The following is a 113,941-nucleotide window of genomic DNA, read 5'->3' on the forward strand; positions in this document are numbered from 1 at the left end:
AGAAGACCGCATGGTGAAGAATTTCATCAACAAAGGGAAGGTCTTTGGAGAGGTAGAGAAAGATTTTTTTGGAAACGAATTAAAGCCTTTTAAGGCAATTAATAAGAAGCCCATTGTGGCGGATCAACAAGAACTAACAAAGAACAGCCGTTCACGGAGTGCTAAACTGAGGATAGCTGTTCGCTTGTAGCATGGCAGAAAACAAGTTTAGAGTAGAACAACCAGATCGACAGAGGCAGCAAGGTTTCTTCGGTTTTATGGCCCGAAAGCTTCGGCTGGAAGCCATCGAGTCCGGATTTCCTATCAAGCATCTTCCGAAAGCACTATTTGTGGTGCTGTTAGGGATCTTTTATGTCTGGAATAACCACTACGCTGAACGTGCAACTCGTACGATTGACAAACTTGAAGAAGAGGTAGAAGACCTCAGGGCCGATGTTACCACGCTCGAAGCAGACTACATGTACCGTAGTAAACAGTCCGAAGTTGGCCGCGAGGTCAAAGTGCTTGGATTAGAGGAAAGTAAGGAGCCACCGATCAAGATTGTTGTTGACGAGGATGAATATTAAACGCTCCATACTGCTCCGGGTAAGGGTTGCCTTTTTGATCATGGTGGTGTTTGTGTTGGCCGTGGTCTATCGTTTGGTGCATATTCAATTCGCAGAAGGCGAACGATGGATCCAGATTGCCGAAAAGAGCAAGCTGGATTATAAAAAAATTAAAGCCACAAGGGGAAGTATTTACGCAGCAAACAACGATTTGCTGGCCACTTCTTTACCTTTTTACAAATTGGCGTTCGACCCAATGGTCGTTGATGAAGAAATTTTTACGTCTAAATTAGACTCCCTTTCACACCTACTGTCGGCGTTTTACGGAGATCATTCTTCTGAATATTACAAGAAGAAGATCTCCGTGGCTCGACAGAACAAGAATCAATACCTCGTACTCAATACAAAAACGGTTAACTACCAACAAAAACAAGAGATGATGACTTGGCCCATGTTTAGGCTAGGTCAGCAGGTTGGCGGGGTAATCTTTGAGAAAATTGACAAAAGACATCTTCCGTTTCGCTCTTTGGCGCAACGTACGATCGGTTATATCAACGAAGACAATGTGGGGGCGGGGATTGAACGTTCCTTTAATGATTTCTTAGCTGGAAGAGACGGCGAAGGGCTTTTTCAGCGATTGGCCGGAGGAAATTGGAAACCGGTCAACGTTTCTTCTGATGTTCGACCTGTTGACGGTTACGATATTCATACGACCATCGACATCAACTTACAAGATGTTGCTCAAAATGCACTCTTGCGTGCGCTGACAAGATACCAAGCCCAATACGGGACAGTGGTGCTCATGGAGGTGAAAACAGGGGAGATCAAGGCGATCTCTAACCTCAAAAGAACGGCTAGTGGAGCCTATGCAGAATCCTATAATTATGCAGTCCAAGGGACGAATGATCCTGGATCTACTTTCAAATTAGCCTCTATGTTGGCTTTGCTCGAAGAAGGTAAGGTCGATCTAACCGATTCAGTGGAAACGGGCGAGGGAAGCATCCAATTTTATAACCGCACCTTAACGGATGTAAAAAGAGGAGGCTATGGCAAGATCACCGTGGAAGATGTTTTTGTGAAATCCTCTAATGTCGGAACCGCCAAGTTAGTGACTGAACATTTTGGAGATGATCCTCAGCGCTTTATTGACATCATCAAAGAAACTGGCTATGGGCAGCCATTGGATTTCCAATTAATGGGAGAGGGCGAACCTTACATCAAAAGTACTGATGATCCTACCTGGTCAGGGACAAGTTTGCCGTGGATATCGGTTGGCTATGAAACCTCCGTCACACCTTTACAAACCCTCGCCTTTTACAATGCGGTGGCCAATGAGGGTAAAATGATCCAGCCGATTCTGGTGAAAAGCATTCAGCGTGCAGGTGAACCCATCGAGCGCTTTGATTCAAAGGTCTTGAATAAGCGAATTGCCTCTAAAGAAACCATTGCCAAGCTGAGGAAAATGCTCGAAGGCGTAGTGGAGAATGGAACTGCCAAAAACATTAAGAATGACTACTATCGCATTGCAGGCAAAACGGGTACAGCGCAGAAATTGATCGACGGGCGCTACCGAGCACAGCGATACTATGCTTCGTTTGCGGGCTATTTCCCTGCAGATCTACCGGAGTATTCTTGTATTGTCGTCATCGACGATCCAAAAGGCTGGAATCGGTATGGTGGAGATGTTTCTGCACCGGTATTCAAGGAAATCGCTGACATGATCTATGCACAAAATCTTGAGATTCACTCCCCTTTTCAAGAAGACCTACTTGCTAACGAAGGTTCTTTTCCTGTGATCAGAGCAGGGAAATACGATGAGTTGAATTTGTTGTGTAATGAGATGGGAATATCCAATCACCTAGGAGACGAAAGCGTCGATTGGGTGCGTTCTCGAGTGGATAACAATGCCATCATATGGAAGAAGAATCATTCGGATCTAGACCTGGTACCAAACGTGCAGGGCATGACCCTAAGGGATGCGATCTATTTGTTGGAGAATAAAGGATTACGCGTACAGGTTTCCGGTAGAGGGCGTGTTCAATCGCAATCGATTGGCCCGGGAATTCAGGTAAATCGTGGACAAACCATAAACATCAAATTAGGCTAGTGGCATTGCTAAAAGACATATTGTACAATGTATCCCTACTTTCCGTTTCTGGCGACATGCAAACGGAGATCAACGCCATTGCCTTCGATTCAAGAAAAGTAAAAGCCGGGACAGTCTTTGTGGCGGTTAACGGGACGCAAGTTGATGGACACGATTATATTGATGCTGCGCTGAAGGCAGGAGCTCATGCGATTGTTTGCGAGCGCCTACCGAAAACATTGCGAGCCGATGTGGCCTACGTTGCTGTCAAACGTAGTGAAGAAGCCTTGGGTATCATGGCGGCCAATTTTTATGGTCATCCCTCCAAGAAACTCAAGCTGATCGGCATCACAGGAACCAATGGCAAAACTACCTGTGTAACTTTATTATTTCATCTCTTTCGGGCCTTGGGATACAATACCGGTATGCTTTCAACGGTCGAGAATAAGATCAATGAGCAGGTATTAAAAGCTACCCATACCACGCCGGATGCCATTACCATCAATGAGCTGCTGGCCCAAATGGTCAAAGAAGGCGTGACGCATTGTTTCATGGAGGCTAGTTCTCATGCCATCGTGCAGCGGCGAATTGCTGGCTTGGCCTATGCGGGTGCCGTTTTTACGAACATCAGTCACGAGCACTTGGATTATCACAAGACCTTTGATGAGTACATCAGCGCGAAAAAAATGCTTTTCGATGAATTGCCATCTTCCGCGTTCGCATTGGTTAATGCTGATGACAAAAGAGGGGCTGTTATGGTCCAAAACACCAAGGCATCAAAAAGCAAATACGCGTTAAAATCGCTAGCCGATTTCAAAGGAAAAATATTATCAAATACCATTCAGGGCTTAGAATTGGATATCGATCATCAATCGGTTTGGTTCAAATTGATCGGTGATTTTAATGCCTATAATCTTCTCGCTGCCTATGGAACGGCCGTATTGCTGGAAGAAGACCCACAAGAGGCACTAACCGCTTTATCATCCGTCAATGCAGCGCCTGGTCGTTTTGACCTGGTGGAAACCACCACCGGAATTGTGGCATTGGTTGATTATGCCCATACGCCGGATGCATTGGAGAATGTGCTCAAAACGATCGATAAGTTCCGAACAGGCAATGAGAAGGTCATTACTGTTTTGGGTTGTGGCGGAAATCGAGACGTGACGAAGCGGCCTGTGATGGCTAAAATCGCCTGCGATTTCAGCGATAAGGTCCTGCTGACCTCTGATAATCCGAGGTTCGAAGAGCCGCTGCGTATTATTCAAGACATGCAAGAAGGTGTCTCCGCCACCAATGTTCGAAAGACCTTGGTGATTGAAGATCGAAAAGAAGCCATTAAAACGGCGGTTGCCTTGGCTGAGCCCAAGGACATTATTCTTGTGGCGGGCAAAGGCCATGAAGACTACCAAGAGATCAATGGTGAGCGATTCCCATTTGATGATAGAATGATCTTGAAAGAAATGTTGAACCTGATCCATAATCAGAACTAAGCGATGCTCTACTACTTATTTACATATTTGGATAGAGAATTTGACCTGATGGGAGCAGGGGTGTTTCAATATATCTCGTTCCGAGCAGGGATGGCAACGCTCATTTCATTATTGATTACGATTACCTTTGGCAAGAGCCTGATCAACTTGCTTCAAAAAAAGCAAGTGGGTGAATCCATTCGCGACCTTGGTCTTGCAGGTCAAATGGAAAAAAAGGGAACGCCGACGATGGGAGGCCTGATCATCATTGCTGCCATAGTGATCCCTACGCTCTTGTTCGCCAAACTAGAAAACATCTATGTTATTCTGCTATTGATCACTACGCTGGTTCTCGGGCTGATCGGCTTTATCGATGATTACATCAAAGTCTTTAAGAAGAATAAGGAAGGGCTTGCAGGAAAGTTCAAAGTGTTCGGTCAGATCACTGTTGGTCTGATCGTTGGCGTCACCTTGTATTTTTCGGATGACGTGGTCATCAGAGAGTTTCAAGAATCTCCTGATGCAACAGAAGAGGTTGCTCAAACCAGAGCATACACTGATTTTAAATCAACTACGACCACCATTCCATTTGTGAAGAACAATGAGTTGGACTATAGCAAACTCAATCCAACTGATATCGATTGGGTGACGGCAGGTATCTATGTACTGATCGTGATCTTTTTTGTCACTGCGATTTCGAATGGGGCAAACATCACCGACGGTATCGATGGCTTAGCGGCGGGTACCTCAGCCATTATCGGACTGACCCTGGCGATTTTCGCTTACATCTCTGGTAATGCGATTTTCTCAGATTACCTGAATGTCATGTTTATTCCCAATTCCGGAGAGCTCGTGATTTTTTGTACTGCCTTCGTTGGTGCTTGTGTCGGTTTTCTTTGGTACAACTCCTACCCAGCGCAAGTATTCATGGGTGATACGGGGAGTCTGTCCTTGGGCGGCGCCATTGCCGTCCTCGCACTTGTGCTCAGAAAAGAATTATTGATCCCCGTGCTCTGTGGGATTTTTGTGATCGAAAACCTCTCAGTGATCATGCAGGTGAGTTATTTCAAGTACACGAAAAAGAAATACGGAGAGGGTCGCCGCATTTTTAAAATGTCGCCCCTTCATCATCATTACCAAAAATTAGAAATACCAGAAGCAAAGATCGTGACCCGGTTTTGGATCGTTGGAATACTCCTGGCGATCATGACCTTGGCTACATTGAAATTGAGATAATACATGAACAGAACCTTAGCCATACTTGGAGCCGGTGAAAGCGGCGTAGGCGCAGCCCGTTTAGGGCAAGCGAAGGGCTATGACGTGTTTGTGTCCGATCTGGGCAATATTAAGTCGGTACACAAAGCCGAGTTGGAAGAGGCAGGTATCGCCTTCGAAGAAGGAAAGCATTCTGAGCAAAGAATTTTGGCAGCAGACCTTGTTGTGAAAAGCCCTGGCATACCAGAGACTGCTCCCCTGATCAAAAGGCTGAGAGCACAGGGTAATCTGATTATCTCTGAGTTAGAGTTTGCGGCCAAATACACCAATGCCAAGCTTATTGGTGTGACGGGAACCAATGGAAAAACCACTACCTCCTTGCTTACCTACCATATTCTGAAGACTGCAGGTTTTCATGTAGGTCTTGCAGGAAATGTAGGGAAGAGTTTTGCCAGACAGGTCCTCGAAAATGACTTCGATTGGTATGTGCTCGAGATCAGTAGCTTCCAATTGGACGATACCTACGAAATGAAATTAGAGATTGCCATACTCTTGAACATCACGCCAGATCACCTGGATCGATACGAGTATGACTTTCAAAAATATATCGCATCGAAGATGCGCATATTTCACCTTGTACACCTGGGACGTCATGTTGTCTATTGGCAGGATGACCCCTATATCGGGGAAGGCGTTGCTAAGGCCACTCGTGGCCTGAACGTACATCCCTTTTCGCTCAGTGGAGACGCCGCTGAGATTTCACATTTACAAAATGATAGGTTGTTTTATGTCCCTTTTGATTTTGAGGTATCTGCCCCCAGAGCAGATATCTCAATCAAGGGACTACATAACATGCAAAATGCGCTGGCCGCAGGAAATGCTGCTTTGATTGCAGGGGTCTCCGCTGAGGCCTTATTGAAAGGGTTGAATACCTTTCAAAACACCGCTCATCGATTGGAGTCTGTACGAAAGCTCGATGGAGTGGAGTACATCAATGATTCAAAAGCAACCAATCTTGATTCAGTGAAATATGCCCTTGGCGCATTCGATACACCTATTGTATGGATTGCGGGAGGAATAGATAAAGGAAACGACTACAGCTTAGTAGAAGCTGTGGCCCAAGAGAAGGTCAAGGCATTGATCTGTTTGGGTAAAGACAATAGCAAGCTCATCACTTCTTTCGAGCACATTGTTCCGATGGTAAAGGCCACTAGTGACCTGCTCAAAGCAGTGCGTTGGGCAAAAGAAATCGCAGAGGAGGGAGATACGGTCTTGCTCTCACCTGCATGTTCGAGCTTCGATCTCTTTAAGAATTATGAAGACCGTGGTGATCAGTTCAAAAAAGCAGTAATGAACCTATGATGAACCGACTAAAAATATGGACCGATAAGCATATCCAAGGTGATCCGGTGATCTGGATCGTCGTTGTCCTCTTGGCCTTTGTGGGTATTTTGGTGGTCTACAGTGCGACCGGTTCATTGGCTTATCGTGTGGCAGGTGGCGATACGGAGAAGTACTTATTCAGGCATTCCATCATGGTCATTTTGTCCTTTTTTGTGATGTGGGTAGCCCATAAGATCGACTACCGATACTATGCTAAGATCACCAAGTATGCACTGATCGCTTCCATTCCTCTTTTGCTCTATGCATGGTTATATGGTGCAGAGGTCAATGAAGCAAGGCGCTGGATAGAAGTGCCTTTCATTGGTTTGCAGTTTCAGCCTTCTGACTTGGCGAAAATGGCCTTAATAGCCGGCTTAGCCACCATGTTGGCCAAGCGCCAATCTCAAATTGAAGACATCAAAGATACGCTGATTCCGATGTTGGCCTGGAGTTTCGGTATCTGTTTACTGATCGCCATGACCAATATCTCGACCGCTGTGTTGCTTTTTGCCACTTGCATGTTGTTGTTCTTTATTGGTAGAGTACCGGTCAAATACCTGGCCATGCTGGTGGTTGTCGGTGCTTTTGCCGGGTTGATCGCCATGAAGGCGGGGCAACGGGGCGAAACAGCTGTTAGTCGAGTGACTAGGTTCTTGGATAAAACGGATGTGCCTTATCAGGTTGAGCAATCTAATATTGCAATGGCAACGGGCGGAGTGTTTGGTAAAGGACCAGGCAAAAGTACCCAACGGAATTTCTTACCCTCAGCCTATTCCGATTATGCTTATGCCATCATCATTGAAGAATATGGCATCGTAGGTGGTGTCATTGTGCTGTTACTGTACCTCGTGCTGCTGTACAGGGGAATGCGCGTGGTCGCCAACAGCGATAGGGCCTTTGGTGGTCTGTTATCTGCAGGCCTCACATTTTTGATCGTCATTCAGGCCATGGTGAATATTGGTGTTGTGGTCGGGCTAGGGCCCGTAACGGGCCAAACCTTGCCTTTGATCAGTATGGGAGGTACCTCTCTCTTGTTCACAGGTCTTTCTCTTGGCATCGTATTGAGTGTCAGCAGAGGAGAAACAGAAGATTTTACTGCTGTTGGTGGTCAACTTAAAAACAGAATGAGAACCGCGTGATGGCACAGCAACCATATCGCATGATCATTAGTGGTGGAGGCACGGGAGGACATGTCTATCCGGCTATTGCCATTGCCAATGCGTTCAAGGAACGTTTTCCTGACGCAGAGATTCTCTTTGTTGGGGCCAAAGGTAAAATGGAAATGGAAAAAGTACCGCAGGCCGGCTATGCGATTGAAGGGCTGTGGATTTCTGGTTTGCAACGCAAGCTTACACTCGATAACCTCTCTTTTCCATTAAAGCTTATCGATAGCCTAATAAAAAGTAAGCGGATCATTCGTCGTGTCAAACCTCATGTGGTAGTTGGCGTTGGCGGTTATGCTTCAGGTCCTTTACTGAGGGCAGCGACTAATAAGGGCATCCCTGCTTTACTGCAAGAGCAGAATTCTTATGCAGGCCTGACCAATAAACTCTTGGCTAAGAAGGTCAAAAAGATATGTGTAGCCTACCCGAACATGGAACAGTTCTTTCCTGCTGAAAAGGTAGTGTTGACCGGCAATCCTGTACGAAAAGACATTGCACAGCTAGAAGGTAAGAAGGAGAAGGCGATGAACTTCTTTGGATTTACCGCTGAAAAGCCCGTCCTCTTAATTCTGGGAGGAAGCTTGGGTGCAAGAACCCTCAATGATGCGATGGTTTTAGGTTTGGAGACTTTGGTGAAACAAGGGATACAAGTGATCTGGCAGTGTGGAAGGTTCTATTATGAGGAGATGAAAGCAAAACTGGCGAAGGTAGCTCAACATGACAACATTAAGCTTTTCCAATTCCTGCAAGAGATGGACCTGGCCTATGCAGCGGCAGACGTCGTGATCAGCCGGGCTGGTGCCTTATCGGTTTCTGAGCTTAGCATTGCAGCGAAGCCGGTGCTATTTGTGCCTTCGCCGAATGTTGCCGAAGATCATCAAACAAAGAATGCAAGTGCCATGGTCGAGCAAAATGCAGCCGTCTTGATCAAAGACCATGAGGCGCGTGAAATACTTATCGATCAAGCCTTGTCTTTGCTCAATAATACAGACCGCCAAGCCGAATTACGAACGAATATCAATGCATTGGCGAAGCCCAATGCGGCAGAAGAGATTGTCAATGAAATTGTTGAACTGATCGGATGAAATTTGAAGACCTACATAACGTCTATTTCATAGGAATCGGAGGGATCGGAATGAGTGCCCTTGCCCGATGGTTCAAGCATATGGGTAAATCGGTCAAAGGCTATGACAGAACACCAACCGTCTTGACTGAAAAACTACAGGCGGAAGGAATGGCGATTCATTTCGACGACGCGGTGGCCCACCTACCTTCGGAGGTAAAGAGTGACAAAGCGCACACCCTTGTTGTCTATACCCCGGCCATTCCTAAAGGTCATCAAGAATTCAATTGGCTGAAAGACCAGGGCTATGCGATCATGAAAAGGTCGGAAGTGCTGGGGCTGATCACTAAGAATATGCGTTCGGTGGCAGTAGCTGGTACCCATGGAAAGACGACCACAACTTCCATGGTGGTTCACTTATTGACAGCATGTGGCATTGATTGTGCCGGTTTTCTAGGCGGGATATCTGCCAATTACGATACAAACATGGTACTGAACGAAAACCCTGATGCCATTGCCGTCATTGAGGCTGATGAGTTTGATCGGTCGTTTTTAACGCTTCATCCTGAATTGGCTGTGGTCACAGCTACCGATGCAGACCACTTGGACATCTACGGCGATAAAGAAGCTTTGAAGGATTCATTCAGGTTGTTTATCGATCAAATCATCCCTAAAGGCAAGCTCTTTATAAAGAATAAGATCGCTGACGAAGTACTTGATCGGGCGTCGGTGAATTTTCAAAAATATGGCTTTGAAGGAGAGGGCATTCATGCGACCAATTTCCGAATAGAAGAGGCCAGTTTCATTTTCGATTATGAGGATAACGGCAAACACATTGAGGGCATCAAGCTCCAAGTGCCAGGCTACCATAATGTCGAGAACATGATCGCTGCAATAGCGATAGCCAAAGAGCTGGGCGCAGATGACAGTGCCATTAAGGATGCAGTGGCTACTTATAAAGGAGTGAAACGCCGATTTGAATACATCATCAAAAAAGAAGAACTGGTCTTCATCGACGATTATGCACATCATCCGGTAGAGATTGAGGCCTTCTTGCGTTCGGTGCGAGCACTTTATCCCAAAAGAAAGATCACGGCAATTTTTCAACCGCATTTGTTCTCTCGAACGAATGACTTTGCAGATGAATTTGCCCAAAGCTTAGGATTAGCCGATGAAGTGATCTTGTTGGATATCTATCCTGCAAGAGAAGAACCGATGCCGGGGGTCACTTCCGAAATGATCTTGAAAAATGTGGCACTCGATAAAAAGGCAATTGTTTCGAAAAAGGCCTTGAATCAAACGGTAAAGGAATGGCAGCCCGAAGTGGTGTTGACCATTGGAGCCGGTGATATCGATAAACTTGTTCAACCCTTAAAAGCAGCATTATCATGAAAAAGAAAGAGTTGGCTTTTAGAATTATAGGCATTGTATTTGGCCTACTGATCATTTTGGTTTTGGTCAGTTTTGCTCCCAATCGTGCGCCTGGTTATCGTATCGATGACATTGAGGTAGAAATTGAAAATGCCTATGAGAACTTCTTCATTGATGAGGAGGACGTCTTGCGTTTGATCATGGAAAACGAGGGTGATTCTATTTTAGGCGATGCCTACGGGCGTGTTGATCTCAAGGAAATAGAACGGCGCATAGAATCTCACAGTTTTGTAAGAACAGCAGAGGTGTACCGCGATCTTAAGGGACACCTTGTCGTAAAGGCTGCTCAGAATAAGCCGATCGCGAGGTTGGTCAGCAACAGAAGTGAAGGAGCCTACATCGGTGCTACTGGTGATCTTTTGCCGATCTCTTTAAAGTACACCGCCCGAGTACCGGTGATCACGGGTGCATACGTCAATCAATTGATGGAACTGTCAAATGTGGCGGATGACGCCTATGCTACGGAATTAAAGGCCATGGTCGAGTACATCTTGGCCGATGAATTTTGGCGCATGCAAATTGGCCAACTTGATATCGATCGAAGTGGAGAGATCGTCATGTATGCCCAGATCGGTGACCAGCGACTCGAGTTCGGTGGCCCGAATGACTACGAAAAGAAATTTAAAAAGCTAAAAATATTTTTTAAGCAGATCATGCCCACCAAAGGTTGGAATGCCTACGAGCGGGTCAATGTTGCTTATAAAGACCAAATAATCTGTGAATAACAACGCCATGCATAACGAGAAAATTGTAGTAGGACTAGACATCGGAACAACAAAGATTTGTGCGATTGTCGGTACTAAGAACGAGTATGGAAAACTCGAAGTCTTAGGAATGGGTAAAGCCGTTTCAGACGGTGTCATCCGAGGAATTGTCACCAACATCGACAAAACCATTATGGCCATTGAAAAAGCAATTACTGAAGCCGCTGAGCAAGCAGGAATTGACATTGGTGTGGTCAACGTGGGAATTGCGGGTCAGCACATCAAAAGCTCGATCCACCATGGAAGCATCACACGCGACCGAGTGGATGATGAGATCACTGTCGAAGACTTGAACCGTTTGACCAACGATGTGCATAAGATTGTGATGCCTCCGGGATGCGAGATCATTCACGTGATGCCACAGGATTATATCGTCGATTATGAAGATGGGATCAAGGATCCTGTTGGCATGTCAGGTGTAAAACTCGAAGCCGATTTCCATGTCATCACGGCACAGACCAATGCCATTCGCAACATCAACAAATGTGTGAAACGAGCGAATCTTGAGATCGAAGATCTGATCCTTGAGCCATTGGCCTCGAGCATGTCTGTTCTGAGTGATGAAGAGAAGGAAGCGGGCATCTGCTTGGTCGACATTGGAGGTGGTACAACAGATGTTGCCATCTTCCACGACGGCATCATCCGACACACGGCAGTTATTCCTTTTGGCGGAAATATCATCACCACCGATATCAAAGAAGGTCTAAAAGTAATGCAGAATCAGGCCGAATTGTTGAAGACAAAATTTGGTCGTGCCATTGCCGAAGAGGCCAATCCTAATGAGATCGTTTCGATTCCAGGCTTGAGGAATAGACCTCCGAAGGAAATTTCTATTCGAAATTTGGCACATATCATTGAGGCGAGAATGGAAGAGATCATCGAACTGATCCATGCAGAGATCATTACTTCGGGCTACTCGAGCAAGCTGGCAGGAGGCATCGTGATCACAGGCGGTGGTTCACAGCTGGCAAACATTCAGCAGTTGTTCGAATACATGACAGGCATGGATTCTCGTATTGGCTATCCAAATGAGCACTTAGGCAAGACTAAAGTAGAAATGATCAAGAGTCCAATGTATGCCACTACGGTGGGCCTTGTATTGGCAGGGTTCAGGGCATTGGATGAACGCGAGAATCGCTACCAAGAAAGCTTAGGCAATCAGCCGATGAAGAAGGAGACGAAAGCCTCTAAGAAGGGCGGAGAATTCCTTACCAAACTCATCGACAAAACCAAAGGCTTGCTGATGGACGACTTCGGTGAGGGGAAGGACTATTAGGGAGAGGCTAAGAGTCTGAAGACCGAAGTCAGAAGTCAGACGACCGAAGACGGAGGCCCTTACTCAAAATGAACACACAATGGGATTTAAGTTTGAAAAATTATTGATCTGGAAAAGAGCAATGGATTTAGCGGAAAGCATAAATAGTATGACAAATACTTTTCCTAAGAAGGAGAACTTCAACCTTTCATCGCAAATGATGAGGGCGGTCGATGCTGTGGCGCTAAATATTGCTGAGGGGTCAATTGGACAATCAAACGCAGAGTTTAAGCGATTTATGGGATATGCAATTCGGAGCTTGGCGGAAACAGTAACCTGTTTGTACAAAGCGGAGAAAAGAAGGTATATCACAAAAGAGGAATTCAATGCTGCATATTCTGAGTCATTTGAGTTGATGAACATGATGTCAGCATTCAAAAAAAATATAAACTAATAGGAAAGCAAAACTTCGGACTTCCGTCATCGGACGTCCGACTAAATAAATAACCCATGGCAGAATCATACATGTTTGAATTACCAAAGCACCACAAATCGATCATCAAGGTGATCGGTGTTGGAGGTGGAGGAAGCAACGCAGTTACCCACATGTTTAATCAAGGCATTAGAGATGTGGAATTCGTTGTATGTAACACAGATGCGCAAGCATTAAAGGCATCGCCTGTTCCCAATAAATTGCAGATCGGTACGACGTCCACCGAAGGACTAGGTGCTGGGGCAAATCCGGAAGTAGGACGACAAGCCGCATTAGAAAGCAAAGAGCAAATTCGAGAAGTTTTGTCGAATGACACCAAAATGGTCTTCATTACGGCAGGAATGGGAGGTGGTACCGGTACGGGAGCCGCTCCGGTAATTGCTCGAATTGCAAAAGAAATGGATCTCCTGACGGTAGGCATTGTTACAGCGCCTTTCAGTTGGGAAGGAAGAAAAAAGACGAATGCCGCCAATGATGGTATTGCAGAACTCAAAGAGCATTGTGATACCGTTTTGGTCATCTTGAATGACAAGCTAAGAGAGATTCATGGAAATCTTCCCATCTCCAAAGCATTTGGTGAGGCGGACAATGTGCTCACTACTGGTGCAAAAGGAATTGCTGAAATCATTACAGTACCTGGTTATGTCAATGTCGATTTCATGGATGTGCAAACCGTCATGAAGGGAGCAGGTGCAGCGGTGATGGGCTCAGCTCAGGCGGAAGGCGAAGGCAGGGCCTTGCGTGCGGCCGAAATGGCCATTTCATCGCCATTGTTGAACAACCGCGACATTCACGGTGCGAAAAAGATTTTACTTTCCATTGTTTCCGGCGAAGAAGCCGAATTACAGATGGATGAGCTTGGTGAGATTACCGAGTACATACAAGAAAAGGCTGGTGACGAAGCTGAAGTGATCTTTGGTCATGGAATTGATCAACGACTTGAGCAGAACATCAGTGTCACAGTCATTGCTACAGGTTTTGAGGCGACGCAAGTTAGCTCGACGCTTGGAGATCAAAAGAAGACCGTAATAGATCTTGAAACTAATCGCGAGATCGAACAAACTGAGGATCATACCCTTTCACCTGAACACTCCCAGACCACGCTCTTCGATGTCTCTAAGATGGAGCCAAGAAAGGCGCCTCAACCTGAAGCAACCCAAGAAGAGGAGGAGGAAGTCACTTCCGGCTACAAATTCTTGAGTCAGCTGGCAAAGAAGTATGAGATCGAAGAACTGCCGGAAATCACTTCAGAGACAGAAAGTCAGGACCGAAATCAGGCACTGGACAATGATTTTATGGAAGAACGTAATCAGAACTTCTTGGATATGAAACGAAAGAAGCTACAAGAACAAGCGCGTCTGCGAGAGGAGAAGCTGCGCGGAGGTAGCTCAGACCATTGGCAACATGACGATTTCAAAGAGAAACTCGAAGTGCCGGCCTATCAGAGAAAGCAAGTTCGGTTGAACAACACCACTCCTTCAGAAGAACGAAACGTTTCCCGCTTTAATCTCAACGATGACGATGAGATCATGGGCGACAATAGATTTCTACATGACAATGTAGATTGATTTGATAAACCTTAACCATCAACAGGTTAAGTGTTTTGACATGTTTGAAAGTCAGCCTGCTGCCATGGGCTGACTTTCTCTTTTTTTATCATAAAAAAAGCCAGTCCCAATTAGTACTGGCTGTTCTTTTGGGCTGATCAGGAGATCCTTAAAACTCGATGAGCATATCTGCTTGTTGCTTCAATAGCGAATTGTAAAGGTCGTTGGTTACTTTTTCGCCGTCAAAATTCTTTTCAATTCCGGCCAATTTGGGTTTTAAAGCCAACACATGCATCCCTAAATAATTGAAAATATCCGTCAGGTGAGACATGGCAAACACACCACCTTGCACGCCAGAGGATACACCAATCATCGCGCCTTTTTTATTTCGAATACCTTCAGGATACTTGAAACCATCAATAAACGCTTTCAGGACTCCAGGGAAAGAGCCGTTGTATTCCGGTACGATGAACACGAGTTTTTCCGAAGACTGCACCTTTTCTCTCATGGCATTGAAGGCTTCGTTCTTCCCGTTGTTTTCGTACAAGGCATTGCCAATAAAGTCTCCCGGTACATCTGCCAGATCTACAAGCTGGCTTTCCACGCTTAATAAGGTCTGGTAATATTCAGCTACTTTTCTACTAACCGAATTCTTTCTATTCGTTCCTACTACTACTGTGATCATATGTCTAATTCTTTCGCAAATCTAGAGTCTAAACTCAAAGCATGATGCTTTGTTAAGACTAAAATAAATGTATGTACATATAAATGGATTGTTTGATCAAAAAGTTCCTGTAGATCGGTATTGCGGAATTTTTATTTCTAGTTTTGGTGCAAGAGAAACACTAAAGGAGCACGAGTTCCTACTTTATGCCACGAATTGCCATGAATTACTTAGATCAGATCAACGAGACAACAGCCTTTATTAAAGAACAGATCAGTACCACGCCAACGTTTGGAATCATTTTAGGCACCGGCTTAGGTGCATTGGTGGAAGAGATTTCCATCGAAAAAGAGTTGGACTACGATAAGATCCCAAATTTCCCCCTGTCTACCGTTGAAAGCCACAAGGGCAAGTTGATCTTTGGGCAGCTAGGAGGACGTGATATTGTGGCCATGCAAGGGCGCTTTCATTTTTATGAAGGCTATAACATGAAAGAGGTCACTTTTCCTGTTCGGGTAATGAAGGGCCTGGGCATTCAAAAGCTGTTCATTTCGAACGCGGCAGGAGGGGTTAACCTGGATTATCAGGTTGCTGACCTGATGATCATCGAGGACCACATTGATTTGATGAAAGAAAATCCATTGACCGGAGCAAACCTCGATGAGTTCGGGGGCCGATTCCCTGACATGAGTGAGCCCTATGAGCGTAAAATGATCGATGAAGCCTTAGCGATCGCGAGAGCAAATGATATTCCTTGTCACGAGGGCGTCTATGCCGGAGTGAGTGGACCCAATCTTGAAACTCGTGCTGAATACCGATACATCGCTCGAATAGGCGCTGATGCAGTAGGGATGTCGACTATCCCTGAAGTCATTGTTGCACGCCATATGGACCTGCCGGTTTTTGCTGTCTCTGCGATCACCGATCGCTGCGACCCGGATAACCTGGAGAAAGTGGAGATCAGTAAGATTTTGGCCGCTGCAGCCAAAGCAGAGAAGGGCATGACGACGATTATTAAAGACCTGATCAACAAGCAATAAAGACTCCTATTGAAAACAAATAACTGGTCTTAGGGTCTCCCTAAGACCTTACAATTTCGTCAGACGGCAATAAAAAAGGCCTTTGATTGCTCAAAGACCTTTTGCAAAGGATTGTATGTATGATTAATCCTGGTACATCATGATGATCTCTTTCACTTTGGCTTTCACCGTTTCAGAGTCATAGCTTTCGTCTTCAGTGACTTCGTTGCCTAGCGCAAACATTTTTTGGAAGAGTACTTGGTCATCTACCTTGCCTTTGAACGTCAAGTCTTTTTTGCTGGCGAAGATCTCGTCCCAAACCAAACGCACATCGGCCCAGTACTGCTCATTTTTTTTCCACCATTCTTGTGCTGCCAGACATTTTTCATCGGCAACCTTCGTATAGGTGTTGTATCCTTTTTCTTGGGCAATGAGCTGATCGCCGGATTCAAAGCGAAGTACTTTGTCATTGTCTTGCTCGTGTACCCAACCGAATCCGGTCAATTCATGACGATTCGTACGAGTCATCACATTGTAGTCCTTTCTTTTGGTGTATTCTCTTCTTGGTAGCGGAGAATCGGAAGTAGCTTCCCAATACGAGCGGCCATCAGCGTGGATCCAAGTAGCACTTCCCTCATAGCGAAGCCCATCGTCTACCTGATACACCTTTTGCGTCCATTGTCCGTTCACTTCCTTTGGTGACAATTTGGTGTAAGACCAGGTATTGTCTTTGTCATAAACATAGAGGTCGGTGTTCTCGTACAGCCAGTCTTGTCTCCAATGCTTCACGATGGTGTTTTTTCCCACGATCAATAAATGTTGCATCGAGATCTTGTTCTTTTCGTCTTCCACTAGTTGCACCCATTCTAATCCGGCAGAGGTATAATTGTCGTAGAACTCATATCGCTCATCCGCGGCAAAGGTTTCAGCAAAGTTGAACTTCACTTCGTAACAGCCGCACATGCCTTTGATGGCTTCTTGGTCTTGCTTTTTCTTACTTTGTGCCACGCTCAGCACACATAAACTCATCAATAATGAGACAATTAGGGTTTTCATGATGTAATGGTTTTAAAGTTTTTATCAGTGGTTAGAAATGCCAGTTTGAGCCTTGGCCAGGCATAGATCAATAGGATAATGTTCGCGACGAAATAGAGACCATGTGTGAAAAGCTCAACAGGATCTCCATCACCGAGGTACACTTCGAAAAGAAATATGTTGAGTGTTAACGGGATCAGCATCACAGCACCCAATAAGGCATAGACCTGACTCAGTAACAGCAGTCCACATACGATCTCCGCAATCCCTAGCATCGGCCAGAAATAACCGGTTTGCTTTAACCCTCCGATGTACGCCTTGATCTTCACAACGTTAGGGGGCAGCTCTTTTGAAGCCGCCCGAACTTCAGTTGTTGCTTTCGGTTTTGGTTCCTCGGGCTTGAATTTTTGAATGCCTGCGTACACAAATAGGAGTCCCAACCCCAGTCTTATACCAATGATCAGCAACTTGATGGCCTTTGTTTTCATTATTTAGAATTAATCTTAATAAACTCAAAAGTACTACCGGATGAATCACGAGTAAATCCCTATGCCTAGTGATTTTGACTCACTACTTCTAGGGATTCAGTTTGAATAGCCCATTAATCGGCTATCAAATTGTACTGTAATTGAGGGTAGCCTCGTTCACCGGTTTGCGGATTTAGCATGCGGGTGAAGCGGAGTTTATACCTGTTCTCATCGGAGTCTTCAAGGACATAGAAGATTTCTTCTACCACTCCTGTGCTATTGCCTGAGTTCGGTGCCGCAACTGTTCGCCATGAACTACCTATGGCGCTTATGTTGCTCGTGAATTCAAGACCCGCCAGGTCGCTGCCACCAAAATCCTCATAAGCAATGTCTGCTGTGTTGACGGTAGCAATTCGCACTTCACTACTGTTTGAAATCACATAATCTTTGAAGGCATAAGGGATGCTAGTGGTGGCATCTACGGGCAGCAGTGTGGTGAAGGTGGTGAAAGCCAAATCCCAATTGGCAGCAGCAGGGGTTGCTTCAACTAGTCCAGCATCAAAGTTCATTTGTACGAAACGTAGGTCAGTATTCTTTGAAACCTCAAGGGTATGAAAACTTTGGTCATCAATATTGGCATGTTGGAGGGTGTAGCCTTGGCCATTTCTGATCACTCGGATCTTTTTCCAACCTCTGTTGCTTCCATCAGGATGGTTACCTCTGTTTAAAATGTAGACCTTGTTCTCTGCGTCATTGGCAGAGACCTCTGCAATGGCAGTTCGCTGAAGGTCACCGGATGGATGATCCAACCAAGTGGCTGCTTGATTGATCCATGGTGCCGGAGGCCCAAATAAGGAGCTAAAGATGGCATCTACATCGAGCCTTCTGCTCAACCCAACTGTGTCGTTGACTGTCACTTGAGTCAAGTCATTTTTGTCTAATGCCAATGCCAAAGCACTGGTCGAATTATTCAACACTACCCTAAAATCGTCTCCTGTAAAGAAGCCCAAGTCATAGCTATTTCTTGGCACGACATAAGAAGCTTCGACGGAAAGATCCAGATAGACCTGATTGGGTTGAGTGGGGCCGCCAACAGTTGCATCTATGATGGCACCTTCAACGGCGGGCACTACAAATGGTTCTTCCTCTTCGGTACACGCACTTATTACAATGGCTGCTACAGCCATGATGACTAGTTTTTTCAGATTCATGATTAATTGATGTTATAATTCAGTTTTATAAAGTAGGATCTTCCATAAGAGATGGGTTGAGCGCCACCTCCACTATGCACGCCGGTACCAACACCGGAGTTATTGATGTCGCGTACATTCAATAGGTTTCTGGCACCGAGTAAAAGGCTCAGGCTGTTGCTGATCTTTTGGTTCAAGCTCAGGTCCATCCAATGAAAAGCTTCTCGCTGCCCGATGGATACGTTGTCTTCATCGTCTAGAAAATAGGTTTCTTGTACACCGCTGTATTTATAGTACAGATTGATGCTCGATTTGGTCTTCTTTAACTGGTAATTGAGGTTAGCATTGAGCTCCGGTGTGTAAAAGAATGATTGCAGCGCATCCGATTCACCTGAGAGCCTGTTGTAACGGCCGATGTATGACATGCCAAGATGACCACTGATGGCGCCAAAGTTCACCTGCTGCACAAGGTTGAACCCAAGGGTCCTGAATTTTTCGATATTGAGGTAGGAGGTGCTTGTAGGATCACTTGGTGATTGAGCGATGGCGATCTGCTGGTCGATGTCGTTAAAGAAGAAGTTGACGTCTGTTTTGACTCGATGGCCGCTGATGCTGAATCCACGGTCATAATTCAAGCTGAAATGAGCAGAGCGTTCCGGAAGCAAGTCGGGATTGCCAAAGATCCGATGATTGGAGTCTACGAACTCAAAATAAAGTTCTCTCACTGACGGTGCTCTGAAACCCTGGCCATAAGAAAACCTTAATTGATCATTTTCAGAAATGCGCCATTTGGTTTGTAGCGAAGGCACTGCCTGGCTACCGTAGGCGCTGTTGTGACTCAAGCGCAGTCCCGGACGAAGCGTTAACGCTTCTTGAAATGTCCATTCGGCAGAAGAGAAGAGGCTGTAATCATTGATCTGTTGAGCGCCTTCCAAGATGCGACCACCTCTGGCCTCTTCCATGGATACTTGATAGCCTGCTTGTACATTCAAATGAGAGATCGCAAAATTGAATGTTGCTCCAGCATCAAAAACACTGTAACCACTAACATCCTGATCGCCTTCCCCAGTTGTTAAAGTTTCTTCTAGCGTAATCAAATTCTTAGAGAATTGGCTATTGACCCGTTCAAAGTCTGAATAGGAGAAATAAGCGTTGTAATGTTTGATGAATTCAGTCTCTCCATTGAATAGCAATTGGTGTGCGATCCGTTCACTTTGAAAGTCTTCGTCTATGGCAAAGGGTTGGTTTTGACCGTTCGGGAGGAAGTTATTCTGTGGTGTACCGAATGCCTGGATCAATTCATTGAGGTAGCCCAACTTGTATTTTGCTTGATGCCCATTCAGCTTGTAGCTCAGCTGTAGGTCCGTCAGTATTTGTTGCTTGGGATTCCATTCATAGGCACGACGGCCTGCTTCTCCTTTAAATCCCATGAAGTTGTTGTGCTGTGCACTGATCTGTGCATTGAGCCCTGAAACAATGCCAACATCCACCAATGCGCCTTGGATGTGCCGACCTGCGTCGAGGCCCCATTCACTCCCCGCTGTTTCAGATTGTAAGAAAAGCTGGCCGGTGGGTTTGCTCGTCTCTTCTTGAATCGTGATGAGGTTGATGACGCCAGCAAGCGCATTGGCGCCATAATTGACCGCCATAGGACCTTCGATCACCTCAATCCGTTCGATGTTTTGAAGGTTGATCTGGCTGAGGTCAGCACCATTGCCGTTGCCATTTCTATTGACCAGTGGAATACCATCCACTAGAATTTTGACATTCTGGCTATTGATGCCCTGCATGCTCACGGTGGCACTACCAATGGCCAGGTCTTGGTTGATGTCGATATTCAGCTGACTTTTGAGGGCATCTTCCAAAGAAACAGCACCTCGTTCTTGAAACTCCTCTCTTAAGATGCGCTGCACTTTGAACACAGAGCGTTCTGCGGAGGTTGGAGCAAACTGACCCGTCACCACAACATCAGCCAACTGAGTTTCTTTGGGTACCAATGCATAGGTGTGGTCTCCTGGTTTGACAAGATCGAACTGCAATGAATGGTAGCTGAGGTGTTGTGTTGTGATCGAAAGCGGGAACGTGAAAACACTAAGGTCAATGCGTCCTTCTGCATCGGAAACCATCTGAATGAGGCGATCTTCCGCTGTACTGATCTCAACAGTAACGCCTGGAATCCTTTCGCTAGTAGTTTCATCGGTGAAAACCACTTGTTGGGCGAGGACTTGAAAAGAGGTCAAAAAAAGGCAGAAGAAGGTCTTTAATTTCATTATTTAGAATTAATCTTAATAGTCACAAAAGTAGAGGCTACAGCTCAACCTTGAAATCGCTAGGTCTAGGGAATTTCAATCACTAGACTTAGTGATTGGAGAGCGGTGTCTGCTTAAAGATTGACCCAGCCTTGCTTGACGGCGTAAATGATGAGCTCGGTTGGAGACTTCAGGCCCAGTTTTTTTAAGATGTTTTTACGATGTGAATTCACCGTATGAATGCTGACATGCAATTGATCGGCGATCTGAGCTGAGGAATTTCCCTGCGTAACCAAATGAATGATCTCCATCTCTCGCTCACTCAACTCGAGCTCTGGATTTTGTTCCTGGTCGGCAATGAGCTCGATAACACTTTGGCAATAAAATTTACCTCCGTCTTGTATAAGCTTGAGCGCGGTTTGTATTTCTTCTTCGCTGCAGCGTTTGGTTAGAAAGCCCTTAATGCCGGCACTAATGAATTGCCTCACGCGCATGGGGTCATCGTTGTCTGAGATCACGAGAAAATGAACGCGAGGAAAATCAACGACTACTTGATGCAGTTCCTGGGCTAAGGCCGCTGAAAACAACGAATAATCGAATACCACCAGGTCGTGAGACTGTTTTGCTAACTGCTGACCAAGGGGTTGAGAAGCGTCCAGAATTTCCACCGCTTTGACCTTAGGATTGTCGTCTAGCACGGTGCGGATCCCTTGGCAAGACAGTAATTGTGGGTCGTAGATGGCGGCGCTGTTCAATTCTTTTTATTTAGACTCAATACAAACAGCGCAAAGATAAGGATGGTTTTAAATTTTCATGATTTGCTGCTTATTCTTTCTTTGGTTTAGGAAGGAGGAGGAGAAATTAGGGCCTGTTGATAATGATTTCCTGTACATCGGATGAGACAGGTAACGCCTTGACGACCTTGTCGTTTGATTCCATGAAAATGTAGTCTGTGTTTTTTCCGATCAATTTTCCTTTCAGCACACGCTGATCAGATTCAAAAACGACCTCGATCATATCGGATGCTTTCTGATAATCCTCGTACATTTTCTCTCCATAAAAACTCGATGCCAAGTAAAAATACAGCACCAGAGTGACGCCAAACATATAGGGTCTGTACTTCAATGAGAATTCCTTGGTCATACCGAAATTGAAGCGTTTGTGTGCATTTGGCCATTTACGTTGCCATAGATTATCGAGTAAAAAGAAAACCCAGACTATAATGAAGGTGGCGAAGGCAAAGAGCATGAGCTGCACATTTTTCACCGGTGCGAGTAAAAAATCGAGCACATCAGCATATTCGAAAATGTTGATGCCAAAGCGCTTGTAATAATCAAAGTCGAACATCATACCGATGATAACAACCGTCAAATAACCTAACGTAATGTAGGCCTGGCTATCAAGGATTGGTTTTTTACTCATTACGTGTGTAAGATAGGCATTCTGACCTTCAATTCCCCAACTCAATGATGACGCTGAGATGCGATGGTTCAACTCATCAGGATGGAGAAAATGAGGAAAATGGAGAACTAAAAGCGGCGCTCAAGACTTATATAAAACATGGAATTACAAGGAAAACTAGCGATCGTAACAGGTGTCAGCAAAGGCATTGGTTTAGAAACTGTAAAACAATTATTGGATGCGGGCATGGTAGTGGCCGGATGGGGAAGAACCAATAACGACATATCAAATGAAAATTATCACTTCTTTAAAACCGACGTGAGCAGTTGGGAAGAGGTGCAAGCTTCTTTCCAGGCGACCAGAGACAAACTAGGGAAAGCCTCCGTATTGGTGAACAATGCAGGGATGGGCTACCAAGGCTTGATCCATGAAATGGATGTGGAAGAATGGCGTTACATGTTTGACCTGAACGTGCACGGCCTCTTCTATTGCATCAAACTGGCAGTGCCGGACATGATCGAGATGGAAGAAGGGCATATCGTGAATATCTCTTCGATAGCAGGGACTAATGGAGTAAAGACCATGAGTGGTTATGTCGGTACGAAACATGCCGTTACTGGGATCGGTCACTCGATCTTCCAGGAGCTGCGCGATCATGGCATCAAGGTAACCACCATTTATCCGGGGAGTACCAATACCAATTTCTTCGATAGCATTGAATTTGCCAACGCCAATGAGAACATGATGCGTCCGGAGGATATTGCTACGACCATACGGCAATCGGTAGAAACACAAGCGAATTACCACGTAGTTGATGTTGAAATTCGTCCCTTGATGCCGAAGGGAAAGCCGGCGAAGTAGAGATTGGATAATAGTTTTTAGTAAATAGATAGTAAAAGTCTCGGACAAGGAACCGAGACTTTTTTAATTGTCGTCGCGCAAGATGAATTTTGAATAGAATTGTGTTTCACTTATCACCAGTCATCAATCAAAACTTCCAGCTACGGTCTTCACACTTCCGACTTCTCCACTATCTTTGACAATTCTGCTAACGAATCTACGTTCATTCATCAATGTCGGTAAAGGTTACTGAGCTTACGAAAATCTACGGATCGCAAAAAGCGGTCAACGCCATCACATTTGAGGCGAAAAAAGGGGAGGTCTTGGGGTTTCTAGGACCGAATGGTGCCGGTAAATCGACGACGATGAAAATGGCCACTGGATATATTCCGCCAAGTACGGGCCTGATCGAAGTTTGTGGTTTGGATGTGGTGAAGGACGCCGAGCGAACGCGTCGACTCATTGGCTATTTGCCGGAAAATAATCCCTTATACCTCGACATGTATGTGAAAGAATACCTTCAATTCATCGGCCGGGTGCATGGAATGAAGGGCGTGCTGCTGAAAGAACGCATGGCCAACATTATTGAAGAATGCGGACTTCAGAAAGAACAGCACAAGCAGATCGCGGCGCTCTCGAAAGGCTATCGGCAGCGCGTGGGTTTGGCACAAGCGCTGCTGCACGACCCTGAGGTGTTGATCCTGGATGAACCCACAACAGGCTTAGACCCGAATCAATTGGTTGAGATCAGGGCACTGATTAAAAAACTCGCCAAAGACAAAACGGTCATTCTTTCCACCCACATCATGCAAGAAGTGCAAGCCATCTGCGATCGCGTGGTGGTCATCAATAATGGAGAAATTGTTGCGAATGAGTCCATCGACCAGATCAAAGCAGGGGTTCAAGTGCTGAAGATCGAGTTTCAAGCCCAGATCGACGAGGCGGCCTTGCGTAGCTTTGGCGATGTTCGCCGCATAGCGGAAAACACCTATGCACTCCGCACACGAGTCAAAAAAGACATACGCCCTGAGCTTTTCGAACTGGCAAAGTCGAGCGGCTGGGTGATCCTTAGCATGAATCGGGAAGAACAAGATTTGGAGAGCTTTTTCCAACAGAAAACGAAAGCACGGAAATGAGGCAGATACTGTTAAAGGAACTGAATCAATTTTTGAGCTCGCTCATTGCCTATGTAGTGATCGGTGTTTTTCTCACCGGCATTGGTTTGTTGATGTGGGTGTTTCCTGATACCTCTGTTTTGAATTACGGCTTTGCCGACATGGAAACCTTGTTTTCCTTAGGCCCCTATGTGTTCATGTTCTTGATTCCGGCCATCACCATGCGCATGCTGGCAGAAGAGAAGAAGAACGGGACCTTAGAAACCCTGCTCACCAGTCCATTATCTGAATGGCAAATTGTGCTGGGTAAATATTTTGCTGCCTGTCTCTTGGTGATCTTTGCCGTATTGCCTACGCTCATCTATGGCTATTCAGTCTATCAATTGGGCAATCCTGTAGGTAACCTGGACATTCCAGGCATCGTGGGTTCCTACATTGGGCTGTTATTATTAGGCGGTGTATTCACCGCCTTTGGCTTGGCTGCTTCGGCGTACACAGAGAATCAGATCGTTGCCTTTATGCTGGCCATTTTCCTCTGTTTCTTTATGTACACAGGCTTGAGCTCCATTGCCGCCTTATTTCCTGCCAATAGTGCCATTTATGTGGAGGACTTAAGCTTAAGTTACCACTACGATGCCCTAAGCAGAGGATTGATCGATACCCGTGACCTTACCTATTTTGTGTCTGTGATCATTTTCGTGCTGATTCTGACCCATTGGAAATTGGCTGCACGAAAGCTGAGTTATCGACCGATTCGAGCCAGGTTGTATCAACGCATTGGTTTGGGCTTACTGGCTCTGCTGTTGTTCAATGTGGTGGCGGCAAACTTCTTCTTTCGAGTCGACCTTACGGAAGACCAGCGCTACACCTTGCAGCCGGCAACCAAACAAATGCTTAGTCAGATCGACCGCCCCATGACCATCGAAGTATTGATCGATGGAGACATACCGCCTGGCTTCGAGCGACTCAAGCGCGCCATTATCGAGACCATTGAAGAATTCAATGTCTACACTCAAGGGGAGATCGCTTACTTTTTCTCGGATCCGAGTAGTGCAGAAACTGCAAAAGAGCGCAACGAAAATTACCAATACTTAATGCAGCAGGGCTTCGAACCTACCCGTGTGTTTGACACTGAAGACGGGAAGCAGACGCAGAAGATCCTGTTCCCTTATGTGATCATTCGATACGATCAGCGAGCGGCAGGAGTGCGCATGCTGAAAGGCTCGCAGTCGGCAGGTTCCCAACAGCAACTGAATCAGTCGATAGAGGGCATTGAGTTTGAATTGGCAGTGGGCATACAGCGCTTGGCCAAGATCAACCGAAAACGAATCGGGTTGGTGCGAGGTCATCAGGAGCTGGACTCTTTGGATATTGCAGGATTTTTGGGGGAAATGATCCAGTATTTTGACATGGATGAGGTGCAATTGGTCGATCCAAAAGCACTCCATGATTACGACGCCCTGGTGGTCGCAAAGCCTTTGCGTCCTTATCGTCCAGCCGAGAAATATGTGTTGGATCAGTACATCATGCATGGCGGCAACGTGGTGTTTATGATCGATGCCCTAACCACCGATATGTCGCGGGCAGGAGGGCTTGGAACCATTGCCGAATCGGTAGATCATCAGCTCGACGATTTACTGTTTCGCTACGGCATTCGCCTGAACGACGATTACCTGCAGGACATTCAGAATTTTGGGCGTTACCCGGTTGTACTCGATGGAGCAGAGGATGTCATCAATTTGCCTTGGCCTTTTTATGCCTCAGTCAATCAATTCACTAGGCACCCCATCACGAAAAACCTTGATGCTGTCTATGCCCGTTTCTTTGGCACCATCGATACAGTAAAAGCAGAAGGGGTGAACAAGACGGCATTGATGAGGACATCGCCTTACACAAGGGTGTTCAGCAGCCCAGCCAGAGTAGCCTTTGAAGATTATGCGAACCAGCCCGATGTGGCTTTGTACAACCATGGTGAAGAGTCTGTCGCCTATCTCTTGGAAGGGAATTTCACCTCTTTATTTCGGAACAGGGTATTGCCCGACTCCATCGATAAAACCTATTTCCTTGATCGTGGAATGCCGGCTAAACTTGTGGTGGTGTCAGATGGTGACCTCATGCGCAATGAGAAGAACCTGTCGACGGGTGCACCGTACGAGCTAGGCTATAACCCTTTTGCGGAGCAAGGCGAGAAACTCAAGTATGCGAATCGAGACTTTCTTTTCAATGCCTTGGCCTATCTGGCAGATGAAAATGGGGTGATCACCTCTCGGAAAAAGGAAATCACCTTGCGTCCGTTGGACCGCGTAAAAATTCAGCAAGCAAAAACCTACTGGCAACTGCTCAATATGATCGCACCATTAGCGGCCCTACTCTGCTTCGGGTTGATCAGAGGATACTGGAGAAAAAGAACCTACGCGCGTTAGTAGGAGGGCAGATTCGGATCGATCTCTCGTGACCAAGCCAATACGCCTCCCACAAGATTGTACAAGTTGGTGTAGCCGTGGTTCGCTTCTAACCATTCGATCACATCACCACTTCGCTTGCCGCTGCGGCAATGCACAATGACTTGTTTGGTTTTGGAGATCTTGTCCACGTTGGAGGGTATGGTACCCATAGGGATGAGCTCAGCACCAATAGCAGCGATCTCTACCTCGTACGGTTCTCGTACATCGATCAGCTGAAAATCGGCTTGATCATCCATTAATTGCTTTAGCTCTTTGACGGTTATTTCTTTCATTGTTAAGCTTTTTTAGGCTTAAAAAGTGTGGTCAAAGGTACTGTCTTCCTTGCAAAGCCCTGTAACTTTTGTTACCAAATTGCGAATGTAAGGGAATTTGTTCTTGCATACGGGGTTTAAACAATTTCCAGACGGGCAAATTGGCCACAATTGATTCGCTATATCGATTTTATTTCTAACTTTAAGCGCTTAAAAATATCTACGCTAACCAATCATATATTTATGAAGTTAATTGTTTCTTCGGCCGAGCTGCTTAAAAGACTTTCAAACATCAATGGGGTCATCACCACCAATCCTGTGGTACCAATTCTTGAGAATTTTCTTTTTGAGATCAGTGACGGGTTGTTGACTATCACTGCGTCTGATCTTCAGACATCTATGATCACTGAGATCGATGTGGAAGCAAAGGAAGATGGAAGCATTGCGGTTCCGGCACGTATCCTGATGGATACCTTGAAGAACCTACCAGAACAACCGGTAACTTTTTCGATCGATAAAGAAACGTATAGCATAGAGATCAATAGCGACAATGGACGCTACAAACTGGCAGGTGAGAACGCGACAGATTTTCCTAAGGTACCTGAGGTATCGGATGGCTACTCTGTAGATATGTCGACTGAGGTGTTGAGCAGCGCCATCAGCAATACCATTTTTGCCACCAGCAACGATGAACTTCGCCCGGCCATGACCGGTGTTTTTGTCAAATTAGACGAAACGAACACCACCTTTGTGGCTACGGATGGACATCGATTGGTGAGGTACAGAAGAGTAGATGTGGCCTCTGACTCAGGCATGTCGATCATTATTCCAAGAAAGGCCTTGAATTTATTGAAATCCACGCTGCCTTCTGAGAACTCCAATGTGATCGTCGAGTTTAATCCGTCAAACGCATATTTCAGTTTCAATAACATCAAAATGATCTGCCGTTTGATCGATGAACGATTCCCAGATTATGAGAACGTGATCCCTCAAGAGAATCCGATCGAGATGAGCATCGACAGAAATGAACTGTTGGGTTCCTTGAAGCGAATTTCGATCTATGCTAATAAAACGACCCATCAGATCCGCTTAAAGATCACGGGCAGTGAACTGACCATTTCTGCGGAGGACCTGGACTTCTCTAACGAAGCAAAAGAAACATTGGCTTGTGAGCATACGGGCGAAGACATTGAAATTGGATTTAACGCCAAGTTCTTGGTTGAAATGCTCGGCAACTTACATTCTAAGCAAGTGACCTTGCAGATGTCGGCACCGAATAGAGCCGGGTTATTAGTGCCGGGTGAAAAGGACGATAGCGAAGATATTTTAATGCTTGTGATGCCGGTAATGCTGAATAGCTACTAAGCGAACGAAATAAGAAAGATGAAAGGAGCCTTGGCTCCTTTTTTTTGTGCTTAATCCTTAAGCGATCATCTGCTCCAGAAAGCCACCGACAAAATAAGCTAGAATAGCTGCCGAACCACCCAAGAAAAGGGTTTCCAACATACTTTTGATTTTACTGGTTTGCGTTACTTGCCCTTTGGCAATGCCAATGCCGGCAAAGGTGATGAAGGTGAGGGTGGAGGAGATCCAAAAGAGGTCACCACTCACCTGAGTACCGGAGTAATCAACGATGTAGACGATCAACGGAATGAAGCCCAACAGGATAAAAGAAATAAAGGTGACCAAACCCATTTGAAAAGGAGACTTGCTTTCTTTTTGCATTTCCAACTCCTCCTTCATCATCACGTCGACCCAGCGGTCTCTATCTTCTGTGATCTTGTCGACCACTTGTTCGAGCAGCTCGCCTTCGAATCCTTTGGCTTCGTAGATCTCACGGATCTCCTCCCGTTCTTTCTCCGGTAGGTTGTCGACTTCCCAGTACTCAATGGCTTTGTGTTTTTCGTACTGCTGTTGTTCTGATTTGGTGGAAAGGTAGGCCCCCACCGACATGGCAAAGCCATCGGCTATCAGATTGGCAAAGCCTAAAATGATCACAATGGAACTCTCCAAATGGGCGCCAGCAGCACCGGCCACCACAGCAAAAGTGGTGACACTTCCATCAATGCCACCATAAATGAACTCACCGATGAAATCTTGGAATTTAGAATACCACGTGTTCTCTCCGTGAAGGGATTGCTCCGAGTGCTTAGCCATACATAAAACTAAGCATTTACTTCAAATTTGAAACCTATTACTCGACCCGCTCGATATGAGCGCCAAGCGCATTGAGTCGGGTATCGATGTGCTGATAACCTCTGTCGATCTGTTCCACATTGTCGATCACGCTGGTGCCTTCAGCAGACAAGGCGGCGATCAACAAGGCTTGTCCCGCTCGAATGTCAGGCGAAGTCATGCGAATGCCTTTCAACTTTTGCTGGCGATTCAAGCCAATGACCGTAGCCCTATGAGGGTCACACAAGATGATCTGAGCACCCATGTCGATCAACTTATCCACGAAGAATAGCCGGCTTTCAAACATTTTTTGGTGTACCAGCACGGTGCCTTTGGCTTGTGTGGCAACGACCAACACAATACTCAGAAGGTCGGGTGTTAAGCCCGGCCAAATGGCATCGGCGATGGTCATGATCGAGCCATCGATAAAGGTTTCTATCTCGTAACGGTCTTGTGCAGGCACATAGATGTCATCTCCTTTGAATTCCAGGTGAATGCCTAATCTTCGGAAGGTATCAGGGATCAAACCCAATTGATCGATGCGACAGTCCTTAATGGTCAGTTCAGATTGTGTCATGGCAGCTAAGCCAATGAAAGAACCGATCTCGATCATATCAGGTAGCATGGTGTGGTCAGTTCCTCTAAGGGATTCTACTCCTTCAATGGTGAGTAAGTTGGACCCAACTCCGCTGATCTTTGCCCCCATGGCATTGAGCATTCGACACAATTGTTGCAAGTAAGGTTCGCAAGCAGCATTGTAAATGGTGGTTTTTCCCTTGGCCATTACCGCGGCCATCAGAATGTTAGCTGTACCGGTTACTGAAGCTTCGTCCAACAACATGTAGCAACCCACCAGATGTGAGGCATCGATGTGGTACATGCCGGTTTGCTTCTCATACAAGAAGCGTGCACCCAATTTTTGGAAACCAATAAAATGCGTGTCTAATCTTCTGCGCCCAATTTTGTCTCCACCCGGTTTAGAAATTTTGCCTTTGCCAAAGCGGGCCAACAGTGGGCCAAGAATCATGATAGACCCTCTTAAAGAAGAGGCTTTTGTTCGGAATTCTTGCGTTTCGAGGTAATCAATATCGACGTTCTTGGCACAAAACTCATAGCTTTCATGGCCAATGTACTTGACTTCCACACCCATTGCGGCCAATAACTCAATGAGTTTATTGACGTCACGGATATCAGGAACTTTATGAAGCGTTACCTTTTCAGGAGTCAGTAGAACAGCACATAAGATTTGCAGTGCTTCGTTTTTGGCGCCTTGTGGTGTCAGGTCTCCCGAGAGTTTAGCGCCACCTTCGATCACGAAAGAGGCCATCTAGTTTCTTCTTTTGTGTTTGTAGTTTCTTCCTCTATTGCGGTTGTTCGAATATTCACGGTTTTGCGGACGTCTTTCTTTGACATTATTATCCCAGAGTCCGTATTCTTTCACTTTTTCAATGTCGATGTCGAGTTGATTGTTCGACAATTGTTTGATCTGCTTGAGAATGATCTCGTCTTCGATGTTGTCTTTGTTCCAGGTGTTGTAGAAGCCTTTCATTAAACGACCGATGTGAATCATGGCAGATTCTTTGGTCTCTGGGTCTTCCATTTTAATGGCTTGCTCGATCATGATCTCAACGCTACGGCCGTAGTGTAAGTATTTGATCTTTGAGCTCTTGTAAGCCACTCGCTGTGGTTTTTTACCCAATGACTCCGCTTCGGGCATAGGGAAAGGAGCTTCAACATCTAAATCGAATTTCGAAATGTTATAGAGGTCGTCCCATACTTTTTGATCGTAGTCTTGACCGTCTTTGACATTCGGGTTGATCTGTCGCATCAGATCGGTAAGGGTTTTGGCGTATTCGCTACGCTTTTCCTTGTCCTCTATGGTTTTGATATGCTCTACGAGTTTCTGGATGTTACGTCCATACTCCTTTAATCGAACGTCTGTTCTTTCTGTATTGTATTCTAAATGCATCTTTAATGATATAAAGCCCTAAAGTAAGCAATCTAATGCTCCTATTGTAACGGTGGATGAGTTTTTAGCTTTTCATTTAGAAACGATAACCCAAGCTAACCCCTAGGTTGAGGGGTTGGACGTTTAGGGTGTCCTTAAAGTCAGGCCTGAAATTAGTAGCAGGTACCCAACGAGTAGTTTGAATAAAATCAAAATTAGTTTGCGAGTAAGCCAATTTGAGCCCGAGGTTTAAATGGTTAGATAGGGCAAGTATAATTGTGAGATTGGTCTTGAATAGAGCGCTATTGAGCTCCTCCATCTCTCCCCAAGATTGCCAGTTCGTGGTAAAATTATTTTCAATATCAAAAATGTAGGAGGCTATATAATTTGGATAATTCATTTTTGAAAGTCCATAACCTAAGCCTATTCCGAATTGCCAGTCCTCAACAAAATGGTTAGCCTCTATCATTGGTACTAAGTATTGCATCTTATAGTCGCTATGGCTGAATGAATAATCATTTTGAAAGAGTTCAGAAATAAAGTGTTTCGAAGCCTCAGTATCTACTGTATTTGTTTGCTGGTCTACCTGTAAACTAAGCTTTAAAAATGAATCAATCTGAAAGCCGCCTGTAATCTCGAGAAATGTGCCGTTTTGAGCCATTCCGCGATTTTTCCTTTTGTAACCCTATAGCGACTGTGGTGGCTAATTCTTCCTAATATAACATGGATTGCAATGGAGTATTTTTTGCAAAGTGGCCTAGTGGAAATGCGACTCCTGCATCAAGCTGTATTGAAAATTTACTCTGCGCTAGGCATAAATTTGCTATTAAAAACGAGCTAGTAATGAACACTCTAATTTTCATAACAGCTTTTTGATTTCATCTAGTCATCTTTTCTGATTAAAAGAATTTTATTTATATTAAATAAGTATTATTATTGAGATATAAAATCATAAAAAAACACACAATATGAAAAAGTTTATTACAAAATCAGGAAAGGGTTTAATTGGTTTATTTTGCCTTAAGCTTCTTTTATTCTCATTTTTATTAATTGTTCAATCGTGTCAAGAGACCGTCAAACCTGATAATCAGTTTGATGCTAAGGTAGGTGAAAGATATCAGTCGTTTGTCTCTGAGGGAATTTTAAGGAATTCAAAAGGTAGTTCGGCCAATACACAAACGGCAGATTTAACAGATGACAGAGCACAAGAATTATTATCGGAATTCACTCAAGAATCTATTCTTTTTTTGGAAGGAATGGGATTTAGAAAAGAAGATATTGAAACGGAATTGGGGGGTGCAAATAGTCCGATAACGGGCGCGATTGCATATATAATATTGCAGAGCCTAGAAAAGGAGTCACGGCGAATGAGCAATATAGATCTCAATCAATTAATGTTCAATCAGGCTTATGCGGAAGGTGAGATAGTAGATTGTATTGGCGAAGCTTTTGGCTTTGCTGCGGTGGGATACATTCTCCAGTATGGAATTGAGGAAGCAATAGAACATTATGGAAAAAAGGGATTGATCAAAGTACTCGGCAAAGCGGCAGGACGTACCTTAGGTTGGGTTGGATTAGCAATTGCGGCATACGAATTTGCAGATTGTATGGCTGAAGAGATGGATTAACATGAAAACATATTTATTAATACTATTTGGAGCGTTATTATTCTCCGAAGTTCTATGGTTTTTAACTCGAAACCTATTCAAGAAGAATAATCGACCAATTCAATTAATTTTTCTTAAAGGAGTTTTGAGGGGGGTATTTGGGGTTATAGGAATGGTATTGACATATTTGATTATTAATTAGTCCTTTCATACTCCCAAGATTGTCTAGAAATTGACACAGTAAGAATTAAGCTCTTTTATTCATGAGCTTAATTCTTATTTATTTCGTCTTTCCATAAAACACAGGGTTTTAGTACATGTAGAAACCAATCATTTCTGATGCTAATTATTCTCCACAATCCTCAACTTCGCAAAAGTGAGTAGGAGTGTTTTCTCTCCATAATCTTCAAAGAGCGCTACCAATAACATTTAAAAACGATAACCCAAGCTAACCCCTAGGTTGAGGGTTTGGACGTTTAGGGTGTCCTCAAAAGTAGGGTTGATATTGCCACCAGGAAAAACTCGAGTTGTTTGCTCATAATTGTAGCTCGATGAATTGTAATTTAAATGAACCTGTGCTGATAAACGCTGCGTCAATTTTTGGTTATAAGACAATTCAATACATTATTGACGAAATTCGATTTTGACTTTCTTCAGTCCTAAAAAAAGTAGGGCTATTTAGAAAATCTAAACTAATGGAGTAGGAAGGATAGTTCATTGAGCTATATCCAATATTTAATCCTAGCTGTATACTATTAGAACCAAATTCTTTTTTTAATGCCATACCAGGTAGAATGTATAGATTTTCATTATTGACATGTGCCATGGTTTGTTCAAACTGTCCATTGATGGATCTCAATTCCTCTATGGCAGTTCCATTGATTGGATTGTTAGTTTGACCTACAATCATTGAAAAGACAAAAATTTTGGTTAGTTGATAGTTTGCATCGAGTTCTAAAAAGTACCCGTTCTCAGCGAATCCATTCTTCTCTTTTGAAAAACCAATATTCCAAGTGTCAAGCAGTGGATCGTATACAGCTGATTCAATTGCGTTTTGATTAGCAAAACTTCCAATAGGAAATGCTATCCCTCCCCCCAACTCAATTGACAAACGGCTCTGTGCCGAAGAAGAAAAAACAAAAAGTAGAAATCCCAGCGTGATAAGGCATTGTGTGAACCGCATAGTATAATTTAATCTATTATCCTCAGTTTCGCAAAAGTGAGCAGCAAGGTCTTTTCACCGAAGTCTTCAAAGATCACAACAGCCTTTTTGTTAGCCCCGCTTACATCAATCTTTCTCACTTTACCAAAACCAAATTTCGGATGTTCCACCTTTTGTCCTTCTTGTAAATTGGAGGTATCGCTCGGCCTGAAATCCGGTGAAGGTTGATGATACTTTGGTGGCGCTTTGGGTTGTTCTCGCTTGCTTTTGATCAGGTTCCGGGCATAATTGCTTCTGAACCCCGGTGGTTGGTCATCTCGGCCTAGCTTGGGTTCTCTGCTCCCAAATCGGGTATTGATCGAGATAAAGCTAGGGTCTACTTCTTCGATGAACCGACTAGGCTCACAATTCAATAAACGACCAAAACGGTAGCGCGAAAGGGCATAGGAGAAGTATAAATTCTTTTTGGCACGTGTGATGGCGACATAAAAAAGCCTGCGCTCTTCTTCTAAGTCAGCCCGGCTACTCATCATCATTTGTGAGGGGAAGAGGTCTTCTTCCAATCCCACAACAAAGACATTGTTAAACTCCAATCCCTTCGCCGAATGGATGGTCATCATGGAAACAAAGTCAGTTTGTTCAGGGTCCTCGTTGTCTGCGTCGGTCAATAAGGCCACGTCTTGCAAGAAAGCACCAATGCTCTTGTCTTCTTGCTCCGGATTGTCGGTAAATTCCTTGATGGCATTCAGCAATTCCTGCACGTTTTCGTACCGATTTAGTCCTTCGATCGTCTTGTCGGCATACAGCTCTTTGAGAAGGCCTGAACTCTTGGCAATATGATTGGCCGCCTCGAAGGCATCCTTTGTTTCTGCATAGATCTTAAAGCTGCGCACTAAGGTGACAAAGCCATTGACGGCATTCGCCGCACGGCCACCCAAAAAGGAATCTGCATTTTCCAATACTTCCCAAAGCGGGATATCGTGTTCAAAGGCAGCCACTGTGATTTTCTCGATGGTCGTTTGACCGATCCCTCGTTTGGGTAGGTTGATGATGCGTCGGAACGATTGTTCATCTTCAGAATTGATGGAATACCTCAAATACGCCATGAGGTCTTTGATCTCTTTGCGCTGGTAAAAGCTCAAACCACCATAGATGCGGTAGGCGATACCTGATTTACGCAAGGCTTCCTCAATCGCTCTCGATTGACTATTCGTTCTGTAGAGCACGGCAAAGTCACTGTTCTTGAAATTGTCGCTAGCCTTCTTTTCGAAGATCATGGAAGCGACAAAACGACCTTCTTCATTGTCCGAAATGGACTTGACCAGTTCAATGCGATTTCCCTCATCGTTAGCTGTCCAAACGGTTTTTTGAAGTTGTCCCTTGTTTCGTGCGATAACCGAATTGGCCGCATTCACAATGTTTTGGCTGGAGCGATAGTTCTGCTCCAGCTTGATGACCTTGAGCTCTGGAAAATCCTTTTCGAAGTTGAGGATATTCTCAATGTTCGCGCCGCGGAAAGCATAGATCGATTGGGCGTCATCCCCTACCACGGCAATGTTCTGACTTACGGAAGCCAATTTTTTGGTGATCAGGTACTGAGAAACGTTCGTGTCTTGAAACTCATCGACCATTACATACTTGAAGCGGTGCTGGTACTTATTCAATACATCAATATGATCGCGAAACAATACATTGGTATTGAAGAGCAGGTCGTCAAAGTCCATGGCATTGGCTTTGAAGCAACGCTGGCAATAGATGCGGTAGATCCTGCCCATTTCCGGTTTTTGTGCCGAGGCATCGTCAGCGGCATAAATGGGATTGCTGTTGTATTCTTCCCAGGAAACCAAACGGTTCTTGGCACTTGAAATGCGGTTCAACACCACATTCGGTTTGTAGACCTTATCATCCAAGCCATTCTCTTTGACGATGGCTTTGATCAGTGACTTGGAATCGTCTGTGTCGTAGATGGTGAAGTTACTGGGGTAGCCTAAGCGATCGGCCTCTGACCTGAGAATTCTGGCAAAGATGGAGTGGAAGGTACCCATCCATAGGTTACGGGCATTGGAACCCACTACACTCTCAATCCTTTCCCGCATTTCCTTGGCCGCTTTGTTGGTAAAGGTGAGCGCCAAAATATTGAAAGGATCAACCCCTTTCTCTTGGATGAGGTAGGCGATGCGAAAGGTCAACACCCGCGTTTTGCCCGATCCGGCACCCGCAATGATCATGGCAGGTCCTTCGGTGTTCACCACACCTTCGTATTGGGGTTCATTTAATGTTGAGAGGTAATTCATTTACTCGTATCCTTTGGCTTGTCATAAAACTCTTGAAATGGGCAAATGAAAGCGCTTTTGAGTTTTATGCGTCATTCTGAGCTTGTTTCAGAATCTTATCAATAAAAGACCCTGAAACAAGCCTGCCTGCGGAAGGCAGGTTCAGGGTGACGAACTAATTATCACGCAAGGTAAGACATGTAACTAATTTTTAGCAACCAATTTTGAGAAGTATTGGTAGCGAGTTATGATATATCGAAAAAGATGATGCGGAATTTATTACAGCCTATTTCTTGTTATTGATGCCTTTCTTGAGAAAATATAGCGCAAAACATGAATATGTTACATGCAAATAAGCGAATGCAGGAGTTTGCCGGTCGTAAACTAGGCTTCCAACTATAAAAGGTAAGCTAATAAGGCCACTTATAATAATTGAGGCAGCCAGCAATTTGTGTTTGTGTTTAATTCGGGGTTTCACCTGTGAATATCATTAAGCAAGACGCAACGAATTCTCTTCAAAAAACTCACTGAAGAAATTATGACTTTCCATAAGCTGACCCGGAGATCCCGCAAGACTGATAGTATTGTTTTCCAAGATGTATATTTTATCGGCTTTTGCAGCAGTCGTGATTCTATGGGTCACTAGAAAAATGATTTTGCCTTTTTTGAGTCCATCTAGTAAATCCAGCACAAAATGCTCAGTTTTTCTATCTAAAGAAGAAGTAGCTTCATCCAGCAATAGTATTTCCGGATTGGTCCATAAGGCTCTAGCCAAACTGACTAATTGTTTTTGTCCACCTGAAATGTTTACACCTTCTTCTCCTAGAATGGTAGCATAACCTTGAGGAAATGCCTTGAAAAATTGATCGAAGCCATATTCAGTCATAAATGCTTCTAAGGCCTTTGGGTCTATTTCTGTTTCGCCAAGAATGATATTATCGATCAGGCTTCCATTAAAGATTTTGACGTCTTGAGGAACCACACCTATTAGAGATCGAATAGTCTTCGTGTTGAATTCATCATAATTGAGGCTGTCAATTTGAATGGAACCTGCCTCCGGGAAATAGAATTTCTGAAGAACTTGAAGTAGCGTGCTTTTGCCACCGCCACTCTCTCCTAACAGACAGACAATCTCTCCTTTATTGAGTGTGAGATTGAGGTTTTTGAGCAATTGTTTTCTTCCCGGAAATCTGAAGCTGAGCTGTTCAATGGTCAGGGTTTGGATTTGCGCTAATGATTCTATGGCGTCAGCATGAGTCGACTCAGGCTCAACTGAAGTAAACTCATACATTCTGTCAAAGGCTATTTTTGCTTCTCGCACTTGAATGTTAGCTCGAGCAATTGCTTCAATGGCTGGAAAAATACCACCCGCCATTGAAAATAATGCCACTAGCTCCCCAACTTGTAGAGTTTCTTGAATCACTAGAAATGAGGAAAAGGCTAAGACACCTCCCATGGCCAAAACTCCTACAATTTGCGTCAAGACGCCATACTCAGTGCCTACAAGCCCTAGATCGTAGACCTTGTTTTGAAAATGGCCATAAATTGATTCTGTGATTTTACTAAATATCGATTCTTTGCTCTGGTTTTTGATTACTTCAATGCCCTGAATAGTATCGACATAATTGCTTTCATTCAAGGCATAAGCTTGCATTACCTCTCTTTGTCCAGAGGTGATGGGTTTAGTATATTTCCATACCAGATAAATGTATATAGGCACAAAGGCTAGTAAAAGAACTCCCACTTGCCAAGAATAGACAAAGACAAAAACCAAGGAAGTGATGCCTACAAGGAATTGAATCAGCGTGTCTCCAAGAACAAAACTTATTGTTCTTTGAATTCTGTTTGTATCATTCATTCGGGCTATTAATTCTCCCGTTTTCCGTGTGTCGAAAAACCTTTTAGGTAGGTAGAGTAATGCGCTATAAAAACTATGGATGATTCGGTTATTAAAGTCTTTAGATTGTCTGAGAATCAAAAGTGATCTCAAATATAGAATGCCCGATCTGGTCAGCAATAATGCAGTTAAAAGCACTAGACCAATGAATAGTCGTTCATTATCCTGATTAGGTAATATTTCATCAATTAATTTCTGTGAGAAAATGGCCGTGCTTATACCAAGTACTGAAATAACGAGTCCTAGAAATGTTGCTATAGCAAGAATCGTATAGTCTTCCTTTACCAAGTTTAAGAGCCATTCTCTTTTTTTGTTTTTTTGTTCTTCAACTTTCTCTAGCCTCTCGCTAGGTTTTAACAGCAATAAGGCTTTCGACTTCCAGATGCTAGAAAGTTGCTCTTCATTGAGTTGCTCAATGCCCTTTGCCGGATCAATGATGATAAAACGACCATTTTTGTAGCCAAAGACAATGATATAGTGCAGAAGTTTACCGTCAATGACCACATGAAGTAGGGCGGGGTGCTCTAGGGTTTTTAGATGTGCTATTTCTGCTTCGAATCCTTCAGCATCTAAACCTATCTGATTAGCTGCTTGATAAAGTCCTAATAAGGTTGTGCCGTCCTTTGACGTGCCACTTAATTCTCGAAGCTTTTCCAGGCTTATTTCCCCACCGTAAAACTTTAAAACTGTAGCCAGACAAGCTACACCGCAATCCGATTGATCTCTTTGCTTGGTAAATGACTTTTCTAAATGTGTGTGTTTGTTTTTTGACATTGGTTTTACTCCGTTTGATACGCCTTGAGAATTTCTTTAGGTTTCGTGAGGCCAATAAACTTTTTAAGCATGCGTCCATTCTGGTCATAAGCTAAAAAAGTGGGGAATTTGAGATTGCCATAGCGTTCCAACATCGACTCAATATCCATGTAGGCAAAATGCATATTGGGTAAAGTGTCTAGTCCGTAGGTTTTAGCGAATTTTTGAATGGAGTCTTTTTCATCATAACTAACCCAAAAGACTTCGAAATCTTTTAACTCTGCATGAGACTTTCGGAATTGCTCAGCATCTGCCTTGCAGAAATCACAGGAAGGGTGGAAAAGTGAAAGAATTGTGCTCTTTTTATCAATGGTGTCCCCTTTCTCTAAAAACTCAATATTATCTTTTGAAAGTGATTGTTGTTTTGCTTCAAGCTCTTTTTTTGCAGATACTTCTATTGTTAGCTTATAACCTAAGATGATTCCGATGAGGGTAAAGGCTGAAACCAGAAGCCAATGGATGTGTTTTTTTTGCATAGCTCAGGAGTTGGTGATTAGAAAGAAAGTTACTGCCAGAAGCCATAACACAAAAGCCGGTACATAAGAGCTCAAAGTGAGTTTCAAACCATCATTTAGGTTCTTCTTGATAAGTTTGGAAAGTAGAAAAGCTAATGTAAACCAGTAAAGAATCTCGAAAAGATTCAAAGACTGAAAAATGAAAAGCCAATAAGAAGGCAGAGTATCCCTTTCAAAAATACTTGCTAAAGATAAGGGGTGGAAGTTTTGTAAATCGGTTAAACTGAACTCTGGCGAAAAAATAGCTATGGCAAGAAGAAGATAATTTTTAATTGCAAATACGAGTTGTGTCCAAATTGTAATACCCCAGATTTCATTGAAAGTTTTCTTATGGCTTGAGATAAAAACCACTATCCAAATAATGGAAGTAACTAAAAGCGTCTTGATAAATATGAAAATGATTGAAATAGGATAACTGATCCATCTCCATTTTTTCCAGCTTTCAATAATTTTATCAATGCTATCTGAATTAAGTATGGAAATGTAATAGTTGTAAATGTCATTTTCAGACAACACCATTATATCAAGGATGAACAATGGTATTAGAGATACTGCTACTACTATCAGAAATTTTATTAAAGTTTTGCTGATCATTCTTTGCCTTTATTATACTCAATTGAAAAGGCTTCAGACAGTATGGTCATAGCTGAGCTCAGTATTATATAAGAGGTCTGACTAATTTTGTTTTCAGGGACTATCGATGTTGCTACTATGACTATTCCGACAATGGATAAGATTATTAGTGTGCTCTTCATTTTTTTGGTTAAAGAAACATGGTGTCAAAAATTGAAGTATTCTTTCGTTTTTGTAATCAAAATGTGCAAAAGAGTAGTCATAGTATAGTTAATCTGTCGCCATTTTTGATGTCTCAATAAAAATGCATTGATCATTTCTAGTTAAAGAATCTTGATGTAGAAATTTAAGTTATGTATTGCTCCCAACAGTTAATATTGAGAAGAAGTAGGTGGCCATGTAAAAAATCATGACTAGAATTAACCATCTTAATTGACTTATTGGTTATTTCAAGCACTATTAACGTTCTTTTTATTTAAAAGGATAAATGAGAATAATATTACAGGTACTAGGAAAAGTGATAAGTTCCATTGTGTTATTGAGTGTGTTTTTGGAAGATTCAAATTTGTGATAATAGAAAAAGTACCGATTGCTATAGTTGAAATAGCAACTAGAAATGATAAAGGCCCGATCAAATCTTTAAGCTGTTTTGGCCTGTTTGATTTATACAGAAAATTCGTGATAATAAGGTAAACAATTACTAAAATGCTGCTAGCAATGAGAGCCTCAGGTATATCATATCCTACCACTAAGAGACTTGAAAGAAAGAAAACTCCGTTAAGGATGTCCGAAATTTTACTAACCATACTTTTTCCGTAAAGATCCTTGTTTCCATTATGAGAGTCGTATTTAATAATGGGCAATTGAATTCTAATAAGAACTAGAGTAACCAATAGTTTTATAGTTACTAGTAAGTAGAAAGTAATGCTCGCAACCAAATTATCATGTTTGATGTCACTAATTGAGACAAAAAAATATAATGAGATTAGACTTAAAACAGTTACTAAGTAGGAGTGTAAATTTTTCATAATCCTATAAAAAGGGGCGATAAGCCCCGTTTCTTTTTAATCTTTGCAACCCATTACTATACCTACTGTACTTAACCAAGCTCCACCGAATAATAAACCTAAGGCCCCCATAGTAATTGCCGCTGGTGGGAATAGGAATGCGGTAGCGTATGCTACCCCAGCTGCTGCCACAGCCGCTCCACATACAAATTGTTCTTCAGTATACTGTCCACCTGAAACATTCTCCATTTTTTCAATACTCAAACTTTTCATTTTCTTTTTGTTTTTAGTTAAAATTCAAATTCAAAGCCAACACTGCCTAGGATGTTGTGTGTGCTTCTTGAAAACAAGAATAGAGTGCATTGCTGAAATAAAATTGCAGTAGAGAATTTTCTGTGTTATAATTTCCTGAGCCTTTTATTTTGTTCATACGCTCTTCATTCATGGCTCTTGAGAAACCAAACTGCCAGTGAACATCATAATCATAGCAATAGGCGCAAATAGATAGATCATAATAGATCGGAGCACCCATGGATTTCATTAAATCAAGTGTGTTGTAGAGTTGGCGTTCGCTGATGTTCAATTTCCGGGCACATTCAGAAGGGGTGCCGGTGGCTTTACGCTTGATTAAACAATGTAACCTTTCGATTCTAAGGATTTGTTTGTGCATGTCTTTGTGTTTATCATTATAAATATGAAAAACATCATTATGCAATGCAATAACTAGGTTGACTTTTTTAGAAAAGAAATCTTCTGAACTAAGAATGTTTTTTAGCAACCAAATCGGCAAAGTATTGCTCGTAATTTGAGACAGTCTTTTCCATGGTGAACCGCTCATAAGCAGTGGCCAATCCATTCTTGATCAATCGTTGGCGTAGGGCACTATCCTCTAATACGCGTCGGATCTTTTTCGTTAAGCCGTCAATGTCATTATTTTCAAACAATAGGCCGTTCACCTCATCTTCGACGACATCCGGGATGCCCCCAAAGTTAGTGGCGATGACAGGACACTCCATGGCCATGGCTTCGACCAAAACCAAGCCAAATCCGTCCATGGTGGAGGCCAGTACGTTGACGTCGAGCAAACGGTAAACACTCAAAATATCTTCGGCAGGAAGTTTACCTAGCAAGTGCACGTCATTTTGGATGTTGTATTGATCCAAGTAAGGCTGGATCTGTTCAGGAAACGCACCCGCGAAGATCAGCTTTATACTCGGGTCATTGAGTCTGGCAATGGCCTCAATGAGCTGAGGCTGCTCCTTGAATCGAGAAATACAGCCTACCACCTTGTCTTGAGGCTTGAGTTGTAAGGCTTGTCGAAAGCCTTCCACCTTTTCTTCACTCCACTGTTGCAAGCGCTGTTCTGGGATGCCGTTATGGAGGACACGGATATGTCCCTCGGGATAGCCCTTCTCAACAAAAATGCGTTTCAGGCCCTCACTGATCACCACAATACCGGCTGTATTGCGCACGTAGAACTGTCGCTGTAGCCATCCGCCCGCGCTTAAGGGGTTTTGCCTGCGGGTATGCACGATCTGCACGTCAAGCTTGAACCTGAGTTTGGCAAAAATACTTGTGAACCGATCGTAACTTGATTGTGCGTTAATGACTTGAATGCCTTCTTTGCGAACAAGGTCTCGGATCTCGCGCCAATTGTTCACGTCAAATTTGCTCTTGATCTGCATGGGGACGCGTATAATGCCCGGGTGTTCGATCAACTCCCAAATGGGCATTTCAGGGCGTATGCCTGCATACACATGATGACCTCTGTCCGCTAAGCCTTTTGCCAAATAGGTAATGGAATAGGTAGAGCCTGCCATGCCGCCTTGATAGGTTAGGAAGAGAATACGAAGTGGTGTTGCAGCCATCAGCGCAAACTACCGCACTTCAGGAAAGAAATACAAGTTCATTGTGAGGCAAGTTCAGAAAGCAGCTTCCGAACAAGTTCTTTTACAGTTGCACTTTTTATTCGTTATTTTGCCACATGCCTGAGGAACAACACAACGAGGACCAGCAACAGGAAGAGCAGTTCAAAAAGCAGCACTACACTGAAGCGCAAAAAGCAGATATTTTCGATAAGGAGTTCATGGTACATGTCGATTCCATGTACAACTTCGCCTATCGCCTGACCTTTGACACGGATGACTCCAAAGACCTGGTTCAAGATACTTATTTAAAGGCATTTAGGTTCATCAATTCATTTGAGCGCGGAACTAATGCAAAAGCGTGGTTGTTCCGCATTTTGAAGAACAGTTTCATCAACGATTTCAGGAAGAAGAGTAAACAACCCGCAAAGGTCGATTACAACGAGGTAGAGCAGTTTTACAATTCTGATGATGCTGGAGCCAAGATCACCTCTGACCTCAGGGTAGAGGCAGTGCAGGACATGATCGGAGATGAGATCTCAGGGGCATTGAATGGCATACCGGTTGACTTCAGAACCGTGATCATACTTAGTGACCTGGAAGGGTTCACTTATGAAGAAATGAGCAAAATACTCGACATACCTATTGGAACGGTACGTTCGAGACTACATAGGGCTAGAAATATGATGAAAGAGAAACTAGCCGAATACGCAAAGGAAATGGGTTACGCTAAAAAAAATTAAGTCATGGGGGAGTTTAGGGATTGGTTTAAAAACACATTTAAGAAGTGTTACTGCGAACAAGGCAACCTGATCGATGAGGAAAAATTTCAAGAGCTTGTTCAGCTGGTATTGGATGGTGAAGCCGATGAAGAATCGAAAAGATTGTTTGAGGAAAAGATCCGAACCTGTGTGAAGTCCAATTTCACCTTCGAAAATGAACGCAAGATCCAAGAACAGATCAAAACCAAACTCTGTACGCACAAAGCGGATCTTCCAAACGACTTGATCAAAACCATCAGAAATAGCGTAAACCTCTAAGATGCCGAAAGGGAAAGCCATTATTTTTACCGCTCCCTCGGGTGCTGGCAAAACCACCATCGTAAAACACCTGCTCAGTCAATTCCCCGAATTGGTTTTTTCCATTTCAGCTACCACCCGTCAGAAACGCGAAACTGAAGTTGCGGGAAAAGACTACTATTTTTTGTCCCAAGCGGAATTCCAACAAAAGATCGATGAAGATGCCTTCGTTGAATGGGAAGAGTTTTATGGGGGTAGTCGCTATGGTACGCTGAAAACTGAAGTAGAGCGCATTTGGGAAGCAGGAAAACATGTGATCTTCGATGTAGAAGTAAAAGGAGCAACGAACATCAAACAGTACTTTGGCGATCGTGCCTTGGCCGTATTTGTGAAGGTACCTTCAATAGAAGAGTTGCAAAAGCGTCTTTCAGGAAGAGGAACAGAATCGGCTGAGACATTTGCCACGCGCATGGAACGCGCTGAATTTGAGATGTCTTTTGAGAACAAATTTGATGTAACTTTGGTCAATAAGGAGTTAACAGAGGCTTTTGCACAAGCCCAGAAACTGGTAAGTGATTTCTTAACCCAATAAATCTTGAAGGTCGGTCTATTTTTCGGTTCATTCAATCCCATTCATATTGGGCATTTGGTTATTGCCGATGTCATGGCAGACCAGACGGACCTGGATCAGGTGTGGTTTGTGGTGAGTCCTTTGAACCCCTTCAAAAGCAGTAGTTCCCTCTTGCATGAATTTGATCGGTTGCGGATGGTTGAATTGGCCATTGCGGAGAATTACAAATTTCGGGCATCGGATGTGGAGTTCAATATGCCGAAACCCAGTTATACGGCAGATACCCTGGCGTATCTTGCGGATAAGCATCCCGAGCATCAATTCAAATTGATCATTGGAGAGGACAACCTCGTTCATTTTCACAAGTGGAAAAACCATGAAGCCATTCTAGCCAACTTTGGATTGTGCGTCTACCCGCGTCCGCAGGTAGATCGCACCAAGATCAAAGTGCAACATGAGGCCATTCAATATGTCGAATCTCCTATGTTGGATATCTCGGCTACCTTCATCAGAAAATCTATCCGCAACAACCACTCAGTGCAGTACTTATTGCCGGCACCAGTGGTGGATTATATTCGCATGAAGAAGTTTTATCAATAATTTTCCGTCGTTCAGCGGACCTTTTTTGCTTTCCTTACGTCTTAAGACCATTAAGCATTTCGTAAACAATTAGCAGTATTCTTACTTTAAATTGTATCGCAACAAAAACTCTAAGCATGCAACGATTCATTTTCTTGTTTCTCCTTGGTCTGGTGTCAAGTGGTGTGGTCGCCCAAGGCATCAAAGGAACCGTAAAAGACGAGCAGGGCGATGTGCTTCCTTTCGCGTCCATCTACATTAAAGAATTGGGTACGGGCACTTCTGCCAACTTAGAAGGAAACTTTGAGCTCCCCCTACAGGCCGGAAATTACACGGTCACGTTTCAATACATGGGCTATGCCACTGTACAGCGCACTGTACGTGTCGGAGCTCGCTATGAGGTGATCAACATTACCTTAAAAACGCAGATCATCGATCTGCCTACCGTCGAAGTCAATGCAAAAGCAGAAGACCCCTCATATACCATCATGCGCAAGGCGATAGCCAAAGCCGAGTACCATTTGCTGCAGAATGATACCTATCAGGCAGAAGTGTACATGAAGGGAACAGGCCAGATCACCCAAGTTCCGTGGCTCTTGAGAAAGACCTTTGAAGAAGAAGGGATCGATACCAGCCAGGTGTTTACCTCTGAATCAGTGTCAGAGATCTATTTTGAGCGCCCCAATACCTTCAAAGAGAAAGTGATCTCCGTGCGGGCTTCAGGACAAGACATCGACAATGCCAACCCAAATGCCTACATCAACGGAAGTTTCTATACGCCAAAAGTGGTGAATGCCATTTCTCCTCTGCATCCTCGGGCCTTTGGTTATTACAAGTTTGAATACATGGGCAGCTTTATGGATCGGGGCAATGAGATCAATAAGATCAAAGTAACCCCCCGCTCCAAGGGTGATGATGTCTTCGAAGGGGAGATCTACATTCGAGAAGATTTCTGGAATATCCATTCGCTCGACCTGACCACGAGTTTATTGGGCTTCAAGATCAACATCAAGCAGATCTATGCGCCCGTCGAAAATGAAGTCTGGATGCCCGTCAACCAACAGTTTGAATTTGAAGGTTCTGTCTTTGGCCTTGCCGGAAAGTACAGTTACTTGGCCTCAGTGAGCAATTACCAGATCACCCCAAATCCGGATCTAGACGCTTCGGTTATTCTGGTTGATGAAAAAATTGCTCCTGCACCTGAGGAAATTAAAGGCAACCTGGAAGAAGGTATGCAGCAAGTCTTTGCAGAAGAAAAGGAAGTCTCAAGAAAAGACTTCCGCAAGATGATGCGTGAATACGAAAAGGAAGAATTGAAAGAGGAAGCCGAAGAAGATCGAGACGTGATCTCCGACTACTGGTTCTCCATCGATACCTTAGCGGCAAAGAAGGATTCGGCCTATTGGGCAAAGATTCGTCCTGTTCCCCTAACAGAAAAAGAGGTGAGCGGCTACGAATGGCAAGACAGTACCTATGTCGCTGAAAAAGAACAGGCAGAGGCTGATTCCGCTATTTTACGAAATGGAAATCCCTTGCGCTTCAAGGACTTGTTCTTTGGCAGTTACTACAAACTAGGAGAACGCTTGCGGTTTGACTTTGCGGGCTTTGTTTCTCATACCAATTTCAATACGGTGGAGGGCCTTCACATGGACTTTACGGGTAGATTTTTATGGCGAAATGACACCACGACGCGCTTGAGGATCAGTCCTTTTGTTCGCTATGGATTCGCCTCTAATCAAGTCTATGCCAAAGTAGAAACACAGTTTGGTGTTGGCAAAGGGGAGCAGCGCAATACCTTTCGGGTCAACGGGGGTTCTTATGTGAGTCAATTCAATCCTGACATTGTCAGTCCGTTGATCAACAGCTGGGTCGCCATGACACGAAAAAGAAGCTGGATAAGGCTGTATCAGAAGGAATACCTTAACCTGAGCTGGGCAAGACGTTTTCGGTACAAGCATACCGTTTCCATTGCCTCGGAATGGGCGAACAGAACAGAGTTATTCAATAATTCGGACTGGACCTTGATCGGTGATAAGGATTTGGCCTATAAACCGAACAGACCGGAAAATGAAGAGGTGATCACAACGCCTTTTCAGCATGAAAAAGCCTTAAAGGTGGTCGTTAACTACCGCCTAAAACCCTGGTTGAAATTCCGTCGCTACAATGGAGAATTGATTCCCATCAATGACACTTCACCAGAATTTAGACTCACCTATCGCAAAGGGATAGACGGGGTGTTGGGTAGTACTGTTGATTACGATCACTTGGAGCTGGGGCTTAAAACCACCCTGAATTTAGGGGTAAGAGCGAAAATCGATCTGGACCTGGAAGCAGGTTCCTTCCTGAACAACAACGCCATGGATTTTACGGAATTCAAGCATTTTAGTGGCAATAGGATGCTTTTTGTGCCCATGGAAGTAACAGGCGGCTACCGCTTATTGGATTATTACCGCCACAGTACACAAGAGGAGTATTTCTCTGTCCTGTCTCACATCCGCTTCAGAAAGCTCTTGTTCACGCACATTCCTGCCCTAAGGTTAACGGGTGTGAAGGAGAATTTCTTTGTCAACTACTTGCATACGCCGACATCTGAAAATTACATGGAGGTGGGTTATGGGATCGACAACCTATTGCGTTTGTTCCGAGTAGAATTGGTGCAGTCGTTCCAGGGTTGGGAGGCCAGAACCTTTGCTGTGCGGATCGGTATTGCGTCAATTTTTGGCAATTAAGCAGGTAATCAGTTGTCTTAAGCCTATCTTTTCTATTAGATTCGTGAAAAATTTGAAAAATGAAGAAGGTCTTTGCTAGTGTAGCGGTGTTGATGGTCATTTCTGTCGCTTGTGCCCAAACCGAAAAAAAGGAAGAAACGAAGTGGATCGAAGGGCAGCATTATGAAATAGTAAGTGCTCAAGCTTCTGCTGAGCCCAAAGTCACGGAGTTTTTCTCGCATTACTGCGGGCATTGTTTTCAATTTGAAGCCTGGGTAGACACGGTCAAGACGGCCATCAAAGTGCCTTTCGAAAAATCGCATGTCAGCTATATTCCTCAAGACGATTCATTGGTCGCTATGGCCATGGTGAAGGCCTATGTGATCATGAACGAATTGGACATTACGGAAGAAGTCAGCCCGCAAATGTTTGCTGCCATTCACGTGAAAAGAGAGCCGATGGATTCTGAGGAGGCGATCAAGAACATCTTCTTGCTGAATGATGTGGACGCTAATACCTATGACCAACTTTTTGCTGATTCGGAGATCAATCAAAAGGCAAAAGACATGGCAGAACTATGGCTTGAGCGACGCATTACTTCCGTTCCCACGCTGGTAGTGAATGATAAATACAAGGTAAACATGGGCTCAGTCACCAGCATGGATGAACTGATCGAATTGACCATTGCCTTGACGAAGATGGAAGACTAACCATTCGCAAAATTTCCATTTTTATTTCTGACTCATCGGTCTAATTTGGAGTAAATCTTAAACCGATGAAGAAACTCTTTGCACTTAGTTTACTGCTTTTTCTTGCTGCCTGTGGCATGCAACCCAACGAAATTGAGCGTTGGGAAACCACCGCAGAACGCCTAACCATTATTCGTGATGACTTTGGGGTTCCGCACATCTATGGCAAAACCGATGCCGATGCCGTTTTCGGGATGTTGTATGCGCAATGTGAAGACGATTTTCCACGAGTAGAACGCAATTATTACTGGGCGATGGGTCGATTGGCTGAAGCGGAAGGAGAGGAGGCGCTCTATTCGGACCTGAGGGCTAGGTTGTACATGACCATAGACGAGGCAAAACAAATGTATGCGACCGCTCCTGATTGGTTGAAGGAATTATGTCAGGCGTATGCTGATGGCATCAATTACTACCTCCATACGCACCCTGAAATACAGCCAAAGGTACTCACCCGTTTCGAACCTTGGTTTCCCTTATTCTTTTTTGAAGGCTCTATTGGAGGCGATATTGAATCGATCTCCACCAGAGGCATCCGTGCATTTTATGGAGAAAATGAGGCGACGGCAATGGTGGATTTTGTGGAGGAAGAGGACATGACCGAAGAGCCAAAAGGATCGAACGGTTTTGCTATTTCAGGCCAACATACGGCTTCAGGTGATGCCATGCTATTGATCAACCCACACACTTCCTTCTATTTTAGAGGGGAATCTCAAGTGGTTAGTGAAGAAGGATTGAACGCCTATGGAGCAACTACTTGGGGGCAATTCTTTATTTATCAAGGGTTTAACGAATACAATGGATGGATGCACACCTCGACTCGTGTTGACTTCAAGGATGACTTCCTGGAAACCGTTGAAGAGCGAGAGGGGAAGTTGCAATACAAGTTTGGCGAGGAATGGCGAGATGTGTGGACCTCGGAAGTGACCCTGAAATACAAGGACGGAAACGAAATGAAGGAGCGTACCTTCCCGATGTACAGAACCCATCATGGCCCGATCACGGGAAAACTAGGGGATAAATGGGTGGCGACTGCACTCAATTGGGAACCTATTGATGCCTTGGTACAGTCCTACACAAGAACCAAAACCAAGAATCATGACGAGTTCTGGGAAATGATGAAGATCAGACGGAACTCATCCAACAATACGGTGTATGCAGATAAGGATGGCACTATAGCCTATTATCACGGAGACTTCATACCAAAAAGAGATCCTCAGTTTGATTACTCAAGACCCGTCGATGGTTCAGATCCAAGAACGGACTGGCAGGGAATGCACGAATTAGAGGACATCATTACCATTGTTAACCCTGACAATGGCTGGATCCAGAACTGTAATTCTACGCCATTTACCGCGGCAGGAGCTTATAGCCCCGACCCTAAGGATTACCCAACCTACATGGCCCCGGATCAAGAGAATTTCAGAGGGGTTCATGCCGTTCAAGTGCTTTCTGAAATGGAAGACCTTACCGTTGATGGCTTGATCGATCTAGCACACGACCCTTATTTGCCGGCTTTTGAAAAGGTGATCCCGGGACTAGTCGAAGCATACAAAAGAGTTGGCGGTCCTCGAAAATTGGCTGGCGCAATCAAGACGCTAGAGAATTGGGATTTAACTACTAGTAAAGAGTCTGTAGCCATGACGCTGGCACATTTCTATGGGATGCAATTATATCGCGATGGTGGTAATCCTGAAAGACTAGATGGTAATGAAAGATTTCACTGGTACGGAACAGGCTTACCGATGACAAAGCGTGTGGAGATATTCGAAAAAGCGTACGACCAGATCGTAGCGGATTTTGGTACTTGGGAAACTCCTTGGGGAGAATACAATCGCTTCCAAAGATTGTCTGGCGATATGGATCTTCAGTACGACGACGACCAACCTTCGATCCCTGTGGGGATGACCACAGCCCGTTGGGGAGCCTTGGCTGCTTTTGGAGCTAGAGCAGGGGAGAATACAAAACGCATTTATGGCTATCGAGGCAACAGCTTCGTGGCCATGGTCGAATTTGGTGATCAAGTGAAGGCCAAAAGCATGTTGGCAGGCGGTCAGAGCGGCGATCCGAATTCACCTCATTTTTACGACCAAGCCCAGCGCTACGCGGACATGCAATTCAAAGACGTACCTTTTTACAGACAGGATGTTGAAGCCAGAGCGGAAGAGACGTATAAGCCGGGTAAGCGCTAAAACTGTTCTGTTTTAGAATCTAACACAAAAAAAGCCATGCAACATCCGATGCATGGCTTTTTAATGAGGGGTAAACCCATTAAACGGTCATGATGTCCTTCTCCTTGTGCTCGAGTAGGTCGTCCATGATCTTGACGTATTTATTGGTCAATTCCTGTACATCGTCTTCCGCACTTTTGATCAGGTCTTCAGAAACGCCTTCGCCTTCTTTGAGCAGTCGCTTGAGTTCATCGTTAGCATCTTTTCTCGCATTCCGCACACTTACTTTGCCGTTTTCTGTTACGGCTTTTGCCTGCTTCGCCAGCTGTATCCTACGCTCCTCAGTCAACTGTGGAACAGAAATGATGATGTTCTCCCCATCGTTCTGAGGATTGAACCCTAGATCTGAATTCATGATGGCCTTTTCAATATCGCCAATGATGCTCTTCTCCCAAGGTTTGATAAAAATGGTGCGTGCGTCAGGGGTGGAGATAGAAGCCACTTGATTTAAGGGCGTCATGGCACCATAATATTCTACCATGAGTCCATCCAGCATGCTGGGCATGGCCTTGCCTGCTCTGATTTTTCCCAAGTCGGTTTTTGCATGATCAACAGCAGCGTCCATCATCTCTTTTGCCGTATCCAAATAAAGTTCGATCTCTTCCATTTAGTTAGCTGATTAAAGTTCCTAGTTGTTCTCCAGAAATAAGTTTTGATAAATTTCCTTTTTTGTTCATGTCAAACACAATGATCGGCACATTATTCTCATGACAAAGAGTAAATGCCGTCATGTCCATGATGTTGTATCCTTTTTTGATCACTTCAGCAAAACTCAACTGATCAAACTTTGTGGCATTGGGGTCCTTTTCAGGGTCCGCCGAATATACACCATCTACTCGTGTTCCCTTGAGCACAACATCCGCACCTATTTCAATGGCGCGCAAGCTGGCCGTTGAATCAGTGGTGAAGTAGGGATTGCCTATGCCTGCTCCGAAAATTACGATTCGTCCCTTCTCAAGGTGGCGTACCGCTCGTCGTTTGATGTACGGTTCGCAAACTGCTTCCATCTTAATGCCTGACATCAACCGTGTGTACATCCCGTTTTTCTCCAAGGCACTTTGTATGGCCATTGCGTTGATCACGGTGGCCAGCATGCCCATGTAGTCCCCTTGAACCCGATCGATTCCCGATCGTTCCGCCTGAACCCCTCTGTAGATATTACCTCCTCCGATAACAATGGCAATCTCAATGCCTTGTTCGTGGACCGATTGGATCTCTTTGGCATACTGCTCCAGCCGTGCAACATCAATACCATAATTCTGTTCGCCCATCAGGGCTTCTCCGCTTAGCTTTAACAGCACTCTTTTGTACGCCATAGAAACGATGCTAAAATTTTATAAGTATACTATTTTTTTCTACACTTTGCCCTTTTTCCACCACAATGGATGTGATGGTGCCTTCTCCGGTAGCCTTCAACACATTTTCCATTTTCATGGCTTCCAATATCATCAAGGGGTCACCTTTCTTTACCTCTTGACCCACTTGAACCAAGATGTCCAAGATCAAACCGGGCATCGGTGCCTTCACGTCTTTGATAACCACTTGCTGCAAATGGGTCATGCCCAAATACTCGAGCAGGATGTCGGTATCGTCTTTTAATTCAATGGGATAAAAGCCATTGGCGATCTTGATCAGGAATTTATTCTTGGCCTCGTTGACTTCCAATACTTCCGCGGCGATGTGCTCATCCTTTGTATGAATGATGAAGTTCCCGTTGCGTTCATTAGTAAAGGAAATTTGTATGGGCGATCCATTGATCAGGAGGCTTCCTTTTTCAAAGGAGATATTGAGTTGATCGCCGGCTTTGTTTTGGGTTCGGAACATTATGAAAGGGTTTGTTCTGTCAGCTTCACACCAAACAAAATCGCAGGGGTAAGAAGCCATGCAAATATAGAGAACAATTTGGTTTGTTGAAGGTTGAGCGTCCGCTGTTTGCTTTTTTCGTGCCTAGAAAATTTTCGGGTTAAAGAGATGTTTATGGCATGCATTGGGGTATTTGTGCGGCAGTCTCTTTTCCTAGGTATCTTTTTTTTCAGAATGTTTGAATAAAAAGAAAAAGGGTCTAATTTTGCAATCCCTTTCGCAATTGGGAGAGGGAAAAGCGTTCATAATTTTATTGAATTTAACTAGTTGGGGGGATACCAAAGCGGCCAACTGGGACGGACTGTAAATCCGTTGTCTTATGACTTCGCAGGTTCGAATCCTGCTCCCCCCACAGTGACATCTGAAGCTTCGGCGAAGGATGTCAGTTTCGTAACGAGAAAGAGCTTGTACTCCTTCGCTAAAGTTACGGAGCACAAGCGGGTGTAGCTCAGTTGGTAGAGCGACAGCCTTCCAAGCTGTAGGTCGCCGGTTCGAACCTGGTCACCCGCTCAACTTTTGGGTTGCAAGACAAGGCTCAAGTGTTAAGCTATGAGTTAGCCTTGTAGCCTAATAGCAAGCCGATGTAGCTCAGGGGTAGAGCACTTCCTTGGTAAGGAAGAGGTCACGAGTTCAAATCTCGTCATTGGCTCAATATTTTGTAATTAAGACTTAATTGTAAACATTAATATTAACTAATTTTAAATCATGGCTAAAGAAACCTTTGACCGTTCCAAGCCGCACGTTAATATTGGTACTATCGGTCACGTTGACCACGGTAAGACCACTTTAACTGCAGCGATTACAACCGTTCTTGCAAAAGCTGGTTTTGCTGAACTAAGAGACTTTTCTTCAATCGACAATGCTCCTGAAGAGAAAGAAAGAGGTATTACTATCAACACTTCTCACGTAGAATATCAAACTGCGAACAGACACTACGCTCACGTGGATTGTCCTGGTCACGCGGATTACGTGAAGAACATGGTAACTGGTGCCGCTCAAATGGATGGTGCTATCCTTGTGGTAGCAGCAACTGATGGACCAATGCCTCAAACTAGAGAGCACATTCTTCTTGCACGTCAGGTAGGTGTACCTGCGCTTGTTGTTTTCATGAATAAAGTAGATTTGGTAGATGACGAAGAACTACTTGAACTAGTGGAAATGGAAGTTAGAGAATTGCTATCGTTCTACGAATTCCCAGGTGATGACATTCCTGTGATCCAGGGCTCTGCTCTTGGTGGATTGAATGGCGATGACAAATGGGTAGGTAAAATCGAAGACTTGATGACTGCTGTGGATGAGTACATTCCTCTTCCTGAGCGTTTGACTGATAAAGACTTCTTGATGCCTGTAGAAGACGTATTCTCGATCACTGGTCGTGGTACTGTTGCTACTGGTAGAATCGAAAGAGGTGTAATCAACTCTGGTGACCCTGTTGACATCATTGGTATGGGTGCTGAAGGCATGAAGTCTACCATCACAGGTGTTGAAATGTTCCGTAAGATCTTGGACAGAGGTGAAGCAGGTGATAACGTTGGTCTATTGCTTAGAGGTATCGAGAAATCAGATATCAAAAGAGGTATGATCATTTGTAAGCCAGGTTCAGTAACTCCTCACGCACACTTCAAAGCTGAAGTCTATGTGTTGTCAAAAGAAGAAGGTGGACGTCATACACCATTCTTTAACAAGTACCGTCCTCAGTTCTACTTAAGAACAACTGACGTTACTGGTGAGATCAAACTTCCTGCAGACATCGAAATGGTAATGCCAGGTGATAACGTAACGATCGAAGTAAACTTGATCAACTCTGTTGCTCTTGAAAAAGGTCTTCGTTTCGCTATCAGAGAAGGTGGTAGAACCGTAGGTGCTGGTCAGGTAACTGAGATCCTAGACTAATCTCCTTAACTTTTAAGGATCAATGATATCAAACGCGTTCTCGATTTCCGGGAGCGCGTTTGTTTCGTTAAATAAATTTCTCTACATTTGCAGCCCGTTTGCGGGCGCTGTTGCGATGTAGACCAACGAATTCTCGGTGTAAGCGAGTGATGTAAAACGGCTTTTCCAATAAGTGGAGGAGTATTTATAACATACACGGGTGTAGCTCAGCTGGTAGAGCATTGGTCTCCAAAACCAAGGGTCGTGAGTTCGAATCTTACCGCCCGTGCAAAATATAGAATAGAACTAAATCTATGAGTAAGATTAAATCGTTTGTGGTGTCATCAGTAGATGAAATGAGACACAAGGTAAGCTGGCCGAAATGGTCTGAATTGCAAAACAGTTCAGTCTTGGTATTAGTCGCTTCGTTAATCTTTGCCTTATTGATCGGTCTGATCGATTTAGGCTTCGATAACATCATGGATTGGTTTTATAATTTATAAGATAAAGAGCTTAGGATATGTCTGAACTCAAGTGGTACATGGTGAGAGCAGTTTCAGGACAGGAACGAAAAGCCAAGGAATACTTAGAAAACGAAGTTGATAGAGAAAACTTCTCCAAGTTTATTCCGCAGGTCATGATTCCTTCTGAAAAGGTTTATGAAATCCGTAACGGAAAAAAGCGTTCACGTGATCGTAACATGTTCCCTGGCTATGTCATGGTTCAAGCAGATCTAAGCAATGGTGAGGTAACTCACCTGATCAAAAATATCCCGGGTATCATAGGGTTCCTAGGTCAAAAAGCTGGCAATGCTTCCACACCGCCAGTTCCATTACGTCAAGCTGAAGTCGACCGTATTTTAGGTAAGGTTGAGGAGATTGATGAATTTGACGAGCAACTAGATACTCCATATATAGTTGGAGAGACCATTAAGGTAATGGATGGTCCTTTCAGTGGATTTACGGGTACAATTGAGGAGGTATTCGAAGAGAGAAGAAAACTTAATGTTATGGTTAAGATCTTCGGTCGAAATACTCCTGTTGAATTAAGTTACATGCAAGTAGAAAAAGAAGATTAAGATGGCTAAGGAAATTTCTGGTTATCTGAAGTTGCAAGTAAGGGGTGGCCAAGCCAACCCGTCTCCACCAGTTGGTCCTGCACTTGGTGCAAAAGGATTGAACATTATGGAGTTCTGTAAGCAATTCAATGCGAGATCTCAGGACAAAATGGGCCAAGTACTTCCAGTACTCGTGACCATCTACTCTGATAAATCGTTTGATTTTGTGATCAAAACTCCTCCGGCTCCGGTGATGTTGTTAGAAGCTTCTAAGAAAAAGAAGGGTTCTGCGGAACCGAACCGAGCAAAGGTGGGCAGTGTAACTTGGGATCAAGTCAAGGAAATCGCTGAAGTGAAAATGCCAGACTTGAATGCTTTTACGGTAGAATCAGCTATGAAAATGGTAGCAGGTACTGCAAGAAGTATGGGTATTAAAGTAACTGGTGCAGCACCTTGGGAAAACTAAAGATTTGACAGATGGCAAAGTTGACAAAAAAGCAAAAAGAAGCTTTAAGTAAATACGATCCTACTAAGCTATATCCTTTGTCAGAAGCAGCGGGCATATTGAAAGAAATCAATAGCGCCACATTCGATGCTTCAGTTGACATTGATGTACGTTTAGGTGTGGATCCTCGAAAGGCCGACCAAATGGTTAGAGGCGTTGTTGCCCTTCCACATGGTACTGGTAAAGAGGTCAAAGTGTTGGTGCTTTGTACTCCTGACAAAGAAGAGGAGGCGAAAGAAGCTGGTGCGGATTACGTAGGTTTAGATGACTACATCGAGAAGATCGAAGGTGGTTGGACAGACATTGATGTGATCATCACTATGCCAACAGTTATGGCTAAGGTAGGTAGACTAGGTAGAGTGTTGGGCCCAAGAGGCTTAATGCCTAATCCGAAGTCGGGAACCGTGACATTGGACGTTGCGAAAGCAGTTCAGGATGTAAAAGGTGGTAAGATCGATTTTAAGGTTGATAAAACAGGTATTATTCATGCCAGCATTGGTAAGGCTTCCTTCTCAGTGGAGAAGATCGCTGACAATGCGCAAGAGGTGCTTCAGACAATCAATAAATTGAAACCAGCTTCTGCAAAAGGAACATACTTTAAGAGTATCAATATCTCTTCAACGCAGAGTCCAGGTATTAAAGTTGATAAAAACTCAATTTCCGGTATAGCATGACAAGAGAAGAAAAATCGATAATCATTAATGATTTGGTTGAGAAGTTTTCTCAGAACGATAACTTCTACATCACGGATGCATCCGGAATGTCGGTTGCACAGACCAATGATTTGAGAAGAATGTGCTTTGATAAAGGAATAGAATACAGGGTGGTGAAAAACACCTTGATCCAGAAAGCTCTTGAGCAAATGGATACAGACTATAAACCTTTTGACGAGTCGGTACTCAGAGGTTTTTCAGGAATCATGTTCTCAGGTGAGAATGCGAACCTTCCTGCAAAAGCAATCAAAGAGTTTAGAAAGAAATCAGGCAGTAAGTCTCCAGTATTGAAGGGCGCTTCCATCTATACTGATCTCTTTATTGGAGAAGAAACCCTGGATATGCTAAGTACGCTTAAGTCTAAGGCTGAGCTAATTGGCGAAGTAATAACCTTACTTCAATCTCCAGCTAAGAACGTTATCTCTGGTCTTAAAGGATCAGGTGGCAAATTGGCGGGAATTCTTCAAACGCTCTCTGAGCGAGAAAATTAATAACAAAACAGATTTTAAAACATTACAACAAATACAAAAATGGCAGACTTGAAAGATTTTGCAGAGCAGTTAGTAAACTTGACTGTTAAAGAGGTAAATGAGTTAGCTGATATCCTTAAAGAAGAGTACGGTATCGAACCTGCAGCTGCGGCTGTAGCGGTTGCTGGTCCTGCTGCTGGCGGCGGTGACAAAGGCGCAGCTGAAGAAAAATCAGCATTCGATGTGGTATTGAAATCTCCAGGTGGTTCTAAACTAGCAGTAGTAAAACTAGTGAAAGAATTGACTGGTCTTGGATTGAAAGAAGCTAAGGAAATCGTAGACAGCGCTCCTAAAGCAATCAAAGAAGGAGTTGCAAAAGACGAAGCTGAAGCACTGAAAAAGCAGCTTGAAGAAGCTGGAGCTGAAGTAGAGCTTAAGTAATTTGACAAGCCATCAATAAATGGCTTTTAGGAATGGCCCTAGTCCCGTTCCCGTTTTTTCGGGATCGGGATTACGGGTCTTTTCCTGTTTGTACTTAAAAGGTACATTTCTCTTTTATTTTGCACTTGAATGAGTGCAGAAATTTTGGTAACAAAAACAATATAAGTCTTGGCTATTCTAGCAAATCAATCAGACAGAATCAACTTCTCATCTATAAAGAAGGTATTGGATTATCCTGACTTTCTTGATGTACAGGTTAGATCTTTTAAAGATTTCTTCCAGTTGGAAACTCCTGCCGAAAGGAGAACTCAGGATGGGTTATTCAAAGTATTCTCTGAAAACTTTCCTATTTCCGACTCACGAGAAAATTTCGTTTTGGAATTCATCGACTACTTGGTCGATCCTCCGAAATATAACGTAGATGAGTGCATCGACCGTGGCTTGACTTACTCGGTGCCGTTGAAGGCAAAACTTCGTTTGACGTGTAATGACGAGGACAACGAGGATTTCGAGACGATTGAGCAGGAGGTGTTCTTAGGGAATATCCCTTACATGACCGAAAAGGGCTCATTTGTCATCAATGGTGCAGAACGAGTGATCGTTTCTCAATTGCACAGATCACCAGGGGTGTTCTTCGCACAGAGTAAACACACGAACGGAACGCCACTTTATTCAGCCAGAATTATTCCTTTCAAAGGTTCTTGGATTGAATTTGCAACCGATGTGAACAGCGTAATGTATGCTTACATCGATAGAAAAAAGAAATTCCCTGTAACTACCCTATTGCGCGCAATTGGATACGGTACAGATAAGGATATCCTCGACCTATTTGGCTTAGCAGAAGAGATCAAAGCAAACAAAACTCATTTGAAGAAAGCCGTCGGTAGAAAATTGGCTGCACGTGTGTTGAAGACTTGGGTGGAAGATTTCGTGGATGAGGATACTGGAGAAGTAGTCTCTATTCACAGAAATGAGGTATTGTTGGAAAGAGATCATGTCATCAATGACGAGGACATGGAGTTGATCTTAGAATCAGGTGCTGAGACCATCATCTTGCATAGAGATGACATCAACATCGCTGATTTTACCATCATCTACAACACCCTTGCAAAAGACAATTCGAACTCTGAAAAAGAAGCTGTTGAGCAAATTTACCGTCAGTTAAGAAATACTGAGGCTCCTGATGAGCAAACAGCACGTGACATTATTCAGTCACTATTCTTCTCAGACAAACGATACAATTTGGGTGAGGTGGGTCGATACAGGATCAACAAGAAGTTGAACCTAGAGATCGATTCAGAGAAATTGGTATTGACCAATGAAGACATCATTTCCATTGTGAAGTACTTGATCGGTTTGATCAACTCAAAAGCATTGGTGGATGATATCGACCACTTGTCGAACAGAAGGGTAAGAACAGTTGGAGAGCAGCTTTATGCGCAATTCGGTGTTGGTTTGGCCCGTATGGCAAGAACCATTAAAGAGCGTATGAATGTACGTGACAACGAAGATTTCAAACCAGTTGATTTGATCAACGCTCGAACGCTTTCTTCTGTCATTAACTCGTTCTTTGGTACAAACCAGTTATCTCAGTTCATGGATCAAACGAATCCATTGGCAGAGATTACGCATAAAAGAAGAATGTCTGCTTTAGGACCAGGCGGTCTTTCTAGAGAAAGAGCCGGTTTTGAGGTACGAGATGTGCACTATACACACTATGGTCGTCTGTGCACGATCGAAACTCCTGAAGGACCAAACATTGGGTTGATCTCTTCACTCTGTGTGCATGCAAAAGTCAACAGCATGGGCTTCATCGAAACTCCTTATCGTAAGGTGGACAATGGTGTGGTGAACATGTCAGAAGACGTGATCTACCTAACCGCTGAGGAAGAGGATACGCATAATATCGCACAGGCAAATGCACCGATCAAGGACAATGGTAAATTCGAAAATGATCGTGTAAAAGCGAGATTTGAAGGTGACTTCCCTGTTGTTGAGCCAAAAGAGCTCAAATACATGGATGTGGCTCCGAACCAGATCGTATCCGTGGCGGCTTCATTGATTCCTTTCTTGGAGCATGATGATGCCAACCGTGCGTTGATGGGATCGAACATGCAGCGTCAAGCTGTGCCATTGTTGAAGCCTGAAGCACCGATTGTCGGTACAGGTTTAGAAGCAAGAGCTGCTAGGGATTCTAGGTCTTTGGTGATTGCAGAAGAGTCAGGCGTTGTGGACTTCGTTGATGCAACTAAAATTGTGATCAAATACGACTTAACTGATGAAGATAAGCTCGTATCATTTGATCATGAATTCAAAACATATAACCTCGTTAAGTTCAGAAGAACTAACCAAGACACCAGTGTCAACTTGAAACCAATCGTTGTCAAAGGCGATAAAGTGGTTAAGGGTCAGGTGCTTTGTGAAGGGTACTCTACTCAAGATGGCGAATTGGCTCTAGGAAAAAACCTACGCGTGGCGTACATGCCATGGCAAGGGTACAACTTCGAGGATGCCATCGTAATTTCTGAGCGCGTGGTAAGGGATGATGTATTCACCTCTATCCACATTGACGAATACGAATTAGAAGTAAGAGATACGAAACGAGGCGAAGAAGAATTGACTTCAGAGATCCCGAACGTATCGGAAGAGGCCGTCAAGAACTTGGACGAAAACGGAATCATTCGCGTTGGAGCTGAGATCAAAGAGGGCGATATTTTGATCGGTAAGATCACCCCAAAAGGTGAAACTGATCCAACTCCTGAAGAGAAGTTGTTAAGAGCGATTTTCGGAGACAAAGCAGGTGATGTAAAAGATGCCTCACTCAAAGCCTCTCCTTCATTGAAAGGGGTAGTGATCGACACTAAGTTGTTCTCAAGACCTAAGAAGGACAAAGACCTCAGAGCGAAATCTAAGAAAGAGGTCGAGTCATTGAAGGCGATATACTCGAAAGACCTATTGGCGCTAAGAGCTGAAATGATTGAAAAATTAGTTCAGTTGTTGGAAGGCAAAGTGTCGGAAGGTGTGAAGCACAAGTTTGGAGATGAGATCATCTCTAAAGGAGTGAAGTTCAACAAAGCGAACATCTCTAATAATCTTTTCCCTGAAAAGAATGTCTACAGAGATGAGTCAAACTACTCTGTACAAGAGGAAGTGAACTTGATCGCTGATCTCAACTTGGACGGATGGACAAGCGATGAGCATACCAATGGCCTGATCGTGAAGATGGTAAGAAATTACAATCTGAAGAGAAATGAGATCATGGGTGAGTTCAAACGCTCTCGATTTACCATTGAGGTTGGAGATGAATTGCCTACTGGTATTGTTCAGTTGGCTAAAGTCTATATCGCTAAGAAGCGTAAGCTAAAAGTTGGTGATAAAATGGCTGGTCGTCACGGAAATAAGGGTGTTGTCGCGAAGATCGTAAGAGAAGAAGACATGCCTTTCTTGGAAGATGGTACGCCAATGGACATCGTATTGAACCCGCTTGGTGTTCCTTCAAGGATGAACATCGGTCAGATCTACGAAACGATCTTGGCATGGGCTGGTCTTGAATTAGGTAAAAAATATGCAACACCGATCTTTGATGGTGCGAGCATGGAAGCAGTAGAGGCTGAATTGGCCAAAGCTGGTTTACCTTCTGCCGGACGAGTTCACTTGTATGATGGATTAACAGGTAAGCGATTCGATCAGCCGGTGACGGTGGGTATTGCCTACATGTTGAAGCTTGGTCACTTGGTTGATGATAAGATGCACGCAAGGTCTATTGGACCTTACTCATTGATCACGCAGCAACCATTGGGTGGTAAGGCGCAGTTCGGTGGTCAGCGATTTGGAGAAATGGAAGTTTGGGCACTAGAAGCATTCGGTGCGTCTCACGTCCTTCAAGAGATCCTGACAGTTAAATCGGATGATGTGATTGGTCGAGCGAAAGCGTATGAAGCGATCGTTAAAGGTGATGCTATTCCAAAACCAAATATTCCTGAATCATTCAATGTATTGGTTCACGAACTAAGAGGTTTGGCGTTAGAGATCACGTTGAACTAAGCACATTTAAAGATTTGGTTTAAGCCTTAATAAAGAATTCAAAAAAGCTATGGCATTTAAAAAGAATAGAAAACTTAACAATGACTTCAACAAAGTCACCATTAGTCTGGCTTCACCGGAATCAATCCTTGAGTCTTCTCATGGAGAGGTAACACAACCGGAAACCATTAACTATAGGACTTACAAGCCTGAAATGGGCGGGTTATTCTGCGAAAGAATATTCGGACCTGTTAAGGATTGGGAATGTCATTGTGGGAAATACAAGCGAATCAGGTATAAAGGTATTATCTGTGACCGATGCGGAGTAGAGGTAACCGAAAAGAAGGTACGTCGAGAGCGCATGGGGCATATTGAGCTTGTGGTTCCTGTAGCACATATCTGGTACTTCAAGTCGTTGCCAAATAAGATCGGTTACCTCTTGGGGTTACCAACCAAAAAACTCGATCAGATCATTTACTATGAAAGATATGTAGTGGTCCAGCCGGGTATCAAGGAAGAAGAAGGTATTGCGTACATGGATTTCCTTACGGAAGACGAATACCTCGATATCCTCGATAAGTTGCCAAGAGAGAATCAAATGCTCGATGACGATGACCCTCAAAAGTTCATCGCCAAAATGGGTGCAGAAGGTCTTGAGATGCTTCTATCTCGATTGAACCTGGACGAAATGTCTTATGCACTTCGTCATCAGGCGGCAACAGATACCTCGCAACAACGTAAAGCGGAAGCGCTGAAGCGTCTGAAAGTTGTTGAGGCCTTTAGAGATGCCAAAACAAGGATCGAGAATAAGCCAGAGTGGATGATCATCAAAATGGTTCCGGTCATTCCACCGGAATTGAGACCATTGGTGCCATTGGATGGTGGTCGATTCGCTACTTCTGACTTGAATGACTTGTACAGACGTGTGATCATTAGAAACAACCGTTTGAAGCGATTGATCGATATCAAAGCGCCTGAGGTTATCTTGAGAAACGAGAAGCGTATGCTTCAAGAAGCAGTCGATTCCTTATTCGATAATTCAAGAAAAGTAAATGCCGTAAGATCGGACGGTAACCGTGCGTTGAAATCTTTGAGTGATATGCTGAAAGGTAAGCAGGGTCGTTTCCGTCAGAACTTGTTAGGTAAAAGGGTAGATTATTCTGGTCGTTCAGTGATCGTTGTAGGTCCTGAATTGAAACTCCACGAATGTGGATTACCAAAAAATATGGCAGCGGAGCTGTACAAGCCTTTCATCATCAGGAAACTGATCGAAAGAGGGATTGTAAAGACAGTAAAGTCTGCTAAGAAAATTGTCGATAGAAAAGATCCAGTTGTTTGGGATATTTTGGAGAACGTGTTGAAAGGACATCCTGTCCTATTGAACCGAGCTCCAACATTGCACCGATTGGGTATTCAGGCATTCCAACCAAAGCTTATCGAGGGCAAAGCAATTCAGTTACACCCATTGGTATGTACGGCCTTTAACGCTGACTTTGATGGTGACCAAATGGCGGTACACGTACCTCTAGGTCATGAAGCGGTATTGGAGGCTTCCATGTTGATGCTTTCTTCTCACAATATTTTGAACCCAGCGAATGGAGCTCCAATTGCGGTACCTTCTCAGGATATGGTATTGGGTCTTTATTATGTGACGAAGGGACGCAAGTCTACGGAAGAGCACAAAATGCCGGGCGAGGGAATGCGATTCTACTCAGCTGAAGAGGTGATCATCGCCTTGAATGAAGGGAAGATCTCGCTACACACATACATTCACGTAAGAACGAAAGTTCGTGAGAATGGTGAGTTGGTTGATCGTTTGATCGAAACTGTTGCTGGTCGTGTGCTATTCAATGAGAAAGTGCCGGAAGAAGTAGGTTTCGTGAATGAACTATTGACGAAGAAGAAGCTTCAAAAGATCATCGCAAGAGTTGTAGATATCTGTGGTATCGCGAAAACAGCGAAGTTCTTGGATGATATCAAAGAATTAGGTTTCCAAATGGCCTATTCAGGCGGTTTGTCTATGGGACTTGATGATATCAATATTCCAGATAACAAAGACGGCTTGATCGAAGAGGCGAAGAAAGAAGTGGATGCTGTATGGCAAAACTACTTGATGGGTCTCATCACTGATAACGAACGTTACAATCAGGTAATTGACATCTGGACAAGGGTGAACACGCGTTTGACCAATGGGTTGATGCAGGAGATGGAAGAGGATCAACAAGGATTCAATGCCATCTTTATGATGATGCACTCCGGTGCTAGGGGTTCTAGAGAACAGATCCGTCAGCTGGGTGGAATGAGAGGATTGATGGCTAAGCCACAAAAGAACCTGGCCGGTTCTGTTGGGGCGATCATCGAAAACCCAATTCTATCTAACTTTAAAGAAGGATTGGATGTACTCGAGTACTTCATTTCAACGCACGGTGCGCGTAAAGGCCTTGCTGATACCGCATTGAAAACGGCGGATGCGGGTTACTTGACAAGACGTTTGGTTGATGTAGCACAAGATTGTGTGGTCAATGAACCTGATTGTGGTACCCTAAGAGGCTTGACTGTATCGGCATTGAAAGACAATGAAGATATCGTTGAACCACTATCTGAGAGAATTCTGGGCAGAGTATCTGTTCATGACATCATAGATCCATTGAACGACGAGTTAATTCTTGCTGCCGGTGAAGAAATCACCGAAGAGGTAGCCAACAGAATTGATGAGACGGCCATAGAGGAAGTAGAGATCAGGTCTGTATTGACTTGTGAAACGAAAAAAGGAGTATGTGCGAAGTGTTACGGTAGAAACTTGTCTACGAACAACATGGCACAAAAAGGTGAATCAGTTGGTGTTATTGCAGCACAATCGATCGGTGAGCCAGGTACTCAGTTGACCTTGAGAACCTTCCACGTTGGGGGTACTGCTTCGAACATTGCGGTTGATGCAATGATCAATGCGAAGTTCGCCGGTGTGATCGAGTTCGAAGAATTGAGAGAGTTGCCAACAACAGACGATGAAGGCAATAAGATCAATGTGGTGATGGGTAGAACAGGAGAGATCCAGATCGTTGACCCTAAATCGAAAAAAGTGTTGATCTCGAACCACGTACCTTATGGTGCTATCCTTACCGTCAAGAATGGTGAGAAAGTGGAGAAAGGCCAACAACTGTGTAAGTGGGATCCGTATAATGCTGTAATTCTTTCCGAATTCGACGGTGCTGTATCGTTTGATGCGGTGGAAGAAGGTGTTACGTTCAAAGAGGAATTCGATGAGCAAACAGGACACAGAGAAAAGGTGATCACCGATACAAAGGATAAGACCAAAAACCCTGCGATCGTAGTAACATACAAAGAGGGTTCGAAAGCATACAATATTCCGGTAGGCGCTCACTTATCAGTAAATGAAGGTGATAAGATCAAAGTAGGTCAGCCGATCGCGAAGATTCCAAGAACCATGGGTAAATCAAGAGATATTACTGGGGGTCTGCCACGTGTTACGGAGTTGTTTGAGGCTCGTAACCCGTCAAATCCAGCAGTTGTGTCTGAGATCGATGGTGTGGTGACTTACGGAGGTATCAAACGTGGTAACCGTGAGATCTTCATCGAATCGAAAGATGGCGTGAAGAAGAAATACATGGTGCCGTTGTCTAAGCACATTTTGGTACAAGACAATGACTTTGTAAGAGCTGGGTATCAGTTGTCAGATGGTGCAACAACACCAAACGACATTTTGAATATCCAAGGTCCTACTGCTGTACAGGAATACTTGGTGAATGAGATCCAAGAGGTGTATCGACTACAAGGTGTGAAGATCAATGATAAGCACATCGAAGTGATCGTGAAGCAAATGATGCAGAAAGTAGAGATCATGGATTCGGGTGATACACAATTCTTGAAAGGTGAAGTGGTAGATAAATTCGTCTTCAGAGAAGAAAACGATAAGATCTTAGACATGAAGGTGGTTTCTGAGTCAGGTGATTCAGAGAACATGAAACCTGGTCAGATCGTAACACCACGTGAATTGAGAGATGAAAACTCTACGTTGAAAAGGAAAGACTTGAAGTTGGTTGAGGTCAGAGATGCACAACCAGCAGTATCGAAACCAAAGTTATTGGGTATCACCCAAGCTTCTTTGGGTACCGATAGCTTCTTGTCTGCTGCCTCATTCCAGGAAACTACCAAGGTATTGAGCGAAGCTTCGATCAGAGGCAAGGAAGATACCTTGATGGGACTGAAGGAGAATGTGATCGTAGGTCACTTGATCCCTGCAGGTACAGGCATGAGAGAGTATAACGACTTGATCGTAGGAAATAAAGCAGAGTATGAAGAGTTGATGGCTGCGAAAGAAGCTTATCAAACGGAATCTTCTGAGGAAAACGTAGAAGCATAGATAGATGGCTGAAGAGAAGGAGAAAAAGCAAAATAACCAGTTGAACATTGAGCTTTCGGAAGAAGTAGCCGAAGGGGAGTATGTCAACCTTGCGATGATCGCACATTCAAACTCGGAGTTTGTGATCGATTTCATTAAAATGATGCCGGGCGTGCCCAAGGCAAAAGTGAAGTCGAGAATTGTGATCACTCCTGAACATGCCAAGAGATTGCTATATGCGTTGAAGGACAACATCGAGAAGTACGAAAGTAATTTCGGTCAAATTAAGCAAGCTGATGCGCCACCAAAATTCCCTATGAATTTCGGCGGTACCGTCGGAGAAGCTTAGCCGATAAGGCAATGAATAAGAAGCCACTCTTTGCATAAGAGTGGCTTTTTTATGCTCTATTTAATTTACTTTGAGCTGTTTGTTCTTAAGATTCCTTTCATTACCTTTGCAGTCCAAAATTTTAACTAGGAAAATTAAAATCTAAAAAACTGTAAATGCCTACTATACAACAACTAGTAAGAAAGGGCAGAAAAAAGCTGACTTCTAAATCGAAGTCTCCTGCTTTAGATAGCTGTCCTCAACGAAGAGGGGTTTGTACAAGGGTTTACACAACTACACCAAAGAAGCCTAACTCGGCTATGAGAAAAGTAGCAAGGGTAAGGTTGACAAATGGTAAAGAAGTGAACGCTTATATCCCAGGTGAAGGTCATAACCTTCAAGAGCACTCAATTGTATTGATCAGAGGAGGAAGAGTAAAAGACCTTCCTGGTGTTAGATACCACATCATCCGTGGTGCACTAGATACTGCAGGGGTGAATGGTCGTCTACAAAGAAGATCGAAATACGGTGCGAAAAGACCTAAAGACAAGAAATAGACAATTAATTAAGTAATGAGAAAAGCTAAACCAAAGAAGAGATATATTCTTCCCGATCCGAAGTTCCAAGATACTTTGGTCACAAAGTTTGTGAACTACCTAATGGTCGATGGTAAGAAGAGTATTGCCTACAGCATCTTTTACGATGCAATTGCGCTGGTTGAAAAGCGTACTGGTGAGAATGGTCTTGAAACTTGGAAGAAAGCATTGAGTAATATCATGCCATCTGTCGAAGTGAAGAGTAGAAGAGTGGGTGGAGCCACTTTTCAAGTGCCTACTGAGGTAAGACCAAACAGAAAAACTTCACTCGGCATCAAATGGATGATCATGTTCGCTAGAAAGCGTGGTGAAAAAACCATGATGGAAAGACTAGCCGGCGAGATCATCGCAGCCTCAAAAGGTGAAGGCGCAGCGGTTAAGAAGAAAGAGGACACTCATAGAATGGCCGAAGCAAACAAAGCATTTTCACACTTTAGATTTTAATTCCTAAACTAAAATGGCAAGAGATTTAAAATTTACTCGAAATATTGGAATTGCAGCGCACATTGATGCGGGTAAGACAACCACTACCGAGCGTATCCTATACTATACTGGTGTTTCACACAAGATTGGTGAGGTACACGATGGTGCTGCAACAATGGACTGGATGGAGCAAGAGCAGGAAAGAGGGATTACGATCACTTCTGCTGCAACTACTGTATTCTGGCCTTACAAAGACAATCAATACCACATCAACATTATTGATACTCCGGGTCACGTGGACTTTACCGTTGAGGTAAACAGGTCTTTGCGTGTATTGGACGGATTGGTATTCTTGTTCTCTGCGGTTGATGGTGTTGAACCACAATCGGAAACCAACTGGAGATTGGCTGACAACTACAATGTAGCTCGTCTTGGTTTTGTGAACAAAATGGACCGTGCTGGTGCCGACTTCTTGAACGTGTGTAAGCAAGTGAAGGAAATGTTGGGAACTAAAGCAGTTCCTCTTCAATTGCCTATCGGCGCAGAAGAGAAATTCAAAGGAGTTGTTGACTTAGTGGAAAACAAAGCCATCGTTTGGAATGAAGACGACATGGGGATGACCTATGAAGAAGTTGAAATTCCTGCTGACATGGTGGACGAAGTAGCAGAGTACAGAGAGTACTTGCTCGAAGCGATTGCTGAATACGACGATACCTTGATGGAGAAATTCTTTGAGGATTCTGAGTCGATCACGAAAGATGAGATCTTAGCTGCCTTGAGACAAGCGACCATTAACTTGGACTTTGTACCGATGTTGTGTGGTTCTGCATTCAAGAATAAAGGTGTGCAGTCAATGCTCAACTATGTGATGGAGCTATTGCCTTCACCGTTGGACAGAGACACGATCACAGGAACTGATCCTGATACAGAAGAAAAAATCACGAGAACTCCAGATCCAAATGGTCCTTTCGCGGCATTGGCATTTAAAATTGCTACTGACCCATTTGTAGGCCGTTTGTGTTTTGTGAGATCGTATTCTGGATTGTTGGACGCAGGTTCATATGTCTTTAACACGAGAACAAATAAGAAAGAACGTATTTCTAGAGTCTTCCAAATGCACGCAAACAAACAAAATGCAATTGATCAATTGCATTGTGGAGACATTGCGGCTGTAGTGGGTTTCAAAGACATCAAAACAGGAGATACATTGTGTGACGAAAAGAACAAGATCGTTCTTGAGTCGATGATCTTCCCAGAGCCGGTAATCGGTTATGCCATTGAGCCAAAAACTCAGGCAGACGTTGATAAATTGGGTATGGCGATCGCTAAGTTGATCGAAGAAGATCCAACATTGACAGTAAACACCGATGAGGAAACGGGTCAGACAATCTTGAGAGGTATGGGTGAGCTTCACCTGGACATCATCATGGATCGTTTGAAGAGAGAGTTCAAGGTGGAAGTCAATCAGGGTGCACCTCAGGTGGCCTACAAAGAGTCGATCAACTCAAGCGTTGAGCACAAAGAAGTATACAAAAAGCAATCAGGTGGTAAAGGTAAATTCGCCGATATCGTGTTTGAGCTTTCTCCAAAGGATCAAGACTTTGAGCAAGAAGGATTGCAGTTTGTTAATAATATTGTTGGTGGTGTGATTCCTAAAGAATTTATCCCAGCGATCGAGAAAGGGTTTAAAGCTGCGATGAGCAACGGTCCTTTGGCTGGCTATCCGGTAGAAAACATGAAAGTAAGGTTGTATCACGGATCATTCCACGATGTGGATTCAGATGCACTTTCTTTTGAGATGGCGGCTAGACTTGGTTTCAAGGCAGCAGCTAAACAAGCTACACCAAAATTAATGGAGCCTATTATGGCTGTGGATGTAGTTACACCAGACGAATATACAGGTTCTATCACGGGAGATTTGAATAGAAGAAGAGGTATCATGAAAGGTATGGATACCAAAGGTACTTCTACCGTTGTGAAAGCTGATGTTCCACTTTCTGAGCTATTTGGTTATGTGACTGATTTGAGAACCATGTCTTCAGGTAGAGCAACTGCCTCATTGACATTCTCTCATTACGACATCGTGCCAAATAACATTGCAGAAGAAGTAATTAAAACGAGCAAAGGCCTGTAAGCTGTAAATTGATAAGAAGATGACACAGAAAATTAGAATCAAATTAAAGTCATACGATCACAACCTGGTGGATAAGTCATCAGAGAAAATTGTGAGAGCAGTAAAAACTACTGGAGCTATTGTTAGTGGTCCTATTCCACTTCCAACAGTAAAGGAGAAATTTACAGTTTTGAAATCACCACACGTGAACAAAAAAGCACGTGAGCAATTTCAACTTTGTACATACAAAAGATTGGTTGATATCTACTCATCAAGCGCTAAAACAGTAGATGCTTTGATGAAGTTGGAATTGCCTTCTGGCGTAGATGTAGAGATTAAGGTTTAAGACCTTTTTAAATAAATTGAAAGAGGCTTTTCGGTAAGATCAGCCTCTTTTTTATGCCCTTTAGTAATCAAATCGGCACTACGAATTGCGTATTGAAATTGTTTCGGAAATATTGACAAGCCTGTTGGTAACAAAAAATTAAATTTCTATCTTTGCAATCCGTTTTGCGGGAGCACTGTGTTTGCAGTGTTTAAAACAGTTAAAAGAATGTCTGGAATAATCGGAAAAAAAATCGGAATGACTAGCGTATTTGGTGCCGATGGACGTAATGTCGCATGCACGGTAATACAGGCTGGTCCTTGCGTGATCACGCAAGTAAAAGATGAGGAATCAGACGGTTACAAGGCTGTTCAATTAGCGTATGGCGAGCGTAAAGAAAAGAATACGCCTGCTGCGCTGAAAGGACACTTTAAGAAAGCCGGTACTACTCCTAAGAAGAATGTAGTCGAGTTCCGAAATTTCCGTGAGGAATTTGAAGGTCAGATCGCGTTGGGCAATGAGATCAACGTAGCTGATGTTTTCAAAGAGGGTGACTTCGTAGATGCCATTGGAACCTCTAAAGGTAAGGGTTTCCAAGGGGTTGTGAAAAGACACAACTTTGGTGGTGTAGGTCAGGCGACTCACGGTCAGCACAATAGAATGAGAGCTCCTGGTTCTATTGGTGGTGCTTCATATCCTGCTCGAGTGTTCAAAGGAACACGTATGGCTGGAAGAATGGGTAACGATCGCACAAAGGTGATCAACCTAGAAGTATTGAAAGTGGTTCCTGAAAAGAACCTGATCGTTGTCAGCGGATCTATCCCTGGTGCTAAAAATTCAATCGTAGTTCTAGAGAAATAAGAAGATGGAGATTGCAGTATTAAAAAACAGTGGTGAGGAAACTGGAAGAAAAGTTAATCTTTCAGAAGACATCTTCGGTATCGAGCCTAACGATCATGCGATCTACTTAGACGTGAAGCAATTCCTAGCAAACCAACGCCAGGGAACGCACAAGTCGAAAGAAAGAGCTGAGATCGCTGGATCTACGAAAAAGATCAAAAAGCAAAAAGGTACAGGTACAGCACGTGCCGGTAGCATTAAGTCGCCTGTTTTCAGAGGTGGAGGTCGTGTATTCGGTCCTAAGCCAAGAGATTACAGTTTCAAACTTAACAAAAAGTTGAAGCAATTGGCGCGTAAGTCAGCATTGACCTACAAGGTGCAAGATAAATCAGTAGTCATTTTGGAAGACTTCACGTTCGAAGCTCCAAAGACGAAAGAATTCATTAGCCTCTTGAATAATATTGCTGCTGCCGACAAGAAAACACTCTTTGTTTTGGCTAACCATGACAAGAACGTGACACTTTCAGGCAGAAACTTACAAAATGCTAAAGTTACTACGGCAGATTCTTTGAACACATACGATGTGTTGAATGCAGATAGCTTGGTACTTAGTGAGAGTTCTATCGAGAAAATTGAAAACCTTCTAAAGTAAGAGCAAGATGAGCATTTTGAAAAAACCTTTAGTAACGGAAAAAGTGTCTAACCTGAATGAATCAGGGAAATACGGTTTCATTGTTGACAAGAATGCCAACAAAGTTGAAATCAAAAAGGCAGTAGAAGACATGTATGGTGTCACAGTAGAAGATGTGAACACAATGCGATATGCTGGAAAATTGAAATCTAGGTATACAAAATCTAGAGTAATTTCTGGTAGATCTAACGGATATAAAAAAGCAATCGTCACTGTTGCAGAAGGAGATGTAATCGACTTCTACAGCGGAATATAATTGAATAAAAATGGGCGTTAAGAAACTAAGACCAATGACTCCAGGAACCAGGAACAGACTTGCTCCTGATTTTGCTGACGTTACTGCTTCTTCTCCTGAGAAGTCGTTAGTGGTGACAGCAAAGCGATCTGGTGGTCGTAACAATACTGGAAAAATGACCATGCGCTACATCGGTGGTGGTCACAAAAGAAAGATCAGAATTGTAGACTTCAAGCGTAACAAATTCGATGTTCCGGCAACAGTGAAGTCTGTAGAATATGATCCCACCCGCTCGGCAAGAGTTGCCTTATTGTACTATGCTGATGGTGAAAAGAGATACATTATTGCTCCTGAAGGTATTCAGGTAGGTCAAACGGTGATCTCAGGTGAGAATGTTGCTCCTGAAGTAGGAAATGCATTACCACTTGCTAAGATCCCATTGGGTACGATCGTTCACAATGTTGAGTTCCAGCCTGGTAAAGGTGGTGCTATAGCAAGAAGTGCTGGTACTTATGTACAGCTAGTGGCACGTGATGGTAAGTACGCAACCGTGCGTTTGGCTTCAGGTGAGCAGAGAAATATTTTGGTGACTTGTATGGCCACTATCGGTTCTGTTGGTAATGCTGAACACATGAATGTGAAGCTTGGCAAGGCCGGAAGAAATAGATGGTTAGGAAGAAGACCAAGAGTAAGAGGTGTTGCAATGAACCCGGTCGATCACCCAATGGGTGGTGGTGAAGGTAGATCTTCTGGAGGTCACCCGCGTTCAAGAAATGGTTTGTATGCGAAAGGGCAGAAAACCAGAACGCCTAAGAAATATTCGAATAGACTAATCATTGGTAAAAAGAAAAAATAAGGCATGGCACGTTCATTAAAGAAAGGACCATACATCGATTTCAGACTTGAGAACAAGGTAGACGCCATGAATGAGTCTGGTAAAAAATCTGTGATTAAGACGTGGTCTAGAAGATCAATGATTTCTCCTGATTTCGTTGGACATACCTTCGCAGTACACAACGGGAATAAGTTCATCCCTGTATTCGTCACTGAGAACATGGTAGGTCATAAGTTTGGAGAATTTGCTCCAACAAGAAATTTTAGAGGTCACATCGCTAAAAAGGACAAGAAAAGATAATCATGGAAGCAGTAGCTAAATTAAATAACGTTCCTACTTCAGCTCGTAAAATGCGAATGGTCGCTGATATGATCAGAGGCGAGCAAGTAAATAAGGCGTTGAATATTTTGAAGTTCGAGTCAAAAGAAGGTGCCGCGAGACTAGAGAAACTTTTGTTGTCTGCAATTGCCAACTGGCAAGCAAAGAACGAGGACGAGCGTCTTGAAGAGGCTGAACTCTATGTAAAGGAGATTCGCGTTGATGGTGGCAGAATGCTTAAGCGATTAAGACCTGCACCACAAGGTAGAGCTCACAGGATCCGTAAGAGATCTAATCATGTAACCATGATCATCGATGCAAAAAACGGTGGGTCAGAAGTTACCGCTGACGAAACAGAAGTAGAAACTAACGAAAACGATAATTAAGACATGGGACAGAAAGTTAACCCTGTAGGTCTAAGATTAGGTATCGTAAGAGGCTGGGACTCTAACTGGTACGGTGGAAAAGATTTTTCTAGTGCATTGGTCGAAGACCAAGAGATCAGAAAATACATCAATGCCAGAATACCTAAAGGCGGGATCTCAAAAATAATTATCGAGCGAACAATCAAAAGAATCACCATAACTGTACACACCGCTCGTCCGGGTGTTGTGATCGGTAAAGGAGGTCAGGAAGTTGATCGTATTAAAGAGGAATTGAAAAAGCTTACAAGCAAGGATGTGCAAATCAATATTTTTGAGATCAAGCGTCCTGAATTAGATGCCAAGCTTGTCGGTGAATCAATAGCACAACAGCTTCAGGCAAGGATTTCTTATAGAAGAGCCATGAAGCAAGCCATCGCTTCTGCTATTAGAGTAGGCGCAGAGGGTATCAAGATCAAGTGTTCAGGTAGATTAGGTGGTGCTGAAATGGCACGTACCGAAATGTACAAAGAAGGTAGAATTCCTTTGCACACATTGAGAGCTGATATCGACTATGCCATTTCTGAAGCAGATACGGTTTATGGCAAAATCGGAATTAAAGTATGGATCTTCAAAGGTGAGGTTTACGGTAAAAGAGATCTTTCTCCTAACGTAGGCGCTTCTAACAACAGCATGGGTAACCGTGGTGGAGGTGGTAGAAGACCTAACCGTAGAAACAAGAAGTAATCGCCTTTTAAAAAGAAGAAAAGATGTTACAGCCAAAGAGAACTAAGTTTAGAAAGATGCAGAAGGGCAGAGTGAAGGGAATCGCGCAGCGAGGCCACACTTTATCTTTCGGTACATTCGGCATCAAGGCATTAGAGCCAGGTTGGATCACAAGTCGTCAAATTGAGGCGGCTCGTATTGCAATGACCAGGGCTATGAAGCGACAAGGTCAGGTTTGGATCAGGATCTTCCCTGACAAACCGATCACAAAAAAGCCTGCAGAAGTAAGGATGGGTAAAGGTAAGGGTGCACCAGATTACTGGGTGGCCGTTGTCAAGCCGGGTACAATCCTTTTTGAATCTTCAGGTGTAGACATGGAGCTTGCGAAGGAGTCATTGAGACTTGCAGAACAGAAGCTTCCGATCTCTACAAAATTTGTTGTACGCAGAGATTACATTGGATAGATATGAAAAACTCAGAGATCAAAGCACTCTCATTAGAAGAGTTGAACGAAAAGCTTAAGGCTGAGCAAGACAACTTGAACAAGTTGAATTTTGCACATGCGATTTCTCCTATCGAGAATCCGATGAAGATCCGACAGTCAAAGAAAATGATTGCCAGATTGCAGACTGAATTAAGGGCAAAAGAACTGGCTAAATAAAAATATCATGGAGACCAGAAATCTTAGAAAAGAGAGAGTGGGTGTAGTAACGAGTAACAAAATGGATAAATCCATTACCGTGAAAGTTGAACGAAAGGAAAAGCACCCTATCTATGGTAAGTTCGTGAAGAAGACTACCAAATTTGCGGCTCATGACGAAAACAATGATTGCGGTATCGGTGATACTGTGAAAATCATGGAAACTCGTCCGCTGAGCAAGAATAAGCGCTGGAGACTAGTAGAAGTTATTGAAAGAGCGAAGTAATCATGATCAGACAAGAAAGTAGATTAAATGTTGCTGACAACAGTGGTGCCAAAGAAGTTTTGGTCATCAGAGTGTTAGGTGGTACAAAGAAAAAGTACGCATCAGTAGGCGATAAGATCGTTGTAACTGTCAAGTCTGCTCATTCTTCTTCAAGCTTGAAGAAAGGTACAGTGTCAAAAGCTGTTATCGTTCGAACCAAGAAAGAAGTAAGAAGAAAAGATGGCTCTTACATTAGATTCGAAGACAACGCAGCGGTATTGCTGAACCAAAACGACGAACCAAGAGGTACTCGTATGTTTGGTCCTGTGGCGAGAGAATTGCGTGAAAAGCAATTCATGAAAATTGTTTCATTGGCTCCTGAAGTATTGTAAATATGAAAGTGCAAGAAAATAAAGCGAAGCTTTATATCAGAAAAGGAGACACTGTCAAAGTGATCTCTGGAAACTCAAAAGGGAAATCTGGTAAAGTATTGGAAGTATTTCCTGCGAAATACAGAGCCATTGTAGAGGGTGTCAATGTAGTGTCTAAGCACACGAAGCCATCGGCAACCAATCCAAATGGTGGTATTGAGAAGACAGAGGCTTCGATCCACATTTCAAACCTTATGGTGGTAGATCCTTCTACAGGTGAAGCAACCAGAGTCGGAAGAAAAGCCGACGAGAATGGAAAATTAGTTCGTTACGCTAAAAAATCTGGGGAGGTAATCAAAAATGGCTAATCCGAGATTAAAAGATATGTACATCAACGATGTAGTACCTGCTTTGAAAGAGAAGTTCGAGTACACATCAGTTATGCAAGTGCCTAAGGTCACCAAAGTAGTGGTGAATAAAGGTATTGGTGCTGCAGTTGCCGACAAGAAATTGATCGATGTAGGAGTAGAGGAATTGTCTACGATCACTGGTCAGAAGGCGGTGGCTACAATTGCTAAGAATTCGATCTCAAACTTTAAGTTGAGAGAAGGAATGCCAATTGGTGCACGAGTGACCTTGCGAGGTGACAAAATGTATGAGTTCATGGACAGGCTGTTGAACATTGCACTTCCTCGAGTAAGAGATTTTAGAGGTGTGAAGGACAAAGGCTTTGACGGACGTGGTAACTATACATTGGGTGTCAAGGAGCAGATCATCTTCCCTGAGATCTCTATCGATAAGGTAAATAAGATCTCTGGAATGGACATCACTTTTGTGACCACGGCTAATTCAGATGAAGAAAGTTATGAATTGCTAAAAGCGTTGGGTATGCCTTTCGCTTCAGGCAAGAAAAATTAATTGCAATGGCTAGAGAAGCAGTAAAAGCAAGAGAAAGAAAAAGACAAAGGCTAGTAGCGCGCTACGCTGAAAAAAGAGCTCAGTTAAAAGCTGAAGGTGATTATGTTGGCTTGGATAAATTACCAAGAAACTCATCTCCAGTACGATTGCACAACAGATGCAAGCTAACGGGTAGACCTAAAGGATACATGAGAAAGTTTGGTATCTCTAGGGTGACTTTCAGAGAAATGGCGTCAGCAGGAAAAATCCCTGGCGTAACAAAAGCGAGCTGGTAAGTTTACCAGCCTTTTATTTATCGATATTAATTAATACCTTTGCAGGCCTGTTTCAGGCCGGAAGGTATTTACTTTTATAAAATGACCTATAGCTGGGAGATATCGCCAGAATAGGAACCGCAAATGCGGCAAAAAATTAACTTATGACTGATCCAATAGCAGATTATCTAACAAGATTAAGGAACGCCATCAAGGCGAACCATCGCGTAGTTGATATTCCAGCTTCTAAAATGAAGAAGGAGATCACGAGGGTGTTGCACGAAAAGGGCTACATCTTGAACTACAAGTTTGAAGAAAATGGTCCTCAAGGCAATATCAAGATTGCATTGAAGTATAACCCATCTACAAAATTACCTGCCATCGAAAACCTGCAAAGAATTTCTAAGCCTGGTTTGAGAAAATACGCGGGTGCAGAGAACCTTCCAAGAGTAATTAATGGCCTCGGTATTGCCATTGTTTCTACTTCAAAAGGTGTGATGACAGATAAAGAAGCAAGATCGCTTCATATCGGTGGCGAAGTATTGTGTCAAGTTTATTAAGAGGAGGGAAGAAAATGTCAAGAATCGGAAATAAACCAATCGAGCTGCCACAAGGCGTTACATTGGAAGTTGCGAAAGATAATACGGTCACTGTAAAAGGACCAAAGGGTGAATTGACGCAAGAAGTCAATCCGGATATCATCATCAAGATAGAGGATGGAATCTGTACGGTGCAACGTCCTACTGAGCAAAAAAGACACAAAGCCCTACACGGTTTGTACAGATCATTGATCTCGAATATGGTGATCGGTGTTAGCGAAGGTTACACCAAAGCCCTAGAGTTGGTGGGTGTTGGTTACAAAGCAAGTGTTGCGGATAATGTAGTGGAATTGAACCTTGGTTACTCACACAACATTTACTTACAAGTTCCGGCAGAGGTGAAGGCGTCTGCTAAAATGGAAAAAGGTAAGAATCCAATTGTTGAATTGGAGGGTATGGATAAGGCCTTGATCGGTCAAGTAGCTGCGAAGCTTAGAGAACTGAGAAAAATCGAGCCTTACAAAGGTAAAGGGGTACGTTTTGTTGGTGAGCAAATTAGAAGAAAAGCAGGTAAGACTGCTGCTAAATAATAAGAGGTATGGCTTTAAGTAAAAGTAGACTTAGAATTAAAAAGGGTATCAGAAATAAAATTTCTGGAACTGCTGATAGGCCTAGGATTTCTGTATTCAAGAGTAATACAAGTATCTATGCCCAAATCATCGATGATGAAAAAGGACATACCTTGGCATACGCTTCTTCTAAAGAAGTGAGTGACAAACAGAATACCGATCAGAGCATCTCGAAAGAGGTGGGCAAGAAGCTAGCTGAGAAAGCAGCTGCGAACGGTATTGTTGATGTAGTATTTGATAGAAACGGATATATCTACCACGGTAATGTGAAGGCTTTGGCTGAAGGTGCCAGAGAAGGTGGACTTAAATTTTAATCGAGATGAGCCAAAAATTAAGTAGATCATTAAAAGCGAGTGAGATCGATTTGACCGAAAAGGTCGTAGCGATCAAGCGTGTAGCTAAAGTTGTAAAAGGTGGTAGAAGATTCAGCTTTTCAGCAATCGTAGTAGTAGGTGACGGTGAAGGTGTTGTGGGATACGGATTGGGTAAAGCCAATGAGGTAACTGATGCAATCACCAAAGGAATTGACGATGCCAAGAAGAACTTGGTGAAAGTGCCGATTTTGAAAGGGACTGTTCCTCACGAAACGATTGGAAAGTATGGCGGAGGTCACGTATTAGTGAAGCCGGCTTCTGAAGGTACCGGTGTAATTGCTGGTGGTGCGATGCGTGCTGTATTTGAATCAGCAGGTATTCATAATGTGCTTGCAAAATCTAAAGGTTCTTCTAACCCTCACAACGTGGTGAAGGCAACTTTCGATGCATTATTGAAAATGAGAGATCCTTATACAGTAGCTCAACAAAGAGGTGTTGAATTGGATAAAGTTTTTAACGGTTAAGAAAGAGATGGGCAAGGTTATTATCACGCAAGTTAAAAGCACAATTAAAAAATCTGAAAGGCAGAAGAGAACAATCGAAGCCTTAGGATTAGGAAAGATCAACAGGTCTGTAGAGGTAGAATTGACTCCTCAAGTAGCAGGCATGATCAACAAGGTAAGTCATTTGGTATCTGTAAAGGAAGCATAAGATGAAACTGAATACACTAAAACCTGCTGAAGGTTCAGTAAAAAGTAATAAGAGAATCGGTAGAGGTCAAGGCTCTGGTAAAGGAGGGACGTCGACAAGAGGTCATAAAGGTGCCAAGTCTAGATCTGGTTACTCAAGGAAGTCTGGTTTTGAAGGCGGTCAAATGCCTTTGCAAAGACGTGTTCCTAAGTTTGGTTTCACCAACCCGAATAGGGTGGAATACAAAGCCATTAACTTAGATACCTTACAAGAATTAGCAGATAATGCGAAAGTGAGTGCCATTACCATCGAAACATTGATGGAGCATGGCTTAGCTCAAAAAAATGACTTGATCAAGGTATTGGGTAGAGGCGAATTGAAAGCAAAGGTCGATGTCACGGCTCACAAATTTTCTGCGTCTGCGGCTGCGGCCATAGAAAAACTAGGTGGAACCGCTACAACGCTCTAAAGCATGAAGAAATTCATTACAACCATAAAGAACATTTTTGCAATTGAAGAGCTGAGGAATAGAATTCTAGCGACGCTAGGTTTCTTAGTGATTTTTAGATTAGGCTCTTTTGTTGTACTCCCAGGTGTCGATCCAACCCAATTAACGGATACGGACAGTGGCATCTTGGGTATATTAAACACATTGCTAGGAGGGTCTTTCTCAAGAGCCTCCATCTTTGGTTTGGGTATTATGCCTTACATCTCTGCATCCATTGTGATCCAGTTGATGACGGTAGCAGTACCTAGTTTCCAAAAGATGCAAAAAGAAGGTGAGTCTGGACGCAAGAAGCTGACGCAGATCACGAGAGTGTTGACCATTTTGGTGACGCTAGCGCAGTCTGTGGGTTATCTTCAGGTGACCATTCCTGCCGAGGCGATTTCGCCAACTTTGAATCCAACGTTATTCATGATCTCTTCGATGATCTTGTTGACTTCGGGTACAATGTTCTGTATGTGGTTGGGTGAAAAGATTACTGACAAAGGTATCGGAAATGGTATCTCTATGTTGATCATGATCGGTATCATTTCAAGTTTGCCTGGTGCAGCTTGGTTCGAATTCGTGACAACCAATGGTATCAGTAGAGCTTTATTCTCACTTGTTGAAGTATTGGTGTTGTTCGGTGTTGTGATGGTAACTGTTGCTTTGGTGCAGGCTACCCGTCGTATTCCTGTTCAGTACGCTAAACAAGTGGTTGGAGGAAAAGTATACGGCGGTCAGCGTCAGTTCATTCCACTCAAAGTGAATGCATCGGGTGTCATGCCGATCATCTTTGCTCAGGCATTAATGATCTTGCCAACCTTGATCGGTCAAGTGTGGGCTGATACGAATGAATTCTGGAACAACGTGACGAATGCATTTGCTAATCCGTATTCATGGCAGTACAATGTAGTATTTGCTGTGTTGATCATAGCGTTTACTTTCTTCTATACTGCCATCACGGTGAATCCGGCCAGTATGGCGGACGATTTGAAACGCAATGGTGGTTTTATTCCGGGCATTAAGCCGGGTAGACCAACGTCAGAATTTATTGGTGATGTAATCGATAAGATCACATTACCTGGATCCATCTTTTTATCTCTCATTGCCGTGTTACCAACATTTGCCTATTTGGCCGGTGTGGGTCAGCAGTTCTCTTACTTCTATGGAGGTACGTCATTGTTGATCATGGTAGGGGTGATTTTGGATACCTTACAACAAATTGAAAGTTACTTGCTGATGCGTCATTATGAAGGCATGATGAAGTCTGGCAAGATGAGAGGAAGATCTCAGAATGTAGCTGTTGCTTCATAAGATGATCTTCTATAAAACAGAAGACGAAATACAATTGATCCGTGAGAGTGCTGAAATACTCGGCAAAGCACACGGTGAAGTGGCCAAACACGTTAGGCCAGGCATAAAAACAAAGGATCTAGATAAAATCGCTGAAGAGTTTATCAAAGATCATGGGGCAAAAGCTTCCTTTAAAGGATATAATGGCTTTCCCGCAACACTTTGTATTTCTCCGAACGACCAAGTTGTTCATGGAATACCAGGTGAAGAAGAATTGAAAGACGGTGATATAATCTCTATAGATTGTGGAGTCTACTACAAAGGTTTTCATAGCGATAGCGCTTATACTTACCCCGTAGGAGACGTTTCCCAAGAGACTTTATCACTGTTGCAAGCAACGAAGGAGTCGTTGTATGTAGGTATTGAAGAGGCCAAGTTTGGCAACCGAATTGGTGATTTAGCCTTTGCCATCCAGCAATATGTGGAAGACAGAGGTTACACTGTGGTGAGAGAGTTAGTGGGACATGGTTTAGGCCGTAATCTCCACGAGTCACCTGAGGTACCGAACTACGGTAAACGAGGACGGGGTCCGAAGTTGAACGAAGGACTTGTGATCGCCATCGAGCCGATGGTGAATTTAGGCACAAGGAGCATTGTTCAGGAGAACGACGGGTGGACGATAAGGACGAAAGACCGCAAACCCTCAGCTCATTTTGAGCACACCGTGGCCATATTCAAGGATAGAACAGAAATATTAACAACTCATAAATACATAGAAGAAGTTGTAAAAATATAATATGGCGAAACAAGGATCTATAGAACAGGACGGTACCATTGTCGAAGCGCTACCTAACGCAACGTTTAGAGTGGAGCTGGAGAATGGTCACATAGTATTGGCGCATATCTCAGGAAAGATGAGAATGCACTACATCAAAATTTTACCGGGTGACAAGGTGAAATTGGAGATGTCTCCATATGATTTAACAAAAGGAAGAATTACTTACAGATATAAATAAAGAGCAATGAAAGTAAAAGCGTCAATCAAAAAGCGTAGCGCTGATTGCAAGATCATCCGTAGGAATGGCAAGTTGTACGTGATTAACAAAAAGAATCCTAGATTCAAACAAAGACAAGGATAATTATGGCAAGGATTTCAGGAGTAGATATTCCAGATCACAAAAGAGCAGAGATCGGTTTGACATACATCTTCGGTATTGGAAGAAGTAGATCGAATTATATTCTAGGCAAAGCCGGTGTTGACATCAATACCAAGATTGGTGATCTAGATGATGAGCAGCAAAAAGCGATCAGAAACATCATTAGTGAAGAGTTCAAGATCGAAGGTGTGTTAAAGTCAGAGGTGCAATTGAACATCAAGCGTTTGATGGACATCGGTTGTTACAGAGGGTTAAGACACAGAAAAGGTTTACCGGTTCGTGGTCAGCATACCAAGAACAACTCTAGAACTAGAAAAGGTAAGAGAAAGACTGTTGCGAACAAGAAGAAAGCAACTAAGTAATTGGTGAGTTTTTAATGCCGATAAAGAATAGTTAAGATGGCTCAAAAAAGAAAAGATAAAGCGAAGAAGAGAGTAGTGCAAGTTGAGGCCCTAGGCCAAGCGCATATTAAAGCGTCGTTCAACAACATTATCATCTCTTTGACCAACCAACAAGGGCAAGTGATCTCTTGGGCTTCTGCCGGTAAAATGGGATTCAAAGGTTCTAAAAAGAACACTCCTTATGCTGCGCAAATGGCTGCACAAGATTGTGCCCAGAAAGCTTATGAACTTGGACTTAGAAAAGTTGAAGTATTTGTAAAAGGCCCAGGTGCCGGAAGAGAATCTGCGATCAGAACGATCCAGAATTCAGGTATCGAGGTGACTGTGATCAGAGATGTGACTCCATTACCACACAATGGTTGTCGTCCTCCAAAACGTAGAAGAGTTTAATTAAGAAAGTAAAGAGTAATGGCAAGATATAGAGGTCCTAAGGCAAAAATTGCGAGACGTTTCAACGAACCGATTTTTGGTCATAGCAAAGCATTACAAAAGAAAGCATATCCTCCGGGACAACACGGTAGAGGAAGAAGAAGAAAGCAATCGGAATATGCTGTCCAGTTAATGGAAAAACAAAAGGCGAAATACACTTATGGTGTACTCGAAAGACAATTTGCCAATTTGTTTGAAAAGGCATCGGCAAGATCAGGTATTACAGGTGAGATCTTACTTCAATTATTGGAAGCAAGATTGGACAATGTGGTATACAGACTTGGTATTGCTAGAACAAGAAGAGGAGCAAGACAATTGGTTTCTCATAAGCATATCACCGTCAATGGTGAGATCGTAAACATTCCATCATACCATTTACAACCTGGTGATGTAGTGGGTGTTAGAGAGAAATCAAAATCATTAGAGGCTATCACTGATAGCTTAGCAGGCAACAGCACATCAAAATACCCTTGGTTGCAGTGGAATTCATCTGAAATGAATGGTAGCATGGTAAATGTGCCAAGCAGAGAAGATATTCCTGAGAACATCAAGGAGCAGCTGATCGTCGAGCTTTACTCTAAATAATCTATTTGAAACCTTTAAACAAATAAAGTATATGTCAATACTAGCATTTCAAATCCCGGAGAAAGTGGTGATGGAGAAGGCAGACGATTTTCACGGTCTGTTCACTTTTAAGCCCCTTGAAAAAGGTTACGGGGTTACTATTGGTAATGCATTGAGAAGGATCCTTCTATCGTCATTAGAAGGATACGCAATCACTGGCATTAAAATACCTAGTGTATTGCACGAATTCTCAACCATTGAAGGTGTTGTGGAGGATGTGTCTGAGATCATCCTGAACTTGAAAAAAGTAAGGTTCAAGAAGATATCTGATACAGTAGATAATAAGATCAATGTGGTGATCGAAGGACAGAGTAAATTCACTGCTGGTGATATCGGCAAATTCACTTCTGCATTCGAGATCCTTAATCCAGACGACTTGGTGTGTAACCTAGACCCAAAAGTTAAATTCGAAATTGAATTGACTGTTGAAAAGGGTAGAGGATATGTGCCTTCTGAAGAAAATAGACCAACTGAGCAAGTATTCGGTAATATTCCGATCGATGCCATCTTTACACCAATAAAAAATGTAAAGTACAGTGTTGAGAACACACGTGTTGAGCAAAAGACTGACTATGAAATGTTGGTTTTGGATATCAAAACGGACGGTTCGATTCACCCGGAAAAAGCATTGCAAGGGGCCGCTCACATTCTAATTCAGCACTTCATGTTATTCTCTGATCAGAACATGATCTTAGAGACAGGTGCCTTGGATGAGCCTGAGCAGGTAGATGAAGAAATGCTTCACATGCGTAAGTTGTTGAAAACATCATTGAACGATCTTGATCTTTCAGTTAGAGCGTACAACTGCTTGAAAGCAGCAGATGTCCGTACCCTAGGTGATTTGGTAAGACTTGAGATTTCTGATATGATGAAGTTTAGAAACTTCGGTAAAAAGTCATTGGCTGAACTTGAGCAACTTGTCGCAGACAAGAACCTTACATTCGGCATGGACTTGGCAAAATATAAACTTGAAGAAGAGTAAGAGATGAGACACGGGAAGAAATTTAATCATTTAAGCAGAACAGCATCACATAGAAAGGCGATGCTTTCAAATATGGCTTCTTCTTTGATCCAGCATAAGAGAATCACGACTACTGTGGCCAAAGCGAAAGCTTTGAGAAAATATGTTGAGCCTTTGATCACAAAAGCAAAGACCGACAATACCCACTCTAGAAGAATGGTGTTCTCTTACTTGCAAGACAAAGATTCTGTATCTACCCTATTTAATGAAGTTGCTGAGAAAGTAGCATCAAGACCTGGGGGTTACACAAGAATCATCAAAACGGGTAATCGTCTAGGTGATAATGCAGACATGTGTATCATCGAATTGGTTGATTACAACGAGTTGCTTTTGGGTACTGACGAGAAATCTGCAGGTGCTAAAAAGTCGCGCAGAAGAAGAGGTGGAAAGAAAAAGGAGGAGTCAACGTCAGCTGTTGAGGCCCAAGTGGAAGAAACTGTTGTAGAAGCTCCTGTTGAAGAGGCAGCGGCAGAAGAGGTGGTTGCAGAGGATGTAGTTGAGGAAACTCCGGCTGCAGAAACTGAAGAAACTCCGGAAGCGTCTGCTGACGAATCTACTGAAGAAGAAAAGAAAGACTAAGCAAAGAGTTTTTCTATCATATAGAAGCCTCCCTATTCATAGGGAGGCTTTTTTTGTGTATTTACATATAATTTTGAAATTCACTTGGGAATGATGGAAGGAACGGTCATTTGTTGACTATCTTGCAAATGATGAAAAATTCATCACATATCTTAGAACCAACAAAATCATAACTTATCAAGCATCCAAAATTTTCAAGAGCAAAAGATATTGAGTTCGCTAAAGTGCTCAATCAACGTGTAAATAGGTATTTCAAAGACAATCGCATTTCCAAAAACGGGAACATCAGTATGTACCTTAAGACCACACTGATGATAAGTCTTTTTGCAGTTCCCTTGATTGTGATGAGCCTTGGTCTTGTGTCTAGCCCATGGGCGGTGTTTGTACTTTATTTACTAAGTGGTCTCGGAACTGCGGGCATCGGCATGTGTGTGATGCATGACGCGATCCATGGATCATATTCTACGAATAAGCTAGTCAACAACGTGTTGAGTTTAACTATGAACATGATCGGTGCGAATCGCACAGTCTGGCAAATTCAGCATAATGTACTGCATCATTCCTACACCAATATCAATGAGGCAGACAATGATTTAGATCAACCCTTCTTCTTACGCTTTGATCCGCATAAAGCGCATCATGCAATTCATAAATACCAGCACTATTACTTTTGGTTTTTTTATGGGCTTTCAACGCTTTCGTGGATCACCGCGAAGGACTTTGTGAAAATGAGCCAATTCAAAAAAATGGGGTTCTTGAATAAGGAAGGGGAATACGCACGTGCCCAATTGGGTGCTTTGGCGTGGAAACTCGTTTACTATGTTTATGCCTTGGTCTTACCGCTTACGATACTTCCGGTTAGTGCATGGGTGGTCGTCGTTTCTTTCATATCTATGCATTTTGTTACAGGTCTTGCCTTAGGCTTTGTTTTCCAAATGGCGCATATCATGCCGTCATTGGACTTTCCCGTGGCCGATGAGTCCGGTAAGGTAGACAATAACTGGACAGTGCATCAGCTATTGACCACAACGAATTTTTGTCCCAATAATAAACTATTCACATGGTTAGTTGGAGGACTTAACTATCAGGTAGAACACCATTTGTTACCCAACATTTGTCATGTGCACTACCATAAGTTAGCTCCTATCGTCAAACAAACAGCAGAGGAGTTTGGTATTCCATATCATTCGAAACCAACGTTAGCAGCAGCTTTCAACGATCACGTAAAGATGTTGTATTCACTCGGGAGACCTGAGGAAGAGGTACTGAGTGTTGCTTCATAATGTGTTTTGGATTTACGTTTTGGGTGGACACCTGCCTGCAATTGACTAGGCATGCCAGGTGCCGAGCCAAATACCTAAACATCCATCGCCCCGCTTTGACCCCATGAAAAACTCCCTTATTTTTGCATGATGCGAAAAATCGCACGCCCATCAAATTATGTCGCATAATCACAAGGAAAATCGTAAAAAGGCAGTATTACTCTTGGCAGACGGTTCACGTTTCGAGGGTACGGCCATTGGAAAAATTGGCACTACAGGAGGAGAGATCTGTTTCAACACGGGAATGACCGGTTATCAAGAGATCTACACAGACCCTTCTTACTATGGCCAAATTGTCGTGAATACAACCTCTCATATTGGAAACTATGGAGTCCGGGACGATGAACAGGAGTCTGCAAACCCTCAGATCAGAGGTCTGGTGGTCAATGATTTTTCTGATGACTTTAGCCGACCAACAGGTAGTGGTTCTTTACAGGCTTATCTGGAGGCGAATAACATAGTGGGTATTGCAGAACTGGATACGCGTTTGTTGGTTCGTCAAATCCGCGATAAAGGAGCCATGAATGCCATCATTTCATCTGAGGATCTTTCCGAGGAAGAGTTACAAAGAAAATTAGCAGAGGTGCCCGATATGTCAGGGCTTGAACTGTCCTCATTCGTGAGCACAACGGAACCTTACTTTGTGGGGGATGAGTCAGCAACCCACAAGGTGGCAGTACTCGACCTTGGGGTAAAGACGTCCATTCTAAAGCATTTAGCTACGAGAGGAACCTATCTGAAAGTATTTCCGGCAAAAACCAGCTTTAAAGAAATGGAGGCATGGGGCGCTGATGGTTATTTCTTATCCAATGGCCCTGGAGACCCATCGGCGATGGACTATGCTGTCGCTACGGCAAAAGAGATCATGGCCTCTGGTAAGCCTCTTTTTGGGATCTGTTTAGGGCATCAGATCATTTCATTGGCTTGTGGTGTGTCGACCTTCAAGATGCACAATGGTCATAGAGGCTTAAATCATCCGGTGAAAAACTTGGTGTCAGGCCGTTCCGAGGTGACTTCTCAGAATCATGGGTTTGCAGTCAGCAGGGAAGATGTTGAAAAATCAGATATCGTTGAGTTGACACACGTGAACTTGAATGACAATACCTGTGCAGGGATCAAGGTTAAGGGACAGAAAACGTTTTCCGTACAATATCACCCGGAGTCTAGTCCTGGTCCTCACGATTCTCGTTATTTGTTTGACGAGTTTATCAACCTTTTAAAATCTTAAAACAACAGCAGATATGAGCTTAATTGAAAGCATTCACGCACGTCAGATTCTTGATTCACGCGGTAATCCAACCGTAGAAGTTGATGTGATCACTGAAAATGGAATTTTGGGTAGAGCCGCCGTACCTTCAGGTGCTTCTACCGGTGCACACGAAGCAGTCGAGCTTCGAGACGGTGACAAGGATGTTTACCTTGGCAAAGGTGTAGAAAGGGCCGTTCAAAATGTTAATGATGCATTGGCCGCAGAACTTATTGGCTTTTCTGTTTTTGATCAAAACCTGATCGACAAGATCATGATCGAAGCAGACGGAACACCCAACAAAAGCAATTTAGGTGCTAATGCCATCTTAGGCGTGTCTTTAGCTGTAGCCAAAGCGGCAGCTGCTGAATTAGGCTTGCCACTTTATCGCTATGTAGGGGGTGTCAATGCGAACACATTACCTGTACCCATGATGAACATCATCAATGGAGGATCACATGCAGACAATTCCATTGACTTTCAAGAATTCATGATCATGCCGGTTGGAGCCGAAACCTTCAGCCAGGCAATTAGAATGGGAGCGGAGGTTTTTCATCATTTAAAGAAAGTACTTTCAAACAGAGGTTTGGCAACAAATGTCGGTGATGAAGGAGGCTTTGCTCCAAATCTTGGATCTGATGACGAAGCCTTGCAAGTGATTTCTGAGGCGGTGACTAATGCAGGGTACAAAGTAGGAGAAGATTTTGTCTACGCACTTGATGTCGCTTCTTCTGAGTTTTACTTGGCAGATGAAAAGGTATATTACTTCAAAGACTCTTCAGGGGAGAAAAAGACTCCTGTTCAGATGGCAGATTACTTGGCTGAACTCTCTGAGAGATATCCAATTGCTTCGATTGAAGACGGCATGTTCGAAGATGATTGGGAAGGATGGAAAGCACTTACAGAAAAGATTGGTGACAAGGTACAATTGGTAGGTGACGACTTGTTTGTAACGAATGTGGAAAGGCTTCAAAAAGGAATAGACAACGGAATTGCCAATTCCATTCTGATCAAAGTAAATCAGATCGGTACATTAACCGAAACCATAGAGGCGGTGAGTCTTGCCAATAGAAATGGCTATACTGCTGTGATGTCGCACAGATCTGGAGAAACAGAAGACAACACCATCGCTGATTTGGCCGTGGCTTTGAATACTGGACAAATTAAAACCGGTTCTGCCTCACGTTCAGATAGAATGGCAAAATATAACCAATTGCTTCGCATAGAGGAAGAATTGGGCGAGGTTGCTAAGTTTCCTGGACAGGACTTTAGAAAAGCGTATTAGTATCTAGTACTTAGACTAGAGTACATAGATTTAAGACAGAGCCCACTCAGTATTGAGTTGGGCTTTTCTTTTTAATCATTGGTCATCTTAAGCTCAATTCTTTCCCAAGCCTAAAGGGTGAGCTTAAACCAATTTATTCATTCTATTTCCTGCCTCCCAGCTTAAGCGTTGGTCATCTGTCATCCGTCACACGCACTACGTTTCACGCTTCGCCTGTCATCTCTCAAAAGACATCACGCATTATGCTCTTGACAAAATCAAAACTTTCTACCTATCTTTAGTACATGAAGCCTTTCACCAAGCTCCCTAAATTCACAAAGAATTTTTATTTTTTGTGTGGTCTCTTCTTCGTTATCTGGATGACACTCATTGATTCTAACGGTTTTATTGCCCAGTATCGTTTGAGTTCGAAGCTCAACGCGTTGGTTGCGCAAAAGGATTTTTACATCAACAAAAAGCAAGAGGTATTGAAAGATAGAGAAGAGCTGATGTCGAATAAAGCACTCTTAGAAAAGTATGCAAGAGAGCATTATTTGATGAAAAAACCCAGCGAAGACCTCTACGTCATTGTCGCGGATGAATGAAGATATTTTAAAAATTTGACCCTTTTTTAAGGGTTTTTTCGTTTTAGGACTATGCAAAAAATCTTATTCGCTATTTTCTTTATTTGCTGCTCTTGGAGTGTGCTTGAGGCGCAAGTGTATTATGAAGAGAACCCGCAACCCACTAAAGAGGCGGTGAAGGATAATTCTTTGAGCCATTTGTCCTTTGCCGAACGTTCATACTTCGGTGGAAATCTGGCCTTGAGCTTTGGAAGAAGCACGTACATTGACGTTTCTCCTTTGTGGGGCTACATGATCAATCGAAACCTGTCAGTTGGTGCTGGAGCCACCTACATTTATCTTTCTAGAGAGTATTATGATTTTGTAAGTAATCGAACCATTGACGTGAACAGTAGCCTTTATGGCGGACGCGGGTTCATGAGATATCGAATCTTTGACCAATACTATTTTCACTCAGAATTCGAGTCGATCAACAATGATGTTCCGAGATTGGATGGTTCTGGTCAGCTGACCAGAGATTGGGTGCCCGGATTGTTCTTGGGGGCGGGTATTTTCCAGCCCATTTTCAAGAGAGGTGGGGGCAGTATCTTTATTCTGTACAATGTGATCCATGATGACATCCGTTCGCCTTATGGAAGCCCATGGGTGATCAGAGCTGGATTTACTTTATAGCTTTTGAATGCTTGGTGCTTTTGAGTATTTTATTTAGAAACTTATAAACGCACTATGAAGTACTCATTGCTTTTTTTGTTGTTTTTTCTAGGAATTGCAGCTCGAGCATAAGCAAATTTTTCTCAAGATGATTCTGAAGACTCAGTTATGGCGCTCCCATTTAAAGAACGCTCTTCTATTGGGTTCGAAATATTTGGTTGGCCATTTCCTGATGATCAATTCTTGGATCTATGGCCAACCTTTTCTTATCAATTGACGAGTGATATTAAGGCAGGCGCTGGCCCTGTTTTTATTTATTCCAATAAGGATTACATCACAAGCAGTGGTGCTATTTTCAGGTTAGATCAGACCATGTATGGCCTAAGGTCTTACGCGACTTACAGAATAAGGAATCTAAAATTGAGAGCAGAGATCGAGGGTATTTATGGAAATGAGGTACAGATAAATGGAAGTTTTGTCAATCAATGGATTCCTTCTTTAAACCTGGGGGCAACTTTTGACGTAGGACTTTTTAGGATCAAAGGAGGTACGATATCCTATGTTTATAATCTTATGTATGATACCGAAAATGCACCATTGCCCACAAGAAATATTATGAGGTTTGGCTTTCATTTTTGATTAACGAGCTTGTTAGGTATGAATTCAAAGTCATTTATCATCTTAATGTTTTTTCTAATTCAAGCTTCTTTAAATGGGCAGGATTATTATAGCATAGAAGATGTAATTCAAGGTAATGAGCCTGAATCGAAATGGCTTATTGGTGGCTATGGTAATCTGCTGCCGCTTGAGCTAGGTCCTGAAGTAGCATATAAAATTACGGAAGGGTTTCATGCAGGAACAAGTTTTAGTTATATCTATTGGAGGAGAGATTTTAACTATCAAGGCCAACAGCGAAGCGATGCTACTAATTCCTGGAGCATAAGAGGCTTTGTTAGAAAGCAAATTTACCGACGATACCATGTCCGTCTGGAGTATGAACAAATGAATTTACAATATTTGGAACCTGTACCTAACGCTGAATTTGAAAGAATTTGGCAAACGGGATTCAACTTAGGAATTGAAGCCATGGACATCGAATTGTTTGGCGGTCACGCTTTCTCAGGTTTATATTGGAATGTATTGTACGACCAAGATCGTACAGCCTATATTCTCCCGCTTTCTCTCAGAGTTGGATTTTACTTATAAGGATTTTAAATCGAATCGTTGAGCGAGTCGATTTAAGTCATCTACAACAGGTCCTAAAAGATGTATTCCGTTTAATCTTCTTTCTTTTTCCATGGCACGTTCAGGGTCACCTGGGATGATAACGGGTTGATCTTGATCAACAGGTGTCGAGTTTCTAAATCTTCTGATCCAATTGTCCATATGATCTTTGAATTCATTTGCCGGACGGAAAGCATCCACGCGCATGGCTCCCATGAAATGTCCTAGCCCTTCACCCGGAGGATTTGCTGCAGGTTCTAGGTAAGCGACGAAAGGAGGAGCCCAAGGCCCATAGCTTGCCCCTGATAGCACCGCTGAAAATATATCGACAATGGATCCTAGAATATATCCTTTATGGCTTCCGTGTTCTCTATTGCCACCAAGCGGTAGCCAAGCGCCACCTTCTTTTACCCCATGAGCACTTGTCGTTTCATGCCCATCCTTGTCTTGAATCCATCCCAAAGGTGCCTCTCCACCTTTTCTTTGTAATACCTCCAACTTTCCATTAGCTGCCGGAGTCGTTGCGAAATCACCTACAAATGGGGGTTCCTCATTGGCTGGGATAGCCACAGCAATGGGGTTGGTTCCTAGTAGTCTTTCTTTAGAGAAAGTAGGTGAAACCAATGGACTGGCGTTGGTCATGCTCATGCCGATCATGTCATGTTTCACTGCCTCCAGTGCATGATAGCCGGCAATACCGTAGTGGTTTGAGTTTTTGACGGAGACCCATCCTGTCCCTGCATTTTTTGCCTTTTCAATCGCCACCTTCATTGCAAAAGGTGCCACAACCAGCCCTAAACCTGCGTCTCCATCAACAACGGCTGTGCTTGGCGTTTCATGGACAATCGATAGTGTTGGTGTGGCATTGATTCGCCCCTTTTCCCAGAGTCGAACATAGCCACTTAGTCGTGCGACACCATGAGAGTCGACGCCTCTTAGGTCGGCGGATAGGAGAGTGTCCGCTGCTGTTTTGGCTTGATCGGGTGGGCAACCCATGGCAGTAAATACTGCAAGAGAGAAGTCGTAAAGTTTTTGGTAGCTATAAGTTGTCATAACCAGGGTTAAGAGAGGGTTTGGGCAATGGGTTTTTGCTCACTTTCGTAAAGGAGTCCTTCTTTTAAGGCATAGGAAGAGGCAATGATCTCTTGGGCCTGCACAAGTTCGGTGACATAAGAAATGAGGCAGCTCGCCACCACGATCATATCTACCCGCATGGTAACCATTCCAGGGATAAGCAGCCTTTCTTCTTTATTTTTTATTAAGAGTTCTCGGTGGATTTCTCTATACGCATTGAAAGGCAAGTGTTGCACTATTTTTTCAGATCTTCTTTTTCCTGTGGCTTCATTATGAATGTCACATAAGGTATCGAAGGTGCCTGAGCAACCGATCAATGCATGCGGACGGTAGGCCTTAATGGCTGCCCTTAGTGGCGAAAGCTCACGGTCTAAGTAAGTAAAAAGTTCGGCTAAGGATTCCTTTGGCATTGGGTCCACACGATGAAACTGATCAAGCAGTCGTTGCGCTCCGATCTCAAAACTTTGTTTCCACAAAAGGTCCGAACCATTTCCGATAATGAACTCCACACTCCCTCCACCAATATCAACGATCAGCTTGTTTTCTGTTCCGATATCCATTGCTGCCTTCACGCCATTGTAGATCAATTCAGCCTCTCGGTTACCGTCAATGATCTGGATGGCAATGCCGGTTTCTTCCCTGATCTTTTCAACGAGTTCTTTTCCATTTTTTGCATTGCGAATGGCACTGGTGGCGATTCCCATTACTTCTTTTACTTCAAACTGGTCGATGATCTTTTTGTAAACCTTTAGCGTATGAAGCGCTCTTTTGATGGCATCTTTCGCGATTTTTCCTTGTGAGATGCCATTTTGACCTAATTTGACAGCAATTTTTTCCTTGTACAATGAGGTCAATTGGTCTTTGTTGATTTCTACGATAAAGAGGTGGAATGTATTCGTTCCCAGATCGATCACAGCTTTCCTCATTTCAAGATTCCCTCATTTTTGGATGGTCGAATTTAAAGGAATAAGTCGAAAAAACTAATGAAGCTTGCGGCTAAATAAGCCATGGAAACCTCTCTTTTTCGGCGCTTCTATCTATATTTGAAAGCAATCCTTAGGCCTATGAAATCACAACAGAACGGAAACCAAGAGATCAAATTATTATCAAAAAAGGAGAAATATGCCTTACTCTCTGAGAGGCACCAAATGGCAGAACAAGGTGGTGGGGAAGGAAGGATAGCGGCACAACATAAAAAAGGGAAGTTGACTGCCAGGGAGCGAATCGACCTCTTTTTAGACAAAGGATCATTTGAAGAAATCGGGAAATTTGTTGAGCACAGAGCGACGGATTTCGGGCTAGACGAAGAAGTATATTTAGGCGATGGCGTGGTGACGGGCTATGGCACAGTACATGGACGGCTCGTTTATGTCTACTCTCAAGATTTCACGGTCTTCGGTGGGTCATTATCAGAGACGCATGCCGAGAAGATCTGCAAGATCATGGACTTGGCCATGAAAAATGGAGCTCCGGTATTTGGGCTCAACGATTCGGGTGGAGCTAGAATACAAGAAGGTGTCGTTTCCTTAGGTGGGTATGCCGATATCTTCTTCCGCAATACAAGAGCGTCTGGAGTAATTCCTCAAATATCCGCCATCATGGGCCCTTGTGCCGGCGGTGCGGTCTACTCACCTGCCATTACAGATTTTATCTTCATGGTAGAAAATACGTCCTACATGTTTGTGACAGGACCGAATGTGGTGAAGACAGTGACGCAGGAGGATGTCACCTCGGAAGAACTGGGAGGGGCAAGCACGCATAGTGCTAAAAGTGGAGTTACCCATTTTGCGAGCGCAAATGAGGTGCAATGCCTAAAAGACCTCAGAAAACTATTGAGCTATATTCCTCAGAATTGTGAAGAGAAAACACCAAGATTCTCCTATGATCCGTCCGAGGAAACACGGCCTGCATTGAATCATATCATCCCGGATAATCCGAATCAACCATATGACATGCACGATGTGATTGGGAATTTGGTCGACGAGGATTCATTCTTTGAGGTTCATAAACAGTATGCGGATAATATCATCGTTGGTTTTGCTCGAATTGCGGGGAGAAGTATTGGTGTGGTTGGCAATCAACCGGCCTCATTGGCGGGTGTACTTGATATTGATGCCAGTGTGAAGGGTGCGCGTTTTGTTCGCTTTTGTGATTGTTTCAATATCCCCCTATTGATTTTGGAGGATGTGCCTGGCTTTTTACCGGGTACTGATCAGGAGTGGAATGGTATCATCACCAATGGTGCCAAATTGCTTTATGCATTTTCGGAAGCTACTGTTCCTCGAATTACGGTGATCACAAGAAAAGCCTATGGTGGCGCGTACGACGTGATGAATTCAAAACATATTGGAGCTGATCTGAATTATGCTTGGCCGCTGGCGGAGATCGCCGTGATGGGTGCCAAGGGTGCCGCGGAGATCATTTTCAGGAAGGAGATAGCTGCAGCTGAAGACTCGGAAAGTAAGCTTCAGGAAAAAGTAGATGAATACACAGCGAAATTTGCCAACCCCTATGGAGCCGCGAAACGCGGTTACGTTGATGAGGTGATCCGACCAAGCACCACAAGAGAAAAGTTAATCAAAGCATTTAAGATGCTTGAGAATAAAGTAGATCATTTGCCCAAAAAGAAACACGGGAACATCCCGCTTTAATGTTGAAAGGGCAGAACCATAAGTAAACTAAGCATGAATAAAAAGAGCGAAGAATTTCTTCATAAGTACCTTAATAATGCATCACCCACTGGCTTTGAAAGTTCAGGTCAACAGATTTGGCTCGACTACATCAAGCCTTATGTGGACACCCATTTTACGGATAACTACGGAACGGCCGTAGGGGTGATCAATCCGAAGGCCGACTTTAAAGTAGTGATCGAGGCACATGCCGATGAAATTAGTTGGTTTGTAAATTACATCAGTAATGAGGGTTACATCTACGTAGTAAGAAACGGTGGCTCTGATCATCAGATCGCACCTTCTATGCGTGTGAATTTGCATGGTGAGAAAGGGAACGTAAAAGGAATTTTTGGTTGGCCGGCAATTCATGTACGGGACAAGGCGAAAGAAGAAACGCCTACTTTGAAGAATATTTTTATTGATGTAGGAGCCAACTCCAAAGAAGAAGTCTTGGAAATGGGCATTCACGTGGGTACGGTAATTACTTTTGAAGATGAGCTCTTCAAACTCAATGATCGGTACTGGTGTGGAAGAGCGCTCGACAACCGTATTGGTGGCTTCATGATCGCGGAAGTGGCTAGGAAGTTGCACGAGAATGGGCAGAAACTGCCATTTGGTCTTTATGTGGTGAATGCGGTGCAGGAAGAGATCGGGTTGCGTGGAGCTGAAATGATCGCAGCAAAGATCAAACCCGATGTGGCCATCATCACAGACGTTTGTCACGATACACAATCTCCGATGTACGATAAAAAACTTCAAGGAGATCAAAAGGCGGGAGATGGACCTGTCCTGGCATATGGACCTGCTGTGCACAATAACCTATTGAAAATGGTGATCAATGTTGCCGAAAAACAGGACATTCCTTTTCAGCGATTTGCTTCTTCTCGCTCAACTGGAACCGATACGGATGCGTTCGCTTACTCAAATGAAGGAGTTCCCTCCGCATTGATCTCGCTACCGCTAAAGTACATGCACACCACGGTAGAAACAGCACATGAAAAGGATATTCAGCAAGTCATTGAATTGATGCATGCCTTTTTGGTACAATTGAAATCTGGTCAGGATTTCAAGTACCTGCAATGATTGAAAGAATAGATCAAATGAACCGATGCGTTAGGGTTGTAGAGCGACCCCAGCACATTGTTTCTTTGGTTCCTTCTCAGACAGAGCTTTTGGTCGATCTCGGGTTGACAACTGAAATTGTCGGTATCACCAAGTTTTGTATTCATCCCAAGGAGTTCAAAAGACAGACGAATGTCGTGGGAGGGACCAAGGATTTTAAACTTGATAAGATCAGATCGTTAAAACCCGACTTGATCATTGGGAACAAAGAGGAGAATCACAAAGAAGGGATTGAATCCTTGGCTCAAGATTTTCCCGTGTGGATGAGCGATATTAAAAACTTGGCAGATGCGTTGGAGATGATGGAGTTGGTCGGTGAACTAGTGGGTAGACAAGAGGAGGCCGTACGATTGGCCGAGGAGATCTCCGGGAGGTTCAAGGTACTGAAGCGGAAGCCCATAAAGCGCTGTGTTTACTTGATCTGGAACGATCCGATCATCGCTGTTGGGCCGGAAACCTTTATCCACGACATGTTGCAGAAGTCCGGGTTTGAGAACGTGGTGTCCACCCCTCGTTACCCTCAATTGACTAGCGAAATACTCAAGTCATTGAATCCTGAGGTACTTTTGTTGAGCTCAGAACCCTTTCCTTTCCAAGAAAAGCACAGGACCTTTTTTAAGGAGTTAATCCCTGATTGTAAAATTGTACTTGTGGATGGGGAGATGTTCAGTTGGTATGGTTCGCGCTTATTGCATTCCCCCGTTTATTTTAATCAGCTCAAATTCTAAGGGCGAGTAAATCGAAATGAAGGGAATGGAAAATGAGAAAAGATAGGGGCCTCCAGCAGGCCCCCAGTCTAAACGTTACCTAAACACAGCAAATACGTTACATACTTGCTGGTCGTAACACTCCCAAATGTTTTGTTCTTCGAAGTCAACTTTCTTCTTCGAATTTTTAATGGGGTAGGGATGATTACCCAACCACTTCTTTTTTCTGCTTTTTGTAGACTCTGCATAAGAATAATAGGTGGTTTCGGCAGAGAGTCCCATAAGCACTTTTTCTCCGGGGGCAAGAGGAACCATGCCTCGTGTTTGCCAACTGCCGCTTACCGCCTTGTAGCGAATGGCAACCTCAATGGTTTCCGAAGATTTGTTTTCGTAATAGATACGGTATTCTTTATTGACTTTCGCCAACGTTGGAGTAGCTACAGGAAAGACCTCCACCCCATCCATGCTGAATAGGTCATCCGACAATTCAAGTTCTGCCGATTCGAGCGGGGCATATAAGAGCGCTCGCTCCTCTTTCATATCAGAGCGTAACGTCATTACCCCCACGCCCAAGAGCATTGCATATAGGGCTAAGGTCTTCATATGTTTAGGTTACTAAATCAAATATGAATCATCTATATGTAAAATTCAACATACAAACATAAAAAGTTTATTCAATAGGATTCAATAGGCTCAAAATCGTTGATTGGAGAGGGTAGGTGAGGTTTTTTTTATTGAAAAAATTAATTCATCAAAAGTGGTTTGAGTACTTTTATCCAGATGTCGTAGCCTTTTTCATTCATGTGTAGGCCATCTTCGATGAAGAGTTCCTTTCTCAGCATGCCTTCTGGCGTCAGCATGGGTGTCCAAACGTCTGCGAATTGAAGGCCTTGTTGTATGGAGCTCAAAAGGGCTAAGGCAGCATTCAGCTGTTCATATTCTTCTTTCAAGTGCCAGCGGGAGATACTGGGTTTAGGTGAAATGAGTACTATGTGTTCTATTCCTTCTTCTTGCAATTCGAGTACTAGGGTGGTGATGTCATTTATTACCTGAAGAACAGATTTGCCTGAATTCAGGTCATTGTCTCCTTCGTAGATAAATACTTGTTTAGGTTGAAATTGACTGATGAGTTCCTCTTTGTAAAAGATCAGATCGGTTGTTTCGCTACCACCAAAGCCGGTATTGATCACATTATGGTTGGGAAAATAGCGCTTAAAGTTGGTCCAGAGTCTAATGGATGAACTTCCGGTGAATACTATCCGGTCTTTTTGCGGATAATCATCTGCAGTTTGTTCAAACTTCTTGACTTCTTCGGCAAACCGAGTAGGGTCTTGTGCCAAGGCGCTCAGCGCGCATAAGACAAAAACGAGGGTAAAGAGTCTCTTCATCTTGGTGAAGATAAGGAAAATCAGATGCGTGCTTGGTAGGTATACAATTGATAGTATCGGCCTTCTTTTTTAATAAGCTCATCGTGCGTACCTCGTTCTGCGATTTGTCCGTTTTCAACCACTAGAATTTGGTCCGCTTTGCGTATGGTGCTAAGCCTGTGGGCGATCACAAAGGTGGTTCTCCCTTTCATCAGCTCATCTAAACTCTGTTGGATGTAGGTTTCGCTTTCCGTGTCGAGATTGGATGTAGCTTCGTCGAGAATCAGGATTTGTGGATCGGCCAAAACAGCCCTGGCTATGGCGATTCGCTGTCGCTGCCCACCTGAAAGTTTAACTCCTCTTTCACCGATCACTGTGTCCAGTCCTTCTTCAAATCTGTCAGTAAACTCATCGACATACGCTGCTTTTACGGCGGCCATCAGTGCTTCTTGTGACGAATCTGGTCGAGGGAAGAGAATGTTCTCTCGGATGGTTCCTTCAAATAGAAAGTCGTCTTGTAGTACAACACCTAATCGATTGCGGTAACTTTTTAATTTGACAGTAGAAAGGTCCGTGCCATCGACCATTACCTTACCGTCTGTTGGTGTCAAAAATGAAGCAGCTAAGCCGGCAATGGTACTTTTTCCAGAGCCGGAAGTTCCGACAAGAGCGGTTACGCTACCTTTTTTGGCTTGAAACGAAATGTGGTGTAAAACCTCTTTGTTGTGTTCGTAGGCAAAGCTCACGTCTTCAAATACAATGTCGCCATTGATCGCCTGCAGTGTCTCTACTCTGTTTTCATTTTCATCTTCGGTTGGCATTTGCATGATCTCCTCGGTTCGGTCTAAACCGGCAAATGCCTCGGTGATCTGACTGCCAATATTCGACATTTGCACAATGGGTGCGATCAGCAAGGCTAACAGACCAATAAAAGCAAACAGTTCACCTGCTGTCATTTCTCCCTGAATAATGTAATACCCACCGATGCCTAAGATGCCGGTACTGGCAACACCAGCCAACAGGAAAGTCGCAGAGCTTGTCACCAATGCCGATGCCGTCAGGGTTTTCTTCACATTTTCATACAAGGCATCTACGCCGGTCTTGAACGAATCAATTTCTTGCTCTTCCGCGCCAAACCCTTTGATCACGCGAACGCCGTTCAACGTTTCGGTAAGACGACCCGTCACTTCCGCATTCAATTGTCCTCTTTTACGAAATATGGGTCTTAGGTAACCGAAGGCTTTCATGGCGACAAGACCAAAAATGATGACCGGCGCAACAATAAAGGCAGTGAGTTTGGCATTCATGTCGATCAAAAGAATCAGTACAACAACGGCCGTGATGGTACCTCCGATCAATTGGACAAAACCGGTTCCAACCAGGTTTCTTACTCCTTCTACGTCGGTCATGATCCGAGAGACCAAAGCCCCTGATTTTTGGCTATCAAAAAAATTGATGGGCAAGGACAAGATCTTTTTTTGGACTTGTACCCGAAGAACGGCAATCAATTTTTGTGCTTGAACGCTGAGAATTCTAGTCAAGGTAAAAGAACTTGCTGCTTGAATGGTAATGGCGCCAATAATGGCCAATACAACATTCTTGAGCATTTCCATGTCACCATCTACTACTACATCGTCGATCAGAAATTGAGTTGCTTTGGGAAGCACAACGCTGGCTGCACTACGGATGAGAATTAGAATTAAACCAAAAAACAGTAATCCTCTTTTTGGCCAGATGATGGTATTGAATACCTGTCCAATGGTGATGTTGTTGAGTTTTTTCTTTTGAGCCATAATGGGTTAATCTACAAATAACTGAATTGGCGCAGGTTTGATTCCCAAAAAGGAAGAAGATTTAGTTCGTACGCACAGCTGAAGTGATATGCTCCCAAAAACTAGGGTACGATTTATTCACAACGGCCGGGTCTTTGATCTCTAGTGCCTGTCGCGTCGAAATAGGGGCGAAGGCCATGGCCATTCTGTGGTCTTCATAGGTATCTACGGAAATAAGCTTATCTGATGCTTCGTAAGATGACTTGATCTCCCATACGCCTTTCTCTACTTCCTTTAATTTGATCTTGAACTTTTTGAGTTCCCGTTTAAGGGCTTTGATTCGATCTGTTTCTTTGATCCTTAAGCTTTCTAAGCCCGTCATGCGGCATTTGATCTTTTTGATACCGCATACTACCGCCACCGTTTGGGCAAGGTCCGGGCAATCAGAGAAATCGTAGGTAAATTCTTCTTGATGCGGGATTTTAGTCAAGCGCACACCATTCTCTTCAAACGTACTCATCACACCCAGACGGTTCATGATATGTACAATGGCAATATCTCCTTGAAGTGATCTTTGTCGAAGCCCCAATAGTTTCAATTCCGCTTTTTCTGAAAGTGCCACAAAGCTATACCAGTAGCTCGCACCTGACCAGTCGGATTCCACGACATAGGGATAGGAGAGGTAATCTTGTGGTTGAATCTCAATGGTTTTGTTCGTCCATGTGGAATTAATACCAAAAAGCTTCATCATATCCAGCGTCATTTGGATATAGGGGCGGCTACCAATTTTTCCTTTTAAATGGAGTACCAGACCTTCTTTTAATTTAGGAGCGATCATGAGCAATGCGGAAATGTATTGACTGCTTACGTCTCCTTTGATCTTTAATTCGTTTTTCTTTTGTACGTCAAGTGGTGCAATTTCAATAGGAGGGAAACCCTCTTCTCCCAGGTATTTGATTTTGGCACCAAGTTTTCGAAGTGCATCCACCAACAGCTTGATTGGTCGTTTTTGCATCCGATCAGTTCCTGTGAGCGTTGTCCGCTGGTTGTTGAACAAACTGTAGGCAGTCAAAAATCGCATCGTAGTGCCCGCATCGAGCACGTCTAACAAACTCTCTTGGCTTTCGAGCAGGGCTTGCATGGTTTGGGTGTCTCTGGCATTGGACAGGTTATAGATAAACGATTTATTGCCCGAGAGTGCGTTGATAATCAATGCCCGATTGCTTTCTGATTTGGTAGCCTCTAATGGAATTTCAGAGTAGTTCAATACCGGGTGATGATCAAGTCGCTTAGTTTTCAAGACCTTGTTGTTTAGTTACATAAAAGTAGAGGGCATCCAGCACTTGCTTTTCGTCGACAGAAATATCTGGCGTTGCAACCCCAATGCTGTAAAGCAAGGAATGGTTGAGCAAATTATTGGAGTTCTTCTTGTCTTGATACATCCGTTTAATAATGGAGGTGAAATCGTTTTTGGAAATGGCGAGCTCAGGGTAAATACCAAAAAGCGCAGCGCTTATTTCTTCCAGTGCTGATTCGCTAAGGTGAAGAATTTTTTTCGATAAATAGGCTTCGCAGATCATACCGATGGCAATGGCTTCTCCATGCAACAAGTGTGATGATGTGCCCAGGTAATGACTCTCGATGGCGTGCCCTATTGTATGACCAAAATTGAGGACTTTTCGTAGCCCCATTTCCTTGGGGTCTTCTTTGACCACCGCTTCTTTGATTTGGATCGATCGTGCAATGATTGCGTTCCAGTTGTGCTGTTCCAGTCCATTCTCTTGCACGGAATTGAAGTAATCGGCGTCGGCGATCAGACCATGTTTGATCACTTCGGCAAAACCAGATCGAAGTTCTTTTTTGGGTAAGGTTTGTAGGAAGACTGAATCGACAAAAACAGCCTCAGGTTCCTTGAACAGACCAATGTGATTTTTGAATCCATTGAAGTCGATTCCCAATTTACCTCCAACATTAGCGTCGACAGCGGCCAATAGCGTAGTCGGTATGTTGATGAAGGCCAGCCCTCGTTTGTAGGTCGATGCACAAAAGCCCCCCATGTCACCAATCACGCCACCACCGAGGTTGATGAAGAGCGCGTTTCGATTAAAATTGGCTTCGGTGAGTGCAGACCAAATTGTGGTACAGGTCTTCAGTGTTTTATTGACTTCTCCTGATGGGATCTCGATCAGTAAAAAATCTGGCAGTAGGTCAGAGATCAGAGGGAGACAATGTGCCTTTGTGTTTTCATCCACTAAAACAGCCACCTGTCTTGGACCTCTTTTTGCTAAAAAGCCTGGCAGAGAGTTGCTGATGTCATCGATAAAGATCTCACTCATACGGTTTTGGCCATTCCGGGTTCTTTGAGCAGTGCTTCTTGCATTTTCACTGACTCTTCATGGATGGCAAAAAGCAAATTTTTCATGAATTTTTCAGTCATATTTTTCTTCATTCCCGCTTGAATTCTGGATTCAGTCACTTCATGCCACCGGTCAGGTTGAAAAACCGCTAAGTTGTTCTCCTTTTTATAGGTGCCAACTTGTTTGATGACTTGAAAGCGATCAGCCAGCAGTTCGATGATCTGTGTATCCAGCAAATCTACTTTTTGTCTGTACTTCTCAAGTTCTGAGATGACCTCAGGTCTTGCGTCAACGGTTTCCCTGAAAATAAGGCTATCATAAATGATCTTGAGCATTTCGGGCGTGATCTGTTGCTTGGCATCGCTCCAGGCCTTATCCGGATCATGGTGCGTTTCTATCATTAAACCATCTAAGCCAAAATTGATCGCGCGCTGACTGACGGAGGCAATGATCTCACGTGTTCCACAAATATGGCTCGGGTCGCAAATCACGGATAAGCCAGGGATCAGCTCTTTCATCTTGATGGGTAAGCTCCATTCGGGCTTGTTGCGGTATCGTTTCTCGTAAGGGTCTGAAAAACCGCGGTGAATGCCGGCGACTTTTTTGATACCTACTTTGTTCAATCGCTCGAAAGCACCCAGCCATAATTGCAGGTCTGGATTGATCGGGTTTTTGACCATGACAGGGGTGTCTGTCCCCTTTAATGCCTCACAGATCTCTTGGACTGAAAAGGGGTTGACCGTTGTTCGAGCTCCTATCCATAGCACCTCGATTCCAGCTTTCAGCGCCTCTTCAACATGCTGTGCATTGGCTACTTCAACGGTTACAGGTACCTTCAGAATTTCTCTGGCGATCTCGAGCCATCCCAAGGCTTCGTTTCCGGCTCCCTCAAAAGATCCCGGTCTTGTTCTGGGTTTCCAGACGCCGGCTCGAAAGAGTTCAATTGGGCTTCCTTTTAACCCTTTCGCGATGTGTTCAATTTGTTCTGGGCTTTCAGCGCTGCAAGGGCCGGCGATCAATACATGTTCCGATAAACTTAATCCCCAATCTTTGATGTCAATAATATCCATGGTTTCTGCAATAAAAAAGCCCGACTCTTGCGAACCGGGCTTTGAATGAAATTCAATATCTTATCAGCAACGGTTCACTTTCGGTGAGTTGTCATAGTAAAAGAAGTAAAAGTAATTCGTTGCTTTTTTGTTCATACACTAAACGTATGGACTTAATTCAGAATTCAAAAATTTTATCTTGGAAAATTTAGTAAAACGATTGCGTTATTTTTTGATGAAAGTAAAGGTCGTCTGATTGTTTGGTTCGTCTTGGATGTTTTTGGCTACGTTCAAGAGTTGGTAATGAGCGAGCGCTTCTTGTCCGGCAATGACCGCGGCATCGCGTTCATTGTGATTGAGTAACTCTTCTATGGCGGCTGCTGTGCTGCTGGTGGAAATGAACGTAATGTGGCTGTATTTGCGGAAAAAACGACATGTTTCCTTGATCGCCATGGGGTGTGAATAGATTTTCTTGATGCGATCCAGTGTACGGGGGAACCGGCTGCCAACTTGCAACTGTATTGGCAAGGTGAAGGAGTCGATGATGGAATGACCTTCTGATGAAATGCGCTCGGCATTTCGTTCGATAAGGCCTGAGCTTGAATTTTCTGTAGCCACTAAGGCATGTGTGATTTTACCTTCTCGCAGAGCTTCGAAGATCTCGGTGAAGGAATCAAAGTAATGGGCCGCATAATGCGGCAAGAACTTAGCTCTTGCAATATCATGGAAGGTATACTCCGGTCCTAAAAGGCCTAAATCACCCATTGGCTTTGGTCGTTGCTTCGCGTTCAAATATTTCTGTTTGTTTTTTGACGGATTGCTGATGCAAAAGGCGCAGTAACTCCATCACAAACGATTCATCTAACTGATGATCTTTGGCCATTTCAATTCTGCTTTTGAAGATTTCTTTCCATCGGCTGATCTGAAAAATAGCTACGTTATTCTCTTTTTTAATTTCGCCAATATGCGTGACCAGGTCCATTCTTTTGGCAATGGCTTGGAGTAATTCAAGGTCTGCTTGATCGATTTGATCGCGTATGATCTCTAACTGATCAACAAAGGTTTTTTCAGAAAAGCCCGATTGCCTAAAGGTCAAGTGGTCAAGAATCTGACACAAGTTCTCCGGTGTAACCTGCTGTTTGGCATCACTCAAGGCCTCATCAGGGTTTACGTGGGTCTCGATCATCAAACCATCGTAAGCCAAGTCCAATGCTTTTTGAGAAATGCTGGCGATCATGGAGCGATCACCTCCGATATGGCTAGGATCGCAAAGCAGCGGTAGCGATGGGAACTCGCTTTTAAGATCGAGCGGAATTTGCCAAAGCGGTACGTTTCGGAAAGAGGTTTTTTGGTAGCTATGAAACCCACGGTGTATGGCTCCCAATCCATGCACGTCATTCGAAGCAAAGCGTTCGATAGCCCCCTTCCAGAGGGCGAGTTCAGGATGAATGGGATTCTTGACCAAGACGGGTAAGGAAGTGCCTTTTAAGGCTTCAGCTAATTCACTGACCAAAAAAGGGTTGACCGTTGTGCGAGCACCGATCCAGACCAGATCCACCTTATGCTTTAAGGCCAATTCCACATGCTCGGGTGTCCCTACTTCAGTGGCAAATTTGAAATCGTGTGACGCCTTGAGATTGTTGATCCAAACCAAGCCTTTTTCACCAACACCTTCAAAATGTCCGGGTCGCGTTCTTGGTTTCCAAATGCCTGCTCTGACATATGCTACGCGATCTAGGATTGGCAGAATGCTCTGTTTAAGTTGTTCTTCGGATTCTGCGCTGCAAGGGCCAGCGATCAGAAATGGCTCGTTTCGCTCCTTAATCCAGTTCAACTTATTTTGGTCTAACGTCATATTATTTGTATCCTCCAACCGCATAACAAATGTACGAGACTTAGAGTTTGTTGCTATATTTGCCCGGTTTAATTCAGCCTATGGAACTTAAAAAGTTTGTTGATTTTGATGAGCTTGAAATCGCTTTCAGAGCTAAGAAAGACGAAGAATTAAAAAAGCGTCATTTCTTGTTTAGTACCATGAAGTACCCTTGGGTGGTGAAGTTGGGGACCAACCTGACCAAATTCGCTTTGTGGGCCAATTTGCCCGTAAAAGGCTTGATCAAAGGCACTATTTTTAACGTGTTCTGTGGTGGTGAAACCTTGGATGGCTGCCAGCGAAGTTCGAACGAATTGGCAGCATTCGGTATCGGGGCGATTTTCGATTATTCTGTTGAAGGTGAAAAATCTGAGCAAGCTTTTGACGAAACAGCGCAAGAAATCCTGCGGACGATCGAGCGTGCAAGCCAAATGAATTTCATACGCTTTTCAGCATTCAAAATGACAGGTTTAGCCTCTTTTGATTTGCTAGCAAAGATTCATGCAGACAAGCCGTTAACCGAAGAGGAGCAACAGGCATGGGAGCGGGTAAAGATGCGGGTAGAAAGCATCTGTTCGTTAGCCTACCAAAAGGAAGTCTCCGTTTTGATCGATGCGGAGGAAACTTGGATCCAAGGCCCCATTGACGAGCTTACGCTTGACATGATGAACAAATACAACCGAGAAACGGCTGTGGTTTTTTACACCTTCCAGATGTACTGCAAGAGCATGCTGGAAAAGCTCCACATGCTTCATCAGGATGCAATAGAAAAAGGGTACCGTTTAGGAGCTAAGCTTGTCAGGGGAGCGTACATGGAAAAAGAAGCTGAGCGTGCTGAAAAAATGGGATATGACAATCCGATCCAACCCAATAAGGAAGCCACAGATAGGGATTACAATGCCGCCATGAAATATTGCATCGATAATATTCGTGAGATCGGACTCTTTTCTGGTACGCACAATGAAAAGTCGAACTACTTGTTGACGCATTATCTTGAGGAAGCAGGAATGAAGTCAAACGATCAGCGGGTCTTTTTTGCGCAGCTGTATGGCATGAGCGATCATATTTCGTTCAACCTAGCAAATAAGGGATATAACGTGATCAAGTATGTGCCTTATGGCCCGCTGAAGGCGACTATACCGTATTTGATACGTAGGGCACAAGAAAATACCTCAGTAAAAGGCCAAAGCACTAGAGAGCTCTCCTTACTTACGAGTGAACTCAAAAGAAGAAAAGCGGCCAAGAAAGAACTGGGGCATCAGGATAAATTCTAAACATATACTCACCTAATTCATTTAATCTATTCGATTAATTATCTTTGCGCCCCTTAAAAACCGCGTGCTATGCAAAACTTGAGCGAACAGGAAATTCAAAGAAGACAAGAGAAGGAAGAGTTAGAAAACTTGGGCATCAATCCCTATCCTTCAGAAACCTACGAAGTGACTCATTTTGCAAAGGGCATTAAGAAAGGTTTTGACAACGAGCCCGAGGGTTACCAAGAAGTAACACTTGCCGGCCGTTTGATGAGTAGGCGCATCATGGGTTCGGCCTCCTTTGCCGAATTGCAGGATTCAACAGGAAGAATTCAGATTTATGTAGCGCGTGATGAGGTCAGTCCTTCCGATGACAAAACCTTATACAATACAGTTTTTAAGAAGATCCTGAGCATTGGTGATTTTATTGGCATCAAAGGCTTTGTGTTCAAAACGAAGGTTGGTGAAACTTCTGTCCATGTCAAAGAATTGGTGGTATTGTCTAAATCACTCAAGCCACTGCCCTTACCAAAAACCGATGCAGAAGGTGTTGTTCATGATGCGTTTACCGATCCGGAACAACGCTATCGGCAACGTTATGTAGACTTGGTGGTGAATCCACATGTCAAAGATGCCTTCGTTAAGCGAACCCAGTTGGTGAATTCTATGCGAAACTTCCTGGCCGAAAAGGGCTATTTGGAGGTAGAAACACCAATTTTGCAACCTTTATACGGTGGTGCAGCAGCACGTCCATTCAAGACACATCACAATACGCTGGACATGACGCTGTATTTGCGGATCGCTAATGAGCTATACTTGAAGCGTTTGATCGTTGGTGGTTTTGATGGGGTCTTTGAGTTCTCTAAAGACTTCAGAAACGAAGGGATGTCGCGTTTCCACAACCCAGAATTCACTCAGGTGGAATTGTACGTGGCCTACAAAGACTACAATTGGATGATGGATCTCGTGGAAGCCATGGTCGAAAAAGTAGCCCTTGATCTGCATGGAAAGACAGAAGTTCAAGTGGGTCAACACCTGATCAATTTCCAGAGACCTTGGAAGCGTTTCACCATGTTTGAGGCCATTGAGCATTTTACGGGGGTAGACATTTCAGCAATGGACGAGCAAGCGCTACGCGCGACCGCCAAAGAGCTGAAGGTGGACATAGACGATTCTATGGGTAAAGGGAAGTTGATCGATGAGATCTTTGGTGAGCACTGCGAGCCGAAGCTGATCCAGCCAACATTCATCACGGATTATCCTGTTGAGATGTCACCGCTGGCTAAAAAACACAGAGAGAAAGAAGGATTGGTCGAGCGATTCGAAGCCATTTGTAACGGGAAAGAGATCTGTAATGCATTCTCTGAGCTGAACGATCCGATCGACCAACGTGCTCGTTTTCAGGAGCAGTTAGAGCTTGGCAAACGAGGCGATGACGAGGCAATGGTATTGGATGAAGACTTCTTAAGAGCGCTCGAATACGGTATGCCGCCAACAGCTGGGCTGGGAGTGGGCATCGACAGATTGTCCATGATCATGACGAATTCCAATTCGATTCAAGATGTGCTCTTCTTCCCTCAAATGAAGCCGGAAAAGAAAGTAACAATCGAATTATCAGAAGAAGGAAAAGAAGTACTAGAGCTAATCAAGACTGCAGGTCGAGCTGATCTATCGGGCATCAAAGATAAAGCTGGTTTATCAAACAAAAAGTGGGATAAGGCCATAAAAGAACTTACCCGTAATGGGCTGGCAAAAGTTGAGAAAACTGAAGAAGGCCTTTTCGTGGAAGCGAAGTAATTCATTCGAATCCTTTCCTTTTCTAGCAAATCCTTAGAAGCTGTTATCGAACTGACTTCTTCTTCGACTCAGCTTAAGGTCTTTGAGGGCGGAGGCTTTGATCTGAATGTCGATGCTGTAAGAAGTAAAAGCACCAAAGGGAATCCAGTTTGCCCGCATCTCCCAGCAGCCAAGATCTCTATAAACTCCAACGGAGGTTTGTGTGAAGGCTTTGGCCTCAATATCGAAACCCGTATTGAAGGTAATGTCCCATTTTGGAGTAAGTGCCAATTGACCGAAAGCTTTCACGGCTTGTCGGATCGTTGGGCCAGCATTTGGGTTCCATGAATAGCTGAAATCGTAACTCATTCTTAGGTTCCAGGGTATGTTGATGTCAACGTAGGCATTGGGATCGTAAAAATAAGCGGGCATGGTTCGACTCAGTTCGCCCCCTTCATTGAGGTTACCAAATTCGCCCGGTCCTTCATTCACAAAACCACTGCCCAGATCCGTCGGACTGCGGGCCAAGTTTCCTTGAGGAGGGGCTGAAGCATTAGGGTTCAAGTTGGTGCTTAAGGAGGCTCTCGCCTGGGTGATTCGCCCAATGCCCTGGTTGGCATTCCAGGCAAAGATATTTCTTCTTACGAGTTGATCTCCGTCACTATCTCGCTGCAAATAACTGTAGGGGTCTAAGGTAGCCCCTAGGTTTACACTCACCTTTCGGTCGAATAAATTCGTTCTTAAGTTCAAGTTGATCAGGGACAGGTTAAAAGAGTCGGCCAAAAAGTTGTAGCCGCCACCAAAAGAGAAATTGTCAATGAGGGCTACCTTTTTTGAGCTCGCGGTGTCGCTTCGAACTTTCATTTCAAGTTTGTTACTGACCTGAAAGCTGAGTGCCGCAGATTCACCCAGCTGAGGCGACCCATATAAAAAGCCATCATAGATAGATACGCGACGCGTATTCCCTAGGCTATCAATTTGAACATCTTGGTAATAACCAAAACGTTCCTGACCGTAATTGGGACGATAACTGAAACTCGCTCCTGGTGTAATGATGTGTCTAATGGCTTCTGTTTTGGCGTAGGGATTCCTTTTGTTGTAGATCCCGTAGAGTTGAGTACCCAAGGTAACACTGGCACTCATGGTTCCTGCTCGACTAAACCCTTGCAGTGTATCGATCCTTACGGCATTCTCTGTCGGGTCCCAGGTATGGTTTAACTCCCTCAGGTACCAGATCTCTTCCAAATTGATCGACGGTGTTAGGTTGAGGTTTTGCAGCAGGGGAAACGAAGTAGAGATGGGTATGCGCATGCGAGCACCGTTCTGTGCATTATCCAGTAATTCTCCGATGGTGTTGATGCCTACTGTAATCGTATCGGATTGATTGGTGCTTCCCACTACATTGAACCCTGCTGAAGGGGGGCGAACCAAGTTGGTAATGCGATTGGATACGGCAAAATCCCAGCCAATGCTGAGCTTTTTCATCAGTTCCGTACGGCTACTCTTCAGGGGAAAGATCCTACGCATGTTGATGGAAAAATCGGGTAAGGAAATATCAATGACATTGGTTTGAATGTTTTGGCTATGTCGGGCAGCCAAGGAATAGCTGAACGGAGTTCTTGGAATACTGCCGCTGTAGTTGATGTTCGATCGGAACTCTGAACGGATATTGTTTTGAAAGCTATTGGTACCCAGGTTATTTTGATTGTAGGTACTCGTTCCTGCCTGGAGCGATGCAGAAAATCGGGAATTTCGCCCAAGGGACTCCGGTCGATGCGACCAACTGACCCAGAAATCCTTTGAATTAAGTGGAACTTCGTCGTATTCGGGCGTAATGTTTCGGTTATAGCTAATGTCGAATGAACCGCTGAAGCTGTAGCGCTTTTTGTACACATTACGAGCCCTTACGGCCCAGCTGCCCTTTGAAAAGAAATCGGCGGTAAAGGCGGAATGCAGTTGGTCGCTCCATACCTGATACCAACCACCATCCCGTAAAAAGAGCCCTCTTCGTTGTTCGTCACCCCATTTTGGAAATAGAATTCCCGAAGTTGCCTGCTGCGTATCAGGAAAATAACCAAAAGGTAAACCAAGAGGGGTAGGGATTCCTCCTACATAAAGAAGGAAGGGACCGGTAATAACAGCAGACCCCGGGATGATCTTGATCTTTTTTGCCCTGATGTAAGTGCTCGCATCCGGATTATCTAAACAGGGGGTGTATTTGCCATCTTTGATGTACGCACTGTTGTCAGGATTTCGTTTGACGACAGAACCCCTTAGAAAACCGTCGGGTTGTTGAGCAGCTACACCAATGATGCGTGCGCGTTGCGTTTCGAAATTATAGCGGATCTCCTCAGTTTCAAAGACATCCTGACCATCCTGAAAAATGGGCCTTCCAACCCATGCACCGGTTGTGTCTTGAACTCCAATGGCCCTGACTTCGTTAGTCCTTCTATCGATGGTGATTTCTGCTGCGGATAGTTTGATCCGGCCATATTCGATGTAGGCGTTACCATATAAATAGGTAGTATTGGTGGTCACATCGGTAATGATGGAATCTTCGGCAAAGTATTTGACAGTAGTTTCGAAGTTACCAGTTGGGACTTGAGTGGTATCGCTTCCATTGAGTGTACTATCGTTTAAGGCCCTGGTGAGCTGTAAAGAGTCCCTTGGTATGGGTTGCAGCGGAATGGTGTCTGTTTTTAAACCAAGTTCTTGTCCTATTAAGTGATAGGCTATGGAAAATAGAAATAGAAAGAGTATGGTTTTTCTAGAAAACACGCGTTTTTTCGCTTTATCGAAAATTTTCGGACTTTTGCACAAAGTTATTTTAATAAGCCGTTTCATTAACAAACCTGTGAAGATTTATCTATTCATCATCTTATTGGCATTTTTAACCTTCTTTAACTCAATAGAAGGGGTTGCCCAGGAAACTAGTGCGAAAAAGTACAAAGTAGTGCTTGATGCAGGACATGGTGGTAAAGACCATGGAACCAGCGGTAAGCGACTGAAGGAGAAGGACTTGGTATTAAGTGTTACCATGAGAGTGGGCAAGTATTTGGAGAGCATGACGGATAACATTGAAGTGCTTTATATTCGAAAAAAGGATGAGTATAGTCATCCCAAGGTCCGTGCCAACTTTGCCAATGAAAAAGAGGCTGATCTTTATGTTTCCATTCATGCCAATGCCATGCCGAAAGGATATGAAAACATTTACGGTACGGAAACCTATGTGATGGGGACGAAGAATGAAGGGAGAAACTTCGAAGTGGCAAAGCGAGAGAATTCGGTGATTTTGCTCGAAGAGAACTACGAGGAGATCTATCAAGGCTTTGATCCAAATTCTCCAGAGGTGAACATCATGTTTGAGATCATGCAGGAGGCCTATCAGGAAAATAGTGTCTTTTTGGCCCAAACATTAGAAGATCAATTTGCTAAGCGTGCAGGAAGAACAAGTCGAGGGGTGAAGCAGTCGAGCCTATGGGTGTTATGGAATACGGCCATGCCGAGTGTACTGATCGAGATCGGCTATTTATCAAATCCGAAAGAAGAGCGAGAACTTTCTACGGATAAGGTGCAGGACTACATTGCTTCTGCTATTTTTAGGTCTATTCGAGACTATTTTGAATATTTGGATTCAATAAAGGATTAGTGGCAAGAACAAAAGAGTTTAAGGTCGGTCTGTTTGTGGTAGTAACCACAGTAGCGCTTTATTTAGGTTTCAATTACCTGAGAGGCCTAGATGTGTTCTCTCCACTCAATACCTATTACGTAAATTATCAAAACGTTTCCGGGCTCAACAAAGGGGCGAGAGTGATTCTCAATGGGCTCGATGTTGGAAATGTAGTCGAACGCAAGTTCAGCTCGCTCGATTACGACGAGGTGGTGGTGACCTTAGCGATCGATAAAACCATCGTGCTGAATGACAGTACGGAAGCCATGCTGGCCAAACCGGATCTACTTGGTGGAGTAGAGGTGCGGTTGATCATGCGTCCCGGAGGTAGCAAATTCTTGGCATCGGGTGACACCTTACTTGGTGGAGTGGACAAGGGCATTAGCGAACTTTTGGCAGAGGAAGGGTTGAGCGCAGCGAATGAGCTTTCTTCTCTTGTGAATAAGATCAATACGGTACTGGAACCTTTTGCCGATAAAGCCGATACCATTGCCCTGGCCATAGATAATTTCAAAACACTTTCAGATCATCTGATCGTCATGACGGATGAGGCACAAATGACCTTGGAACAGGTTCGATTGAAGATCGATTACGTCACCGACTCACTCGTCGTAGCGATGGGAGGGGTGAAACCACTACTAGAGGAGTACACAGCCTTAGGAGAGAAATTGAATGCGGTAGATATCGAATCGAGGTTGCAGCGCATAGACACGGTGTTGCTCGGTACGCAAGAGTTCTTGGGCAAACTCAACTCTAATGAAGGCACACTAGGCAAGCTGATGTCAGATGATTCTTTGTATAACAGCATAAACCTGGCGCTTTCTGACCTGGATAGCCTTTTGGTCGACTTCCGTTACAATCCCAAACGATACGTCAACGTCTCTGTTTTTGGTAAAAAATACGTTCCGCCGGCAGACGGGCGTAAAAAAGCAACCAAGAAGAAAAACTAGCTGCCATACACAAAATCTATCTTTGTATAGTGCGGTAATGGGTCTAAATTAGGCGCAAGTAAACTAGCTAGAATTGCCATTTTTTTGGCACAAATAACACCTAATGGATATTGAATTCAATAAAAATGATGATGCCAATCGTCAGTTGGTCTATGCGTTAAAAAGCAAACTGAAGAAAGTAGCTTTAGGAGGAGGTGAAAAGAAGATTGAAAAGCAACATCAAAAAGGAAAACTTACCGCCAGAGAGCGGATCAGCTACCTCATCGACGATCCATCTGACTTTTTGGAAATAGCCGCTTTTGCCGGTGAAGGCATGTACGAAGCCTATGGAGGTTGTCCTTCGGGTGGAGTGGTGACCGGCATCGGAAAGATCAAAGGAAGGAGCTGCGTTATCGTGGCCAACGATGCGACCGTGAAAGCAGGGGCTTGGTTTCCAATTACGGCAAAAAAGAACCTCAGAGCTCAGGAGGTGGCCATGGAAAATCGATTGCCCATTGTCTATTTAGTCGATAGCGCTGGTGTTTTTCTACCCATGCAAGATGAGATTTTCCCTGACAAAGAGCACTTTGGTCGTCAGTTTAGAAATAATGCCAAGATGTCTTCTATGGGCATTATCCAAATTGCTGCGATCATGGGGAGCTGTGTTGCTGGAGGAGCGTATTTGCCCATCATGTCCGATGAAGCGGCTATTGTAGATAAAACCGGATCGATCTTTTTAGCGGGTTCCTACTTAGTAAAAGCCGCAATTGGTGAGGATATCGATAACGAAACTCTTGGAGGAGCAACCACACAAAGTGAAATTTCGGGAGTAACAGACAATAAATTCCCCAACGACCAGGCCTGTCTCGAATACATCAAAAATGTATTTGATAAGATCGGTGCGTTCGAGCGAGCAGGATTCGATAAAAAGGAGGCAAAGCCGCCAAAAGAAAAGGTAGAAGATCTGTATGGCTTGCTGCCCAATGACCGGGTGAAGCCTTACGATGTTCGGGAGATCATCAAACGATTAGTCGATGATTCCGAATTTGATGAGTACAAAGAGAAATATGGACAAACCATTGTCTGTGGCTATGCGCGTATAGAAGGTTGGGCTGTTGGCATCGTCGCCAATCAGCGCTTGGTTGTCAAGTCTAAGAAAGGAGAAATGCAGATGGGAGGAGTGATCTATTCCGATTCTGCCGATAAGTCTGCCCGCTTTATCATGAACTGCAACCAGCGAAAGATTCCCTTGGTATTTTTACAAGATGTCAGTGGGTTTATGGTAGGTAGCCGTGCAGAACATGGAGGCATTATTAAGGACGGTGCTAAAATGGTCAATGCCATGGCAAATTCTGTGGTGCCTAAGTTCACGATCGTGACAGGCAACTCTTTTGGTGCCGGTAATTACGCGATGTGCGGCAAAGCCTATGACCCTCGATTGATCTACGCATGGCCTACGGCTCAAATGGCCGTGATGTCTGGCGGTTCTGCGGCCAAAACACTTTTACAGATCAAAGTGTCAA

General features: G+C 43.7%; 118 protein-coding genes and 4 tRNA genes (2 of these 122 only partly in view). 88 read left to right on the top strand and 34 right to left on the bottom strand.

Features of this window, described 5'->3' with window-relative positions; genetic code table 11:
• The 13 genes from rsmH to ftsZ all read left to right on the top strand — a co-directional run.
• A protein-coding gene (gene rsmH, locus AC2D6U_RS00275; RefSeq protein ID WP_484718933.1) for a 16S rRNA (cytosine(1402)-N(4))-methyltransferase RsmH crosses the window boundary here: on the top strand, positions 1-190 show its end. Its footprint begins 719 nt before the window's first position; only the last 190 of its 909 coding nucleotides appear in the window; the start codon falls outside the window, past its left edge; the stop codon is at positions 188-190.
• Between the two features lies 1 nt (position 191).
• Positions 192-566, top strand: coding sequence for an FtsL-like putative cell division protein (locus AC2D6U_RS00280; protein ID WP_484718934.1), 375 nt, complete (start codon positions 192-194; stop codon positions 564-566).
• Positions 556-2,652 (top strand): penicillin-binding protein, encoded by a 2,097-nt coding sequence (locus tag AC2D6U_RS00285; RefSeq protein WP_484718935.1) that lies wholly within the window; start codon positions 556-558, stop codon positions 2,650-2,652. Before AC2D6U_RS00280 ends, AC2D6U_RS00285 begins: the two co-directional genes overlap by 11 nt.
• Positions 2,652-4,121 carry a UDP-N-acetylmuramoyl-L-alanyl-D-glutamate--2,6-diaminopimelate ligase gene (locus tag AC2D6U_RS00290; protein WP_484718936.1) on the top strand — a complete coding sequence of 490 codons (1,470 nt, stop codon included), beginning with the start codon at positions 2,652-2,654 and terminating at the stop codon, positions 4,119-4,121. The genes AC2D6U_RS00285 and AC2D6U_RS00290 overlap by 1 nt, the downstream gene beginning before the upstream one ends.
• 3 nt (positions 4,122-4,124) lie before the next feature.
• Positions 4,125-5,336 (top strand): phospho-N-acetylmuramoyl-pentapeptide-transferase, encoded by a 1,212-nt coding sequence (gene mraY / locus AC2D6U_RS00295; RefSeq protein ID WP_484718937.1) that lies wholly within the window; start codon positions 4,125-4,127, stop codon positions 5,334-5,336.
• 3 nt (positions 5,337-5,339) lie between these two features.
• Entirely contained in the window at positions 5,340-6,677 is a 1,338-nt protein-coding gene (gene murD / locus AC2D6U_RS00300; RefSeq protein WP_484718938.1) for a UDP-N-acetylmuramoyl-L-alanine--D-glutamate ligase, read from the top strand.
• Entirely contained in the window at positions 6,677-7,837 is a 1,161-nt protein-coding gene (locus tag AC2D6U_RS00305) for an FtsW/RodA/SpoVE family cell cycle protein (RefSeq protein ID WP_484720570.1), read from the top strand. The genes murD and AC2D6U_RS00305 overlap by 1 nt, the downstream gene beginning before the upstream one ends.
• The gene (gene murG, locus AC2D6U_RS00310) at positions 7,837-8,946 is read left to right on the top strand and encodes an undecaprenyldiphospho-muramoylpentapeptide beta-N-acetylglucosaminyltransferase (protein WP_484718939.1); all 1,110 of its coding nucleotides are present in this window, start codon (positions 7,837-7,839) and stop codon (positions 8,944-8,946) included. Before AC2D6U_RS00305 ends, murG begins: the two co-directional genes overlap by 1 nt.
• Positions 8,943-10,316: a UDP-N-acetylmuramate--L-alanine ligase gene (murC, locus tag AC2D6U_RS00315; RefSeq protein WP_484718940.1), complete on the top strand. Its 1,374-nt coding sequence runs from the start codon at positions 8,943-8,945 to the stop codon at positions 10,314-10,316. Before murG ends, murC begins: the two co-directional genes overlap by 4 nt.
• Complete coding sequence (locus AC2D6U_RS00320) at positions 10,313-11,080, top strand: cell division protein FtsQ/DivIB (protein ID WP_484718941.1); 768 nt, start codon at positions 10,313-10,315, stop codon at positions 11,078-11,080. Before murC ends, AC2D6U_RS00320 begins: the two co-directional genes overlap by 4 nt.
• A gap of 7 nt (positions 11,081-11,087) precedes the next feature.
• Entirely contained in the window at positions 11,088-12,395 is a 1,308-nt protein-coding gene (gene ftsA / locus AC2D6U_RS00325; RefSeq protein WP_484718942.1) for a cell division protein FtsA, read from the top strand.
• Between the two features lie 79 nt (positions 12,396-12,474).
• Positions 12,475-12,828, top strand: coding sequence for a four helix bundle protein (locus AC2D6U_RS00330; RefSeq protein ID WP_484718943.1), 354 nt, complete (start codon positions 12,475-12,477; stop codon positions 12,826-12,828).
• Between the two features lie 56 nt (positions 12,829-12,884).
• A complete protein-coding gene (gene ftsZ, locus AC2D6U_RS00335) occupies positions 12,885-14,435 on the top strand; it encodes a cell division protein FtsZ (protein ID WP_484718944.1) in 1,551 nt (516 codons plus the stop codon).
• A 148-nt stretch (positions 14,436-14,583) separates the two neighbouring features.
• On the opposite strand, the gene AC2D6U_RS00340 is transcribed toward ftsZ, so the two are convergent.
• Positions 14,584-15,099 (bottom strand): NADPH-dependent FMN reductase, encoded by a 516-nt coding sequence (locus AC2D6U_RS00340; RefSeq protein ID WP_484718945.1) that lies wholly within the window; start codon positions 15,097-15,099, stop codon positions 14,584-14,586.
• 185 nt (positions 15,100-15,284) lie between these two features.
• Between AC2D6U_RS00340 and AC2D6U_RS00345 the strand changes: the two genes are divergently transcribed.
• On the top strand, positions 15,285-16,118 hold the full coding sequence (locus AC2D6U_RS00345) for a purine-nucleoside phosphorylase (protein WP_484718946.1): 834 nt from the start codon (positions 15,285-15,287) through the stop codon (positions 16,116-16,118).
• A 123-nt stretch (positions 16,119-16,241) separates the two neighbouring features.
• On the opposite strand, the gene AC2D6U_RS00350 is transcribed toward AC2D6U_RS00345, so the two are convergent.
• The 6 genes from AC2D6U_RS00350 to AC2D6U_RS00375 all read right to left on the bottom strand — a co-directional run bounded on the left by AC2D6U_RS00350 (position 16,242) and on the right by AC2D6U_RS00375 (position 22,460).
• Positions 16,242-17,153, bottom strand: coding sequence for a DUF6607 family protein (locus tag AC2D6U_RS00350; protein ID WP_484718947.1), 912 nt, complete (start codon positions 17,151-17,153; stop codon positions 16,242-16,244).
• Entirely contained in the window at positions 17,150-17,620 is a 471-nt protein-coding gene (locus tag AC2D6U_RS00355) for a DoxX family membrane protein (protein WP_484718948.1), read from the bottom strand. The genes AC2D6U_RS00350 and AC2D6U_RS00355 overlap by 4 nt, the downstream gene beginning before the upstream one ends.
• A gap of 113 nt (positions 17,621-17,733) precedes the next feature.
• The gene (locus AC2D6U_RS00360) at positions 17,734-18,810 is read right to left on the bottom strand and encodes an HmuY family protein (protein ID WP_484718949.1); all 1,077 of its coding nucleotides are present in this window, start codon (positions 18,808-18,810) and stop codon (positions 17,734-17,736) included.
• Between the two features lie 2 nt (positions 18,811-18,812).
• Positions 18,813-21,059 (bottom strand): TonB-dependent receptor plug domain-containing protein, encoded by a 2,247-nt coding sequence (locus tag AC2D6U_RS00365; RefSeq protein WP_484718950.1) that lies wholly within the window; start codon positions 21,057-21,059, stop codon positions 18,813-18,815.
• 113 nt (positions 21,060-21,172) lie between these two features.
• Positions 21,173-21,793, bottom strand: coding sequence for a response regulator transcription factor (locus AC2D6U_RS00370; RefSeq protein WP_484718951.1), 621 nt, complete (start codon positions 21,791-21,793; stop codon positions 21,173-21,175).
• A gap of 106 nt (positions 21,794-21,899) precedes the next feature.
• The gene (locus AC2D6U_RS00375) at positions 21,900-22,460 is read right to left on the bottom strand and encodes a hypothetical protein (RefSeq protein WP_484718952.1); all 561 of its coding nucleotides are present in this window, start codon (positions 22,458-22,460) and stop codon (positions 21,900-21,902) included.
• Positions 22,461-22,598: 138 nt separating this feature from the next.
• Here AC2D6U_RS00375 and AC2D6U_RS00380 point away from each other — a divergent pair, with 138 nt between their 5' ends.
• The 3 genes from AC2D6U_RS00380 to gldG all read left to right on the top strand — a co-directional run bounded on the left by AC2D6U_RS00380 (position 22,599) and on the right by gldG (position 26,817).
• Positions 22,599-23,300 carry an SDR family oxidoreductase gene (locus AC2D6U_RS00380; RefSeq protein ID WP_484718953.1) on the top strand — a complete coding sequence of 234 codons (702 nt, stop codon included), beginning with the start codon at positions 22,599-22,601 and terminating at the stop codon, positions 23,298-23,300.
• Between the two features lie 212 nt (positions 23,301-23,512).
• Positions 23,513-24,415: a gliding motility-associated ABC transporter ATP-binding subunit GldA gene (gene gldA / locus AC2D6U_RS00385; RefSeq protein WP_484718954.1), complete on the top strand. Its 903-nt coding sequence runs from the start codon at positions 23,513-23,515 to the stop codon at positions 24,413-24,415.
• Positions 24,412-26,817: a gliding motility-associated ABC transporter substrate-binding protein GldG gene (gene gldG, locus AC2D6U_RS00390; protein WP_484718955.1), complete on the top strand. Its 2,406-nt coding sequence runs from the start codon at positions 24,412-24,414 to the stop codon at positions 26,815-26,817. The genes gldA and gldG overlap by 4 nt, the downstream gene beginning before the upstream one ends.
• On the opposite strand, the gene AC2D6U_RS00395 is transcribed toward gldG, so the two are convergent.
• The gene (locus tag AC2D6U_RS00395; protein ID WP_484718956.1) at positions 26,814-27,131 is read right to left on the bottom strand and encodes a rhodanese-like domain-containing protein; all 318 of its coding nucleotides are present in this window, start codon (positions 27,129-27,131) and stop codon (positions 26,814-26,816) included. The two genes, gldG and AC2D6U_RS00395, sit on opposite strands and share 4 nt — an antisense overlap.
• Positions 27,132-27,353: 222 nt before the next feature.
• Here AC2D6U_RS00395 and dnaN point away from each other — a divergent pair, with 222 nt between their 5' ends.
• On the top strand, positions 27,354-28,475 hold the full coding sequence (gene dnaN, locus AC2D6U_RS00400; RefSeq protein ID WP_484718957.1) for a DNA polymerase III subunit beta: 1,122 nt from the start codon (positions 27,354-27,356) through the stop codon (positions 28,473-28,475).
• Between the two features lie 57 nt (positions 28,476-28,532).
• On the opposite strand, the gene AC2D6U_RS00405 is transcribed toward dnaN, so the two are convergent.
• From AC2D6U_RS00405 to AC2D6U_RS00420, 4 genes are all read right to left on the bottom strand, one after another.
• Positions 28,533-29,267, bottom strand: coding sequence for a VIT1/CCC1 transporter family protein (locus AC2D6U_RS00405; protein WP_484718958.1), 735 nt, complete (start codon positions 29,265-29,267; stop codon positions 28,533-28,535).
• 37 nt (positions 29,268-29,304) lie between these two features.
• A complete protein-coding gene (gene murA, locus AC2D6U_RS00410; RefSeq protein WP_484718959.1) occupies positions 29,305-30,612 on the bottom strand; it encodes a UDP-N-acetylglucosamine 1-carboxyvinyltransferase in 1,308 nt (435 codons plus the stop codon).
• The gene (locus AC2D6U_RS00415) at positions 30,613-31,254 is read right to left on the bottom strand and encodes a DUF4290 domain-containing protein (protein WP_484718960.1); all 642 of its coding nucleotides are present in this window, start codon (positions 31,252-31,254) and stop codon (positions 30,613-30,615) included.
• A 76-nt stretch (positions 31,255-31,330) separates the two neighbouring features.
• Positions 31,331-31,894, bottom strand: a complete 564-nt coding sequence (locus AC2D6U_RS00420; protein ID WP_484718961.1) for a hypothetical protein — start codon at positions 31,892-31,894, stop codon at positions 31,331-31,333.
• A gap of 307 nt (positions 31,895-32,201) precedes the next feature.
• On the opposite strand from AC2D6U_RS00420, the gene AC2D6U_RS00425 reads away from it, so the two are divergent.
• Positions 32,202-32,861, top strand: a complete 660-nt coding sequence (locus AC2D6U_RS00425; protein ID WP_484718962.1) for a hypothetical protein — start codon at positions 32,202-32,204, stop codon at positions 32,859-32,861.
• A gap of 595 nt (positions 32,862-33,456) precedes the next feature.
• Here AC2D6U_RS00425 and AC2D6U_RS00430 read toward each other — a convergent pair.
• The 8 genes from AC2D6U_RS00430 to AC2D6U_RS00465 all read right to left on the bottom strand — a co-directional run bounded on the left by AC2D6U_RS00430 (position 33,457) and on the right by AC2D6U_RS00465 (position 42,948).
• Positions 33,457-34,023, bottom strand: a complete 567-nt coding sequence (locus AC2D6U_RS00430; protein ID WP_484718963.1) for a hypothetical protein — start codon at positions 34,021-34,023, stop codon at positions 33,457-33,459.
• Between the two features lie 8 nt (positions 34,024-34,031).
• Positions 34,032-36,296, bottom strand: a complete 2,265-nt coding sequence (locus tag AC2D6U_RS00435; protein WP_484718964.1) for an ATP-dependent helicase — start codon at positions 36,294-36,296, stop codon at positions 34,032-34,034.
• Positions 36,297-36,765: 469 nt separating this feature from the next.
• Positions 36,766-38,946 carry a peptidase domain-containing ABC transporter gene (locus AC2D6U_RS00440; protein ID WP_484718965.1) on the bottom strand — a complete coding sequence of 727 codons (2,181 nt, stop codon included), beginning with the start codon at positions 38,944-38,946 and terminating at the stop codon, positions 36,766-36,768.
• A 5-nt stretch (positions 38,947-38,951) separates the two neighbouring features.
• Complete coding sequence (locus AC2D6U_RS00445) at positions 38,952-39,461, bottom strand: TlpA family protein disulfide reductase (protein WP_484718966.1); 510 nt, start codon at positions 39,459-39,461, stop codon at positions 38,952-38,954.
• A gap of 3 nt (positions 39,462-39,464) precedes the next feature.
• Positions 39,465-40,094: a hypothetical protein gene (locus tag AC2D6U_RS00450; protein ID WP_484718967.1), complete on the bottom strand. Its 630-nt coding sequence runs from the start codon at positions 40,092-40,094 to the stop codon at positions 39,465-39,467.
• Between the two features lie 1,043 nt (positions 40,095-41,137).
• Positions 41,138-41,329, bottom strand: coding sequence for a hypothetical protein (locus tag AC2D6U_RS00455; RefSeq protein ID WP_484718968.1), 192 nt, complete (start codon positions 41,327-41,329; stop codon positions 41,138-41,140).
• A 70-nt stretch (positions 41,330-41,399) separates the two neighbouring features.
• Complete coding sequence (locus AC2D6U_RS00460; RefSeq protein WP_484718969.1) at positions 41,400-41,858, bottom strand: hypothetical protein; 459 nt, start codon at positions 41,856-41,858, stop codon at positions 41,400-41,402.
• Positions 41,839-42,948, bottom strand: a complete 1,110-nt coding sequence (locus AC2D6U_RS00465) for a glycosyltransferase family 4 protein (RefSeq protein WP_484718970.1) — start codon at positions 42,946-42,948, stop codon at positions 41,839-41,841. The genes AC2D6U_RS00460 and AC2D6U_RS00465 overlap by 20 nt, the downstream gene beginning before the upstream one ends.
• 116 nt (positions 42,949-43,064) lie before the next feature.
• On the opposite strand from AC2D6U_RS00465, the gene AC2D6U_RS00470 reads away from it, so the two are divergent.
• The 7 genes from AC2D6U_RS00470 (at position 43,065) to AC2D6U_RS00500 (ending at position 50,760) form a co-directional block, all read left to right on the top strand.
• Complete coding sequence (locus AC2D6U_RS00470) at positions 43,065-43,688, top strand: sigma-70 family RNA polymerase sigma factor (RefSeq protein WP_484718971.1); 624 nt, start codon at positions 43,065-43,067, stop codon at positions 43,686-43,688.
• 3 nt (positions 43,689-43,691) lie between these two features.
• Positions 43,692-43,985, top strand: a complete 294-nt coding sequence (locus tag AC2D6U_RS00475) for a hypothetical protein (protein WP_484718972.1) — start codon at positions 43,692-43,694, stop codon at positions 43,983-43,985.
• A gap of 1 nt (position 43,986) precedes the next feature.
• A complete protein-coding gene (gmk, locus tag AC2D6U_RS00480) occupies positions 43,987-44,556 on the top strand; it encodes a guanylate kinase (protein WP_484718973.1) in 570 nt (189 codons plus the stop codon).
• A gap of 3 nt (positions 44,557-44,559) precedes the next feature.
• Positions 44,560-45,135, top strand: coding sequence for a nicotinate (nicotinamide) nucleotide adenylyltransferase (gene nadD, locus AC2D6U_RS00485; RefSeq protein ID WP_484718974.1), 576 nt, complete (start codon positions 44,560-44,562; stop codon positions 45,133-45,135).
• Between the two features lie 116 nt (positions 45,136-45,251).
• A complete protein-coding gene (locus AC2D6U_RS00490) occupies positions 45,252-47,843 on the top strand; it encodes a DUF5686 and carboxypeptidase regulatory-like domain-containing protein (RefSeq protein WP_484718975.1) in 2,592 nt (863 codons plus the stop codon).
• Between the two features lie 59 nt (positions 47,844-47,902).
• Positions 47,903-48,532 (top strand): thiol:disulfide interchange protein DsbA/DsbL, encoded by a 630-nt coding sequence (locus tag AC2D6U_RS00495; protein WP_484718976.1) that lies wholly within the window; start codon positions 47,903-47,905, stop codon positions 48,530-48,532.
• 65 nt (positions 48,533-48,597) lie between these two features.
• On the top strand, positions 48,598-50,760 hold the full coding sequence (locus tag AC2D6U_RS00500) for an acylase (RefSeq protein WP_484718977.1): 2,163 nt from the start codon (positions 48,598-48,600) through the stop codon (positions 50,758-50,760).
• Positions 50,761-50,839: 79 nt separating this feature from the next.
• Here AC2D6U_RS00500 and frr read toward each other — a convergent pair whose 3' ends face one another.
• Genes frr through AC2D6U_RS00515 form a run of 3 tightly spaced genes read right to left on the bottom strand, consistent with a single transcriptional unit; the run spans position 50,840 to position 52,623 of the window.
• Positions 50,840-51,406, bottom strand: coding sequence for a ribosome recycling factor (gene frr, locus AC2D6U_RS00505; RefSeq protein ID WP_484718978.1), 567 nt, complete (start codon positions 51,404-51,406; stop codon positions 50,840-50,842).
• 4 nt (positions 51,407-51,410) lie between these two features.
• The gene (gene pyrH, locus AC2D6U_RS00510; RefSeq protein ID WP_484718979.1) at positions 51,411-52,115 is read right to left on the bottom strand and encodes a UMP kinase; all 705 of its coding nucleotides are present in this window, start codon (positions 52,113-52,115) and stop codon (positions 51,411-51,413) included.
• Positions 52,116-52,125: 10 nt separating this feature from the next.
• On the bottom strand, positions 52,126-52,623 hold the full coding sequence (locus AC2D6U_RS00515) for an acyl-CoA carboxylase biotin carboxyl carrier protein subunit (RefSeq protein ID WP_484718980.1): 498 nt from the start codon (positions 52,621-52,623) through the stop codon (positions 52,126-52,128).
• Between the two features lie 308 nt (positions 52,624-52,931).
• Here AC2D6U_RS00515 and AC2D6U_RS00520 point away from each other — a divergent pair.
• The 54 genes from AC2D6U_RS00520 to AC2D6U_RS00785 all read left to right on the top strand — a co-directional run bounded on the left by AC2D6U_RS00520 (position 52,932) and on the right by AC2D6U_RS00785 (position 90,779).
• Positions 52,932-53,014, top strand: a tRNA-Tyr gene (locus AC2D6U_RS00520).
• A gap of 85 nt (positions 53,015-53,099) precedes the next feature.
• Positions 53,100-53,172, top strand: a tRNA-Gly gene (locus tag AC2D6U_RS00525).
• A 67-nt stretch (positions 53,173-53,239) separates the two neighbouring features.
• Positions 53,240-53,311, top strand: a tRNA-Thr gene (locus AC2D6U_RS00530).
• A gap of 56 nt (positions 53,312-53,367) precedes the next feature.
• Positions 53,368-54,555 (top strand): elongation factor Tu, encoded by a 1,188-nt coding sequence (gene tuf / locus AC2D6U_RS00535; RefSeq protein ID WP_484718981.1) that lies wholly within the window; start codon positions 53,368-53,370, stop codon positions 54,553-54,555.
• Positions 54,556-54,750: 195 nt separating this feature from the next.
• Positions 54,751-54,823, top strand: a tRNA-Trp gene (locus AC2D6U_RS00540).
• Between the two features lie 25 nt (positions 54,824-54,848).
• Positions 54,849-55,037, top strand: a complete 189-nt coding sequence (secE, locus tag AC2D6U_RS00545; RefSeq protein WP_484718982.1) for a preprotein translocase subunit SecE — start codon at positions 54,849-54,851, stop codon at positions 55,035-55,037.
• 17 nt (positions 55,038-55,054) lie between these two features.
• Positions 55,055-55,612, top strand: coding sequence for a transcription termination/antitermination protein NusG (nusG, locus tag AC2D6U_RS00550; RefSeq protein WP_484718983.1), 558 nt, complete (start codon positions 55,055-55,057; stop codon positions 55,610-55,612).
• A gap of 1 nt (position 55,613) precedes the next feature.
• Positions 55,614-56,057 (top strand): 50S ribosomal protein L11, encoded by a 444-nt coding sequence (rplK, locus tag AC2D6U_RS00555; protein WP_484718984.1) that lies wholly within the window; start codon positions 55,614-55,616, stop codon positions 56,055-56,057.
• Positions 56,058-56,068: 11 nt separating this feature from the next.
• Positions 56,069-56,770 (top strand): 50S ribosomal protein L1, encoded by a 702-nt coding sequence (gene rplA / locus AC2D6U_RS00560; protein ID WP_484718985.1) that lies wholly within the window; start codon positions 56,069-56,071, stop codon positions 56,768-56,770.
• On the top strand, positions 56,767-57,300 hold the full coding sequence (gene rplJ / locus AC2D6U_RS00565) for a 50S ribosomal protein L10 (RefSeq protein WP_484718986.1): 534 nt from the start codon (positions 56,767-56,769) through the stop codon (positions 57,298-57,300). Before rplA ends, rplJ begins: the two co-directional genes overlap by 4 nt.
• A 39-nt stretch (positions 57,301-57,339) precedes the next feature.
• A complete protein-coding gene (gene rplL, locus AC2D6U_RS00570; RefSeq protein WP_484718987.1) occupies positions 57,340-57,720 on the top strand; it encodes a 50S ribosomal protein L7/L12 in 381 nt (126 codons plus the stop codon).
• Between the two features lie 168 nt (positions 57,721-57,888).
• Entirely contained in the window at positions 57,889-61,764 is a 3,876-nt protein-coding gene (rpoB, locus tag AC2D6U_RS00575) for a DNA-directed RNA polymerase subunit beta (RefSeq protein ID WP_484718988.1), read from the top strand.
• Between the two features lie 49 nt (positions 61,765-61,813).
• Entirely contained in the window at positions 61,814-66,124 is a 4,311-nt protein-coding gene (rpoC, locus tag AC2D6U_RS00580) for a DNA-directed RNA polymerase subunit beta' (RefSeq protein WP_484718989.1), read from the top strand.
• A gap of 4 nt (positions 66,125-66,128) precedes the next feature.
• A complete protein-coding gene (locus AC2D6U_RS00585) occupies positions 66,129-66,452 on the top strand; it encodes a DUF3467 domain-containing protein (RefSeq protein ID WP_484718990.1) in 324 nt (107 codons plus the stop codon).
• Positions 66,453-66,607: 155 nt separating this feature from the next.
• Positions 66,608-66,988, top strand: coding sequence for a 30S ribosomal protein S12 (gene rpsL, locus AC2D6U_RS00590; protein WP_068221218.1), 381 nt, complete (start codon positions 66,608-66,610; stop codon positions 66,986-66,988).
• A 15-nt stretch (positions 66,989-67,003) separates the two neighbouring features.
• The gene (gene rpsG, locus AC2D6U_RS00595) at positions 67,004-67,471 is read left to right on the top strand and encodes a 30S ribosomal protein S7 (RefSeq protein WP_484718991.1); all 468 of its coding nucleotides are present in this window, start codon (positions 67,004-67,006) and stop codon (positions 67,469-67,471) included.
• A 13-nt stretch (positions 67,472-67,484) separates the two neighbouring features.
• Complete coding sequence (fusA, locus tag AC2D6U_RS00600) at positions 67,485-69,584, top strand: elongation factor G (protein ID WP_484718992.1); 2,100 nt, start codon at positions 67,485-67,487, stop codon at positions 69,582-69,584.
• Between the two features lie 19 nt (positions 69,585-69,603).
• Positions 69,604-69,909: a 30S ribosomal protein S10 gene (gene rpsJ / locus AC2D6U_RS00605; protein ID WP_053222934.1), complete on the top strand. Its 306-nt coding sequence runs from the start codon at positions 69,604-69,606 to the stop codon at positions 69,907-69,909.
• A 207-nt stretch (positions 69,910-70,116) separates the two neighbouring features.
• On the top strand, positions 70,117-70,749 hold the full coding sequence (gene rplC / locus AC2D6U_RS00610) for a 50S ribosomal protein L3 (protein WP_484718993.1): 633 nt from the start codon (positions 70,117-70,119) through the stop codon (positions 70,747-70,749).
• Between the two features lie 4 nt (positions 70,750-70,753).
• Positions 70,754-71,380, top strand: a complete 627-nt coding sequence (gene rplD, locus AC2D6U_RS00615; protein WP_484718994.1) for a 50S ribosomal protein L4 — start codon at positions 70,754-70,756, stop codon at positions 71,378-71,380.
• Between the two features lie 7 nt (positions 71,381-71,387).
• The gene (rplW, locus tag AC2D6U_RS00620; protein ID WP_484718995.1) at positions 71,388-71,675 is read left to right on the top strand and encodes a 50S ribosomal protein L23; all 288 of its coding nucleotides are present in this window, start codon (positions 71,388-71,390) and stop codon (positions 71,673-71,675) included.
• 10 nt (positions 71,676-71,685) lie between these two features.
• Positions 71,686-72,510, top strand: coding sequence for a 50S ribosomal protein L2 (gene rplB, locus AC2D6U_RS00625; RefSeq protein ID WP_484718996.1), 825 nt, complete (start codon positions 71,686-71,688; stop codon positions 72,508-72,510).
• A gap of 3 nt (positions 72,511-72,513) precedes the next feature.
• The gene (gene rpsS, locus AC2D6U_RS00630; RefSeq protein WP_484718997.1) at positions 72,514-72,789 is read left to right on the top strand and encodes a 30S ribosomal protein S19; all 276 of its coding nucleotides are present in this window, start codon (positions 72,514-72,516) and stop codon (positions 72,787-72,789) included.
• 2 nt (positions 72,790-72,791) lie between these two features.
• Positions 72,792-73,193: a 50S ribosomal protein L22 gene (gene rplV / locus AC2D6U_RS00635; RefSeq protein ID WP_484718998.1), complete on the top strand. Its 402-nt coding sequence runs from the start codon at positions 72,792-72,794 to the stop codon at positions 73,191-73,193.
• A 3-nt stretch (positions 73,194-73,196) separates the two neighbouring features.
• Entirely contained in the window at positions 73,197-73,916 is a 720-nt protein-coding gene (rpsC, locus tag AC2D6U_RS00640; protein WP_484718999.1) for a 30S ribosomal protein S3, read from the top strand.
• Positions 73,917-73,939: 23 nt separating this feature from the next.
• A complete protein-coding gene (gene rplP, locus AC2D6U_RS00645; protein WP_484719000.1) occupies positions 73,940-74,359 on the top strand; it encodes a 50S ribosomal protein L16 in 420 nt (139 codons plus the stop codon).
• Positions 74,360-74,361: 2 nt separating this feature from the next.
• A complete protein-coding gene (gene rpmC, locus AC2D6U_RS00650; protein ID WP_484719001.1) occupies positions 74,362-74,556 on the top strand; it encodes a 50S ribosomal protein L29 in 195 nt (64 codons plus the stop codon).
• 7 nt (positions 74,557-74,563) lie between these two features.
• Positions 74,564-74,821: a 30S ribosomal protein S17 gene (gene rpsQ / locus AC2D6U_RS00655; protein ID WP_484719002.1), complete on the top strand. Its 258-nt coding sequence runs from the start codon at positions 74,564-74,566 to the stop codon at positions 74,819-74,821.
• Positions 74,822-74,823: 2 nt separating this feature from the next.
• The gene (rplN, locus tag AC2D6U_RS00660; protein ID WP_484719003.1) at positions 74,824-75,192 is read left to right on the top strand and encodes a 50S ribosomal protein L14; all 369 of its coding nucleotides are present in this window, start codon (positions 74,824-74,826) and stop codon (positions 75,190-75,192) included.
• Positions 75,193-75,194: 2 nt separating this feature from the next.
• Positions 75,195-75,539, top strand: coding sequence for a 50S ribosomal protein L24 (rplX, locus tag AC2D6U_RS00665; RefSeq protein ID WP_484719004.1), 345 nt, complete (start codon positions 75,195-75,197; stop codon positions 75,537-75,539).
• The gene (gene rplE / locus AC2D6U_RS00670) at positions 75,532-76,089 is read left to right on the top strand and encodes a 50S ribosomal protein L5 (protein ID WP_484719005.1); all 558 of its coding nucleotides are present in this window, start codon (positions 75,532-75,534) and stop codon (positions 76,087-76,089) included. The genes rplX and rplE overlap by 8 nt, the downstream gene beginning before the upstream one ends.
• A gap of 5 nt (positions 76,090-76,094) precedes the next feature.
• Positions 76,095-76,364 (top strand): 30S ribosomal protein S14, encoded by a 270-nt coding sequence (gene rpsN / locus AC2D6U_RS00675; protein WP_484719006.1) that lies wholly within the window; start codon positions 76,095-76,097, stop codon positions 76,362-76,364.
• Positions 76,365-76,507: 143 nt separating this feature from the next.
• The gene (gene rpsH / locus AC2D6U_RS00680; RefSeq protein ID WP_484719007.1) at positions 76,508-76,903 is read left to right on the top strand and encodes a 30S ribosomal protein S8; all 396 of its coding nucleotides are present in this window, start codon (positions 76,508-76,510) and stop codon (positions 76,901-76,903) included.
• A gap of 14 nt (positions 76,904-76,917) precedes the next feature.
• The gene (gene rplF / locus AC2D6U_RS00685; RefSeq protein WP_484719008.1) at positions 76,918-77,472 is read left to right on the top strand and encodes a 50S ribosomal protein L6; all 555 of its coding nucleotides are present in this window, start codon (positions 76,918-76,920) and stop codon (positions 77,470-77,472) included.
• 8 nt (positions 77,473-77,480) lie between these two features.
• Positions 77,481-77,825, top strand: coding sequence for a 50S ribosomal protein L18 (rplR, locus tag AC2D6U_RS00690; RefSeq protein ID WP_484719009.1), 345 nt, complete (start codon positions 77,481-77,483; stop codon positions 77,823-77,825).
• A 5-nt stretch (positions 77,826-77,830) separates the two neighbouring features.
• Complete coding sequence (rpsE, locus tag AC2D6U_RS00695; RefSeq protein WP_484719010.1) at positions 77,831-78,349, top strand: 30S ribosomal protein S5; 519 nt, start codon at positions 77,831-77,833, stop codon at positions 78,347-78,349.
• A gap of 7 nt (positions 78,350-78,356) precedes the next feature.
• Positions 78,357-78,536: a 50S ribosomal protein L30 gene (rpmD, locus tag AC2D6U_RS00700; protein WP_484719011.1), complete on the top strand. Its 180-nt coding sequence runs from the start codon at positions 78,357-78,359 to the stop codon at positions 78,534-78,536.
• A 1-nt stretch (position 78,537) separates the two neighbouring features.
• Positions 78,538-78,984 carry a 50S ribosomal protein L15 gene (rplO, locus tag AC2D6U_RS00705; protein WP_484719012.1) on the top strand — a complete coding sequence of 149 codons (447 nt, stop codon included), beginning with the start codon at positions 78,538-78,540 and terminating at the stop codon, positions 78,982-78,984.
• A gap of 3 nt (positions 78,985-78,987) precedes the next feature.
• Positions 78,988-80,316 carry a preprotein translocase subunit SecY gene (gene secY, locus AC2D6U_RS00710; RefSeq protein WP_484719013.1) on the top strand — a complete coding sequence of 443 codons (1,329 nt, stop codon included), beginning with the start codon at positions 78,988-78,990 and terminating at the stop codon, positions 80,314-80,316.
• A gap of 1 nt (position 80,317) precedes the next feature.
• Complete coding sequence (gene map / locus AC2D6U_RS00715; RefSeq protein ID WP_484719014.1) at positions 80,318-81,091, top strand: type I methionyl aminopeptidase; 774 nt, start codon at positions 80,318-80,320, stop codon at positions 81,089-81,091.
• A gap of 1 nt (position 81,092) precedes the next feature.
• Entirely contained in the window at positions 81,093-81,311 is a 219-nt protein-coding gene (infA, locus tag AC2D6U_RS00720; RefSeq protein ID WP_069835056.1) for a translation initiation factor IF-1, read from the top strand.
• A gap of 6 nt (positions 81,312-81,317) precedes the next feature.
• Positions 81,318-81,434 (top strand): type B 50S ribosomal protein L36, encoded by a 117-nt coding sequence (gene ykgO, locus AC2D6U_RS00725; protein ID WP_084375668.1) that lies wholly within the window; start codon positions 81,318-81,320, stop codon positions 81,432-81,434.
• Between the two features lie 2 nt (positions 81,435-81,436).
• Positions 81,437-81,814: a 30S ribosomal protein S13 gene (rpsM, locus tag AC2D6U_RS00730; protein ID WP_484719015.1), complete on the top strand. Its 378-nt coding sequence runs from the start codon at positions 81,437-81,439 to the stop codon at positions 81,812-81,814.
• 36 nt (positions 81,815-81,850) lie between these two features.
• A complete protein-coding gene (gene rpsK / locus AC2D6U_RS00735) occupies positions 81,851-82,243 on the top strand; it encodes a 30S ribosomal protein S11 (RefSeq protein ID WP_484719016.1) in 393 nt (130 codons plus the stop codon).
• Between the two features lie 18 nt (positions 82,244-82,261).
• Positions 82,262-82,867, top strand: coding sequence for a 30S ribosomal protein S4 (gene rpsD, locus AC2D6U_RS00740; protein WP_484719017.1), 606 nt, complete (start codon positions 82,262-82,264; stop codon positions 82,865-82,867).
• A gap of 31 nt (positions 82,868-82,898) precedes the next feature.
• Complete coding sequence (locus tag AC2D6U_RS00745; RefSeq protein WP_484719018.1) at positions 82,899-83,888, top strand: DNA-directed RNA polymerase subunit alpha; 990 nt, start codon at positions 82,899-82,901, stop codon at positions 83,886-83,888.
• A gap of 3 nt (positions 83,889-83,891) precedes the next feature.
• Positions 83,892-84,506 carry a 50S ribosomal protein L17 gene (rplQ, locus tag AC2D6U_RS00750; RefSeq protein WP_484719019.1) on the top strand — a complete coding sequence of 205 codons (615 nt, stop codon included), beginning with the start codon at positions 83,892-83,894 and terminating at the stop codon, positions 84,504-84,506.
• A 359-nt stretch (positions 84,507-84,865) separates the two neighbouring features.
• Complete coding sequence (locus tag AC2D6U_RS00755; RefSeq protein WP_484719020.1) at positions 84,866-85,789, top strand: fatty acid desaturase family protein; 924 nt, start codon at positions 84,866-84,868, stop codon at positions 85,787-85,789.
• A 157-nt stretch (positions 85,790-85,946) separates the two neighbouring features.
• Complete coding sequence (gene carA / locus AC2D6U_RS00760) at positions 85,947-87,056, top strand: glutamine-hydrolyzing carbamoyl-phosphate synthase small subunit (protein WP_484719021.1); 1,110 nt, start codon at positions 85,947-85,949, stop codon at positions 87,054-87,056.
• A 13-nt stretch (positions 87,057-87,069) separates the two neighbouring features.
• Positions 87,070-88,359, top strand: a complete 1,290-nt coding sequence (gene eno / locus AC2D6U_RS00765) for a phosphopyruvate hydratase (RefSeq protein WP_484719022.1) — start codon at positions 87,070-87,072, stop codon at positions 88,357-88,359.
• Between the two features lie 284 nt (positions 88,360-88,643).
• The gene (locus tag AC2D6U_RS00770; RefSeq protein ID WP_484719023.1) at positions 88,644-88,943 is read left to right on the top strand and encodes an FtsB family cell division protein; all 300 of its coding nucleotides are present in this window, start codon (positions 88,644-88,646) and stop codon (positions 88,941-88,943) included.
• 51 nt (positions 88,944-88,994) lie between these two features.
• Entirely contained in the window at positions 88,995-89,594 is a 600-nt protein-coding gene (locus tag AC2D6U_RS00775; RefSeq protein WP_484719024.1) for a hypothetical protein, read from the top strand.
• A 147-nt stretch (positions 89,595-89,741) separates the two neighbouring features.
• Positions 89,742-90,212 (top strand): hypothetical protein, encoded by a 471-nt coding sequence (locus AC2D6U_RS00780; protein ID WP_484719025.1) that lies wholly within the window; start codon positions 89,742-89,744, stop codon positions 90,210-90,212.
• 18 nt (positions 90,213-90,230) lie between these two features.
• On the top strand, positions 90,231-90,779 hold the full coding sequence (locus AC2D6U_RS00785; protein ID WP_484719026.1) for a hypothetical protein: 549 nt from the start codon (positions 90,231-90,233) through the stop codon (positions 90,777-90,779).
• Here the strand turns inward: AC2D6U_RS00785 and AC2D6U_RS00790 are convergent.
• Both AC2D6U_RS00790 and AC2D6U_RS00795 read right to left on the bottom strand, forming a co-directional pair.
• Positions 90,774-91,850, bottom strand: a complete 1,077-nt coding sequence (locus tag AC2D6U_RS00790) for an Ldh family oxidoreductase (protein WP_484719027.1) — start codon at positions 91,848-91,850, stop codon at positions 90,774-90,776. The two genes, AC2D6U_RS00785 and AC2D6U_RS00790, sit on opposite strands and share 6 nt — an antisense overlap.
• Before the next feature lie 8 nt (positions 91,851-91,858).
• Positions 91,859-92,797, bottom strand: a complete 939-nt coding sequence (locus AC2D6U_RS00795) for a Ppx/GppA phosphatase family protein (RefSeq protein WP_484719028.1) — start codon at positions 92,795-92,797, stop codon at positions 91,859-91,861.
• Between the two features lie 222 nt (positions 92,798-93,019).
• Here AC2D6U_RS00795 and AC2D6U_RS00800 point away from each other — a divergent pair, with 222 nt between their 5' ends.
• From AC2D6U_RS00800 to AC2D6U_RS00810, 3 genes are read left to right on the top strand one after another with little or no spacing between them, the layout of a single operon-like run.
• Complete coding sequence (locus AC2D6U_RS00800) at positions 93,020-94,522, top strand: acyl-CoA carboxylase subunit beta (RefSeq protein ID WP_484720571.1); 1,503 nt, start codon at positions 93,020-93,022, stop codon at positions 94,520-94,522.
• A gap of 33 nt (positions 94,523-94,555) precedes the next feature.
• The gene (locus AC2D6U_RS00805) at positions 94,556-95,626 is read left to right on the top strand and encodes a M42 family metallopeptidase (RefSeq protein ID WP_484719029.1); all 1,071 of its coding nucleotides are present in this window, start codon (positions 94,556-94,558) and stop codon (positions 95,624-95,626) included.
• Positions 95,623-96,393, top strand: coding sequence for an ABC transporter substrate-binding protein (locus AC2D6U_RS00810; protein WP_484719030.1), 771 nt, complete (start codon positions 95,623-95,625; stop codon positions 96,391-96,393). Before AC2D6U_RS00805 ends, AC2D6U_RS00810 begins: the two co-directional genes overlap by 4 nt.
• Before the next feature lie 75 nt (positions 96,394-96,468).
• Here AC2D6U_RS00810 and AC2D6U_RS00815 read toward each other — a convergent pair whose 3' ends face one another.
• From AC2D6U_RS00815 to AC2D6U_RS00850, 8 genes are all read right to left on the bottom strand, one after another.
• Entirely contained in the window at positions 96,469-96,975 is a 507-nt protein-coding gene (locus AC2D6U_RS00815) for a DUF1036 domain-containing protein (RefSeq protein WP_484719031.1), read from the bottom strand.
• Between the two features lie 140 nt (positions 96,976-97,115).
• Positions 97,116-97,760: a GDSL-type esterase/lipase family protein gene (locus AC2D6U_RS00820; RefSeq protein WP_484719032.1), complete on the bottom strand. Its 645-nt coding sequence runs from the start codon at positions 97,758-97,760 to the stop codon at positions 97,116-97,118.
• Between the two features lie 20 nt (positions 97,761-97,780).
• Entirely contained in the window at positions 97,781-99,532 is a 1,752-nt protein-coding gene (locus AC2D6U_RS00825; RefSeq protein ID WP_484719033.1) for an ABC transporter ATP-binding protein, read from the bottom strand.
• Positions 99,533-99,593: 61 nt separating this feature from the next.
• The gene (locus AC2D6U_RS00830) at positions 99,594-100,811 is read right to left on the bottom strand and encodes a 3-phosphoshikimate 1-carboxyvinyltransferase (RefSeq protein ID WP_484719034.1); all 1,218 of its coding nucleotides are present in this window, start codon (positions 100,809-100,811) and stop codon (positions 99,594-99,596) included.
• A complete protein-coding gene (gene aroB / locus AC2D6U_RS00835; RefSeq protein WP_484719035.1) occupies positions 100,801-101,847 on the bottom strand; it encodes a 3-dehydroquinate synthase in 1,047 nt (348 codons plus the stop codon). Before aroB ends, AC2D6U_RS00830 begins: the two co-directional genes overlap by 11 nt.
• A complete protein-coding gene (locus AC2D6U_RS00840; protein WP_484719036.1) occupies positions 101,844-102,938 on the bottom strand; it encodes a chorismate mutase in 1,095 nt (364 codons plus the stop codon). Before AC2D6U_RS00840 ends, aroB begins: the two co-directional genes overlap by 4 nt.
• A 204-nt stretch (positions 102,939-103,142) precedes the next feature.
• Positions 103,143-103,682: a prephenate dehydratase gene (locus AC2D6U_RS00845; protein WP_484719037.1), complete on the bottom strand. Its 540-nt coding sequence runs from the start codon at positions 103,680-103,682 to the stop codon at positions 103,143-103,145.
• Positions 103,675-104,751, bottom strand: coding sequence for a chorismate mutase (locus tag AC2D6U_RS00850; protein WP_484719038.1), 1,077 nt, complete (start codon positions 104,749-104,751; stop codon positions 103,675-103,677). The genes AC2D6U_RS00845 and AC2D6U_RS00850 overlap by 8 nt, the downstream gene beginning before the upstream one ends.
• A 101-nt stretch (positions 104,752-104,852) precedes the next feature.
• Here AC2D6U_RS00850 and AC2D6U_RS00855 point away from each other — a divergent pair, with 101 nt between their 5' ends.
• Positions 104,853-106,064, top strand: a complete 1,212-nt coding sequence (locus tag AC2D6U_RS00855) for a proline dehydrogenase family protein (protein ID WP_484719039.1) — start codon at positions 104,853-104,855, stop codon at positions 106,062-106,064.
• Between the two features lie 69 nt (positions 106,065-106,133).
• Positions 106,134-107,840, top strand: a complete 1,707-nt coding sequence (gene lysS, locus AC2D6U_RS00860) for a lysine--tRNA ligase (protein ID WP_484719040.1) — start codon at positions 106,134-106,136, stop codon at positions 107,838-107,840.
• 33 nt (positions 107,841-107,873) lie between these two features.
• Here lysS and AC2D6U_RS00865 read toward each other — a convergent pair whose 3' ends face one another.
• Positions 107,874-110,597, bottom strand: a complete 2,724-nt coding sequence (locus AC2D6U_RS00865) for a putative LPS assembly protein LptD (protein WP_484719041.1) — start codon at positions 110,595-110,597, stop codon at positions 107,874-107,876.
• A gap of 76 nt (positions 110,598-110,673) precedes the next feature.
• Here AC2D6U_RS00865 and AC2D6U_RS00870 point away from each other — a divergent pair, with 76 nt between their 5' ends.
• From AC2D6U_RS00870 to AC2D6U_RS00880, 3 genes are all read left to right on the top strand, one after another.
• Positions 110,674-111,468: an N-acetylmuramoyl-L-alanine amidase family protein gene (locus AC2D6U_RS00870; protein ID WP_484719042.1), complete on the top strand. Its 795-nt coding sequence runs from the start codon at positions 110,674-110,676 to the stop codon at positions 111,466-111,468.
• On the top strand, positions 111,468-112,439 hold the full coding sequence (locus AC2D6U_RS00875; RefSeq protein ID WP_484719043.1) for an MlaD family protein: 972 nt from the start codon (positions 111,468-111,470) through the stop codon (positions 112,437-112,439). The genes AC2D6U_RS00870 and AC2D6U_RS00875 overlap by 1 nt, the downstream gene beginning before the upstream one ends.
• Positions 112,440-112,542: 103 nt before the next feature.
• Positions 112,543-113,941 carry the 5' portion of an acyl-CoA carboxylase subunit beta gene (locus AC2D6U_RS00880; protein ID WP_484719044.1) on the top strand. The gene runs 230 nt beyond the window's last position, so 1,399 of the gene's 1,629 nt are visible here — the first part of the coding sequence; the start codon lies at positions 112,543-112,545; its stop codon lies off the right edge, out of view.

The sequence above is a fragment of the Roseivirga sp. YIW32 genome, assembly GCF_057219245.1.

Bases quoted from the DNA above. Each gene is read 5' to 3' on its own strand.
- AC2D6U_RS00280 (WP_484718934.1), top strand. From the start codon at position 192: ATGGCAGAAAACAAGTTTAGAGTAGAACAACCAGATCGACAGAGGCAG.
- AC2D6U_RS00285 (WP_484718935.1), top strand. From the start codon at position 556: ATGAATATTAAACGCTCCATACTGCTCCGGGTAAGGGTTGCCTTTTTG.
- mraY (WP_484718937.1), top strand. From the start codon at position 4,125: ATGCTCTACTACTTATTTACATATTTGGATAGAGAATTTGACCTGATG.
- murD (WP_484718938.1), top strand. From the start codon at position 5,340: ATGAACAGAACCTTAGCCATACTTGGAGCCGGTGAAAGCGGCGTAGGC.
- AC2D6U_RS00305 (WP_484720570.1), top strand. From the start codon at position 6,677: ATGAACCGACTAAAAATATGGACCGATAAGCATATCCAAGGTGATCCG.
- murG (WP_484718939.1), top strand. From the start codon at position 7,837: ATGGCACAGCAACCATATCGCATGATCATTAGTGGTGGAGGCACGGGA.
- murC (WP_484718940.1), top strand. From the start codon at position 8,943: ATGAAATTTGAAGACCTACATAACGTCTATTTCATAGGAATCGGAGGG.
- AC2D6U_RS00320 (WP_484718941.1), top strand. From the start codon at position 10,313: ATGAAAAAGAAAGAGTTGGCTTTTAGAATTATAGGCATTGTATTTGGC.
- ftsA (WP_484718942.1), top strand. From the start codon at position 11,088: ATGCATAACGAGAAAATTGTAGTAGGACTAGACATCGGAACAACAAAG.
- AC2D6U_RS00330 (WP_484718943.1), top strand. From the start codon at position 12,475: ATGGGATTTAAGTTTGAAAAATTATTGATCTGGAAAAGAGCAATGGAT.
- ftsZ (WP_484718944.1), top strand. From the start codon at position 12,885: ATGGCAGAATCATACATGTTTGAATTACCAAAGCACCACAAATCGATC.
- AC2D6U_RS00340 (WP_484718945.1), bottom strand. From the start codon at position 15,099: ATGATCACAGTAGTAGTAGGAACGAATAGAAAGAATTCGGTTAGTAGA.
- AC2D6U_RS00345 (WP_484718946.1), top strand. From the start codon at position 15,285: ATGCCACGAATTGCCATGAATTACTTAGATCAGATCAACGAGACAACA.
- AC2D6U_RS00350 (WP_484718947.1), bottom strand. From the start codon at position 17,153: ATGAAAACCCTAATTGTCTCATTATTGATGAGTTTATGTGTGCTGAGC.
- AC2D6U_RS00355 (WP_484718948.1), bottom strand. From the start codon at position 17,620: ATGAAAACAAAGGCCATCAAGTTGCTGATCATTGGTATAAGACTGGGG.
- AC2D6U_RS00360 (WP_484718949.1), bottom strand. From the start codon at position 18,810: ATGAATCTGAAAAAACTAGTCATCATGGCTGTAGCAGCCATTGTAATA.
- AC2D6U_RS00365 (WP_484718950.1), bottom strand. From the start codon at position 21,059: ATGAAATTAAAGACCTTCTTCTGCCTTTTTTTGACCTCTTTTCAAGTC.
- AC2D6U_RS00375 (WP_484718952.1), bottom strand. From the start codon at position 22,460: ATGAGTAAAAAACCAATCCTTGATAGCCAGGCCTACATTACGTTAGGT.
- AC2D6U_RS00380 (WP_484718953.1), top strand. From the start codon at position 22,599: ATGGAATTACAAGGAAAACTAGCGATCGTAACAGGTGTCAGCAAAGGC.
- gldA (WP_484718954.1), top strand. From the start codon at position 23,513: ATGTCGGTAAAGGTTACTGAGCTTACGAAAATCTACGGATCGCAAAAA.
- gldG (WP_484718955.1), top strand. From the start codon at position 24,412: ATGAGGCAGATACTGTTAAAGGAACTGAATCAATTTTTGAGCTCGCTC.
- AC2D6U_RS00395 (WP_484718956.1), bottom strand. From the start codon at position 27,131: ATGAAAGAAATAACCGTCAAAGAGCTAAAGCAATTAATGGATGATCAA.
- dnaN (WP_484718957.1), top strand. From the start codon at position 27,354: ATGAAGTTAATTGTTTCTTCGGCCGAGCTGCTTAAAAGACTTTCAAAC.
- AC2D6U_RS00405 (WP_484718958.1), bottom strand. From the start codon at position 29,267: ATGGCTAAGCACTCGGAGCAATCCCTTCACGGAGAGAACACGTGGTAT.
- murA (WP_484718959.1), bottom strand. From the start codon at position 30,612: ATGGCCTCTTTCGTGATCGAAGGTGGCGCTAAACTCTCGGGAGACCTG.
- AC2D6U_RS00415 (WP_484718960.1), bottom strand. From the start codon at position 31,254: ATGCATTTAGAATACAATACAGAAAGAACAGACGTTCGATTAAAGGAG.
- AC2D6U_RS00420 (WP_484718961.1), bottom strand. From the start codon at position 31,894: ATGGCTCAAAACGGCACATTTCTCGAGATTACAGGCGGCTTTCAGATT.
- AC2D6U_RS00425 (WP_484718962.1), top strand. From the start codon at position 32,202: ATGAAAAAGTTTATTACAAAATCAGGAAAGGGTTTAATTGGTTTATTT.
- AC2D6U_RS00430 (WP_484718963.1), bottom strand. From the start codon at position 34,023: ATGCGGTTCACACAATGCCTTATCACGCTGGGATTTCTACTTTTTGTT.
- AC2D6U_RS00435 (WP_484718964.1), bottom strand. From the start codon at position 36,296: ATGAATTACCTCTCAACATTAAATGAACCCCAATACGAAGGTGTGGTG.
- AC2D6U_RS00440 (WP_484718965.1), bottom strand. From the start codon at position 38,946: ATGTCAAAAAACAAACACACACATTTAGAAAAGTCATTTACCAAGCAA.
- AC2D6U_RS00445 (WP_484718966.1), bottom strand. From the start codon at position 39,461: ATGCAAAAAAAACACATCCATTGGCTTCTGGTTTCAGCCTTTACCCTC.
- AC2D6U_RS00450 (WP_484718967.1), bottom strand. From the start codon at position 40,094: ATGATCAGCAAAACTTTAATAAAATTTCTGATAGTAGTAGCAGTATCT.
- AC2D6U_RS00455 (WP_484718968.1), bottom strand. From the start codon at position 41,329: ATGGAGAATGTTTCAGGTGGACAGTATACTGAAGAACAATTTGTATGT.
- AC2D6U_RS00465 (WP_484718970.1), bottom strand. From the start codon at position 42,948: ATGGCTGCAACACCACTTCGTATTCTCTTCCTAACCTATCAAGGCGGC.
- AC2D6U_RS00470 (WP_484718971.1), top strand. From the start codon at position 43,065: ATGCCTGAGGAACAACACAACGAGGACCAGCAACAGGAAGAGCAGTTC.
- AC2D6U_RS00475 (WP_484718972.1), top strand. From the start codon at position 43,692: ATGGGGGAGTTTAGGGATTGGTTTAAAAACACATTTAAGAAGTGTTAC.
- gmk (WP_484718973.1), top strand. From the start codon at position 43,987: ATGCCGAAAGGGAAAGCCATTATTTTTACCGCTCCCTCGGGTGCTGGC.
- AC2D6U_RS00490 (WP_484718975.1), top strand. From the start codon at position 45,252: ATGCAACGATTCATTTTCTTGTTTCTCCTTGGTCTGGTGTCAAGTGGT.
- AC2D6U_RS00495 (WP_484718976.1), top strand. From the start codon at position 47,903: ATGAAGAAGGTCTTTGCTAGTGTAGCGGTGTTGATGGTCATTTCTGTC.
- AC2D6U_RS00500 (WP_484718977.1), top strand. From the start codon at position 48,598: ATGAAGAAACTCTTTGCACTTAGTTTACTGCTTTTTCTTGCTGCCTGT.
- frr (WP_484718978.1), bottom strand. From the start codon at position 51,406: ATGGAAGAGATCGAACTTTATTTGGATACGGCAAAAGAGATGATGGAC.
- pyrH (WP_484718979.1), bottom strand. From the start codon at position 52,115: ATGGCGTACAAAAGAGTGCTGTTAAAGCTAAGCGGAGAAGCCCTGATG.
- AC2D6U_RS00515 (WP_484718980.1), bottom strand. From the start codon at position 52,623: ATGTTCCGAACCCAAAACAAAGCCGGCGATCAACTCAATATCTCCTTT.
- tuf (WP_484718981.1), top strand. From the start codon at position 53,368: ATGGCTAAAGAAACCTTTGACCGTTCCAAGCCGCACGTTAATATTGGT.
- secE (WP_484718982.1), top strand. From the start codon at position 54,849: ATGAGTAAGATTAAATCGTTTGTGGTGTCATCAGTAGATGAAATGAGA.
- nusG (WP_484718983.1), top strand. From the start codon at position 55,055: ATGTCTGAACTCAAGTGGTACATGGTGAGAGCAGTTTCAGGACAGGAA.
- rplK (WP_484718984.1), top strand. From the start codon at position 55,614: ATGGCTAAGGAAATTTCTGGTTATCTGAAGTTGCAAGTAAGGGGTGGC.
- rplA (WP_484718985.1), top strand. From the start codon at position 56,069: ATGGCAAAGTTGACAAAAAAGCAAAAAGAAGCTTTAAGTAAATACGAT.
- rplJ (WP_484718986.1), top strand. From the start codon at position 56,767: ATGACAAGAGAAGAAAAATCGATAATCATTAATGATTTGGTTGAGAAG.
- rplL (WP_484718987.1), top strand. From the start codon at position 57,340: ATGGCAGACTTGAAAGATTTTGCAGAGCAGTTAGTAAACTTGACTGTT.
- rpoC (WP_484718989.1), top strand. From the start codon at position 61,814: ATGGCATTTAAAAAGAATAGAAAACTTAACAATGACTTCAACAAAGTC.
- AC2D6U_RS00585 (WP_484718990.1), top strand. From the start codon at position 66,129: ATGGCTGAAGAGAAGGAGAAAAAGCAAAATAACCAGTTGAACATTGAG.
- rpsL (WP_068221218.1), top strand. From the start codon at position 66,608: ATGCCTACTATACAACAACTAGTAAGAAAGGGCAGAAAAAAGCTGACT.
- rpsG (WP_484718991.1), top strand. From the start codon at position 67,004: ATGAGAAAAGCTAAACCAAAGAAGAGATATATTCTTCCCGATCCGAAG.
- fusA (WP_484718992.1), top strand. From the start codon at position 67,485: ATGGCAAGAGATTTAAAATTTACTCGAAATATTGGAATTGCAGCGCAC.
- rpsJ (WP_053222934.1), top strand. From the start codon at position 69,604: ATGACACAGAAAATTAGAATCAAATTAAAGTCATACGATCACAACCTG.
- rplC (WP_484718993.1), top strand. From the start codon at position 70,117: ATGTCTGGAATAATCGGAAAAAAAATCGGAATGACTAGCGTATTTGGT.
- rplD (WP_484718994.1), top strand. From the start codon at position 70,754: ATGGAGATTGCAGTATTAAAAAACAGTGGTGAGGAAACTGGAAGAAAA.
- rplW (WP_484718995.1), top strand. From the start codon at position 71,388: ATGAGCATTTTGAAAAAACCTTTAGTAACGGAAAAAGTGTCTAACCTG.
- rplB (WP_484718996.1), top strand. From the start codon at position 71,686: ATGGGCGTTAAGAAACTAAGACCAATGACTCCAGGAACCAGGAACAGA.
- rpsS (WP_484718997.1), top strand. From the start codon at position 72,514: ATGGCACGTTCATTAAAGAAAGGACCATACATCGATTTCAGACTTGAG.
- rplV (WP_484718998.1), top strand. From the start codon at position 72,792: ATGGAAGCAGTAGCTAAATTAAATAACGTTCCTACTTCAGCTCGTAAA.
- rpsC (WP_484718999.1), top strand. From the start codon at position 73,197: ATGGGACAGAAAGTTAACCCTGTAGGTCTAAGATTAGGTATCGTAAGA.
- rplP (WP_484719000.1), top strand. From the start codon at position 73,940: ATGTTACAGCCAAAGAGAACTAAGTTTAGAAAGATGCAGAAGGGCAGA.
- rpmC (WP_484719001.1), top strand. From the start codon at position 74,362: ATGAAAAACTCAGAGATCAAAGCACTCTCATTAGAAGAGTTGAACGAA.
- rpsQ (WP_484719002.1), top strand. From the start codon at position 74,564: ATGGAGACCAGAAATCTTAGAAAAGAGAGAGTGGGTGTAGTAACGAGT.
- rplN (WP_484719003.1), top strand. From the start codon at position 74,824: ATGATCAGACAAGAAAGTAGATTAAATGTTGCTGACAACAGTGGTGCC.
- rplX (WP_484719004.1), top strand. From the start codon at position 75,195: ATGAAAGTGCAAGAAAATAAAGCGAAGCTTTATATCAGAAAAGGAGAC.
- rplE (WP_484719005.1), top strand. From the start codon at position 75,532: ATGGCTAATCCGAGATTAAAAGATATGTACATCAACGATGTAGTACCT.
- rpsN (WP_484719006.1), top strand. From the start codon at position 76,095: ATGGCTAGAGAAGCAGTAAAAGCAAGAGAAAGAAAAAGACAAAGGCTA.
- rpsH (WP_484719007.1), top strand. From the start codon at position 76,508: ATGACTGATCCAATAGCAGATTATCTAACAAGATTAAGGAACGCCATC.
- rplF (WP_484719008.1), top strand. From the start codon at position 76,918: ATGTCAAGAATCGGAAATAAACCAATCGAGCTGCCACAAGGCGTTACA.
- rplR (WP_484719009.1), top strand. From the start codon at position 77,481: ATGGCTTTAAGTAAAAGTAGACTTAGAATTAAAAAGGGTATCAGAAAT.
- rpsE (WP_484719010.1), top strand. From the start codon at position 77,831: ATGAGCCAAAAATTAAGTAGATCATTAAAAGCGAGTGAGATCGATTTG.
- rpmD (WP_484719011.1), top strand. From the start codon at position 78,357: ATGGGCAAGGTTATTATCACGCAAGTTAAAAGCACAATTAAAAAATCT.
- rplO (WP_484719012.1), top strand. From the start codon at position 78,538: ATGAAACTGAATACACTAAAACCTGCTGAAGGTTCAGTAAAAAGTAAT.
- secY (WP_484719013.1), top strand. From the start codon at position 78,988: ATGAAGAAATTCATTACAACCATAAAGAACATTTTTGCAATTGAAGAG.
- map (WP_484719014.1), top strand. From the start codon at position 80,318: ATGATCTTCTATAAAACAGAAGACGAAATACAATTGATCCGTGAGAGT.
- infA (WP_069835056.1), top strand. From the start codon at position 81,093: ATGGCGAAACAAGGATCTATAGAACAGGACGGTACCATTGTCGAAGCG.
- ykgO (WP_084375668.1), top strand. From the start codon at position 81,318: ATGAAAGTAAAAGCGTCAATCAAAAAGCGTAGCGCTGATTGCAAGATC.
- rpsM (WP_484719015.1), top strand. From the start codon at position 81,437: ATGGCAAGGATTTCAGGAGTAGATATTCCAGATCACAAAAGAGCAGAG.
- rpsK (WP_484719016.1), top strand. From the start codon at position 81,851: ATGGCTCAAAAAAGAAAAGATAAAGCGAAGAAGAGAGTAGTGCAAGTT.
- rpsD (WP_484719017.1), top strand. From the start codon at position 82,262: ATGGCAAGATATAGAGGTCCTAAGGCAAAAATTGCGAGACGTTTCAAC.
- AC2D6U_RS00745 (WP_484719018.1), top strand. From the start codon at position 82,899: ATGTCAATACTAGCATTTCAAATCCCGGAGAAAGTGGTGATGGAGAAG.
- rplQ (WP_484719019.1), top strand. From the start codon at position 83,892: ATGAGACACGGGAAGAAATTTAATCATTTAAGCAGAACAGCATCACAT.
- carA (WP_484719021.1), top strand. From the start codon at position 85,947: ATGTCGCATAATCACAAGGAAAATCGTAAAAAGGCAGTATTACTCTTG.
- eno (WP_484719022.1), top strand. From the start codon at position 87,070: ATGAGCTTAATTGAAAGCATTCACGCACGTCAGATTCTTGATTCACGC.
- AC2D6U_RS00770 (WP_484719023.1), top strand. From the start codon at position 88,644: ATGAAGCCTTTCACCAAGCTCCCTAAATTCACAAAGAATTTTTATTTT.
- AC2D6U_RS00775 (WP_484719024.1), top strand. From the start codon at position 88,995: ATGCAAAAAATCTTATTCGCTATTTTCTTTATTTGCTGCTCTTGGAGT.
- AC2D6U_RS00780 (WP_484719025.1), top strand. From the start codon at position 89,742: ATGGCGCTCCCATTTAAAGAACGCTCTTCTATTGGGTTCGAAATATTT.
- AC2D6U_RS00785 (WP_484719026.1), top strand. From the start codon at position 90,231: ATGAATTCAAAGTCATTTATCATCTTAATGTTTTTTCTAATTCAAGCT.
- AC2D6U_RS00790 (WP_484719027.1), bottom strand. From the start codon at position 91,850: ATGACAACTTATAGCTACCAAAAACTTTACGACTTCTCTCTTGCAGTA.
- AC2D6U_RS00795 (WP_484719028.1), bottom strand. From the start codon at position 92,797: ATGAGGAAAGCTGTGATCGATCTGGGAACGAATACATTCCACCTCTTT.
- AC2D6U_RS00800 (WP_484720571.1), top strand. From the start codon at position 93,020: ATGGCAGAACAAGGTGGTGGGGAAGGAAGGATAGCGGCACAACATAAA.
- AC2D6U_RS00805 (WP_484719029.1), top strand. From the start codon at position 94,556: ATGAATAAAAAGAGCGAAGAATTTCTTCATAAGTACCTTAATAATGCA.
- AC2D6U_RS00810 (WP_484719030.1), top strand. From the start codon at position 95,623: ATGATTGAAAGAATAGATCAAATGAACCGATGCGTTAGGGTTGTAGAG.
- AC2D6U_RS00815 (WP_484719031.1), bottom strand. From the start codon at position 96,975: ATGAAGACCTTAGCCCTATATGCAATGCTCTTGGGCGTGGGGGTAATG.
- AC2D6U_RS00820 (WP_484719032.1), bottom strand. From the start codon at position 97,760: ATGAAGAGACTCTTTACCCTCGTTTTTGTCTTATGCGCGCTGAGCGCC.
- AC2D6U_RS00825 (WP_484719033.1), bottom strand. From the start codon at position 99,532: ATGGCTCAAAAGAAAAAACTCAACAACATCACCATTGGACAGGTATTC.
- aroB (WP_484719035.1), bottom strand. From the start codon at position 101,847: ATGAGTGAGATCTTTATCGATGACATCAGCAACTCTCTGCCAGGCTTT.
- AC2D6U_RS00840 (WP_484719036.1), bottom strand. From the start codon at position 102,938: ATGGATATTATTGACATCAAAGATTGGGGATTAAGTTTATCGGAACAT.
- AC2D6U_RS00845 (WP_484719037.1), bottom strand. From the start codon at position 103,682: ATGGGTGATTTAGGCCTTTTAGGACCGGAGTATACCTTCCATGATATT.
- AC2D6U_RS00855 (WP_484719039.1), top strand. From the start codon at position 104,853: ATGGAACTTAAAAAGTTTGTTGATTTTGATGAGCTTGAAATCGCTTTC.
- lysS (WP_484719040.1), top strand. From the start codon at position 106,134: ATGCAAAACTTGAGCGAACAGGAAATTCAAAGAAGACAAGAGAAGGAA.